This window comes from Streptomyces sp. NPDC050528 (assembly GCF_044457795.1).
GTDB lineage: Bacteria > Actinomycetota > Actinomycetes > Streptomycetales > Streptomycetaceae > Streptomyces.
Genome location: NZ_JBITHH010000017.1, coordinates 1 through 112,792, shown reverse-complemented (window position 1 = coordinate 112,792; position 112,792 = coordinate 1). Strand labels below are relative to the sequence as shown.

The window sequence follows — 112,792 nt, the reverse complement described above, 5'->3', positions numbered from 1 at the left end:
GGCGGCCTCGATCAGCTCGTCCTTGGTCTTGAAGTAGTAGTAGACGTTGCCCGTCGGGACGTCGGCGGCGCGGGCGATGTCGGCGATGGTCGTGCGCTCCACGCCCTGCTCGTGCAGGACCCGGGCGGTGGCGGTGGTCAGACGCTCCCGCTTGCCCCGTGGGGCGGGCCGGGAATCTTTTGAGTCAGTCACCTGACTAACTATAGACAAACGACGGGTCGGTCGTGCTAGCGTCGTTCTCATCGGAGTTAGTCAGCCAACTAACTCATCGCTGACGGGCTAGGGGGAGACCGGCATGATCGTGGTGACGGGTGCGACCGGGAACGTGGGACGGACGCTGGTGCGGACGCTCGCCGAGGGGCGGGTGCCGGTGACGGCGGTGGCGCGGCACATCGACGACGACCAAGTGCCGCCAGGAGTGCGGGCGTTGGCGGGTGATCTGGCCGAACCGGACGGCCTGCGGGCCGCGTTCGAGGGAGCGGAGGCCCTGTTCCTGCTGGTCGCGGGCGAGCGGCCGTACGACATCCTGGACGCGGCCAAGTCCGCGGGCGTCCGCAAGGTGGTGCTGCTGTCCTCGCAAGGGGCGGCGACCCGCCCTCAGGCGTACAGCCACCCACGTCAATTCGAGGCGGCCGTAAGGGAGTCGGGGCTCGACTGGACGATCCTGCGGTCGGGCGGTCTGGACAGCAACGCGTTCGCCTGGGCCGAGTCGATCCGCGCGCGGCGCACGGCGGCGGCACCCTTCGGTGATGTGGGCCTGCCCTTCGTGGACCCGGACGACGTGGCCGCGGTGGCCGCCGCCGTCCTGCTCGACGACACGCACACGAGCGCGACCTACACCCTCACCGGCCCCGCACCGACGACACCCCGCGCGCGGGCGGCGGCGATAGCGACCGCGCTCGGCGAACCGGTGAGCTTTACGGAACAGACGCGGGCGGAGGCCCACGAGGCGATGGCACGCTTCATGCCGCTGCCGGTGGTCGAGGGCACGCTGGCACTGCTCGGCGACCCGACCGAGGAGGAGCGGCGCGTGAGTCCGGACGTGGAGCGGGTGTTGGGGCGGGCGCCGGGTGCGTTCGCGGAATGGGCCGCGCGGAACGTGGTGGCGTTCCGGTGACCGCCGCCGAGCACTCCACCCGTGTCCTCGACTCGACCATGACCCACCGGGAGTCGGGCACCGGAGCCCCGATCGTGTTCCTGCACGGCAACCCGACCTCGTCGTACCTGTGGCGGAACGTCCTGCCGGGCATCACATCCGGACGACTCCTGGCACCCGACCTCATCGGCATGGGCGAGTCGGGGAAACCGGACATCGCCTACGACTTCGCCGACCACGCCCGGTACTTGGACGCCTGGTTCGACGCGCTCGGGCTGCGGGACGTGGTGCTGGTGGGCCACGACTGGGGCGGTGCCCTGGCCTTCGACCGGGCCGCGCGTCATCCGGACCGGGTGCGGGGCATCGCGTTCACGGAGACCATCGTCAAGCCGATGACCTGGGAGGAGTTCCCGGAGGGAGGCCGGGAACTGTTCCGGGCGATCAAGACGGCCGACGTCGGCGAGGCCATGATCCTCGACGAGAACGCCTTCATCGAACAGGCCCTGCCCGCCGCCTCCGCCACCCCCCTCACCCCGGCCGACCTCGCCGTCTACCGCAAGCCGTACCCGACCCGCGAGAGCCGACGCCCTCTCCTGCGCTGGGCGCGCTCGATGCCGTTGGGCGGCGAACCCGCCGACGTCGTGACCAGGATCGAGGCGTACGACCACTGGCTGAAGTCCAGCCCGGACGTCCCCAAGCTGCTGCTCACGTTCACACCCGGGGCGGGGACGATGATGCACGAGGAGGCCATCGCCTGGTGCGCGGCGAACATCGCCGGCCTGGAGATCGAGCACTCCGACGCCGTGGCGGGCCACCACACACCGGAGGACCAGCCGGAGTTGATCGCGGGCGCGATATCGGGGTGGGTGCGGCGACTGGGCCTCCCCATCTGATCCCCCGCTGATCCGATTCTGATCCGCCTCTGATCCACCCTCGATCCACGGACCGTGAACCCGCCTACCGCACGATCCGTACCTCCCGCGACACACTCACCTGATCCACGTCCGACGTCCTGACCGTCACCTTCATCGTCCAGGTCCCGGCGATCGGCAGGTTGAGGGTGTTGGTGCCCCAATAGCCGCCCTCGTCCTTGACGTTGGCGTCGAGGGGGCCGATCTTCTGGGTCGGGAGGGTGAAGGAGAGACGGAGTTCGGGGACCGTGGCGAAGCCGCCGTCGGGGCCGTAGACGACTGCCTCGACGGAGTTCTCGCCGACGCGTCCGGGGTCGAGGGTGATCTGTACCTTGCCGCCGGCGTTGCCGACACGGAAGGGGACGGTGGTGACGGAGGCCGCCGGGATGCCGGCCGAGGTCGCGGTCTGCTGCGCGTCGGCTGCCGCGCGGCCGGGGAGCGTGTTGGTGAGGAGCGTGGTGATCACCAACACGACGACACCGACGGCGACTTCGAACAGCACGGAGCGGCGCAGACCGCGGCGGTACCCGTCCTGGCGGTCCTGGGAGCCGTCACCCCGGTCCTGCGACCCGTCGCCCCCGCCCTTGGAATCGTCACCGGAGGTGGGGGCACCCTCGCCCCCGGCCGAAGACGCGGATGCCGAGCCCGTAGCCGACACTCCGTCCGCCCCCGCACCCGCACCCGCCCGCACCAACTCCGGTACCCGGAGCCGTACTTCCGCCCCCACCATCCGCCCCGTCCACCGCCGAGACCACCCCGCCACCGCGAGCAGCAGCACCACCGCGCCGAGTTTCACGAGGAGGATGCGGCCGTACGACGTGCCGGTCAGGGCGTTCCAGGAGCCGAGGCCGCGCCAGGACTGGTAGATGCCGGTGACCACCAGGACGGTGACCGAGGCGAAGGCGAGGCGGGAGAAGCGGGCCACCGGGGCGGCGTCGAGGGTGGGTGAGCGGTAGAGGACGGTGAGGAGGGCCGTCAGGCCGCCCAGCCACACCGACATCGCGAGGAGATGCAACACCGCCGAGGTCATCGCCACCGGCACCTGGATCCCGGCGGACGCGTGCTCCGCCGACGCCCAGGTCAGCGCCAGCCCGACCGCGAGGACGGCACCCGTCCCGAGGGCCGCGCGGCCGAACCGGTCCCGCCCCCGAAGTCGTAGGAGATAGGCGGCTGTTGCGGCGAGCAGCAGGAGCCGGGCCGCGAGTGCCAAGCCTGGGCGGCTGGTCAGGGTCTTGGGGATCGCGGAGGGTTCGAAGGCCGTGGCCAGGCCGGTGCCCGCCTCATAGGGGGCCCGGAGCAGGAGCAAGGCCAGCGTGGTCGCCAGCAGAGTCCACCAGCCCGTCCGGATCGGCTTGTTGAGGACCGTCGGGTTCGGGGGGCGGCAGAGGACGAGGAAGGTCGCCGTGCCGATGAGGAGGGCCGCGGCTATGTAGGCGAAGTAGCGGGCTATGTCGTACAGGCTGCCCGTCAGCGGGTCCTCGGTCGGGGCCGTGCTGACCGGGGTGGTCGTGGCGGAGGGCTTGCCGATGGAGAAGGTGAAGGCGCCCGAGACCGGGTGGCTGTCGGCCGAGACCACGCGCCAGGCGACCGTGAAGGTGCCGGTGCCGAGCTTGGCCGGGAGAGTCACGCTCGCCGTGTCGCCGGCGTCCTTCGCATGGTGCGCGGAACTCGTCTTCACCCGCCGGTTGTCGGGGTCGTAGACGCGGAAGGAGTCGTCAAGGAGGGCGACGGACTCGGAGAAGGTGAGGGTGACGGTGCGGGGGGCGGACTTGAGGACGCTGCCGTCGGCGGGGTCGGTGGATTCGAGGGCGGCGTGCGCGGACGCGGTGCCCGCGGTGCCGAGGAGGAGCAGGACCAGCAGGGAGCCCAGCAGCACCAGCCCTTGAACTCCTCGCCGGCCGAGGCCTCCGTTGCCCCTGCCGACTCCGGTAACTCCGATGCGCCGTCCCTCGCCGTATCCAACGCGCTGTCCCTCATTCCGTCGTCGGCTCACGTCACTTCTCCGTCTTCGGAACTTCTCCGCTTCCGGAACTTCTCCGTCTTCGGACTTGCAGGCCTCCGGTTATGTACGGAGGAACCACATCGCGCGCTCACCACGTCGGCCGCGCCGTCACTCCGCCGTCCACGACCAGGTCGTGCCCGGTGACCCAGGAGGCGAGGCGCGAGGCCAGGAACACACACGCGTCCCCGACGTCCTCCGGCCGCCCCAGCCTCCCGGCCGGCGCCGCCTCCCGCCACCGCCGCACCCCGTCCGGCCACGCCTCCGCCAGCCCCTCCCGGTCGATCAGACCGGGCGAGACCGTGTTGACGCGGATGCCGTACGGGCCGTACTCCAGGGCGGCCGACCGCGCGTGCATGACGACGGCGGCCTTGGACGCGGAGTAGTGCGCGTGGAGCGCGGCGGGGGCACTCGCCTCGATGGAGGCGATGTGCGTCACCGTGCCACCCCCGCCGTGTTCTCTCATCACCTCGGCCGCCGCCTGCGTGCACGCGAAGACGCTGGTCAGGTTGGTGTCGACGACGGTCCGCCAGTCCGTCGCCGTCATGCCGGGCAGGGGTTGCGTGGGTTGTACGGCCGCGTTGTTGACCAGCGCCGTGAGCCGTCCGCCGGCCCACTCCGCCGCCTCGCGGACCAGTCCGCGGCAGGCGTCCTCGTCGGTCAGATCGGCTTGCAGTACGACGGCCCGGGCGCCCAACTCCCGTACCCGGTCCGCCACTTCACCGGCCGCCTCCACCGCCGTACGGCAGTGGACCACGACCCCCGCCGCGCCCTCCTCCGCGAACCGCAGCGCGATCCCCCGGCCGATGTCACCGCTCGCACCCGTGACCAGGGCGAACTGGCCTTCCAGCAGGCCGCTCACGGGCGGCACAGCCCGGTGATACGGGCGGCCTCGGACGGGGTGCGGGCGTAGCGGGCGGTCAACTCGCCCGCGTCGCCGTGCTCGTAGCCGTCGTAGGTGAAACCGGGGGCCATCGTGCAGCCGAAGAACGTCCACGCGCCGCCCGCCATCACCCGCGCCCCCATCCACGTGGAGCCGGGCACGGTGAACTGGAGGTGTTGGCCGTGGAGCGGGTCCGGCCCGAGGACCGCCGTGCTCGACGTGCCGTCCGGGGCGAGGAGCAGGAGTTCGAGCGGGTCGCCGAGGTAGAAGTGCCAGACCTCGTCGCCGGGGAGGCGGTGGAGCGCGGAGAAGTCGTCCGCCGTGAGCAGGGCGACGATCGCGGTGCCCGCCGGGCGGCCGTCGGGCCGTTCCGGGCCCGCCCAGGTCTGGCGGAACAGGCCGCCCTCGCGGGGGATCGGCTCCAGGTCGTAGTGGGCGACGAGGTCTTCGGGGGTCACTCCGGTCATTTCGGCAGGCTACGGGAAGGCCACCTCGCGGGGGAGAAACGCCAGTTGAGCGCGCTTTTCGGGGAGGAAGACGTCCGGGATGTCCACCTCCGGGAGGACGACCCTCGGCCCCGCCACGAACCCCTGCCGCAGGAAGCGCGCGATCGCCTTCTCGTTCCGTACGTCCGGGTCGACCACGACCCGCTGCCGGTCCAGACCGAGCAGGACGTAGGAGGAGAGGACGCCCATCACCGCCGCCGACCAGCCGGGCCGTTCGCCGTCCGGTCCGGCGGGGGCGAGGAGGAGGTGGATGCCGATGTCTCCGGGTTCTACGGCGTAACAGTCGCCGACGCGGTCGGCGGCGGGGTCATAGGTCTGGAGGAGTGCGACGGGTTCGTCGTCCATCGTGACCAGGTGGGCGTGGTGGGTGTCGAGAGTCTCCATGTGGGCGTAGATCTCGGTGACTTGGGACTGGGTGAGGCCGTTCATGCCCCAGAACTCGGCGCGTCGCTCGCTGACCCAGCGGTGGATCGTCGGGGCGTCGGCGACGGGGTCCAGGGGGAGGATGTGGACGGTGCCGAAGCCGTCGACGTGTTGAGAGTGGACGGGTTCGCGGGTGGGGGCGGTCTCTTGGTGAGGTTCCAGGCGGGTGAAGTCGGTGATCACCGGGACCAGATCTCCCTTGAGCCACAAGGGCAGTTGATCGCGCCGGTGCGGTGAACCGGTCACCCCCGACGCCCCCAACGGCACCACCCACAGGCTGTCCTCCCGCCGGGCCAGGTCCCACACGAAACGGGCCGCGGGGCCGCGGGCGCTGAGGTCGGTGAGCCCGGGTACGGCGGAGGTGCAGAGCACGCAGTCGTGGTCACCGGCCAGGCGCAGACCGGGAGTTGGGGCGGTCTCGGCCAACGCCCGCCAGGGGGCGAGGCGATGGCTGTCACCCCACGCGCCGACCGGCTTCGCGGCGGCCTCCTCGACCGCCGCCCGTACGGTCTCCGGCCGGTCGATCCCGTACAACTCCCGTGCGCTCAGCAGGTGTTCGAGCGCGAAGGCGACGCGCGGGAGCAACGCGAGCCAGGGCAGGAACACCTCCGGGTACGCGGGCGGTTCGGCCAGCGCGGCGAACGCCGGGTGCGCCGACAGGCGTCGTACGACCGCGCCGCGCACGGCCGCGTAGGCGGCGGCGTCGGTGCTGTCGGCGTCCATGCGGCGGTTCCAGGCGAGCAGCCGGGCGCGGAGTGCGGAGGCCTCGGGGGTGAGGTCGGTGAGGGCGGCCAGGTGGCCCAACAGGGGTGCGGCGGAACCGAGATGGGTGTCCATGTGGATCGCGGGCATGTCGGCGGCGGACCACTTCTCGCGCTCACCGAGCAACTCGGTGATGCGGTCGGCGCGGTGGCTCGGGGCGAACTCGACTCCGAGCGGGGTGGCGGGACCGCGTTGGTTGGCCATGACGGCGATGCCGTCCTCGGTGAGGCGGCCGCGGGGAGGTTCGTGCCAGCCGTTCCACTCGTGGCCGGGTTCCCAGGCGGGGACGAGCCGGGTGCGGTTGGCCTCGGCGCGCGACGGGACCTTGCCGGCGACCCGGTGCAGCAGTCCGCCCTCGGTGTCGGCGGCCTGGACGACGTGGACGGGTTCGGCCCAGTCGTCGAACGCCCGCTCCACGTCGGCGACTTGGCGGGCGCGGAGGAGGGGGAGGAGGGCGGTGAAGCCGAGGTCGTGGGTGACGCGGGGCGGGTAGCGGAGGCTGACGGCGAGGGGCGGGGTGTCGGGTGGGGTGTTAGGCGGGGCGCCGATGCCTCCGTCGAGCCCTTCCGGTTCGTCGATGATGCCTCCGTCGAGCCCCTCCGAGCCGCCGGCGATGCCTCCGTGAGGCCCCGGCCCGCCGATGATGCCTCCGTAAAGCCCTTCCGGTTCGCCGACGATGCCTCCGTCGAGTCCCTCCGGCCCGCCGATGACGACGGGCCCGCGTTCGGTCTCGATGATCTCGACCTCGACGGGTTCCTCACCGGCCACCTCGACGATCTCCGTGTGCCGGGCGGCGCGCCGCCAACTCCCGTCCGGGCCAAGGGCTTCGACGCCCGCGCCGGTGCGGCGCAACCGTTCCCGGTACAAGTCCTGGTAGTCGGCCATGGCGTTGGTGATGGCCCACGCGACCGTGCCGGTGTGCCCGAAGTGGGCGATGCCGGGGACACCGGGCACGGTGAGCCCGACGACGTCGAACTCCCGGCAGGAGAGGTGGACTTGCTGGTAGACGCCGGGGTCCTCGATGAAGCGGTGCGGATCGCCGGCGAGCAGGGCTTGCCCGGTGGTGGTCCGTTCCCCGCCGACGAGCCAGCCGTTGCTGCCGGAGGTACCGGGCCCGTCGGTGGCGAACAGCCCTACGGCGTCCGGCCCGAGGTGCCGTATCGCCTCCTCGCGCCAGAGCTTGGCGGGGAAACCGGCGAAGAGGATGTGGGTGGCGAGCCAGATGCCGAGGGGGGTCCAGGGTTCCCAACGGCCGGGCGCCAGGCCCGACTCGGCGAACTCGGGGCCCGAAGTACCCGCCCCCAGCCCCTCGTTGACCCCGTCGACGTACGCCCGCACCCAGCGCGCGGTCTCCGGGTCCCGTCGTTCCAAGGCCTCGAAACAACGTCTCGCCGTGTCGTCGAGCCGGACGCGTCGGGCGAAGAGGTCCCAGGGCAGGGCGCGGACGCCGAGGAAAGAGGCCGATGTGCCCTGCGCCCGATGCCGTTCGACCTCGATCTGCCAGGCGCGGTCGAGGGCGGTGACGCGGCCCTGGGTGCGGGCGAGTTCGTCGGTGCTGTCGGCGCGCAGGTGGGGGATCCCCCAGGTGTCGCGGTAGATCTGGGTCGTCACCCGGTGACCCCTCTGTTTCGAGGCTGCTTTTTAGGTTAGCCTTGCCTAAGTTACTGGTGGGGAAAGCGTACGCGAAGGGTGAAGAGACCATGGCGCAGGGGCGCGGTTGGGAGGGCGCGGTTCTCAAGTTGCTGCGCGCGAAGGACTTCGAGTTCACGGTGACCCGGGCCGAGGACGTCACCCCGCACTACCGCCGCCTCCGCCTCACCGACGGCGGCATGCTCGCGGCGACCGGCGTCCACCCGACGATGTGGGTCCGCCTCTGGTTCGACAACGCCGGCAGGCCGCACCAGCGGGCGTACACCCTGGTCGACCCCGACCCGGCGGCCGGCACGTTCGGCCTCGAATTCGCCCTGCACGAGGGGTGCGCGAGCGACTGGGCACGGGCGGCGAAGCCCGGCGACACCATCGAGGCGACGGTCCAGGGCACGGGCTTCGAGACCCCCGCCCCGGCCCCCTCCCACCTCTTCGCGATCGGCGACCCGGCGTCGCTGCCCGCGATCAACTCCCTTATGAACACGGTCGGTTCGACGACCCCGGCGACGATCTGGTTCGAGGGCGAGTCCGACAGCCTCCCCTTCCGCACCGACCCGGCACTGCACGAGGTCCGCCACCTCTCCCGGGGCCAACTCGCCGACCGGGTACGGGCGGAACTCCCCGACCTGCTGAAGGGCAGCGCCGACCCGTATGTCTGGATCACCTGCGACACGGCCACGACGCGGGGGCTGTCGTCGTACGTGCGCAAGGAGCTGGGGGTGCGGCGGGAACGGGTGCACGCGCTGGGGTACTGGCGGGCGTCCTGAGCCCGACCGCGTACGGGGAGGCAGTTCGCCCCCGCACGCGCCATCATCGACCCATGGACGCAACCCTTCACCTCGCCCAGGACCCCGCCGCCGACGAACTCCTCGGCCGTTCCCCGCTCGCCGCGCTGGTGGGGATGCTGCTCGATCAGCAGGTACCGATGGAGTGGGCGTTCAAGGGGCCGCGGACGATCGCCGACCGGCTCGGGGCCACCGATCTGGACGCCCAGGAGATCGCCGCCCAGGACCCCGAGGCCTTCGCCGCGCTGCTCTCCGAGAAGCCGGCCGTGCACCGCTACCCGGGGTCGATGGCCAAGCGGATCCAGCAACTCTGCCAGTACCTCGTCGAGCACTACGACGGGGACGCGAGCGGCGTCTGGAAGGGCGTCGGCACGGGAGCCGACCTCCTCAAGCGCCTTGAGGAACTGCCCGGGTTCGGAAAGCAGAAGGCCCAGATCTTCCTCGCCCTCCTCGGCAAGCAGCTCGGCGTCACACCGAAGGGCTGGCGCGAGGCCGCAGGCGCCTACGGCGAAGCCAAGTCGTTCCGCTCCGTCGCCGACATCACCGGCCCCGAGTCCCTGGCCAAGGTCCGCGCCCACAAGCAGGAGATGAAGGCCGCGGCCAAGGCGGCGAAGGCCACGGGCGGCAAGTAGCTCTGACCTCCAGACCCCGGCCCCACCCCAACCCCCTAGGGGCGCGGGGAACTGCGCGCCCAGCCCCCACCCACCCGCACTCCGCACACAAAGCCCCCGACATTCCCGTCAGCCAGGTGGCCCGCCCCGGTGGCGGGCCGGTCGCGCCCGGTCAAAACATGGACCATGACCGAGGCACCGAGCGGCCCCTGGGGCCCGGAGTACGACGACCGCAGCGCCCACGCACCGCGCCCGCCGCGACCCCCGCAGGACGAGCCGGAATTCGAAGGGCCCCTCTTCGCCCTCTCCCAAGCCGCCTGGCAGGTCGTCCTGCTCACCGGCGTCGCTTCTCTCATCCTCGGCGTGCTGGTCCTCGTATGGCCCGGCGCGTCCCTCTTCGCGGCCGGGATCCTGTTCGGCATCTACCTGCTGATCAGCGGCATCTTCCAACTGGTCTCCGCCTTCGGCACCCACCGGGCGACCTCGCTGCGCGTCCTCGCGTTCATCAGCGGCGCGCTGTCGATCGTGCTGGGCCTGTTCTGTTTCCGCGGGCCGATGCAGTCGATCCTGCTGCTCGCCCTGTGGATCGGCATCGGCTGGCTGATCCGGGGCATCACCCAGACCCTGGCCGCCATCCACGACCAGACCATGCCCGCCCGCGGCTGGCAGATCTTCCTCGGCATCGTCACCTTCATCGCCGGCATCGTGCTGATCGACTCCCCCTTCCGCTCGGTCGCCGTCCTCACCCTCGTCTGCGGCATCTGGCTGATCGCGGTCGGCGTCGTGGAGATCGTCACGGCCGTCCGGATGAGGGGCCTCGCCAAGAAGGTGCCCCAGCCCCTGTGAGCCTCGTTGGTAGGCCGTGCGGGCGGTTTCCGCGCCCGCCGCGATGAACGCCGTACGGCCGCTGGGAGATGACCTTCCATGAGCACGAGGGTGAGCCCCACGCGAAACCTCCCCCGCAGCCACACCTGGCTGCGGGGCCTCGTGCTGCTGCTCGCCCTGCTGGTGCCCGGCACGCACGCCGAGATGCACGCGATGCCGGTCGCGGTGGCGTCCGTAGAGACGACCGTCGAGTACGACGTCCTCGACACGGCCGCTGCCCTACGGCCGACTTCTCCTCTCGTCCACCGGCCCACCGCACCCCTCCGGCCCGCACCCGTACCGGCGGCCCGCGCACCCCGGGTGCGTTCCTTTCCCTCGCCGCCCTCCCCGCCGTACACCCTCCGCGCCCTGCGCACAGTGGTCCTGCGCTGCTGACGGACCGGCCGTTCCCCAGGTCAACCGTCACCACGACGCTAGGAACACAGCCATGCCCATCGACCCGTACGCGGTCCTGCGCGCCCTGTTGCGCGCGGAGGCCGTCCGCAACGCGCCCAAGCCGGAGATCCGCCGACCCGAGCCGCAGCGGCCCCCGGAGGAACAGGGGCGCTGAGCCCGTACGGCCCGGTGGTGGCTAGCGCTTCCGCCGGGCCGTGCCGAACAGGGAGCGGGTGATCTCGCGGCCGATCTGGGTGCCGACGGAACGTGCCAGGGACTTGAACATCCCGCTGCCTACGACCTGTTGGACCATCGACTCGTCCTCCTTGGCCGACTTGGGAGCCGGCTTCGGGGCTGCCTTCGCAGCTTCCTGGGGCTTCGGCGCCTCCGTCGTGAGCTTCTCGTACGCCGACTCCCTGTCCACAGCCTGTGCGTAACGTCCGTACAGGGATGAGGACTTGACCGCCGCGTCGAGGGTGGCCGCGTCGATCGGGCCCATCAGGGACTCGGGGGCGCGGAGGCGGGTGACGGCGACGGGCGTCGGGGCGCCGTTCTCGCTCAGGACCGTCACCACCGCCTCGCCCGTGCCCAGGCCCGTCAGGATTTCCTCCAGGTCGTAGGAGGAGTTCGGGAAGGTCTTCACCGTTGCCTTCAACGCCTTCTGGTCGTCCGGGGTGAAGGCGCGGAGGGCGTGTTGGACGCGGTTGCCGAGCTGGGCCAGGACGTCGCCGGGTACGTCCTTCGGGGTCTGCGTGACGAAGAAGACGCCGACCCCTTTCGAGCGAATGAGGCGGACGGTCTGCGTGATGGAGTCCAGGAACGCCTTCGAGGCGTCGTTGAAGAGCAGGTGCGCCTCGTCGAAGAAGAAGACGAGCTTCGGTTTGTCGGCGTCTCCGACCTCCGGGAGGTCGTGGAAGAGGTCTGCCAGCATCCACATCAGGAAGGTCGAGAACAGCTGCGGTTTGTCCTGGACTGCGGGGAGTTCGAGGACGGACACCATGCCCCGGCCGTCCTGCGCCGTGCGCAGCAGCTCGCTCGTGTCGAAGTCGGGCTCACCGAAGAAGTCGGCCATGCCCTGTGCCTCGAAGGCGGTGAGGGAGCGCAGGATCACGCCGGCCGTGGCGGTGGAGAGGCCGCCGATGTTCTTCAGTTCCGGCTTGCCCTCGTCGGAGGTGAGGAAGGTGACGACCGCCCGCAGGTCCTTGAGGTCGATCAGCTCCAGGCCCTTGGTGTCGGCGTAGTGGAAGATCAGGCCGAGGGACTGCTCCTGGGTCTGGTTGAGCTGGAGGACCTTGGAGAGCAGGACCGGGCCGAAGCCGGTGATCGTGGCCCGCACCGGGATGCCGTGGCCGATGCCACCGAGGGCGTAGAACTCCGCCGGGAAGCCGGTCGCCGTCCACTGTTGCTTCACCTCGGACGCCCTGCCCGCGACCTTGTCGTTCGTGACGCCTGGCGCCGAGATGCCCGACACATCGCCCTTCACATCCGCGAGGAACACCGGCACGCCCTGCGCCGACAGCTGCTCCGCGATCAGCTGGAGGGTCTTGGTCTTGCCGGTGCCGGTGGCGCCGGCGACGAGGCCGTGGCGGTTGAGCATCGGGAGGGGGATGCGGATCTGCGCGTCGGGCAGACAGGCGCCGTCCCACAGCAGGGCCCCCAAGTCGAGTGCAGGTCCTGTGAAGGCGTACCCGGCGGCGATCGTCTCGCTGTCACTCATATCAGGCCTCTGTTCCCGTTTTGCCCGGCTTTACGGCATCTTTTCCAGCGTCGCACTCCGTCTCCATGGCTGCGCCCGGAACGTCATGACCGGTAGGCTTTCCGTGTGATCTTCAAGCGCATCGGAAACGGCCGGCCGTACCCCGACCACGGCCGGGAAAGCACCCGGCAGTGGGCGGATGTCGCGCCGCGCCCGGTCCGCCTCGATCAGCTCGTGACGACCAAGGGCCAGCTCGACCTGGAAACCCTCCTCGCCGAGGACTCGACGTTCTACGGCGACCTCTTCGCGCACGTCGTGAAGTGGCAGGGCGACCTGTACCTGGAGGACGGGCTCCACCGGGCGGTCCGCGCCGCGCTGCAACAGCGCCAGGTGCTTCACGCGCGTGTTCTAGAGCTGGACTGAGCCGCACCTTTCATCAAGGCAAGCCTCCTGACGGCCGACCACCACACGGCCCCGGACGGCTGCCTTCCGGCAACCCGTTCGTCCTTTCGGGTTGGTCTCGGCGCTGTCGAATGATCATCTAGTAGGCATCGTCGCCCAGGCGCACTACGCTGCGCTCATGAGCATGCTGACTCCCCCAGGCATGGGCGGCCAGTACCGGATCACGGGGGACAAATACCCGCGTATGCGCCGTCCGCGGCGTCGCGGGAGGCTCGTCCTCATGGTGGTCGCGTCCGTCGCCGTACTGGGTGTGGGCGGGTGGGGCACGTTGCAGCTCATCGACGTCTTCACCGGTGGCGGCAAGCAGGCCGCGGCGGCCGGTCCCAAGGCCGCCTGCGCGACCAAGGCCAGCCCCTCCGCGAGCACGGGCGCGACCACGGACTCCGCCGTACCGAAGCCCGCCCAGATCACCGTGAACGTCTACAACGCCACGCCCCGCAGCGGCCTCGCCAAGACGACCGCCGACGAGCTCAAGAAGCGCGGCTTCAAGATCGGCGACGTGGGCAACGCGTCCGCGCAGTGGGACAAGAAGGTCAAGGGCACCGGCGTCCTGCTCGGTCCCGCCGCCGCCCTCGACACCTCGCTGCCCGTCCTCGCCACCCAGCTCACCGGCGCCGAGCGCCGCACCGAGGCCACCCGCAAGGGCTCCACCGTCGACCTGATCATCGGCACCGCGTTCAAGGACCTCACGGCGAAGGCGGCCGCCGACAAGGCCCTGGCCGCGCTCGCCGGACCCGAGCCGACGGCCAGCGCTTCACCGAAGAGCTGCTCGTAGGCGTAGGGGAACGGCCGTAAGGAACACCCCTAGAGGAACGGCCGTAGGAAAGGCGTACGAAAATCCCGTACGGCGGGTAAGAGCCGTACGGGAATTGGGTGTTGACCGGGTCTCGCGTGCTACTCCGCCGCGCCGTAGAGGCGGTCGCCCGCGTCGCCCAGGCCCGGGACGATGTAGCCGTGCTCGTTCAGGCGCTCGTCGACCGAGGCGGTCACGACGGTCACCGGGGTGCCCGCGAGTTCGCGTTCCATGACCTCGACGCCCTCGGGGGCGGCGAGCAGGACCACGGCCGTCACGTCGTCGGCGCCGCGCTTGATCAGCTCGCGGATCGCGGCGACCAGGGTGCCGCCGGTGGCCAGCATCGGGTCCAGGACGTACACCTGGCGGCCCGAGAGGTCCTCCGGCATGCGCGTGGCGTACGTGGAGGCCTGGAGGGTCTCCTCGTTGCGCACCATGCCCATGAAGCCCACCTCGGCGGAGGGCAGCAGGCGGACCATGCCGTCCAGCATGCCGAGGCCGGCCCGCAGGATCGGCACGACCAGCGGGCGCGGGTAGGACAGCTTGACGCCGGTGGTCGGGGAGACCGGCGTGACGATGTCGACCTGCTCGGTGCGCACGTCGCGCGTGGCCTCGTAGGCGAGCAGGGTGACCAGCTCGTCGGCGAGACGGCGGAAGGTCGCGGAGTCGGTGCGCTGGTCGCGCAGCGTGGTGAGCTTGTGGGCGACCAGGGGGTGGTCGACGACGTGGAGACGCATGTCCACAACAGTAGCCGCCGCCGCGTACCTGCTCGCGCTGGCATCAAACCGCCCGTCCGGGGGAAAGTGGGAGGGACGGAACGGGGTGGTGAACCGATGCCTGACCGTGAATCCCACGAGGAACCGTCACAGCGGAACAGCAGGGAGACCGACGCCGAGCGCAGGCGGCGCCGGGCCCAGTTCCTGCGTGAGCTGACCGAGGCGCGCGAGCTGCGCGACCGGGTCCAGCCGCGGCGCGCCAAGGTCGCGCGGCTGCGCCACGCCATGCGTATGCGCACGTTCCGCTGGTAGTTGAGGCCTGTCTCACAGCACTTTGTAAGGCCAACCGGGTGCGTGTGCACGGCGATCGCCGCGTACGATCCCGCTGGTGGTCGATCAAAACGGGCGGACACAGGGAGCCGAAGACGTCCCCTGATCGCCTTGTTTCTGCCACGATTCCGAGTGGGTGGGGCTCGGAGCACGAGCTCTCCCCGCCCGCAACCTCCGCCGGGGGGACCCCCAACCGGCACACCTATGACCAGTGGGAGAGTCACGGTGTACTTCGCCGCACTGCTCGCGCGCACCGAAGACGGGTGGGAAGCGAGCGACACAGAGCTCGACGATGTCGAGAGCCTGTCGGATCTGGCCGAACTGGCCCGTGAAGCCTCGCCCGAGGACGACACGGTGCTGGTGCTCATCGAGCAGGAGGACGCCTGGTTCGGCGTCGTCCGCATCGACGGCGAGGACGACCCTCGGATCTACGTCTCGGACGCAGCTGCCGCCGCACGCAGCTCGTACGGCGAGATCCTGCTCACCGACGAGCTGCTCGGACGGGACCCGGACGCCGACGACGTCGTCGACCTGGACTCGCTCGACCTCGACGGCACCGAGGACGGTGACACCGAGGAGGACGACGACGAGGACGGCACCTCCTCGGCCGAGGCCGTTCCGCACAGCCCCGTCGGTGACAGCCAGATCCTGGACGACCTGGGCGTCGGCGAGAAGGAGCTGCGGCTCCTCGACGCGGACGACGCGCTGAGTTCCATCGCCGAGGCCCTGGGGGCCTCGGAGGTCCTGGAGACCGTCCGCTGACCACAGCACGCACAGAAGGGCCTTGGGACCCAGTACGCGACCGCTGGCGGGCCGCGATGCGGCTCGCCCTGGACGAGGCCGGCGCGGCCGCCCGGGGCGGCGACGTCCCGGTCGGCGCGGTCGTGCTGTCCCCGGACGGTACGACCGTGCTCGCCACCGGGCGCAACGAACGCGAGGCCATCGGCGATCCGACGGCGCACGCCGAGGTCCTCGCGCTCCGACGGGCCGCCGCTCACCTGGGTGAGTGGCGGCTGTCCGGCTGCACCCTCGTCGTGACCCTCGAACCCTGCACGATGTGCGCGGGCGCGCTGGTGCAGTCCCGGGTGGACCGGGTCGTCTACGGCGCCCGCGACGAGAAGGCGGGCGCGGCCGGCTCGCTCTTCGACGTGGTCCGCGACCGGCGGCTCAACCACCGCCCCGAGGTGATCGAGGGCGTCCTCGCGGACGAGTGCGCGCACCTGCTCACGGAGTTCTTCCGGGACCGGTAGCGAGACCGGTGGCGAGACCGGTAGCCGGATCAATCCCGGGGCTCGATTACCGATTTCAAACCACGCCCCACCTTGTTGTAAGGTCTCTCTCGGTAGCGTGTCCGAGCGGCCGAAGGAGCTCGCCTCGAAAGCGAGTGTGGCGCAAGTCACCGAGGGTTCAAATCCCTCCGCTACCGCTTCTGAAGGGCCCCGTCGAAAGACGGGGCCCTTCGTGCGTTGATCCATTCGGGGGCCGTGAAGGTTACACTCACCGCCGGCAACAGGGGGCCCACGGGCACAGAGTCACAGGGGAGGCCGCGATGGCGGTGAACGCCAAGAAGATCGCCGTCTATTTGCTCGTGGTCTTCGCGCTGTACGTGATCATCACGGACCCGTCCAAGGCGGCCGACTACGTCCAGATAGGCTTCGAGGGCATATCGGACGCCGCGAAGGCCATCGGCGACTTCATGACCTGGCTGGCCGACGGGGCGAAGTAGCCAACTACCCTCCAGGAGCGCGCAGATGATCCGCCACCTCGTCCTCTTCAAGCTCAACGAGGGCGTCGGGCGCGACGACCCGCGCGTCGTGGCCGGCGTCGAGGCCTTCCGCCCGCTCGGCGACCTGGTCGACGAACTGCGCTTCTGGGAGCTGGGCTGGAACATCAGCGACCGCCCCATCGCCCACGACTTCGCGATCAACTCGGCGGTCGACGACGCCGACGCGCTGAAGCGGTACATCGAGCACCCGGCGCATCAGGCCGGCGTCGCGCTGTGGCGCGAGTTCGCGACGTGGATCGTCGCCGACTACGAGTTCTGAGCGCGCCCCCGAACCGCCTTCCGCAGAGCCCCTTGCCGTCACAGCAAGGGGCTTTTGTTGCTCAACACGGCATAACACGGTATTAGGCGGTGCTTGCACACAGTGCACATGTCTTGTGATGCTATGACCGCTTTTGACGGATGAGTTGACCTATTGAAGAGGTGTGGCGTTGACCGTGTCGGCCAGTACTGCGCCGCCCCAGGAAGTCACGGAAGTCAGGGAAGTCAGGGAAGTCACGGGAGCCACAGGAGTCACGGAAGCCCCGCCGGCCGCGCCCCGCAGCCGCGGCGCCGACACCCGGGCCCTCACCCAGGTGCTCTTCGGCCAGCTCAAGGGGCTCCAGCCGGGCACGCCGGAGCACAACCGCGTGCGCGGGGCGCTCATCGAGGCGAACCTCCCGCTCGTGCGCTACGCCGCCGCCCGCTTCCGCTCCCGCAACGAGCCGATGGAGGACGTCGTCCAGGTCGGCACCATCGGTCTGATCAACGCCATCGACCGCTTCGACCCGGACCGGGGTGTGCAGTTCCCGACGTTCGCGATGCCGACCGTCATCGGCGAGATCAAGCGGTACTTCCGCGACAACGTCCGTACGGTCCATGTCCCGCGCCGGCTCCACGAGTTGTGGGTGCAGGTCAACGCGGCGACCGAGGATCTGACGACCGCCTTCGGGCGCACCCCGACCACCGGTGAGATCGCCGAGCGGCTGCGCATCGGCGAGGACGAGGTGCTGTCCTGCATCGAAGCCGGACGGTCGTACCACGCGACCTCCCTGGAGGCCGCCCAGGAGGGCGACGGGCTGCCGGGTCTCCTGGACCGGCTCGGCTACGAGGACCCGGCGCTGGACGGCGTGGAACACCGCGACCTCGTCCGCCACCTCCTCGTCCAACTCCCCGAGCGGGAACAGCGGATCCTGCTGCTGCGCTACTACAGCAACCTCACCCAGTCACAGATCAGCGCGGAGCTCGGCGTCTCCCAGATGCACGTCTCCCGGCTCCTCGCGCGCAGCTTCCAGCGACTGCGCTCCGCGAACCGCATCGAGGCATAGCGGCCGCACAGAAACGCACACCGGGGACCGCTCGAAAGCCCGAGCGATCTGTCACCGGTACGAACGAATCGCCCACAAGGCCCTTTCCCGACAGTTCTGGGCTGAAAAACCGTCAGACCCCCCTTTTCCAGGGCTGATTCGTGACAGACATGTCGACATGTCACTACAGCGTGTTGCCGACATGTGACATTCTGCGGGAAGCGCGTTTGCCGTGGCTCCGGCTCCGGTATTCAGGTGAAGGCACCGCTCCCCAGACGGGGGCGATCGCCGCGACCGTCCCGCGACCCAAAGGGGGTGGCATGTCCGCAGACCAGGGCAGCTCGAAGGTGCTCACGCTCACCAAGAGCGAGGCTGAGCCCGCACTCGACGCCGTTACGGTCCTTGAGGCCGTACCCGCCGTACCGGCCCCGGCCCTCCCGACCACGGGAGCCATCGACACCCGCACCCTGTCCCGCTCCCTCTTCCTGCGGCTCGCCGCACTCGACGAGAACAGCCCCGAGCGTGGTTACGTCAGGGACACCCTCATCGAGCTCAATCTCCCGCTGGTGCGTTACGCCGCCGCGCGTTTCCGCTCCCGCAACGAGCCGATGGAGGACATCGTCCAGGTCGGCACGATCGGCCTGATCAAGGCGATCGACCGGTTCGACTGCGAACGCGGGGTGGAGTTCCCGACGTTCGCGATGCCGACCGTCGTGGGCGAGATCAAGCGCTTCTTCCGCGACACGTCGTGGTCGGTGCGGGTCCCGCGTCGCCTCCAGGAACTCCGGCTGGCCCTCACGAAGGCCAGCGACGAGCTCTCCCAGAAGCTGGACCGGTCGCCGACGGTCCCCGAACTCGCCGCGGTGCTGGGCGTGTCCGAGGAGGACGTCGTCGACGGCCTCGCGGTCGGCAACGCGTACACGGCCTCCTCGCTCGACTCCCCGGCCCCCGAGGACGACGGCGGCGAGGGCTCGCTGGCGGACCGTCTCGGCTACGAGGACACGGCCCTGGAGGGCGTGGAGTACCGCGAGTCCCTCAAGCCCCTCCTGGCCAAACTCCCGCCCCGCGAACGCCGGATCATCATGCTGCGCTTCTTCGCCAACATGACCCAGTCGCAGATCGGCGAGGAGGTCGGCATCTCCCAGATGCACGTCTCCCGCCTGCTGACCCGCACCCTCTCCACGCTCCGCGAGGGCCTGATCTCCGACTGACCCGGACTGACCCCAACAGGGTCCCGAGGGTTCCTATTTGACGGAGTGTCAGCCACCATGGCGCGATGCTTCGTTCGACACGGACAGCCGGCCGCCGAGGCGCCTTGTGGGGCGCATCGGCGGCCGCCGCCTGCGCAACACTGACGGCATGCGGCACCGGCCCCGACGGCTACGTGGCAATCGGCCCACCCCACCCACCATCCGCTACGGCGGCACGCCCGACGGGGAGCGTCACGCTGGTGCCGCTGGACACCCCGACACCGCCCGAAGCCAGCAAGTCACCGCCCGACGGGGCGACTTCAGCACCTGCCCCGGCTCCCTCTTCACCCACGGGTGCCAAGTCCGGCCGTAGCAGCGCGCCTTCGCCGTCCTCTACCCCAACTGCCGTTCCTACGACGGCTCCCGCCACCCCCGCCGCCCTCACTTGGGGCGACCCCGCGCGCAAAGCCACCGACCACCGCTGGTGCGAGGACGTCACCCTGAGCTTCCGCAACTCCGGGGGCACGGCGGTGGTTTCGGGCAAGGTGACGTTCGGGACCCACATCATCGGGGCCCTGGGCATCGACTGGGCGACGATCGAGTCGACGGAGCAACTCCCCGTACCGATCACCGCGAACGGCCGCAAGAACAAGACCTGGACGGTCTGCGTCGACGCGTGGCGCGTGCCGTTGGGGATGCACATCGAGACGCGGGATGTGTCGGTCGAGTGGAAGTAGAGCCGGTCGATAGGCTCCGTGGCATGGACGTTCAGGTGGAGATCGCGCGTGAGGCGACCGGCGAACTCGTGGACGCGTTCGGGCGGTTGCTGCCGCAGTTGTCGTCGACGGCCGAGCAGTTGGACCGGGCGGCGGTCGAGCGACTGGTCTCGTGCGCGACGAACACCGTGTTGATAGCGCGAGTTGAGGGCGCGATCGTCGGCACCCTGACGTTGGTGATGTCTCCCGTGCCGTCGGGGCTACGGGGGCGGGTCGAGGACGTCGTCGTCGACAGCGCGGCCCGCGGGCGGGGCATCGCCGCGCTGCTCATCGAGCAGGCGCTGCAGATCGCCCGCGAGGCCGGGGCCCGGACCGTCGATCTCACCTCGCGGCCCGACCGCAGCACAGCGAACCGACTCTACGAGCGACTCGGCTTCCGGGTCCGGGAGTCGACGGTCTACCGCTTCCCCTTCGAGCCGGAGCAGTAGACCACCGCGCCGAACCCCCGGAGGGCGGTGCATCGCCGCGCTACCGATCGACGCGGCACTACAGATCGCCCGAGACGCCAGGGCCGTAGACCTCGCCTCGCGGCCCAACCGCGCCGCGGCGAACCGACCCTACGAGTGGTCTACCGGTTCCCCTCGGAGCCGGCCCGGTAGACCCCCGCCGTCAGCAGCAACGCCGTCGGCGTTACATGAAGGCCAAGTAAGCCACCGCCGCCACGACCACCACGGCGACGACGACGCCGATGATCAGGCCGATGCGGGGGCCGGCCGAGGCCGTGGGGGCCGCCTGGGGGCCGGTGCCCTGTGGGGTCTCGTCGACGAAGGCACGGAACATCTGGGTGCTGCCGGCGGGGTCGTAGTTGCCCTCGGGGCCCTGGGTGTTTGCCATGGGCCGAGACACTAGCGAATCCCCGGGTGACACCCAAGTGCGGGGCCTCGGACGTCCATTCCCACCTGCGGGTTTACGTACCGCAATGCTTGCCTTTGCCAACTTTTTATGCCATGCCCGCCCGTTTTATTTGCCTGTAGCAACCAACCTCTCTTACGCTCTTATGGTTGCCCTAAGCAACCGAACATGGGAGGTGTGATGGCCGAGCGGACGCAGTACGAGGAGCTGATGCGTCAGTTCAGTGCCTTCGGCGCCGTACGCAGGGAGTTGGGGCGGATCATGCCGTCCGACTGCCCCGGCGGCTCCGCGGCCGTGCTGACCCTGCTCGACCGGTACGGCGACATGCGCATGAGCAAGCTCGCGGAGCTGCTCTCCGTCGACATGTCCGTGACCAGCCGCCATGTCGCGCACGTCGTCGACCGGGGCTGGATCGAACGGTCCCCCGACCCCGCCGACAAACGCTCCCGCATCCTGCGCCTCACCCCCGGCGGCCGGGTCCAGGTGGACGAACTGTCCCGGCGGACCGCCCAGTTGCTCGCCGACCGGCTGAGCGACTGGAGCGACGAGGAGGTCGGGCAGCTGATCCGGCTGATGACCCGGCTCCGGGCCGACTTCGGCGACTGCCGTACCGGGCCGCCGTCCCGCCTCACCACCCCCCACGCCGAAACCCCCCACTCCCCCCACCGCGAACTCGAACACACCACCCGTACACCCGCATAAGCACGGAAGAAAAGGAAGCCCATGGCAACGACCACACCAGCCGGTGTGCGGGCTCACGCCAAGCACGGAGGGGGATCCCCCGCGGCCCCCGACGGCGCTCCGATGACGCACCGGCAGATCATGGAGGCGCTCTCCGGGCTGCTGCTCGGCCTGTTCGCCGCGATCATCTCGTCGACGATCGTCACCAACGCCCTGCCGACCATCATCGGCAGCCTGGGCGGCGGCCAGGAGGCCTACACCTGGGTCGTCACCGCGGCCCTGCTCTCCATGACGGCCTCGGTGCCGCTGTGGGGCAAGATGGCCGACCTGGTCAGCAAGAAGGCCCTGGTCCAGATATCCCTGGTCATCTACATCATCGGCTCGGTCGTCGCCGGCCTCGCGCAGAACCCGGCGATGCTGATCGGCGCCCGTGTCATCCAGGGCCTCGGCGCCGGCGGTCTCTCCGCCCTCGTCCAGGTCGTGATGGCCGCGATGATCGCCCCGCGCGAGCGCGGCCGGTACTCCGGCTACACCGGCGCCACCTTCGCCGTAGCCACCGTGGGCGGTCCGCTGCTCGGCGGCGTGATCACCGACACCTCGTGGCTCGGCTGGCGGTACTGCCTCTTCGTCGGTATCCCGTTCGCGCTGATCGCGCTGATCGTGCTCCAGAAGACGCTGAACCTCCCGGTCGCCAAGCGGAAGGTCAAGGTCGACTGGACCGGCGCCTTCTTCATCACCGCCGCCGCCTCGCTGCTGCTGGTCTGGGTGACCTTCGCCGACGACAAGTACGACTGGCTGTCGTGGCAGACGTACACGATGGTGGGCGGCACGTTCGTGCTGGCGCTGCTGTTCGTGTTCACCGAGACGCGGGCGAGCGAGCCGATCATCCCGCTGCGTCTGTTCCGCAACCGCACGGTCTCGCTGGCCTCCCTGGCCTCGCTGTTCGTCGGCGTGGGCATGTACTCGGGCACGGTCTTCTTCTCGCAGTACTTCCAGCTGGCCCGCGACAAGTCGCCGACGATGTCCGGGGTCATGACGATCCCGATGATCGGCGGTCTGTTCGTCGCGTCGATGGTCTCCGGCCGTTTCATCACCAAGACCGGCCGCTGGAAGGGCTGGCTGGTCGCCGGCGGTCTCTTCCTCACCGCGGGCCTCGGCCTGCTCGGCCTGATGCGCTACGACACCCCGTACTGGGAACTGTCCATCTACATGGCCATGTTGGGCATCGGCGTCGGCACGATGATGCAGAACCTGGTCCTCTCCACGCAGAACCAGGTCACCCCGAAGGACCTCGGCGCCGCCTCCTCCACGGTGAGCTTCTTCCGGTCCCTCGGCGGCGCGGTCGGCGTCGGCGTGCTCGGCTCGGTCATGTCCGGCCGGATCACGCACTACGCCAAGGACACCGTCACTTCCCTCGACCCGCAGTCGCAGGCCGCCGCCGCCAAGGCCGTCGGCAGCAGCGCGCTCCCCGACATGGACGCCCTGCCCAGCACGGTCCGCACCTGGCTGGAGAGCGCCTACGGCCACGGAATCGCCGATGTCTTCCTGTACGCGGCTCCCTTCGCGCTGATCGCCTTCATCGTCGTGATGTTCATCAAGGAGGTCCCGCTGCGGACCTCCGGCGGGCTGGCGCAGGCCGCCGAGGAGGCCGTGGGCGTGCTGGACGCGGCGGAGTTCCCCGCGCCGGTCGAGCAGAAGACGCCGAGTTGGGCCAGTGAAGGAACCGAGCAACTCGCCGCCGTGGCAACGGTGGTGGGGGAGGAGACCGCACCCGTGACCGCATCCGACCCCATGTCAGATCCCGTGTCCGGTGGGATTCCGGTCCGCGGCTTCGTCCGGGGCGCCGAGAGCGCGCCCGTCCCGCAGTCCGCCGTCACCCTGATCTCCCTCGCGGGACGCCAGTTGGGCCGCTCGGTCACGCAGGCGGACGGCTCCTACGCGCTGGCCGCGCCCAGCGTCGGCTCGTACGTCCTGATCGCCTCCGCCGACGGCTTCCAGCCGCAGGCGTCCACGGTCGTCGTCAACGGCCACGAACCGGTCTCCTACGACGTGCTGTTGAGCGGTACGAGCGGTCTGAACGGGCTCGTGCGGGCGGCCGAGACGGGGCTGCCCGTCAAGGACGCGATGGTCATCGTGACGGACGTGCGCGGCGACCTTCTCTCCACCGGAGTCACCGGTGAGCAGGGCGAGTTCGCGTTCGCCGAGCTGGTGCCGGGTGCCGTGACCGTCGCGGTGAACGCCGCCGGGTACCGGCCGCGCGCACTGCCCGTCGAGGTCGGCGGCACGGGTGTCACCCGGGTCGAGATCGACCTCGACTCCGGCGCCCAGGTCCAGGGCGTCGTCCGCGCCCCGCACGGCCCGTTGGCCGACGCCCGCGTGACCCTCGTGGACGCGGCGGGCAACGTGGTCGGCACCGCCACGACCGGTTCGGACGGGGCGTACGCCTTCACCGACCTGAGCGGCGGCGAGTACACGGTGATCGCGACGGGCTACCCGCCGGTCGCGACCGCCCTCACGGTGAACGGCCGCGGAGCCGACGGCCACGACATCGAACTCGCCCACCCCGGCGAGTAGTTCACCCACCTACCCCGGCCCGTGGAGTGTGTCCCGAGCGGAGGCACACCCCACGGGCCGGACCCGTTCGCACCGCTTCACAGCAACAAGGCTTTACGGCAAGGGAGTTCAGAGAGACATGGGACTGACCGCGAAGATCCGTACCCGCGACGGATGGGCCGTGTCGCACGCGGTCGTCACGGTGACCGACATGACCGGGGCGCAGGTGCTGCGGGCCGAGGCGGACGCGGAGGGGGTCGTACGGGATCCGGATCCGATGGCGCCGGGGCCGTACACCGTGATCGTGACCGCCGTCGGGTACGCGCCCGCCGCCGCCACCGCGATCGTCACCGCGAGCGGGCGGGCGGAGGTCGGCACGGTGACGCTGGCGCGGCAGGGCGGTACGGAGCTGCCGCCGCCCGGGCCGTGGACCGTCGACCCGGCCCACTCCACGGTCGGGGCGGTCGCGCAGCACCTGGGCATCTCCAGCGTGCGGGGCCGTTTCACCGACTTCGCCGCTACGGTCGAGATCGCGCCGGACGACATCGCCAAGTCCCGGGTGGAGGCGGTCATCCGGGCCGAGTCCATCGACACGGGCAACGGCATGCGCGACGAGCACCTGCGCTCGGCCGACTTCCTGGACGTGGCCCGCTTCCCGGAGATCACCTACCGGTCCACGGGCCTCACCCCGGCGGGCTCCGACCGCTGGACGGTCTCCGGTGACCTGACCCTCCACGGTGTCGTACGACCGGTCGACCTCGACCTCGCCTACCTCGGCACCGGGGCGGACCCCTGGGGCGGGACGCGGGCGGCGTTCCGGGCGACCGCGGAACTCCACCGCGAGGACTTCGCGATGAACTACAACCAGGTCGTCCAGGCGGGGATCGCGGCGATCGGTACGACGCTCAGGGTGGAGCTGGACGTGCAGGCGGTGCAGGGGGAGTCGTTGCCGCAGGCGTGAGCGGGCAGGGCGGGGTGGGCTGCGCCTAGGCTGGCCGTATGGCTTCGAACATCGCGAGCAACACCTCTGTGTCCCTGGACGAGCTGCTGGACTTCGTACGGCCCCGGCACCGGGCGATCCTGCTGACCCGGCGGGCGGACGGGAGCCCGCAGGGGTCCCCGCTGACCTGCGGGGTCGACGACTCGGGGCGGATCGTCGTCTCGACCTACCCCGAGCGGGCCAAGACCCGTAACGCCAAGCGTGATCCGCGGGTCAGCCTGATCATCCTGAGCGACGAGTGGAACGGGCCGTGGGTCCAGATCGACGGCACGGCGGAAGTCATCGACTCCCCCGACTCCGTGGAACCCCTCGTCGAGTACTTCCGGAACATCTCGGGGGAGCATCCGGACTGGGACGAGTATCGCGCGGCGATGGTGAAGCAGGGGAAGTCGATTGTGCGGGTTACGCCGGAGCGGTGGGGTCCGGTTGCCACCGGGGGCTTCCCGGCGCGGCTCGCCGAGAGCTGAGGGTGCGGGTCGCAGGGGGCTGAGGTGGTGCTGGGGGCTCCGCCCCCAGACCCCCATCGGCCCTGAAGGGGCCTCGTCCTCAAACGCCGGACGGGCTATTTTTCCCGCTCGACCATCGCCTCGATGCCCGCTACCAGCAGGTCAAGGGCGAAGGTGAAGTCCCGGTTCATCATGTCCGCGACCGTGTCGCCGCCCCTCGCCGCCATGAGTTGCTTGGACTCCTCCACGACCTCGGCGGTCGTCGGGGCTCCGTCGAACGTCGACATGGCGTGGCGGAAGTAGTCGTCGGGGGTCATGCCGGTGTCGGCGACGCGGGCGAAGAAGTGGCCCTCGATCGTGCCGTAGCCGTACACGAACTGGAAGACGGCCGAGATCGCCCCGGTCAGGCCGTGGTCCGGCAGGCCGGTGCGGCGGATCACGCGCTGTACGACACGGGAGAACGCGAGCGAGTTCGGGCCGATGTTGAGGAAGGTGCCGGCGAGCGGCGACAGCCAGGGGTGCCGGACCAGGAGCGCCCTGTACTCCGTTGCCAGGGCGCGGAGTTGGTCCCGCCAGTCCTCGTCCTCCGCCGCCGGGTCGGGCAACCGCAACTCCCCGAAGACTGCGTCCAGGGCGAGTTCGAGGAGGTCGTCCTTGGTGTCGACGTACCAGTAGACGGACATCGCCGTCACATTCAGCTCGGCGGCGAGCCTCCGCATCGAGAACTTGGCCAGGCCTTCCGCGTCCAGCAGCCGTACGGTCGCGTCGGTGATGCGGGTGCGGTCGAGGCCCGGTTGTCCTCCCCCACCGCGTCCGCTCCGGCGCGTCTTCGTCTCCAGCCAGACACTGGTGCGCGCAGAACGCCCCGACGACGGCGATGCCTTGGCCATGACGCACCTTCCTCAACTTCCAAATCCCGGCCCAGGTTATTTAAGGGGCGCGAGGAACTGCGCGACCAGCCACAACGCACCCGCAGCCGCCCACGCACCCCACCACCCGAGCTCCTAGGCGACCACCATCTCCGAGTCTGCCCGCTCCGCCCGCCACAACAACGCCGCCGCAAGCAACCCCCCGGCCAAAACAGCAACCGCCCCCACCAACTGACTGACCTCCAGACCGGCGGAGAAGGAATCGGTCACCCTCCTCCTCTCCTCGGCGGAAGAAGCCTCCGCCAAGCCGACCGGCAGGGACACCGCCGCGAACCGAGAACTCAACACCGCCCCCAACACCGCGACCCCCAGCCCGTTCCCGAACTCCCCCAACGTTCCATTGACGCCCGCACCGACCCCCGCCTTCTCCGGAGGAATCGCACTCATGATCGCGTGAGCCATCGCCGGGTTGGCGATCGCCGCCCCCGCCCCGATCAGCAGCAACCCCACCAACGTCCCCGCATACCCACCGGACGCGAGCGACGCGATCGACACCAACCCCGCCGACATCAACACCATCCCCAGCCCGATGGAAACCGGCATCCCCAGCCGCTTCGTCCACTTCGCCGCCAACCCCGAGAAGTTGAGCGCGACGATCGCCAGAGCGAGCGGCGCCGTACGCACACCCGCCTCCAACGGGCCGTAGCCGAGGACGAATTGGAGGTGTTGGGTGAGGAGGAAGAGCGAGCCGGCCATGCCGAAGGTGATCAGGACCACGCCCGTCACCGCGCCCGTGAAACGGCGGTCGCGGAAGAAGTCCAGGTCGAGCATCGGGTATGGGACGCGGTTCTCCCAGTACGCGAAGGCCCCCAACACCGTGATCGCCACCGCCGCCGTCAGCAGCACCCGGCCCGACGTCCAGCCGTGTGCCGGCCCGGAGATGATCGCGTAGACCAGCGCCGCCATGCCGATCGTGGAGAGCAGGGCGCCGAGGAGGTCGGGGCGGTCGCCTCGGGGGTTCTTCGATTCGGGGACCAGTGCCACCGCCGCTACCAACGCCAGCGCCGCGACAGGGATGTTGATCAGGAAGATCGCGCCCCACCAGAAGTGGTTCAGCATGAAGCCGCCGAGGAGCGGGCCCGTCGCGAAGCCGAGTGCGTTGACCGCCGCCCAGATGCCGATCGCCCGTGGCTGTTCGTCGACCGTGAAGATCTGCATCACCACGGCGAGGGTGGTCGTGATGAGCAGTGCGCCGCCCACGCCCATTCCGGCCCTCGCGACGATCAACTGCCCTGTGGACTGGGCGAGTCCGGCCACCAGCGAGCCCACGCCGAACAGCACCAACCCCGCGATCAGCATCTTCTTGCGGCCGTAGCGGTCGGCCGCGCTGCCCGCCGTCAGGAGCAACCCCGACTGCACCAGCGAGTACGCGTTGATCATCCACTGGATGTCCGCGGTGCTCGCGTCGAGTTCGCGGGTGAGCGAGGGGATCGCGACGTTCAGCACGGTGTTGTCGAGCAGCACGGTGAGCTGCGCGAGGCAGATGACTCCGAGGACGATCCAGCGCTTGGGGTGGCCCTGGAGGGGGTGGGGGCCTGGGGAATTCGGCATGTTGTACACCGTAGAACAGTTCCTGTACGGCGTACAACGGAGATACGAAGAGAGGCGGTGACCCTGTTGCGGGCCACCGCCTCTGTTCAACCGCTGCTCAGCAGGGAACCGTCAGCTGCTCGTCTTCTGCGTCAGGTCGTAGAAGGTGGCCGAACCGACCGTCACCTTCTTGTAGTTCTTCTCGACCCACGAGGAGATCTGCGAGGAGCTGCCCGTGCTGCTGCCGCCCATGCCCGTGCCGCCCGAGATGAAGTAGTGGATCTTGCCGTCCGCCACATACTTCTTGAACTGGGCCAGCGTCGGCGACGGGTCGGTGCCGTTGAAGCCGCCGATCGCCATCACCGGGTCGCCGGTGGCGAGTTGGTAGCTCGCGGCGTTCTGGGAGCCGATGGACGCGGCGACCCAGGTGTACTTGCTGGCGTCCGTCTGGAGGAGCTTCTTGGCCGCCGAGGTGACCGTCGCGCCGTTGAGCAGGCCGCCGACGCCACCGCCGCCGCCCATGCCGCCGTCGCCGCCCATCTGGCCGCCGAAGCCGCCGCCCTGGTTCTGCGTGCCGCCACCGGGGGTGGTGCCGGTGCCGCCGCCGGGCGCCGTACCCGTGCCGCCGCCGGGCATCGTGCCCGTGCCGCCGCCGGGGAAGCCGCCGCCCTGGTTCTGGGTGGTGCCACCGCCGCCCTGCTGGCCGGGCATGGTGCCCGTGCCGCCGGTGCGGTTGCCGCCGCCGAAGCCGCCTCGGCCACCGCCGCCGCCCGGACCGCCGCCCATCATGCTCGCGCCGGCCGGACCGGCCGTCGGGATGGAGCCGGTGTGGGCCGAGTTGACCGTGGAGAGCGTGTACGCCGTGGGGCCCGCCATGCCCGCCACGATGCTCAAGCCGACTGCCGCGAGGGCGAGTTGGCGGCCGATCTTCGCCACGAAGATCAGGCCGAGCGCGCCCGCGAGGGAGCCGATGAGGACCAGCCACTTCAGCCAGGGCAGGTAGTCGGGGGTGCGGTTGAGGAGGACGTAGCCCCATACGCCGGCCGCAACTACCGCTGCCGCGAGGGTGATTGACGCCCAGATCTCGCCGCGCTTCTCCCAGAGGGAGCCCGCGCCGATGCCGATCACGGCCGCGATGTAGGGGGCCAGCGCGATCGTGTAGTACTGGTGGAAGATGCCCGCCATGTAGCTGAAGACGAGCAGTGTCGTCACCAGCGAGCCGCCCCACACGAGCATCGAACTGCGCCTGACCGACGTGCGGCCCAGCTTGCGCGTGGCCACCAGGGCCGCGACGAGGAGGATCAGCGCGGCGGGCAGCAGCCAAGAGATCTGGCTGCCGATCTCGTCGTTGAACATGCGGTTCCAGCCGGTGGCACCCCACATGCCCGTGCCGGTGCCGCCGCCTCCGCCGCCCACGCTGCCGGTCTCGTCGCCGCTGAGGCGGCCGAAGCCGTTGTAGCCGAAGGTCAGTCCGAGGAAGCTGTTGTCCTGCGAACCGCCGATGTACGGGCGGGAGGACGCCGGCCACAGTTCGACGATCGCGACCCACCAGCCGGCCGCGACGACCAACGCGCCGGTGGCCAGGCCCAGTTGGGCGAACCTCTTCTTCACGCTCACCGGTGCGCAGACCGCGTAGACGATCGCGAGCGGCGGCAGGATCAGGAAGGCCTGCAGGGTCTTCGCGAGGAACGCGAAGCCGATCGCGACACCGGCCCACACCAGCCACTTCGTACGGCCGTCCTCCAGGGCCCGGACGACGAGGTAGCACGCCACCGACATCAGCAACGCCAGTGCGGCGTCAGGGTTGTTGAAGCGGAACATCAGCGCGGCGACCGGGGTGAGCGCCAGCACGGCGCCCGCGATCAGACCGGCCTCGGGGCTGTGCCGACGCCGTACGGCCGCGTAGACGACCGCGACCGTGCCGACGCCCATGAGGACCTCGGGGACCAGGATCGCCCAGGAGTTGAGGCCGAAGATGCGGACCGAGATCTCCATCGGCCACATGAAGGCCGAGGGCTTGTCCACGGTGATCGCGTTGCCAGCGTCGAGCGAGCCGAACAGGAACGCCTTCCAGCTCTTGCTGCCGGCCTGAACCGCCGCCGAGTAGAAGGAGTTGGAGTAGCCGGACGCGCTCAGGTTGTAGAGGTAGAGCAGGCCCGTCGCCAGCAGCATGCCCCAGAACGCGGGGCGCACCCAGCGCGGGTCCTCGGGCCGGCCGCGCCACAGGCGGCGCCCGAGCGGCTGCTTGGGCTCACCCGCCCCGGGGGCGGGCGTGTGCGCGCCCGCCCCCGGCTCCGCCACGGCCGTGTCTCTGCCGGTGTCGCTCTCACCGGTAGTCGGCCCCCAGGACGAGGGGCTGCCTCCTCCCGGATAGGTCGTCTGATCGGTGTCGGTGGTCATCGGGAGTTCCTCGGATCGGTGTCGTGGGGACGCACCGGCTGCAACTGCATCGTCGCGTCCCTCCAGGTGCCGTCCGCGGCTTCACCGGCGCGGAACTGGGTGGTGGTGCTGTGCGGGGTGGTGTCGTACGCGTCCTGCTGCGGCTGACGCTGGGGCAGCGGGGCGGCGTAGGAACCGGGGTACTGCGGGTTCTGCGGGTGCTGCGTCGCCGTCGAATAAGTGGGCGACGAAGGGGAGTTGATGGCTGCGAGCGTCGAGTCCTCGGTGCTGTCGCCGCGGTCCGGGAAGACCCAGGCGCGGAAGAGGAGGAAGCGCAGGACGGTCGCCGCGAGGTTGGCGGCCACCAGGACCGCGAGTTCGGTGGAGTGCGCCGGGTTGCTGCTGGCCGCGTTGAGGGCGGCGAGCGAACCACTGGTCAGCGCGAGGCCGATGGCGAAGACCACGAGGCCCTGCGCCTGGTGGCGGACGGCGCCGCCCCGGCCGCGGACCCCGAAGGTCAGTCTGCGGTTGGCGGCGGTGTTGGCGACCGCCGAGACCAGCAGCGCCAGCGCGTTGGCGACCTGGGAGCCGCCGAACTGCCGGAAGAGGCTGTAGAGGACCAGGTAGAAGAGGGTGGAGAGACCGCCGACCACGCAGAACCCGACGAGCTGGCGGGCCAGCCCCTTGGGCACGTCCTGGATGTCGCGGTCGCGCGGGTCGTCGCCGAAGGGCCGCGTGACGCGGTCGAGCGGCAGCGAACCGGAGGCCAGGGCCTTGCCCACGCGCCACACTCCCTTCAGGTCCTCGGTCGCCGTCTTGACGATGTGGACGGTCGAGTTCGGGTCGTCGACCCAGTCGACCGGCACCTCGTGGATACGGAGTCCGGCCCGCTCGGCCAGCACCAGCATCTCGGTGTCGAAGAACCAGCCGGTGTCCTCGACGAGCGGCAGCAGCGCCTGGGCCACATCACGCCGGATCGCCTTGAATCCGCACTGGGCGTCCGAGAAGCGGGCCTGGAGCGAGCCGCGCAGGATCAGGTTGTAGGTCCGGCTGATGAACTCGCGCTTGGCGCCACGCACGACACGCGACGAGCGGGCCAGCCGGGATCCGATCGCCAGGTCGGAGTGACCCGAGATCAGCGGCGCCACCAGGGGGAGCAGCGCGTTGAGGTCGGTGGAGAGGTCGACGTCCATGTAGGCGAGGATCGGGGCGTCCGAGGCGGACCAGACGGTGCGCAGTGCTCGACCGCGCCCCTTCTGCTCCAGCCGGAAGGATTTGACCTCCGGGATCTCCGACTCCAGCCGCGCTGCCACCTGGGGGGTGGTGTCGATCGACGCGTTGTCCGCGATGGTGATGCGGAACGCGTACGGGAACGTGCGCTTGAGGTGCTCGTGCAGTCTGAGCACACATGGCTGGAGGTCCTTCTCCTCGTTGTAGACGGGGATCACTACGTCCAGGACAGGCGTACCGGCGTCTCCGGCCGGGAGGTGCTCCCGCGCCGGCAGGGTGCCGGGAGAAGTGTCGGTTCGCATGGAACCGACTCTCCTCAAGCGCCCTGTTGCACCCATGTGGTGGCACTGTGCTGTGCCTGTGAGTGCGATTGCCAATTCGTTTCGGGGGCGGGCGTGGGCACAGCCGGTGCGAGCGCGGGCAGATGCACGGTGAACACCGTGCGTCCGGGAACGCTGTCCACGGTGACCGCGCCACCGTGTGCGGTCGCGACCGCCTGCACGATGGCGAGACCCAGTCCGGTCGATCCCGTGGAGCGGGAGCGCGCCGAGTCGCCGCGCGCGAACCGCTCGAAGACATGCGGCAGCAAATCGGGCGGGATGCCCTGGCCGTTGTCCTCGACGTCCACGCACATCCACGGCCCGCGCCGCTGTACGCGGGCGGTGATCGTCGTACCGGGCGGGGTGTGCTTGCGGGCGTTGCCCAGCAGGTTGATGAGCACCTGCTGGATACGGGCCGCGTCCGCCGACACGAGGGCCGGTTCGTCGGGCAGGTCGAGCCGCCAGTTGTGGTCCATGCCGGCCGCGCGCGAGTCGCTGATGGTGTCCACGACGAGCGGGATGAGGTCGGTCTGGTCGAACTGCAGCGGTCTGCCCGCGTCGAGCCGGGCGAGGAGCAGCAGATCCTCCACGAGGAGGGTCATACGGCCCGCTTCGGACTCGATGCGGCCGAGGGCGTGCTTGGTGTCGGGGCCGGTCTGTTCGCGCCCGCGGCGCGTCAGTTCGGCGTAACCGCGGATCGACGCGAGTGGCGTACGCAGCTCATGACTGGCGTCGGCCACGAACTGCCGTACCCGCATCTCGCTCTGCTGTCTGGCGTGCAGGGCGCCGTGGACGTGGTCGAGCATCCGGTTGAGCGCGGCGCCGACCTGGCCGACCTCGGTGTGCGGGTCGGTCTCGGACTCGGGGACGCGTTCGTTGAGGGTGACTTCGCCGGTGTGGAGCGGGAGTTCGGAGACGCGGGTGGCCGTGGCGGCGACGCGGCGGAGGGGGCGGGTGGCGACGCCGACGAGGACGTAGCCGGCGATGGCGGCGGCCACGAGGCCGGCGGCGGTGACGCTCACCTCGACGAGGATCAGCGTGTTGATGGTGCTCTCGGTGTCCGAGGTGGGGATGGCGACGTAGTAGCTGCCGTTGATACCGCTGACGTACTTGACGCGGTAGTCACCCAGCCCGGGGAGCTCCACGGTGTGCGCATGGGTGTCCTGCGTGACCTCGTTGAGCGCGCTCTTCTGCGCGCTGGTGAGCGCCACGGGGGTCATGTTGAAGACGCCGCTGCTGCTGTCCTTCTTCTTCTCGCCGACCTTGCCGTCGGTGATGGAACCGTTCGTGACGCTCGCGATGACGGTGCCTTCCGGCTGCGGCCCGCGGGCGACGAAGTCGGCGAGGACGACGGGCTTGCCCTTCTGCTGGGCCGCCTTGCTCTGCTGAGCCGTCTTGCTCTGCTGGTCGGGCGGGGCATCGTCCTTGCCCTCACCGGGCGGCCCGAAGCCACCCGAGGCACGGGCCGACACCTCGCCGAGCCGGTCGTCGAGCTGGTCGTACAGATGGGAGCGCAGCGCCAGTGTCGTCACGGTCCCGATCACCGCGCACACCACCGCGATCAGCGTCACGGACGCGACGACGAGCCGGGTCCGCAGGGTGCGCGGCTTACCCGCTCGTTTCTTCTGCGCACGCGGCCGTCGTCGCCCGCTCATGACGCCGCGGGCTTGATCAGGTAACCGGCCCCACGCCGGGTGTGGATCATCGGCTCACGACCGGCGTCGATCTTGCGCCGGAGGTACGAGATGTAGAGCTCGACCACATTGGCCTGCCCACCGAAGTCGTACGACCACACGCGGTCGAGGATCTGCGCCTTGCTGAGTACACGCCGGGGATTACGCATGAGGAAGCGCAGCAGTTCGAACTCGGTCGCGGTGAGGTGGATGCCCTCGCCGGCCCGCGACACCTCGTGGCTGTCCTCGTCGAGGGTGAGGTCACCGACGACGAGCACGGAGTCCGAACGGCGGTCGGCGGCACCGGAGCGGCGGATCAGTCCGCGCAGCCGGGCGACGACCTCTTCGAGGCTGAAGGGCTTGGTGACGTAGTCGTCGCCGCCGGCGGTGAGCCCGGCGATACGGTCCTCGACGGCGTCCTTCGCCGTCAGGAACAGCACCGGGACGTCCGGCAGCTCGCGGCGCATGCGTCCGAGAACGGTGAGGCCGTCCATGTCCGGCAGCATCATGTCGAGGACGACTGCGTCGGGCCGGAACTCGCGCGCGGTCTGGATCGCGCCGGTCCCGTCACCCGCGCTTCTGATCTGCCAGCCCTCGTATCGGAGGGCCATGGACAGCAGCTCGGTGATCGACAGCTCGTCGTCCACCACAAGCACTCGGACGGGGCTCCCGTCCGGCCTCAGCAGTTCGGTGCGCCCCTGGGGCGAGGTCGTGGTCATAGTGGACACCTTGTCGGGGTCCTCTAAGAGCACGCTTTCTAGAGTCTGTGATTTTCCTGAGAAACTCACAGGGACCACTCAGGGAACGCCTTGGAACCGCTTGCTCAACGCTCATCCAGCGGTCATGGAGCCGTGCATCCCTCGCATACCCGCCCCGGTCTCCCCGGTATCTGCACGTTCTCCTCGCATCACCCGTACCGGCCGGACTCTCAGCCTCCCCTCACGCTGCGAACAGCCGCGCCCCGTTGTCGTGGCAGACCGCCCGCAGCCAGTCGTCCCCGAGGTCCAGCCGCTCCAGGGCGTACAGCTGGTGAAGGTAGGGATACGGAATGTTCGGGAAGTCGCTGCCGAGCAGCACGCGGTCGCCGAGGGCGGCCAGCCGGGGGAGCGCACCGGGCGGGAAGGGCGCGAGGCGTTCGCTGAAGTCCGTGAACGACATCGTCGTGTCCAGCCGCACCTCGCCGTACCGCTCGGCCAGGTCCAGGAAGTCCTCGTACTCCGGCATCCCCATGTGCGCGATCACCAGCCGCAGCCGGGGGTGCCGGGCCAGCACCCGCCGGATCGGCTCGGGCCCGGTGTGCTTGCCGGGCGCGGGTCCCGATCCGCAGTGGATCACGACGGGCGTCCCGCTCTCGGCGAGCAACCCCCAAGCCGGGTCGAGCAGTTCGTCGGCCGGATCGTACGCCCCGACCTGCACATGCGCCTTGAACACCCGCGCCCCGGAGTCCAGCGCGGCCCGCACATACTCCCCGACTCCCGGCTCCGGAAAGAGAGTCGAGGTGTGCAGACAGTCGGGGGTGCGGGCGGCGAAGTCGACGGCCCAGCCATTCAGCCACTCGGCCATCCCGGGCTTGTGCGGATAGAGCATGGCGGTGAAAGCGCGTACTCCGAACTCCCTTATCAGCGCGACCCGTTCCGCCTCCTCCCGCCGGTAGGTGATCGGCCACTCCAGCTGTCCACCGGTCGCCGGCCCGAGCGCGTCGAAGTAGTCCCAGACCTTGCGCAGCACCCGCTCGGGCATGAAGTGCGTGTGCACGTCGACGAGCCCGGGGAGGCCCAATCGCCCCCAGAACGCCCGCACTTCGGCGGCTTCGGTCATACCTGTGCTCCTGTTTCCGCTACGGCTTCGACGCGGGCGCCGGTTATGGCCCCGGCCCGCGCGCTCGCTTCCGCTTCCGCGCCCCGCTCGAATCCCCGGCTGTACTCGACCCTGGCGATATGCAGCGAGTACCGCTCGTACCAGTGCTCCCGCCCATACTCCTTCGCCGCCCGATGCTCCGTGTGCGCCCGCCACGCCTCGATCCCGGCGAGGTCCCGGAAGTAGGCGACGGTGATCCCCAACCCACCCGGCACCCGGGCGGAGTCCTCCCCGAGGAACCCGGGAATCTCCTTCACCAACTCACCCATCCGGTCGGCCGTCGCTCCGTATCCGTTGTCGCCATCGGTGCGGAGGGAGGTGAAGACGACGGCGTAGTACGGGGGTTGGTGGGCGGGGACGGGGGTGGGGGCGGGGGCGGGTATGGGTGCCGGGACAGGTGCAATGCCGTGATCGCTCATGTCAGCCACGATCCGTCCCGACCCCGAGCGGAGTCCACCGGCTTACCGAAAGGGATCCGTGGGGGATCCAAGTCTTGACCCTTGTGGGGTGGGGTGGGGCGGGGCAGGTGTAGCGCGGCTCGGTTACAGCGCAGGGCGGGGCAGGTGCGGCGCGGACGAAGGGGTTGCTGGCGCAGGGCGGGGCGAGTGCAGCCCGGTGCGACGGCCACGCCGACTTCGGCGGCCCCCACCCCGCGCTCCGCCAGCAACCCCTTCGTCCACCCTCAACTCCCGCCCACAACCGCACTCCCTGTTCCGCCCCCGGCTCCCCGCTCCACCCGCACCACCGCGCCCCCACCCTCAGAACAACCCCTCCTGCACCCCCGGCGCCTCCCGCCTGAACTCCCGTACCGGCACGGTGAATCCACCCGTGTCACCCCCGGAGGAACCGGCCGGGATCAGCTCCCACCCCGTCATCAGCCGGGTGTCGAGCACGATCACGCCCCGCACGGTCGCGAGGTGGAGGTCCGGTCCCGCCGCCGCTACGACCTCCCCGCTCACCACCCCGCCCGCGACGAGCCCACTCACCTCACCCACAGCGGAAGGCAGTCCCGCGAGGCCGAACACCTCGACGTGGTCCACAGGGCAATACGGCTCGCGGTGGAGCGACTCCGGCCATTCGCGCAGCGCGACCGCGCGGGCGTGCAGGTCGGCGATCTCGGCCGCCCGCTCCGCCGCCGACCCCGGCAACACGGAACGGACGGCGCGCTTCTCGCCGTAGGGAATCCGGTCCGGCACCCGGAGGGCGGCCCGCAGCAACTCCTCCGAGCGCCGCGCCGCCATCAGCGGGCCGAGGCCCAGCCAGGTGAAGCAGACGGCGCCCTGTTCAAGGAGCCGGGCGGAGCCGCGTTCTTCGGCGGTGATGCCGACTTTGAGCAGGCCGGGGCCGAACCAGGCCAGATATACGTGGTACGGCCGCGGGTCGTCCGCGATCGTGTCGGCGGCCACCGAGTGCGCCCGGTCCAGCCGCGCGCACTCCTCGCACCGCGCTCCCGTGCTCCGCTCCGGCACGGCCGTCCGCACCGGGCAGGGATTCCCCCGCGCCCCCACACATGTCCGCCCGCCCCCTTCCGCGACCTCGAAGGCCACCCGCTTCCCCCGGGGCAACGGGCTCCCGCGCCCGCCGTCCCACTTCAGCTCGGGACCGTCCGCCGCCCACCGCAGCCCCGAGCACTTCCATGTCTGTGATGCCCGTGATGTCTGTGCCATCGCTCACGAGACTAGACGGCCCCACTGACAACGGCGTCAGCCTGCGGTTTCACCGGCCGGGGCGGACTCACGGGACACGACCGCACCCTCCTCGACCGCACGCTCCTCGACCGCACGCTCCTCGACGGCACATTCCTCCACCACCCGCCCCCGACCCCGCCCCGCCAGCCGGCACCCGACACACCCGGCATGCCCCGCCCGCGCCGACGGGTCCCGCACCCGCATCCCCCACTGCTCCCGGTCCCGGCGCCCGGGCGGCTTGCCCCAGCCGGTGAGATGGAGTGCCCAGGTGACCAGGACGCTCACCGCGACGATCCCCAGCCCGCCCCCGATCAGCAGGGCCGACACCGTGCACACCCCCACCCCCGCGACGGTCGACCCGACGGTCGCGATCCCGAATCCGGTCCAGCCCGCGACCGTATGCCCCTCGTCATACTGATGTGCGCTCATGTGCGGCCTCCCTCGAAGCCAGTTCGAAGCCCGGACGGACTCGAAGCCCAGATGGACTCGAAGCCCGGACGGACAGCAGGTCTCTCACTTCCTAAGAAGTTTAGGATAGAAACCTCTCACAAGCTAAGGCAATAACAATGCAAGCCAAGCCTCGCCCCACCGCCACCCCGGCCCAGGCGCTGGACGCGATGGACTCCCTCATCGCCAACGCCCAGCTCGGCCAGCACGAGATGGCCGAGCGGCTGGGTCTGAACGTCACCGATCTGCTCTGTTTCGGCTGTGTTCTCAAGGCCGGCGAGAACCTCCTCACCGCGGGCGACCTCGCCGAACACGCCCACGTCACGACGGGCGCGGTGACCGGCATCCTCAACCGTCTGGAGCGCGCCGGCTTCATCACCCGCGTCCCCGACCCGACCGACCGCCGCCGCGTCCGCGTGGCCTCGGTACCGGACGCGGTGACCCGGGTCGTCGCCCTGTACGGCCCGTACTACGACCGCCTCAACGCCCTCTACGCCGACTACTCCCCCGCCGAGGTCGCCGTACTGGCCGACTGGTTCACGCGTGCGTCGGCGCTGACGCAGGACTACATCGAGGAACTCCGGGCGCGGGACGGGCGGTAAAGCGGGACGGGGGTAAACCCGACCCCGTTGGTACAGCCCGCTACACCACCGGTTCGGGAGACCGCTTCATCGTGCCCGGAACCGTACGACGGCATCGTTGACCTCAGCCGGTCAAGAGGGTCGGCGCAGGCCCAACAGCCGCCGTACGGAAGGACATCCCATGAAGCCCGGCCCGTTCGCATCCTTCGTGAGGTTCGTGGCGTGCGGTGGCGGTATCGGGGTCCTGTCCAGCCTCGCGGTACCGCTGCTCGCCGCGCTGATGCCGTGGGCGGCGGCGAACGCGCTGATCACGGTCGCCTCGACCGTCCTCTGCACGGAGTTGCACGCCCTGTTCACCTTCGGCACCGGCCGCCGCCCCGGCTGGCGCGAGCACTGGCAGTCGGCGGGCTCGGCCACGGCGGCCTACGCGGCGACGTCCGCGGCGGTCCTGATCCTCCACACGGTCCAGCCCAGCCCGGGCATGCTCACCGAACAGCTCGTCTACCTCAGCGCCTCCGCCCTCGCCGGCATCGGCCGCTTCCTGGTCCTCCGCCTGTTCGTCTTCGCCGACCACGGCACCCGCACCACGGCCATCGCGATCCCGGCACTCCCGACGCCCGTCTCCCCGGCGTTCAGCGCGGCGGCGTAAGCGGCCCACGCCCCAACAGCCCGACGCACCAACGGAAATGCCCGTCCCCGCCGTCCGTCCCCGAGACGAACAGGTCGTAGGTCGCCAGCGCATACGCACGCTGATAGAGGACGAGCGTGTCGGGCGCGTACCGGAACTCCTCGGCGAACAACCGCGTCAGCGCGACGGTGTGCCGCTCCGCGTACGGCCCGTACATGTCCCATACGGCGGCTGCCACGGCCGCCTCGAAGGCCGGATCGCCGGCGGTGGTGAAGAACCCGAAGTCGAGTACGGCGGTGGGCACACCGGTCTCGTCGACATGAATGTTGGGCGGCACGAGGTCCCCGTGCACGACACTGACCGGCCCACCGTCCGGAAGCGCCCGCAGGGAGTCCACCGTCCGCCGCACGACACCCGCGAGGTCGGGCACCCGAGCGGCAAGCAGCCCACCCCGACGCCGAACGGCACGCAGCACGAGGTCGGCGAGCGCGTCGGGAAAACGGGCGTGCCCCTCCCACAGGGGCCGATCATCCCCCTGCACGGTGAGCCGCCGCATGGCCCCGGTACCGGGCACACCGGCCAACCCGCGCAACACCGTCACCAGGGCACCGGTCTCCCGCGCGCCCAACTCCGCCCCCGGCGCCACGACCGCCGAGTCGGCGCGCAGCGGAACACCGCCCAACTCCCGTTCATAGGTGACCAGTACGCCCTCGTACTCCTCCACCCCGAGAATCTCCGGCGTCGCGAACAGCAACGACTCCGCCTCCCGCGCGATGTCCTCGTACACCCGCCGCATATGCCCCACCCCACCCGGCCGCCGCCCACTCCACACCTTCCCGACGATCCCGTCACCGAGCCGGTAGACGGCACCTTCGACCCCCGCGGCTAGGGGCCGGACGTCCTGGTGACCCCGGTCGGCGAAGTAACGGATCCAGTGGGCGGTGTGGTCTTGGCGGTGGGTGACCATGACTGGACGGGACCCCCTGGAGGTGTCAATGGGCGTGCGGATTGAGGTCGTTGGCACCGCCCGACTCCCGCTGCCGCCAACTACCCGGTGGCAGGCCGTGGTTGCGGGTGAAGGCCGCCGCGAAGGCGTACGGCGACGTGTAGCCGACCGCGCGGGAGATCGCTGTGAGGGTGAGGTCGCCGGTGCGGAGGTGGTCGCGGGCGAGGGCCATGCGCCAGTCGGTCAGGTATTGGATCGGGGTCTGGCCGAGGGCTTCGCGGAAGGTGCGGGCGAAGGCCGCCCTCGACAGGCCGCTGATCGCGGCGAGTTCGGGGACCGTCCAGGGGTGGGCGGCGTTTTCGTGGATGGCCTGGAGGGCCGCGTTCAGGCGAGGGTCCGCACAAGCCCGGTACCAGCGGGGCGCGTTGGGGTTGCATCGGAAGTCGGTGCGCAGGGCGAGGACCAGGAGGATGTCGAGGAGCCGGTCCAGCACGGTGGGGCCGCCCGGTTCGCCCGGTGCCGGTGTCGCCAACTCGTGGGACAGCAGCCCGATCACGTCCCGCAACGGATCCCCCACCGCCGCCGACAACGTCAGCACCTGCGGCAGCGCCTCCAGCAGCCCGGCCCCGATGTCACCCGAGAAGCGATAGGCCCCGCAGAGGAACACCGTCGCCCGCGGGTCCTCCGAACTCCCGTCCCGCGCATACCGGTTGCGGAACTCCTCCGGCTCCAGACACTCCGCGCCCGGCTCGTGCCCGATGTGGTGATCGGGGCCACCGCGCACGAGCGTCACCTCACCGGGTACGAGTTCCACAGCGTCGCCGGAGTCGTCCAGCCACAGCCAGCCCCGCCCCCGTACGACCGTGTGCACGGCCAGTTGGATCGACCCGGCCAGCCGCAGTCCCCACGGCGGCTCGGCCACCGTCCGCGCGAAAACGGCACCGGAGGCGCGGGCCCGCGCGAGGCGATCGTGCAGTATGTCCACCCGATCAGTATCCGTCGGACGGCCCGGTCGAGAGCACCTTCGAGCGTCTGACGCAATGAATCGAGCCCATCACGCATTGATCCGCTCACGCCCCGCTCCCACGATGGAGCCATGACTGGATCACCGCAGACCGCTCTCGTCCTCGGCGGCACCGGCCGCACCGGCTCACTCGTCGCGCGGCGGCTCGCCGAACGGGGCCTGCCCGCCCGCACCGCCGCCCGCCACGGCGCCGACGTCCCCTTCGACTGGGACGACCCGACCACCCACCCGGCCGCCCTCGCCGGCGCCGACCGCCTCTACCTCGTCACCCCCGTCCTGCGGATCTCCTACGCCGACCAGGTCGCCGCCTTCCTCGACCTCGCCGTGGCCTCGGGGGTACGTCACGTCACCTACCTGAGCGCCTACGGGGCCCAACTGGCGCCCCCGGACGTCGACATCAGCGCCGTAGAGAACGAACTGACCGCCCGGAAGACCCTCACGCACGCGATCCTGCGCCCCGCGTGGGTGATGCAGAACTTCGCCGACGCGCACCTGCCGGTCGTCGACGGAGTGATCACGGTGCCGACCGGCGGCCGTACGGAGGCCTTCGTCGACGCGGGGGACATCGCCGCCGTCGCGGTGGAGACACTGCTCGACCCCGAGGGCCATGACGGGGCGCGGTACGAGCCGACCGGGCCGCAGGCTCTCACGGTCGCCGAGGTCGCGGACACCATCACCGCGGTGACCGGCCGACCGGTCCGGCATCAGGACATCGATCCCGAGGTGTGGATCGGGGGTGCGCTCGCGGCCGGGGTCGTGCCCGCCGACTACGCGGTGATGCTGGGCTGGCTGACCGGAGCGATCATCTCCGGGAACGGTTCCACGCCCAACGACGACATCGAGAAGGTCACCGGCCGGGCGCCGACCGCCTTCGCCGACTTCGCCCGGCGCAACGCGGGCGCCTGGGCGTCCCCGGTGGAGGTGAAGTGACCGAGAACAGAGGTGAAGTGACCGAGAATATGGGCGAGTTTGCCGCGCTCGACCCTTTCTTCCGGATCGTCCAGGAAGGGCTCGCGGGGCTCGTCGACGGCGATGATTTCTTCGATCTTCTGGCCGAGGACGTGGTCGTCGAGTACGTCGTCTCCGTGCCCGGCTACCCGCGCCGGGTCGAGGGACGCGGGGCGGTGGCGGACCTGTATCGCGGCTACGGCGACGTCATGCTGCTGCACAGCGCGGACCGACTGGCCGTCCACCGGGACCCCGAGACGTCCGTGGTCGTCCTTGAGTACGCGGTGCACGGACGGGCCGTCCGCACCGGGCGGGCCTACGACAACCACTTCGTCTCCGTGCTCACCCTCAAGGACCGGAAGGTGACGCACTGGCGTGACTATCTGGACCCCGTCGCCGTGTTCCGCGCCACGGGGTGGCCGGCGGAGGGTCGCTGAGGACCAACGGGGCTTCGCCGGACCCGGGCGTCGAAAATCGGCCCGCCGCGACCTGGGAACCCGGCCCACGAAGACCGTGGAGCCGGACCCGCGATGACCATGGAAACCCGGCCCGCCGTGGCCGTGGAAGCCCGGCCCGCCTTGACTAGCCCGCCCTGCGGAAAACCTCGTCCATGTCCGAGAAGGGTGCCTGCCCGTCGTCGTACGGCAGCGTCTCGTCCTCCCCGAAGTCCGGGGCCTGGAAGGGGTTCGTCGCCGGAGGGGGCGATCCCGCACTGGACTGGCGGGACGCCCCGTCCGGGGCGGAGAACAGCGAGGTCAGGTCGATGAGAGGTCTCCCGTTCGTTACAGGCCACTAGGACCTGGTGTGCCATGAACCGGGCACAGCGGTCCTACAGCTTGCTCATCTTGGAGTACGGACTCAGGATGCGCTCCTGAACCGACCCGAAGTCGACGAGCACCGCGATTCCGTCCTCGATGCCGATGACCCGGCCGAGGCCGTACATGTCGTGTGTGACCTGGTCGCCCACGGCGAACTGCTTGGGTGCCGCCGCGGCCGGGGCCTTGAAGGGACTGGTGGGCAAATAGCGCTTCGGTGCAGCTGGCTTTGTCATTGACTCCAGTATGGGCCTAGACACGCCACTCGCTGAGGCCGTCCACATCGCTTGTTCATCACAGATCGGGCACTCGGGAACCACTTCGAGGCCCCGAACGTACCCCTCACGCCCCTGACCTGGCCCTTCCCGGAACCACCCCGGAACCACCAGAATCCGCCACCGGACTTCGAAACAACGGACGCCGGGGCATCCGCGCCAGGGACACACGAGGGACACACGCGAGAGGCCCCGGATCGCTCCGGGGCCTCTCGTCAGATGTGCACTCGGCAGGATTCGAACCTGCAACCTTCTGATCCGTAGTCAGATGCTCTATCCGTTAAGCTACGAGTGCTTGTTTTTTCTTGTTTTCCTTCGTCGTTCCCGGCCCTTCCGGGCCGCTCGCGGCGACAGGAAGAACATTACATGACTGCCGCCGCCATGTGAAATCCGTTAGCCATACCGCTTGTGAGCTGCGGAAACGGCCTCAGAACGGCCTTGCGGACGACCCCGTCGACGACCGAAGCCCCGGTCGCGTGGACCGGGGCTTCGGGTGAGGTGCGGAGGCGGAGGGATTTGAACCCTCGATGGGATTTGCGTCCCAAACCGCATTAGCAGTGCGGCGCCATAGACCGGACTAGGCGACGCCTCCAGCACAACCCCCCGCGCGAGCGCGGAAGGTGCGTGCAGATGATGACACAGACGAGCGCGGTGTCACCAATCGCCTCCCACGGTACTAGGCGGGCGGGCCGCAGAGCAAAGCCGTTGATGCCGGCCGCCGTGTCCGCAACGTCCGGGGGCGGCGGGCGTTAGTCAGGTCATGTTGCAGGTCAACCGTTTCCTCGTGATCGTCGCCGCGTCCGTCGCCACCGTCGGCTCGCTGGCCGCCGCGCCCGCCACCGCGTCCCCCGGAACTCTCCGCCCCCTCGCGCCACCACCCGTACGTGACGAGGACCGGTCCGGCGGCGACCACCTCACCGTCACCGTCCGGCACGCGGGCGGCGCGGCCGACGGGACGCACGAGCTGTACTGCCACCCCGGCGGCGGCACCCACCCGGACGTGACCGGCGCCTGCGCGGCCGTCGGCCGCAACACCCAGTGGGGAAAGGACCCCTTCGCCCCGGTCCCCCCGGACAGCATGTGCACGATGGTCTACGGCGGCCCCGCCACCGCCCATGTCACCGGCACCTGGGCCGGCCGCCCGGTCGACGCGACGTACGACCGCGGCAACGGCTGCGAGATCTCCCGCTGGAACGCGATGGTCCCGCTGCTGCCCGACCTCGGCGGCGGTCACCAGGAACACCGGGGAACGGTGGCCGGTTAGCGCTCGGTCACACGTTCTACGTCACTTCACCGTGCGACCTCCCTCTCATCTCACTCCGCGAGCACAAGGACTGCCCTTAGACTCCCTCGCGTGACACGTCGCGGGCAGGTTGGCAAGATGGCCTCCGCGGTCGGCAAGGTGCGGTAACAGGGAGGAAGCGTCTCGTGAGCAGCAGGCCATCCCGAGGCGCTGCTCGCCTCGCAGCCATACTCGACGCGCTCCCGGATGCGTTGGTGCTGGTCAACGCCAACGGGACCGTCGTCAACGCGAACACCATCGCGCTGGAGGCCTTCGAGGCGCCGGGCACCGCGCTCGTCGGGCGCGGACTGCTGGACCTGCTGCCGGAGTTCGACTCCCGGCTCATCCCCGGGTCCATGCGGCGCCCCGACTCGATGGACCCGCGCGGCCGGACCAAGCCGACCCGCATGATCGCCCGCCGCACCGACGGCTCCGAGTTCCCCGTCGAGGTCACCAGCGCCAACCTCGAAGACGGCCAGCAGGCCTACGACGGTTACGGCTACACCTCCGACGAGCTCCTGATGCTCGTCGTGCGCGACCTCTCCGGGACCGTGGACACCGAGGCCGAGCTGGCCCGTTCGCAGCGGCAGACCGAGATGATCCTGCGCGCGGCCGCCGAGGGCGTCGTAGGAACGGACACGGACGGGCGGGTCGTGCTCGTCAATCCGGCCGCCGCGCAGATCCTCGGGTACCGGGCCAGCGATCTCGGCGGCAAGGAACTGCACACGCTCGTGCTGCACTCGCGGGCGGACGGGTCGCCGTTCCCGTACGCGGAGTCGCCGCTCGCCGACACCCTGCGGTCCGGGCGCAAGCACCGGGTGCGCGGGCAGGTGCTGTTCGCCAAGAACGGGGACCGGGTCTCCGTCGACCTCACCACCGCGCCCGTGCGCGACGGCGACCAACTCGTCGGCGCCGTGATGACGTTCACCGACCGGCGGCCCTACGACTCGCTCGCCGAGGAGAAGGAGGCCGCCGACAAGCTGCACCGGGACGAGCTGGAGCGCATCGACGAGGAGCACGCCTCCGAGCTGACCTCGCTGCGCCAGAAGCACATCACCGAGCTGGAGGAGCTCCAGGAGCGGCACGAGGAGGAGCTCGCGGCGAACGAGGAGCGGTACGCGGCCCTCGGCGAGCGCGAGAAGGACCGGTTCGAGGAACTGGCCGGCCGGCACGAGCAACTCCTCACGCTGCTCGGGCGGTCGTTGCGCGGCCCCCTCGACGAACTGCGCCGGGAACTGGCCGCGTTGGCCGCCGATGACGCGGGGCAGCTGTGGCCCGAGGCCAATCAGGTTCTCCATCATCTGTCGGCGGGTTACTCGCGTATCACGCAGCTCATCGACAACGTGCTGGGTTACCAGCGGCTGGAGACCGGCGACGGGGAACTCGCCCGTACGAAAGTGATGTTGGACGCGGTGGTCGCGGCCGGTGTCGACGGGGCCGTGGAGCTGATCGGGCCCGGGCGGGTGCAGTTCGCCGTGCACGCCCCGCCCATCGAGGCCGAGGTCGACCCGGTGCTCCTCGCGACCGCGCTCGCGCATCTCGTCGCGGATGTCGCGGGGGTCGACGCGACCGGCAACTCGCCTGTTTCCGCAGGCGGTTACATGGACAACACGGTCGTCGTGGCGGCGGCGCAGCGCGGTGAGGTCGTACGGATCGAGGTGCGCGGGCCGTATGCCGGGGGAGACCCGGTGCACGAGCCGATCGTGCGCGGGATCGTGCGGGCGCACGGCGGTGTGCTGCAGACGCACGACGTGCCCGGGATGAGCGGCAGCGCGTATGTGCTGGAGGTGCCCATCGGGGGCGGGGCGGGGGCCGTCGCGGCTCCGGCCGCGACCGGTGGCGGCGCCGAACTCGCCCTGCCCGAGCAGGCGTCCGGCACCAGCGGGCGGCGGCGGGCGCGGCGGTCCTCCGTGGACGCGTTCCTGGAGAGCGAGGTGCCGGGGGCCGATGACACGGGTGGCTCCGGCGGCTCCGGTGGTGAGGCCGCGGTGCCCACCGGGCGGCGCAGGAGGCGTGCGGGCGACGAGTCGGCCGCTGCGGAAGCGGGCGGCGACGGTGCGTCCAGCGGTACCGGGCGGCGGCGCGGGCGCGCGGCCGACGGTGACTCCGAGGGTGTGGCCGGGGGTGTCTCCGAGGGCGCTGTGATGACGGCGGCGGAGCATGCCGCCGGGACCGCGGCTTCGGGTACGGGGCTGGGTGGCACGGTGTCGCCTCGCGGTGTGCCTGTGGGTGGTGAGCGGCAGGCGTTGCCGGCCGCCGCGTTGCCCGCGGGCGGCTCCGCCGACGACTCCGGTGGTGCTGACGACTCCGGTGGCGAGGACGGGCAGCCGACCGGGCGTCGGCGGCGGGCCCTGGCGGCCGCGGCCGAGCGGGCCGCCGCGCAGGAGGCGGGGGCGCGGACCGTGTTCGCGTTGCCGCCGGCCGAGGCCGATCGGACGCCGGACGTCGCTGCGGCAACGGCCGCGCAGGCGCCGGGAGTTGCGCAGGCTCCGGGAGTTCCGGTGGTGCCCGGGCAGGTTCCCGGAGGTGTTCCTGGTGGGCATCCCGGTGACGACGGGCGGCACGATGCCGTTCCGGTCGATCAGAGTGACGATCACACTCCGCCTCAGCCTCATCCCGCGAGCGCGCCAACCGGGCGGCGGCGTCGGGCTGTTGCCCAGCCGCAGCCTCAACAGCAGGCGCAGGGTGGGGAGTCGGTGCCCGTGCAGGCCGGGGCCCCGGTTCAGGCCGGTGTCGAGGTGCAGGGGCAGGGGCAACCCGGTGCGGTGGTTTCGGCGCAGGGGACGGCCGGGCAGGGGCAGCAGGGGCAGCAGGGGGTTCCGGCGCGGGTCGGTGGCGGGCAGCAACAGGGCGTTGCGCAGGCGGGAGTTGGGCAGCCCGGTGCCGCTGTGCAGCTTGCTCCCGCGCAGGGGCTTCCCGGCCCGGGGCAGGCTCCGGCGGGGCAGCCGTTGCCTGCCGAGGCGGTTCCCGGGCAGGGGATTCCGGCTCAGGGGAACCCCGGGCAGCCGGTCGCGCCGCAGGGGATTCAGGGGCAGGGACATCCCGGCCAGCCTGTCTCGCCTCAGGGGATCCCGGGGCAAGCCGCCCCCGGTGTTCCCGGTCAGCCGATTCCGCCGCAGGGGATTCCCGGTCAGGCCGTGCCCGCGCAAGGGCTGCCGGCTCAGGGGACGCAGGGGCAGCCCGTCTCCCCGCACGGCATTCCCGGTCAAGTCGCCCCCGTTCAGGGGCAGTCCGGTGAGCCGGTGCCGCCGCAGGCCCTGCCCGCCGCGCAGCCGACGCCGGCCGCGGCTCCGGCACCCGTCGCGGCGAACGGCGCCGAGACCGCCGTAGCGCCGAACGCGGTCCCGAATCCGCAGCCGAACCCGAACACGCCCGCGCCCGGGACTCCCGTGCCCGCGCAGGCGCGTGCCGCTCAGCCGCTTCCCGCTGAGGCCGCCGCGCCCATTGATCCCAACTCCACTCAGGGGCGGGCGATCAGTGTGCGGACGTTGGGGCAGGGGGTGCCGTTCACGCGGCAGGCCGCTCAGGTGCAGGTGCCCACCGCCACGCCCACGCCTCCGCCGCATCAATCGGGCGGCCGGCGACGGAAGTTGGGGACGCGGCCCGAGGCCGCCGGTGGGGTGCCGGAGCCGAGTGAGCGGGCTCAGCAGCCGTCCATGGCCGGGCAGTCGCGGCTCGCGCAGATGACCGAGGGGGCCGGGCGGTCGTACGCCATAGGAGCACCGGACGAGAACGCGGCCGAGGGGCCGGAGCCGTTGGACGGGCCGGGCGGGGCCGTTGAGATCGCGGATACGCCCAGGCCGCAGCCGCTCGACGACGAGTTGCCGCCCGAGCCGCTGGACAATCCGCGGCGGCTGCTCGTGTGGCCCGCGCCGGACGTGACGACCACGCAGGCGCTGAGCGACCGCGGTTACCGGCCGGTCATCGTGCACTCGCGCGAGGAGGTCGATGCGCAGATCGCCGCGTTCCCGGCGGCGCTGTTCGTGGACCCGTTGACCGGGCCGATCACGCGGACGGCGTTGCAGTCGTTGCGGCAGGCGGCCGTCGCGGCCGAGGTGCCGGTGCTCGTGACCGCCGGGCTGGGGCAGGCCACGCGTGAGGCGGCCTACGGTGCCGATCCCGCCGTTCTGCTGAAGGCGCTGGCGCCTCGGGACAGTGAGCAGCATCCGCCGCGGGTGCTGTTGATCGAGGAGCACGCGGAGATCGCGCTGGCGCTGACGGCGACGTTGGAGCGGCGCGGGATGCAGGTGGCCCGGGCCGCGAGTGATGCCGATGCGGTGACTCTGGCGGGGCAACTGCGGCCCAATCTTGTGGTCATGGACCTGTTGCAGGTGCACAAGCGGCGGGCCGGGATCGTCGACTGGCTGCGGGCCAACGGGCAGCTCAACCGCACGCCGCTCGTTGTGTACACGGCTGCGGTGGACCAGGCCGATCTGCCTCGGCTGGCGTCGGGTGAGACGGTGCTCTTCCTTGCCGAGCGGTCTACGAGTACCGAGGTTCAGTCGCGGATCGTGGACCTGCTCGCCCGGATCGGTACCAACTAACCCCAACTATCGGTCGGGGGCTGCTAGTTGGCCAACTACCGTTCGGGGGCGGCTACTTGGCGACCAGTCGCCGCGCCGCCTCCTTGATGGACTCGCGGAGCCGGTCCCGGTCCGTGTCGTCCGCGCCCACCAGGACGCGGCGCATCTGCGGTACCACGACACCCCAGTTGGCCATCGCGACCAGCAGGAAGAGGAGGTCGCGGGCCGGGATCGCGTCGCTCACGACACCCCGGTCCTGGCCGTCCTGGAGCGCGGCGACCTTGAACGCGTAGTGCTGCTGGCGCTCGGCCTCGTCGGGCAGTTCGGCGGTGCCGTACTCCAGGCCCTCCCAGAAGAGGAGGCGGAGGACTTCGGGGTGGGCCGCGTGGTAGTCCATGAGCCGGTCGATCCAGCCCTCGATGTCGTCGGGGTCGACGGGGAGTTGGACGGCCAGGTCGAGCATGGACCTGCCGAGGACCTGCGTGAACAGCTCCGCCTTGTTGCCGAAGTAGGCGTAGATCAGCTGCTTGTTGGCCTTGGCCTCGGTGGCGATGCGGTCGATGCGGGCGCCCGCGATGCCGTGCCGCGCGAACTCGGCGACCGCCGCCTCGAAGATCCGGGCCTTGGTGGCCTCGGGGTCTCTGACTCCCATGCGGCCAGGGTACTCGGGAGGCGGCGGTAACCAACTATTTGGTTGACAGGGAATTCCGGGGCGCCGCATGCTGTTCCAGCTGCCAACCAACCAGTTAGTTGCTAGAGCCGACCGGGAGCTTTCGTGGACGTGCCCGGAGTCTTCGTGGGCGGCTCGCGAGTCCCGCAGGTCTGAAGGAGTGCCACCGCTCATGTCCTCGGCAACCATCGCGCAGACGTCGGTCGAGAGGCCGGTCCCCACGGCCGCCGACCGCCTCTTCCTCGTGCTCATCGCCGTCTGTACCGCCGTGACGGCCGCGAACATCTATCTCGCGGGCCCGCTGCTCCCCCTCATCGCGCACGACTTCGGCTCGACCCCGTCCGCCGTGGCGTGGATCGCGTCGGTCGCGCAGTTCGGCTACGCCACCGGTCTCCTCTTCTTCGCCCCGCTCGGCGACCGCGTGAACCGGCGCCCGCTGGTCGCCGCGCTCTCCGTCGCCACCACGGCGGCCCTGCTCGTCGGCGCGGCGGCCCCCGGCACCGCCGCCCTCGCGGTCGCCGTCTTCGTCGCGGCCGCCGCGACCGTCGTACCGCAACTCCTCGTCCCGCTCGTCGCCGAACGCGCCCCCGCCCACCACCGCGCCCGTCATGTCGCGGCGGTCATAGCGGGCCTGTTCACGGGGATCGTGGCCGCGCGGGTCGTCGGCAGCCTGGTCGGCCAGGCCTACGGCTGGCGGGTCGTGTTCATCGGCTCGGCCGCCCTCACCCTCGTCCTCGGCCTCGCCACCGCGTACGTCCTCCCGTCCGAGAAGCGCCGCGGCTCCGGCCCGCTCTTCGCCGGCCTCGCGGCCCTGCCGGGCCTGGTCCGCACCTCCCCCGACCTGTGGCGCGCGTGCCTGCGCCAGGCGGGGATGTTCGGCGCGTGGAGCGCCCTGTGGACGACCCTTGCCCTGCTGCTCACGAGTACGACCGGCGGTTCCTACGGCTTCTCGACCGCGACCGCCGGCCTGTTCGGGCTCTTCGGGCTGGCGGCCAGCGCGGTGGCTCCGCTCGCGGGCGGGTTCGTCGACCGGTTCGGCGCGGGGAAGGTCGTACGGTCCGCGTTTGTGCTCGCGGCGGTGTCCGTGCCGCTGTTCTGGCTGGGCGGACATGTGCTCTGGGCCCTGTTCGTCGCCGCGATCGCGATCCACGCGGCCCTGGTCGCCTCCCACGTCGCCAACCAGACCCTCGCCCTCACGACCACCTCCACCCCGGCGACCGCCAATACCGCGTACGTCGTCGCCGGGTTCACCGGGGGCGCGCTCGCCTCGTCGCTCGCGGGGCCGGCGTTCAGTCACTGGGGCTGGGGTGGGGTTTGTGTGGTGGCGGGGGTGTGGTTGGTGATCGGGTGGGTGTCGACGGCTGCGGGGGCGCGGCGACGGTGACGCCCTGCGCGTCGTCAGGGGTGTGTGCTGTCGGGGCGTGCGTTGTCGGGGCGTGCGTTGTCGGGGTGCGCGTCATCGTCGTACGACTGCTTCGAGGCCGTACGACGATGACGGGACCGTACGCGGTCAGAGCTCGGTGACGTCCAGGTCACCGTCGGCGTACCGCCTGCGCAGGACCTTCTTGTCGAACTTGCCGACGCTCGTCTTCGGGACCGCCTCGATGATCGTCCAGCGTTCCGGGAGCTGCCACTTGGCGATCTTGCCCTCGGCGGCGAGGAAGGCTCGCAGAGACGTGAAGTCCGCGGTGGAACCCTCCCGCAGGACCACGGTCGCCAGCGGGCGCTCGCCCCACTTCTCGTCGGGGACGGCGACCACGGCGGCCTCGGTGACGTCCGGGTGGGACATCAGGGCGTTCTCCAGGTCGACGGAGGAGATCCACTCGCCGCCGGACTTGATGACGTCCTTGGCGCGGTCGGTGAGGGTGAGGAAACCGTCGGGGGAAATGGTGCCGACGTCACCCGTCTTGAGCCAGCCGTCCTCGCTGAACTTGTCGGCGGGGCGCAGGGGTTCGGCGTCGGGGCCGTTGTAGTAGGCGCCGGCGATCCATGGGCCGCGTACCTCCAACTCGCCCGCGGACTCGCCGTCCCAGGGGAGGCGTTCGCCGCCGGGGCCGGAGAGGCGGGCCTCGACGCTCGCCGGGAAACGGCCCTGCGTCAGCCGGTACTCGAACTCCCGGTCCGTGCCGACCGCTTCGGCCGGCGGGCGCGAGACCGTGCCCAGCGGGGAGGTCTCCGTCATGCCCCAGGCGTGGCAGACCCGCATGCCGAGCTTGTCGAAGGCCGCCATGAGGGCGGGCGGGCAGGCCGAACCGCCGATGGTGACCTGGGTGAGCGACGAGACATCGCGGGGCTTCGCAGTGAGTTCGGCGAGCAGGCCCTGCCAGATGGTGGGGACGGCCGCCGCGTGCGTGGGGCGCTGGCTCTCGATCATCTCGGCGAGCGGTGCGGGTTGGAGGAAGCGATCCGGCATCAGCATGTTCACGCCGGTCATGAAGGTGGCGTGGGGCAAACCCCAAGCATTTACGTGGAATTGGGGCACGACCACAAGTGATGTGTCCTGGTCCGTGAGACCCATCGACTGGGTCATGTTGACCTGCATGGAGTGCAGGTAGATCGAACGGTGGCTGAAGATGACGCCCTTGGGGTCGCCCGTGGTGCCGGAGGTGTAACACATCGCGGCGGCCTGGCGTTCGTCCAGCTCGGGCCAGTCGTAGGTGGTCGGCTTGCCGGCGATGAGGTCCTCGTACTCGTGCACGCGCGCGTGGGCGCCGTCGAGGGGGGTGCGGTCGCCGGGGCCGGAGACGACGATGTGCTCGACCGTCGGCAGCTTGGGCAGCAGCGGGGCGAGCAGCGGGACCAGGGAACCGTTGACGATCACGACCCGGTCCGACGCGTGGTTGACGATCCACGCCAACTGGTCCGCCGGGAGGCGGAGGTTGAGGGTGTGCAGCACCGCACCCATGGCGGGGATCGCGAAGTATGCCTCGACGTGTTCGGCGTTGTTCCACATCAGCGTGGCCGTACGCTCGCCGTCCGCCACGCCCAGGTCCTCGCGCAGGGCGTGCGCCAGTTGGGCCGAGCGGGCACCGACCTCCGCGAAGGAACGGCGCTGCGGCTCTCCCTCACCGGTCCAGCTGATCACCTGCGATGTTCCATGGACCGTGGACCCGTGGGTCAGGATCCTGGAGATCAGCAGCGGTACGTCCTGCATGGTGCTCAGCACGGCGTCCTCCCGGGGCGACATTGCCTACGCGGTAGTAAGGGATGCGCTGATTCTGCTCACATACCGCACGGTATGTCACTAGGGATGGGTGATCGATCACTTCACGTCGCCTTGGGCTGCCGCCTTGGGCTGCCGCCGTGGGCTGCTGCCGTGGGCTGCTGCCTTGGGGTGGCGCCATGCGCTGCCGCCATGGGGTGTCGCCATGCGCTGCCGCCATACGCTGTCGCCTTGGGCTAGCGGACCAGGACCAGCTCCGGGTCCTCGCGCAGCTTGCCGAGCGCCCGCGACACCGCCGACTTCACCGTACCCACGGACACCCCGAGCACCTCGGCCGTCTGCACCTCGCTGAGGTCCTCGTAGTACCTGAGGACGACCATCGCCCGCTGCCGCTCGGGCAGCTTCGCGATCGCCCGCCACATCGCGTCGTGCAACGCCTGCTGCTCGGCCGGGTCCTCCGCGCCGCCTGCCGTCTCCGGCTCGGGCAGCTCGTCGCACGCGAACTCGTCCACCTTGCGCTTGCGCCACTGCGAGGTCCGCGTGTTCAGCAGCGCGCGGCGGACATAACCGTCCAGCGCGCGGTGGTCCTCGATCCGCTCCCAGGCGACATACGTCTTGGTCAGCGCCGTCTGCAACAGGTCCTCCGCGTCACACGCATTCGCGGTCAGCGACCGCGCGGTACGCAGCAGCACGGGCTGCCTGGCCCTCATGTACGACGCGAACGACGGGTACGTGAGCATCTGCGGCCGAGCCTGGGCCTGGGCCGAGGCCGAGGCCTGCGTACCGGTCGCGGCCTGGCTCGGGGCTTGGGTTGCGGTCTGGGGTTGGGTTCCGGCCTGGGGTTGGGTCTGCGTGGGCCGTGCGGCGGGCCGGGTGGCGCTCCGCGTGACAGGCCGTACGGCCGGCCTGGGGGCGGGCCGGGTGGTGGCTCCTACGGCGGCCCGTGCGGCGGCGTTCGACACGCTGGTGCAGACGGCTGTGGTCATGGCTCCACGCTATGAGTGACCCCCACTCCTGCGGATCGGCCGCAGGTCCCGAAGCCGACTCCGCCTCAGGTTGTAGGGGTGGGGCTGGCTACACCTCCTGAAGGTGGACGAGCGGCTCACCGGTACTGCGGGTTTACCCCTGGGGGCTTGCCTGTCCGTGGGAAGGGGGGGCGGGGGGGCAGTCACGGGGTTGGGGCGACGGGGCCGGTACGGGTGGTGAGGGCGACGGGCCCGGTGGGGTTTGGTGAGGGCAACGGGCCCGGTGGGGGTGGTGAGGGGGACGAGCCCGGTATGGGGGTGAGGGCGACGGGCCCCGGTACGGGCGGTGAAGGCGAGGGGCGCGCTGGGGTTCTTGACGGCGGTAGAAGCGTGGGGGATGTCGAGGCGCCGAGGGCCGTGAGGGCGGCCGGCGTCGTAGGGCGGTTGTGGCGGTCGCCGGAGGCGTGCGGGGTGCCGCGGTCGCCGGAGGCGTGAGGGCTGCGGCAGCCGCCGGAGCCGCAGGGTTGGTCGAGGTCGGCGACGCGGTGAGGTGGATGGAGGGCACCGAGGCGGTGAGGTGGATGGAGGGCACCAGGGCGGTGAGGATGGTGGAGGGCACCGCAGCCGCGAGAGCGGCAGAGGCTGTTGCGAAGTCGGCGGGGGTCGTCCGCGCGGCAAGGGCGGCAAGGGCGGCGGGAGTTGCTGCCAAGGCCGACTGGGTCACGGGCCCGCAAGACCCGTGAGCACCAACCCCGACGTCGGTACCCCGGTACCCGCCGTCACCAGAACCCGCCCGGCCCCCGGTATCTGGTTCACGGCAGTGCCCCGCACCTGTCTGACGCCCTCCGCGATCCCGTTCATCCCGTGCAGATACGCCTCCCCGAGCTGTCCACCGTGCGTGTTGATCGGCAGGCCCTCCTCGGCCACGAAGTCCGCCGCCTCCCCCTTCCCGCAGAACCCGAACTCCTCCAGCTGCATCAGCACGAACGGCGTGAAGTGGTCGTACAGGATCGCCACGTCCAGGTCCTCGGGACCCAGCCCCGCCGTCCGCCACAGCTGCCGCGCGACCACGCCCATCTCCGGCAGGCCGGTCAGATCGTCGCGGTAGAAACTGGTCATCTGCTCCTGCGCCCGCCCGGCACCCTGCGCCGCCGCCGCGATGACAGCGGGCGGTCGCCGCAGGTCACGGGCCCGCTCCACCGACGTGACGACGATCGCCTGGGCGCCGTCGGTCTCCTGGCAGCAGTCCAACAGCCTGAGCGGCTCCACGATCCACCGCGACGCCGCGTGCTCGGCGAGCGTGATCGGTCTGCCGTGGAAGTACGCCGCCGGGTTCGTCGCCGCGTACGTGCGGTCCACCACCGCCACCTGCCCGAACACTTCCGGGGTGAGGCCGTACGTGTGCAGATACCGCTGCGCCGCCATCGCCACCCACGACGCCGGCGTGAGCAGCCCGAACGGCAGCGCCCAGCCGAGCGCGGCACCCTCCGCCGACGGCTCCCGGTGCGTCACCCCCGAGCCGAATCTGCGCCCCGACCGCTCGTTGAAGGCGCGGTAACAAACCACCACCTCCGCGATCCCCGACGCCACCGCCAGCGCCGCCTGCTGCACGGTCGCGCAGGCCGCGCCACCCCCGTAGTGGACCCGGGAGAAGAACGACAGCTCACCGATCCCGCAGGCCTGGGCGACGGTGATCTCCGGGTTGGTGTCCATCGTGAACGTGACCATCCCGTCCACGTCCGCCGGCGTCAGCCCCGCGTCGTCCAACGCGGCCCCCACCGCCTCCACGGCCAGCCGCAGCTCACTGCGCCCCGAGTCCTTGGAGAACTCCGTCGCCCCGATCCCGACGATCGCGGCGCGTCCGCCCAGAGTGTCGCGGGTACGGGTGCTCATGTCCCGGCCTCCCTCGATACGGCCGGTACCGCCGGTACGGTCACCGTCACGGTGCCTGTCACGTGCCTGCCGATGCCGTTCGCCCCGAGCACCCGCACGGTCGCGGTGTCGCCGTCCGTCTCCTCGACCCTGCCGGTCAACACCATCGTGTCGCCGGGGTAGTTGGGCGCACCGAGCCGTATGGCCACCTTGCGGAGGATCGCTCCCGGGCCGAAGTGGTCCGTGATGTAACGGCCGACCAGGCCGTTCGTCGTCAGGATGTTCATGAAGATGTCGGGGGAGCCCTTCTGCCGGGCCGCCTCCGCGTCGTGGTGCACGTCCTGGTAGTCCCGGGAGGCGATGGCTCCGGCGACGATCAGGGTGCGGGTGATCTCGATTTCCAGCGGGGGCAGCTCGTCCCCCGGCTTCACCGGCTTCCCTTCCACTGTCATCCCTGGCCCACCTCCTTCTCCTCCTCGTTCACGATCAACTCCCCCAGTTCTTGCAGTACTTCGCCCCCGCCACCCAGATACGCGTCCAGCTGCCGGCCCCAGAGAAAGTGCCGGTGCACCGGATGGTCCAGGTCGGCTCCCGCCCCGCCATGCAGATGCTGACCCGTGTGGACGACACGCTGGCCCGCCTCGGACGCCCACCAGGCGGCGGTGAGCGCGTGGGTGGCGTACGGCAACCCCGCGTCCCGCCGCCAGGCCGCCTCGTACGCCGTCACGCGTATCGCCTCGATGTCCATGTGCGCGTCCGCCGCCCGGAGTTGAACCGCCTGCCGCGTCGCCAACAGCCGCCCGAACTGCTCCCGGGCATTCACATGCGCCACAGCCCGAGCGAGCGAACCGGCACACACCCCGGCCTGGAGCCCCGCGAAGGCGGTACGGGCCGTGGCCAGAACGTCGGTATAGGGGGCGGGAGTTGGGGGGTTGGAATGAGGCTGGGGCAGGGGGTGAGGGTGGGCGGGAGGCTGCTGGAGCTCGGCACCGAGGCGCACGTCCGCCGCACCGAGCCGTTCCGCCGGTGTCCTGTCCAGCGTCAGTCGCCCCGCCGACCAGGGTGCCGTCAGCTCCACCGCCTCGACGCGCGCGGCCTCCGCGACCGGGGTCAGCCACAACTCGCGCCGATCGTCGGCGACCAGGACATGCGTGGCATCCCGCAGCCACGGGACGACAGGAACCGTGCCGGTCAACTCACCCCGCGCAGAAGCCTGTTCACCACCCCTCGCCCGCACACCCCCCTGCCCCGGAAACGCCCCGCACACCACCACCGACCCGTCCCCGATCCCCGGCAACAACCGCTCCCGCTGCTCGGGAGAGCCGTGCGCCGTCACCGCCAGCAACCCGTACACACAGGTCGACGCGAAGGGCACCTGGGCCGTCGTCCGCCCCTGTTCCTCCAGGAGGAGTACCAGCCCGAGCAGGCCCAACTCCTCGACGGCGCCTACCAGTCCGGCCGCGCACAGGGCCTTCCACAGCTCGGGGTCGCTGTCCGTCCCGGCCGCCGTGAGCCGCTCGGGTGTCGCGAGGTCGCCGAAGATCCGGGCGGCCAGATCACGGGCCGCCGCCTGCTCCTCCGTGGGCGTGAAGTCCATGTCAGCCCACCTCGCCCTCTCGGCCTTCCTGGACCCGGAAGACGGGGAGCACCAGCGGGCCGTCCTGGTCGCCGGACCCCTGAGGTTCGTCGTACCGCCGGAATTCGAGCCGCACCGGCAGCCCGATGCGGACCTTGTCGAACGGCACCCCCACCACGTTGCTCACGATGCGCACGCCCTCGGCCAGTTCGATCAGCCCGACCGCGTAGGGAGGTTCGAAGGCAGGGAAGGGCGGGTGGTGCATCACCACGTACGAATAGACCGTCCCCTCGCCGCTCGCCTCGACCGTGTCCCAGTCCAGGCCCCCGCAGGCGTTGCAGCCCGGCAGCCACGGGTGGCGGAGTGTCCCGCAGTCCGTACAGCGCTGGATGAGGAGTTGATGCCGCTCCACGCCCTCCCAGAACCCGGCGTTGTCCCGGTTGACGACGGGCCGGGGCCGCCGCGCACGAGCCCCCTTCCCCTCCCGTTTCCCCTCCTCCTTCCGGCGGGCGGGGGCGTACTTGAGGATGCGGAAGCGATGGGTGCCGACGAGGTCCGGGCCCACCCGGACGTCCATGCGCGTCGTGACGAAGTACCCCGTGCCCAGCTTCGTCGTCTTGCGGTCCGACACCGACTCGATCACCGCGTCGAACGTGACCTCGTCGCCCGGCCGCAGGGGCCGTAGGTACTCCTGCTCGCAGTCCGTGGCGACCACCGAGGTGCAGCCCGCCGCGTCGAGGAGGTCGAACAGCTCGTCGTAGGCCCCTGTGCGTCCCGTGTGGCCGGAGAGGCCGCCCATGGTCCAGGCCTGGAGCATCGTGGGCGGGGCGACGGCGTCCGGGCCCGTGTACGCGGGATCGGTGTCGCCCATCGCCTCGCACCAGTGCCTGATCATCGGCTCGTTGACGGGGTCCCTGCCCCTGCCCGCGACGGCGGCCGGGCGCCCCTCGTACGTCTTGAGCCGCGCACCCAACTCGTCTACCACCACTGTGCTCACCTCCGCCCCCTCGTCATCCCGAGCCGCATCGTCGCGACGATCTCCCGCTGCACCTCGCTCACCCCGCCCCCGAACGTGTTGATCTGTGCCGCCCTGTTCAACCGCTCCAGCTCGCCGTCCCCGAACGCGCCCGGCGAGCCCGAACGCACCAGTCCTGCCAGTCCCATCGGTCCGTCCGTCCCGGCGATGTGCTGACATATTCGGTACACCGCCACCGTCGATTCGGTTCCCACGACTTTCACGCCGCTCGCGTCGCCGGGCGCCAGTCGGCCCGCCCCGACATCACCCACCAAACGCCAGTTGAGCAGGCGCGTTGCAGCCAGCCGGGCATGCGCCTCGGCCAGCTGGGACCGCACCCACGGCTCGTCAACCCGGCGCCGCCCCGTCACCGGATCGGGCGTGCGGGCGGCGGTGAGCACGGCGGCGTAGAACTCCTCGGCCTGCATTCCGGTCGCGGCGAGGGCGACCCGCTCGTGGTTGAGCTGGTTGGTGATGAGGGACCAGCCCTCGTTCTCCGCGCCGACGAGGTTGCCGGCCGGGACGCGGACCCCGTCGTAATACGTGGCCGTCGTGCGCTGTCCGCCGACCGTCTCGATCGGGGTCCACGAGAAGCCGGGGGCGTCGGTCGGGACGAGGACGATCGAGATGCCGCGGTGCTTGGGGGCCTCGGGGTCGGTGCGGCAGGCGAGCCAGATCCAGTCGGCGTTGTGGGCGTTGGAGGTGAAGATCTTCTGCCCGTCGATCAGCCAGCCCCGCTCGTCACGTACCGCGCGCGTGCGCAGGGACGCGAGATCCGTGCCGGCCGAGGGCTCGCTGTAGCCGATGGCGAAGACGAGTTCGCCGCGCAGGATGCCCGGCAGGAGGGCGGCCTTCTGTTCCTCGCTGCCGTACTTCATGAGGGTCGGTCCGACGGTGTTCAGGGTGACCATCGACACGGGCGCGCCCGCGCGGTAGGCCTCGTCGAAGAACACGAACTGCTCGTCCGCGCCCCGCCCTTGACCGCCGTACTCGGCCGGCCAGCCGAGCCCGAGCCAACCGTCGCCCCCGATGCGGCGCAGCAGGGCGCGCTGCCCCTGGGGGTCGTCCGCGCGGGGTGGCCCGTCCGGCATCAACGCGGCGAAGTACGTGCGGAGTTCGGCGCGCAACCGCCGCTGGCGTTCGGTGGGGGCGAGGTGCACGACGGCGGACCTCCGGGGCGTCGTAGTCGTCGTAGCCGACTTAGTCGTACGGACGAGGGTTTCTGACTGTCCGTCAGATGCCGTGCACTGTCAAGGTCGTTCCCTACGGGCACCTCACTACAGGTGCCCCACCGACGGGCACGCGCGCGTGGAGCACGAAAAACGCCTGCGCGGCGGTGCCGAAGCACCACCGCGCAGACGCGTTACGACCCCAGAGAGCACACCTCACACACCCCCGCGCATCCCCGCGCGGAAGTGGGGCGCGGCTACCAGAAGTTGGCGAAGTTGACGGCGACGTTCGAGTTTCCCTGGTTGATGGCGGTGAACGCGGAACCGTTGACCTGGGCGGTGTTGCTCTGGTTCGAGGCCCCCGAGCCGACCGCCTGCTGCTGTGTGGTGGACGAGTTGCCCTTGTTGTCGTGCCCGACCCCGCTGCCGCTGACGGTCGCCACACCCGCGTTCGATCCGTTGCCCGCGATGGCGCCGTTGTCCGCCGCCGCGACGCCGGTGAAGAGGGCGGCTGCCAGCGGGAGGGCGGAGACGGCGGCGATGACGCGGGCGGTACGGATGCTTGCCATGTTGTTCCTCCAGAACGGGTTGCGCACCGGCTTCGTAGCCGAACGCACATGAACTACGGCTTCAAGTACTGCTTCTACCAAGGCAGTTGGCCGACCGCCTCGGTGTTGTGCACGACGTCGCGGAACCAGAGTTGCCCACCGAATCCCCGGCGAACCAGAGCGGAAGGGGTTATTCCCCCTGAAGCGTGATGACAAGTCGATAAACCCCTTTGACCGCCCTGAAGTCGCACTTCAGGGCAGTACGGACACCCTCGCCCCAGGCGCCCCAAGGGGCGAAGCGTTCCGCCAGATTTCCGACCAATCCGCCCGCCCCGGCGAGTCGCGGGCACCTCCTCTTCCCTTTTTCGAACACTCGTACGAACATGGATGCATGGCCACCACCGACCGGCAGGCCACGACGCTGGCCCTCGCGCACGCCCTGTCAGCCGCCGAACGCGGACTGGCCGTGATCCCCCTGTCCCGCACCAAACTTCCGGCCCTGCGCTCCCCCCACCGCGACGACCCGCTGCCCCCGGCGGGCGAAGCGGGGACGTCGGGCCCCGTGAGCCCGCGCTGCCACGGCGAGTGCGGCCGCCTCGGCCACGGGGTGTACGACGCCTCGACCGACCCGGCGCGCATCCGCGAACTGTTCGCCGCCGCGCCCTGGGCCACCGGCTACGGCATCGCGTGCGGACTGCCGCCGCACCACCTGATCGGCATCGACCTCGACACCAAGTCCGGTACGGACTCCTCGTCCGCCCTGCGCGAACTCGCCCTCCGCCACCTGTTCACGATCCCCGAGACCGTCGTCGTCCTGACCCCCAGCGGCGGCCGCCACCTCTGGCTCACCGGCCCGCCCGACGTGGTCGTCCCCAACTCCGCGGGCCGGCTCGCCCCCGGCATCGACATCCGAGGCGCCGGCGGCTACCTGGTGGGCCCCGGCTCCCGCACGGACCACGGCCTCTACGGCGCCGCCCCCGCCACCGCCCACCTGGCCCCGGCCCCCTGCCCACCGTCACTCCTACGCCTGCTCCTCCCCCCACCCCGCACGAACCACCCCACCCCCACCTCGACCGGCCAACACGGCCAGGGCCTGGTCCAGTTCGTCCTCGCCGCCCACGAGGGCCAACGCAACACCCGCCTCTTCTGGGCGGCCTGCCGCGCCTACGAGAACGACATCGGCCCCGCGCTGGTCGACCCGCTGGTCGAGGCGGCCCTGGGCACGGGGCTGTCGGAGAGGGAGGCACGGGCGACGATCGCGTCGGCGGCCCGGATGACGGGGCATCGGCCGTAGTTCCGGTCCCGAGCACGCGCGCGTGCAGACACGCGTAAGGGGTGTCCTCCATGGAGGACACCCCTTACCAACACCGCGGTGGGTGTGGGATTTGAACCCACGGTGACATCGCTGCCACGACGGTTTTCAAGACCGTTCCCTTAGGCCGCTCGGGCAACCCACCTGCGCACACGCCCACCAGGGACGGAGCGGGTACAGCGTACCGGCACCGGGCGGTTCGCGGAGTGCGTGGTCCGGGTTCGCCGGGCGGGCGGGGCTACTCCGGCGCCGCGTCCGAGAAGTCGTAGACAGCCCAGTCGGTGATCAGGACGTACCCGAGCCGTTGGTAGAGGGCGTTGCCGGTGGGGTTGCCCGGGTCTGTGAAGAGGACGATCTCCTTCGCGCCCGTGGCCAGCGCGGCTCTGGTCACCTCGGTCGTCACGGCGGCGGCGTAGCCCCGGCCGCGGAGGTGGGGTGGGGTGTAGACGGGGTCCACGCGGATCATGTCGCCGATCTTCGCGGTCGAGCCGGCGATGGAGACCGGCGTGCCGTCCGGGGTCTCCCAGAACGTGAAGCGCTTGTCGGCGAAGCGGGTTTCGGTCCAGGAAGCGGGGAGGACCTCGTCCACCGCGGCGGCGAACTCGTGGCACCAGTGGACGACTTGGGCATGGTCCTCCTCGCCCGCGACCCTGCCCCGGCCCTCCGGGAGCGGTTGCGGTGGGGTGAGGGTGCCGAGTCGGTACAGGTGGAGGCGTACGCGGAGTGTCGGCTTCGCGCCTGTGTGCCGTTGCCATGCCTCGGCGAACGCGGTGGCGGTGTCCTCGTCCGCGGTGACGTAGGGAAGCGCGTGCCCCCGGTCCGCCAGGCGGGTCGCGAGGGTGTCGGCCTGCTCGGGGGTGAGGGAGGTGGGGGCCAGGCCGCGGGACGGCGAGATTTGGTGGAAGGTCGCCTCGATCCTTCCGGCTCGTTCCAGTCGGCCGAACAGGGGTGCGCCGTCGCCGTGTTCGGCCGGACCGCGCGTCCGTAGTCTCTCCATCGTCGTCAACCGCGTTGTGTGCAGCGCTGGTTGCGAGCGCAGGAAGTCCCAGCCTCCGGCGAGGAAGTCGTCCAGGTCTTCGGTGAGGTGCCAGTCGTCCGGTCGCATGGTTCATGATTTCTCGTGGCGTAGGCGACCGTCCGTGGTTCCTCCGTACCGAACTCCCGGCGCGGGACGCGGAACAGGGGTGCCGCCCCGCAGGCGACACCCCTCGGCACGTCCCTACGGCCGCTGCATCACCCGGTCCACCACGGCGCTCGCGGCGATGTACGTCCACTGCTCGTACGTCGTCCCGCCCGCCGTGCGCCGATCGTGCATACCGAGGTACCGGTACGTCTTCGGGTCGAAGACCAGGACCGGGCCGCCCTTCGCCCAGGGGGTTCCGGAGCGTCCCACGTACTGGATGCCGACGCCCGCGCGGCCGTCCGCGTCCTTCTGGTGGGGCAGGACCTTGATGCCGGGGACGGCGGCGAGCGCCTCGTAGGCCGCGGAGCGCAGCCCCTTCGGCAGGACGGGGGCGCGGAGCAGGCCGGAGACGAAGACCTGGGTCATCGGCCAGTCGGCGGCCTTCATCGGCTTGCTGTAGTCCGGCTTTCCGCCCATGTCCCGCAAGGTGATCACCAACTTGCGCGGATCGGTGGGCAGTTGCTCGAGCTCGGTCCACTTGGTCGGCGGCCAGGTGCCCTGGCCCGGAGCGAACACCGGGACCCACTGCTTGCGGCCCAGCTCGCTGACGTAGGACTTCTTGGAGCCGTCGACCGAGTTCCAGCTCTCGTCGACGTACGTCCGGGTCCGGCCGCCCTTGGTCGGGGTCTCCTTGATGATCTCCTTGGTGTAGATGAACTGGTCGTCGCGCGGAGCGATCGGCTTCTCCAGTCGGCGTTCCTCGGTCGCCGCGCCGTGCAGCACGGTGGTCGCGCTCACCGGCTGGGTGCGGGGCGAGGAGTCGTCGTTCGCGGCGATCACCACGCTCGTCGCCACCGCCGCGGCCGCGACGCCCGCCACCGCCATCCGCAGCACCGGACGGCGTCGTACGGCCGCGGAAGCGGGGGCGAGGGTGTTGGGCGTGAGCATCGCCTGGTGGAGGCGGAAACGGGCACGCGCGCGTGCGGCGTCCGTGAGCGGGGGCGTGTCCGCGTCCCACTCCCTCAGGAGCTGGAGTTCGGTGCTCGGTTCACTCATCGTCGGATTCCTCTCGGAAGGCTGTCGGATCGGATCCGCCCAATGCGTCGCGAAGTTTTCTGCGAGCCCTGTGCAGCCGTGACCGGACCGTCCCCACCGGTACCTCCAGGGCGCGGGCGACCTCCTCGTAGCCGAGGTCGGCCCACGCGACCAGCAGCAGCACGTCCCGGTGCCGGGCGGGCAACCGGGCCATCGCCAGGGCCAGTTCACCCCGTACGGCCTGTGCGCTGACCCGCGCGGCCACGCGATCGGCGACCGGGTCCTCGGAACCGTCGGCGCGGGCGGCCGACGGCAGCCGGCCGATCGCCTTCAGCCGGCGGGCCTCGGCGCGCCGGTGCCGGCCTATGAGGTTGGTCGCGATGCCGAACAACCACGGGCGGGCGTCGGCCAGTTCCGTGTTGTACCGGAAGCGCTGCTGGAACGCGGTGGTGAACGTCTCCGCCATCAGGTCCTCGGCGACCTCCGTACCGAGCCGGCGCGCCGCGTAACGGTGCACCGAGTCGGCGTGGCGGTCGAAGAGCACGGCGAATGCCTCGGGCTTCTCCCAGGACCGTTCGATCACCGAGGCGTCACTCGTCGAGGCGTCACTGTCCTGCCCCACACCGACACCTGGTTCGACGGTCATCGGGGCTCCTCTCGTCCATGCGAACACGCTGATGAAGATTGGGCTTTCACCCGTACTTCGCCGCAGGGAGGAATCCGGTTCCCCGAGTTGGGTTCAGTCACGTCCGCACGCACGCGTGGAGGGCGAAAAACGACCGGGCCGGGCAAGGAATCCCTTGCCCGGCCCGCCGGTTGAGCGTCTTCGTCTGGCGCTGCGTCAGCTGTCGCCGACCCTCGACCCCAGGGTCAGTTCGGTCGTGTGCTCCGAGCCGCCGCGCTTGTAGGTGATCGTCACCTTGTCGCCCGGCTTGTGGGTCCAGATCTCGCCGATGAGGGTCGGGCCGCTGTCGATCACCGAGTCGTCGAGCTTGGTGATGACGTCGCCGGCCTTGAGGCCCGCCTTGGCCGCGGGGCCGCCCGCCTCGACCGAGGAGGCGCCGCTGACGCCCTCGGCGGTGATCGTCGCGCCGGCCGTGCTGTCCTCCAGGGAGACGGAGGCGCCGATCTTGGCGTACACCGGCTTGCCGGTCTTGATCAGCTGCTGGGCGACGTACTTCGCCTGGTTGATCGGGATGGCGAAGCCCAGGCCGATCGAACCGGACTGGCTGGTAGAGCCGAGGCCGCCGCTGCTGGTGGACTGGATCGCGGAGTTGATGCCGATGACCGAGCCCTGCGCGTCGAGCAGCGGGCCGCCCGAGTTGCCGGGGTTGATCGAGGCGTCGGTCTGCAGGGCGCTCATGTAGGACGCCTTGCTGGTGGAGCTGCCGTCGCTGGAGGCCACCGGGCGGTTCTTGGCGCTGATGATGCCCGTGGTCACCGTGTTGGACAGGCCGAAGGGGGCGCCGATCGCGATCGTCTCGTCGCCGACGGCCACCTTGTCCGAGTCGCCGAGGGCGAGCGGCTTGAGGTCGCTGGGGGCGTTCTTCAGCTTGATGACCGCGACGTCGTAGCCCTGCGCGTGGCCGACGATCTCGGCGTCGTACTTCTTGCCGTTCGGGAAGGTCGCCGTGAGCTTGCCGCCGTCGACCGCGTCGGCGACGACGTGGTTGTTGGTGACGATGTGGCCCTGGGTGTCGAACACGAAGCCCGTGCCCGTGCCGCCCTCGCCACTGGTGCTCTCGGCCTCGATGGTGACCGTGCTGGGCAGGGACTTGGCGGCCACGCCCGCGATGGTGCCGGCGGCGCGCTTCACGGAGGAGCTGCCGGTGTCGGCGGAGACGGTGGTGGAGTTGGTGTTGTTGTCGTTGTCCTTGGCCAGGGTGTAGCCGATGCCACCGCCCAGGCCGCCGGCGACCAGTGCGGCGATCAGCACCGCGGCGATCAGGCCGCCGCGTCCGCCGCCGGGCTTCTTGGGCGCGGGCTGCTGGTAGGGGGTGCCCCAGCCGTCGCCGCCGTATCCGCCGACGCCCTCACCGCCGTACGCGCCCGTGCCCGTGCCGCTGTCGGCGTACGACGGGGTGGCGGGCGGCGGGGGCGGCCAGGCGGCGTCGGGGGCGGATCCCGTGCCCTGCGGGGGCGTGGTGGCGTACGCCGGCGCGGGGCCGGCGTGCAGCGTGTCCTGCGGGGCGCTCGGAGGCACCGGCGGGAGCTGCGTCGTGGGCGCGCCCCCTTCGGGCGCCGCCGCCTGCGGGGAAGCTGCGGGAGATTCCACCGGCACAGGAGGTGCAGACGGGGCCGGGGGTACCTCAGTGCCCTCGTTCTCGGTGCTCACAGCTCTTCTCCTCGGTCCACGGCTGTTGTTCTCGGAAGCATGCGGTCACACTCGTTCACGCTTGTCGATCGGTACGGCGCGAAACAGCTGTGCGGGTGCTTTTGTATGCCGTCAGCTTTTCCCACCGGCCGTCAGAGCACCATAAGCGGTGCCTGTGGGTTCATGGCGAACCTTTATAAGGGACCTGTCGGACTAAAACGACATACTCTCTACGACCCGTTCGCAACCCCTCCGACGACCCTCCCCGCAGCCCCTCCGAGCGCCTCTCCCACGACCCTTCGGTTCCACGCCTTCCCCGTCGCGGTGGCACCATGACGCGGTGACCCTCGCACGGCAGCACCGGATCCAAGTCGTCGCCCACCGCGGAGCCTCCGAAGAGGCCCCCGAGCACACCCTGGCCGCCTACAAGAAGGCGATCGAGGACGGTGCGGACGCCCTCGAATGCGATGTACGGCTGACCGCCGACGGCCATCTCGTCTGCGTCCACGACCGCCGGGTCAACCGGACGTCGAACGGGCGCGGTGCGGTCTCGGCGCTGGAGCTCGCCGATCTGGCCGCGCTCGACTTCGGGTCCTGGAAGGCCCGCGACAGCCGCGACTCCTGGAAGACCCGGGACGAGGAGCCCGATTGGGAGCACCTCCCGGAGGACCGCGAGGACACCTCGGTGCTCACCCTGGAGCGGCTGCTCGAACTCGTCGCGGACGCGGGCCGGCGCGTGGAGCTGGCCATCGAGACGAAGCATCCGACGCGCTGGGCGGGCCAGGTCGAGGAACGGCTGCTGGTGCTCCTGAAGCGCTTCGGCCTGGACGCCCCGGCCTCCGCCGCCGACTCCCCGGTACGGGTCATGAGTTTCTCGGCGCGCTCGCTGCACCGGGTGCGGGCGGCCTCCCCGACGCTGCCGACGGTCTACCTGCTGCAGTTCCTCTCGCCCCGCCTCAGGGACGGTCGACTTCCGGCCGGTGTCCGGATCGCAGGCCCCTCGATCCGGATCGTGCGTAATCACCCTGCGTACATCGAGCGGCTGAAAAGCGCCGGTCACCAGGTGCACGTATGGACCGTCAACGAGCCCGAGGACGTCGATCTCTGCGTTGACCTGGGCATTGACGCCATCATCACCAACCGGCCGGGGGCCGTTCTGAGCCAGCTCGGCCGGGGACGTTAAAGAACCTCATAAAGACCGCCAAACACCCCTTGACCCAGCCACCTCACCTGCACCATCCTCCGAACCCGGCCATACCGTCGAAAACAAGCCACCCGATTACAGGGAGTGCACCGGCGCGTTCGGTCCGTGTTCGATCGTTGCGAATGCGTCACTGAACGTGGATTGGCCGGTTTCCGGTACAGGCCAAGGGGGCATCCACACCGTGGCGTGGGGCGAAGGAGGTCTCGGGGGTGGCGTTGGTGGTGGCACAGGAGGTGCCCACGTCGTCGAGCATGGCCGTATCCCATGGCCCTGCGGGCGTGGGAGAAGCAAGACATCGCATGCGCGACCAGTTGCGCACCGGCGGTGTGTCGGAAGCGGTCATCGACGATGCCGTACTGATCCTTTCCGAACTTCTGAGCAATGCGTGCAAGCACGGCAGGCCCCTGGGCGACGCCCTGGCCGGTGACGGTGACGTCCGGTGCGCCTGGCGCGTGGACACGGGCGGACGGCTCACGGTCGAGGTGACGGACGGCGGTGGTCCGACGCGCCCGGCTCCGGCCACCCCGTCGGTGACGGCGCACGGCGGACGCGGACTGAACATCATCACCGCGCTGGCCGACGACTGGGGTGTCCGGGACGACACCCGGGGCGAGGTCACGGTGTGGGTCGTCGTGCAGGACGACGTCCAAGATCCGGATGCCGGGCACCGGCGCGACGATTTCGCTACGCGCGTCACCTCGCCCACGGTCTCCGCGATCCCCCGGCTGGAGTTCGCGGACGCGTTCGACGACCTGGACTGAGCCGGACCCGAACCTGGACCGAGCGGGCCTGGACCGACCCGGACCTGGACTGACCCGAACCGGAACCCGGACCGATCCGCAGGCCCGCGGGCCCGCACTCATCGGCACCGGACCGCACAAGTCCGCACCGGCCCGCACCCGTCGGCCCGCACCTGTACGCGTCTGTACACGTCGTCCACAGGCCCCCGTCCACACCGCCCGGGTTGTCCACAGGCTCCCGTCGGTCATGGCGTGAACGGCTAGGCTCCCGCCCGTACGAGACGAGCCGTAACCGGGAGACACCCACGATGGCCAAGAAGCGCCCCCAGACCACGGCCAAGCGGCCGCAGCTCAGCGACGGAGAGGTCCCGGTCGTCGGTGCCCGCGAGCCCTGCCCCTGCGGCAGCGGCCGCCGTTACAAGGCCTGCCACGGCAGGGCCGCCGCGCACGCGGTGACCGAGCTGGTGCAGCGCCCCTTCGAGGGGCTGCCCGGCGAGGGCGACTGGGTGGCGCTGCGCGAGCTGGTGCCCGCGGCCACGGTCGCGCTGCCCCTCAAGGGCGGCCTCCCCGAAGGGGTTCCGTCGGTCACGCTCGCCACGGTGCTGCCGATGGCCTGGCCGGCCCTGCGCCGGGACGACGGCTCGGTACTGCTCGGCCTGCAGAACGACACGGCGTCCGGCGACATCAGCCGCGACCTCGCCGACACCCTCCAGCGCGCGCTGGTCGCCGAGCCGGGCACCCCGGTGCAGGCCCGCCGCGCCCCGGCCGAGGGTCCGCGACTGCAGGATCTGCTCGACCCGGAAGGCACGTTCGAGCCAGTTGTGCACCCGGGCTTCGAATTCTGGGTCCCGGAGGCGGAGAACGCGTCGCCGGAGGTGACCGCCTCCCTGGAGCGCGCCAACGCCGCCGCCATCCCGACGGTGAAGCTCCAGGGCGTGGACGCCGCGTACTGGTGCGAGACGCCGGACAAGAACCATCTGCGCTGGGTCATGCCGTACCCGGAGGAGCAGCTTCTGGACGGTCTCGCGCGGCTGCACGCGGCGGGCCGTTCCGGACTCGGCGAGGGCACCCGTCTCGTGGGGTCCTTCCGTGCTCACGGGCTGACCGTGCCCGTCTGGGACCTGCCGAGCGGACTCGGCGCGGACGACATCGAGAAGCCGGCCGCGGAGTTCGCCGAGCGCCTCACCGCCGCTCTGGCCACGGACGCCCCGCTCACCCCGGACGAGCGCCGCGCGCGGGGCGGCCTGACCAACCGCCAGGTCACGCTGAGCTGACACCCGGAAGGGAGCAGGGGTTCGACTGAACGGCCGTTCAGTCGCAACAGGCCTGTTCACTCCGGTGACTCCTGTCACAACTCCCCGTTGTGAAAGGGAAGTCGGTGTCCGAATAGCCGAGATCGAATTTGCGAACCGCCGATCTCTTGTTACCGTTCGAGTAGCCCGGTTGCTGGTGCATCCCCCGTCGCCAGCAACCGGGTCTTTTCATGCCCGGCCCGCGTGTACGGAACGATGCCGTCCGTCAACTCGCCGTAGGCGCCGAGGAGTTGCTCCCCGAGCGCAGCAACAGCGGCCCGCTCCCGCCCCGCCCCGCGAACTCCGCCACGGCCGTGTAGGCCGCCGGTTCGCCCCGGGTCCGCTCCCGGGGTGTCTCGCACAGCGCGGGCTCGTCCTCGGCCGCCACGGCGCAGTGCATCTGCACGGTGCGGTCCGCCGGCTCCATGAGGCTCAGCACGGCGTCCAGGTCGTCTCCGGTCGCGTTCCGGTAGTACGTGCGCGCCCAGGTGTCCTCACCCTGCGTCATGACACAGGTCTGCGCCTCGATGCCGTCGGGGGAGGAGACTTCGGGTCCGCAGCGCGCCGCCGTCGCCAGTCCCAGGCCGAGCGTCAGCGGGGAGCGGACGGGAGAGGGCGCGACGGACGGCGCCTTGGCGTCGTTGCCGGAGGCGCCGGAGGAGTCGTCGGAGGAACCGAGGGAGAGGGACCGTACGACCGCGTGACCCTCGTCGCGTACGGGTCCCGCGGACGCCACGGCCAGCGGCAGCGCGACCGCGCACACCGCGACGCCCGCGAGGGCGAGCAGACGAACCATTCGGGGGTCTGGGGGTCGTCCCCCGGAATGACGCAGCATGCTTCGGAAGATAACGACCAACTACGGGCGCCGGGTTCCGCGCACGCCCGACACCCCTACAACTCGGGCGCGCTCACACCCGTACGAGTGAGGGCCTCGACCACGGCGTCCACCACGGCCTCGACGTCGGGCACCCAGGGCGAGGACGAGCCGGGCAGTGGTGCGCGCTCCCAGCGGATCTGGCCCTGGCCGGTCTCGGAGGGGGGCAGGGCGAGGTAGCCGCCCTCGCCGTGGAAGCGGAGCGAGCCGGGGACGTGGTCCTTGGCGTAGAGCAGCTCGCCCAGCTGCTCCAGGGAGTACGGCTTGACGAGCAGCGACCAGCGGGTCGGCGCGGCGACGACCGGGCCCAGGCGCATGCCCTGGCGGTCGAGCGCGGCGAGGGCCCGGGCGGCCGCGGGTGCGGGCAGGCTGACCGCGCAGGGAGCCTTGTCGCCGGTGGCGAGGACGATCGGGGCCGCGGGCCGGTTGCCCCACCACCAGCGCACCATGCGGGCGTCGGTGGTGGCCGCGAGGAGGCCGGGGTCGAAGGGGTGTGCGCCGGGCACCGTGCACTCCGGGTCCGGGCAGCCGCAGCGGGCCTTGCCCTGCGGATCCGGTGCCACGCCCGGGAGTACGGGCCATTGCCATTCTGTCGCGAAGGTCAGGGCCGCGCTGAGCATCTCAGACCTCCTGTTGTCTCGCCTGGACAGGAGCCTGCGTCGCTTTCCGAGGATCTCGCGCATGAGCGCTCGTTCCTTTCCGTTGCACCGCTGGCAACACCGAGGACCACATCACACCATGTGTCGATCACTTCACTGTGCGTACCTGTTGGCGCATCACACCCCTGCCTTCGGCAAGGGGAGCCCGTGCGTGCTGGAAAAGCGTGGGCGTGGCGAATGGGGGTGGCGAAGTCTGGCGTTTTGCCGTCCCGCGTAGTTCTCTCCGCCTCCGCCACGGGAGGATGGGGCACGATCGTCGGTGGTTAAGACGCCCGGGTCCCTCACCAGGTTCCGGGTGGCCCCCGCCACCCCTGGTCTTCTCCGAGTACGTACCCATCACGACCGCTGTGACGCTCCGTCGAGCAAGCCCAGTCGACCGCAATGGACCGTCCCCTGATGCAGTTTTAAGCCAACTTTGCCAATCCGCAAGGGGAGAACGAAATACCCCCGGTAAACCCATGGACACCAGGAATCCCAGCAGGACAATGCTGGACATCCCCTCACGAGTGCGTGTACATGTGGAGACACTGCCAGCGGCGCAGAATGACATGGGGGTTTGCGATGCTTTTGAGCAATACGCACCGGTCGGAAAGCCGGACGCCATGAACGCCCCGCACCCTTCGAAAGTGGCCGGAATCGATTCAACGGTTCCCTCGCCCGCACACACTGTCGCGCCCGCGCCTGCCGCAACCGGTACCCCTCCAACCCCCTCCTCGAACACCCAGAACACGTCAGAAACCGCACCGAACGCGCCAGGCGCCCTGCTCCAGGACCGGCTCGCGGGCTGGGTGTCCGATCTCACGACCCTCCATGAACTCACGGAGCGACTGGCACGCACGGACGCACTCGACGAAGCGCTCCAGGAGCTGCTGCGCGCCGGAGCCGCCCTGGTGGGCGCCCGCCGCGGCCTCGTCGTCCTGGAACCCGGCGACGGCCTGGGCCCCGTGACCACCATCGGCCTGGGCCTCGCCCGCTCCGACCTCGGCCACATCGAGACCGTCCCGCGCGGGGAGATGTCCTACGGCCAGATCCTCGACGGCCCGGCCGGCGCTCCCGGCGGCGAGGGCGGCGAGATCGTCCACCCCGACCTGTTCGCCGAGGACGCCCTCGACCCGCGCCACCGCGAGGTCGCCGTACGCCTGGGCTACGCGGCCAGTTACGCGCTGCCCCTGGCGACCGACGCGGCCGGACGCCTGGGCGCCGCCGTGTGGCTGTACGACGAGCCCGCCGAGCCGGTCGAGCGGCAGCGCCATCTCGTCGGCCTGTACGCCCGGTACGCCACCGAGCACCTCGCCCGGGTCCTCGAAGTCGAGCGCACGCGCGCGTGCATGACGACCATCGCCGAGGAGCTGCTGCCGTCCCGGCTCCCCCGCGTGGCCGGTGTGCAGCTCGCCGCGCTGCACCGCACGGGTCCGCGCGGCGGCGGCGACTGGTACGACGCGCTGCCGCTGCCCGATGCGGCGCTCGGCCTCGCCGTCGGCTCGGTGACCGGCTCCGGGCCGAGCGCGATCGCCGCGATGGGCCGGCTCCGGGCGTCCCTGCGGGCGTACGCGGTGATGGAGGGCGAGGACCCGGTCGCGGTCCTGTCCGACCTCGAACTGCTCCTGAGACTCACCGAACCCGCCCGCTCGGCCACCGCCCTGTTCGCCTACTGCGAGCCCGCGCTGCGCAAGATCACCCTGGCCGGCGCAGGCCACAGCCCGCCCCTCCTGGTCGGCGAGCGGCGCACGGAGTTCGTCGAGACCTCCGTGTCCGCACCCCTGGGCATGCTGGCCTGCTGGGAGGCGCCGAGCGTGGAGCTGGAGGCGGAGCCCGGCGAGACGGTGCTGCTCTACACGGACGGGCTGCTGCACCGCACCGGCGACCCCATGGACCGCGCCTTCGCCCGGCTGCACGCGGCGGCCGCGAGCGTCCCCAAGGCGCTGCGCGAGGACCCGGCCGCGATCGCCGACCACGTCCTGCGGACGGTCCTGCCGGACGGCCTCGACACGGCCGACAGCGACGAGGACGTCGTCCTCCTGGCGGCTCGCTTCGAGTAGTCGCGGGACAGCCATGTGTAACAGGCCATACGGCCCTGGGCCCCCTTCCGTACGACCGTACGATGGAGGGGGTCCAGTGCCGTATCTAGGAGGATGACCGTGGCCGACGAGCTCACCCCGGAGACCCCGGAAGATGAGTCTGCGGAGCCTGAAGAGCCCATCAAGAAGCGGAAGAACGGCCTGTACCCGGGCGTGTCCGACGAACTCGCAGACAGCATGAAGTCCGGCTGGGCCGACACCGAGCTGCACGACCTGCGGCCGATCGAGCACGCCGGGCACACCGCCCGCCGCCGCGCCGCGCTCTCCGCGCGCTTCCCGGGCGAGCGCCTGGTGATCCCCGCGGGCAACCTGAAGACCCGCTCGAACGACACCGAGTACCCCTTCCGGGCGTCGGTCGAGTACGCGTACCTGACGGGCAACCTCACCGAGGACGGCGTCCTCGTCCTGGAGCCCACCACTGAGGGCCACAAGGCGACGATCTACCTCCTGCCGCGCTCCGACCGCGAGAACGGCGAGTTCTGGCTCTCCGGCCAGGGCGAGCTGTGGGTCGGCCGCCGCCACTCCCTCACCGAGGCCGAGCAGCTCTACGGCATCCCCGCCTCCGACGTCCGCGAACTGCCCGCCGCCCTGCGCGAGACCACCGGCCCGGTGCGCGTCGTGCGCGGCTACGACGCCGGCATCGAGGCCGCGCTGACCGACAAGGTCACCGCCGAGCGCGACGAGGAACTGCGGGTCTTCCTCTCCGAAGCACGCCTGGTCAAGGACGAGTTCGAGGTCGGCGAGCTGCAGAAGGCCGTCGACTCCACGGCCCGCGGCTTCGAGGACGTGGTCAAGGTCCTCGACAAGGCCGAGGCCACCAGCGAGCGCTACATCGAGGGCACGTTCTTCCTCCGCGCGCGCGTCGAGGGCAACGACATCGGCTACGGCTCGATCTGCGCCGCCGGCCCGCACGCCACCACCCTGCACTGGGTGCGCAACGACGGCCCGGTCCGCTCCGGCGACCTGCTCCTCCTGGACGCCGGCGTCGAGACGCACACCCTGTACACCGCCGACATCACGCGCACGCTGCCGATCAACGGCCGCTTCAGCGAGATCCAGAAGCAGGTCTACGACGCCGTGTACGAGGCCCAGGAGGCCGGTATCGCGGCGGTGCAGCCGGGCGGCAAGTACCGCGACTTCCACGACGCGGCGCAGCGCGTGCTGGCCGAGAAGATCGTCGAGTGGGGCCTTGTCGAGGGTCCCGTGGAGCGCGTCCTGGAGCTGGGCCTCCAGCGCCGGTGGACGCTGCACGGCACGGGTCACATGCTCGGCATGGACGTCCACGACTGCGCCGCCGCGCGGACCGAGACCTACGTAGAGGGCACGTTGGAGCCCGGCATGGTCCTCACGGTGGAGCCCGGCCTGTACTTCCAGGCCGACGACCTCACCGTCCCCGAGGAGTACCGCGGCATCGGCGTCCGCATCGAGGACGACATCCTGGTGACCGAGGACGGCAACCGGAACCTCTCGGCCGGCCTGCCCCGCACCTCGGCCGACGTCGAGAGCTGGATGGCGTCCCTCAAGGGCTGACAGTTGACGGCTGCCGCCTGATGGCTGCCATCCGATGGGCGCCACCTGATACAAGACTGATGGCCGGGCACACCTGCGGTGCCCGGCCATTCGTGTGCCGATCGTGTGCCCAGGGGAGGGCATTTTTCATGAACGCGCCTAGGGGGAGGGCTTTTTCGTGAACGACTTCTGGTCCGGCGTCGGGGTCGACCTGCATCTGGAACCCGACCCGGAGGGCGGCCGCAGGGCCGGTCTCGAACGCGCGCTCCGGGACGCCGTACGAGACGGCCGCCTGGCCCCCGGGACCCGCCTCCCGGCGACCCGACGCCTCGCGACCGAACTCGGCGTCTCCAGGGGCACCGCGAAGGCCGCCTACGACCAGCTCGTCGCCGAGGGCTACCTCACCGCGCGCCAGGGCTCGGGTACCGAGGTCGCGCGACTGCCCTCCGTCGACGCGGAGGCACCGGGCGCGGCGGCACGCGCGCGTGTACCCCGTTTCGACCTGCGGCCCGGGAGCCCCGACGTCGGCGCGTTCCCGGCGGCGGCCTGGCTGCGCTCGCTGCGCCGCGCGATCGCGACGGCACCCTCCTTGGCGTACGACTACGGGGATCCGCGCGGCCGTATCGAACTGCGGACCGCGCTCTCGGGGTACCTGGGGCGGGCGCGCGGGGTGATCGCGCCCCCGGAGCGGATCGTGATCACGTCCGGGTACGTGCAGGGACTCGCGCTCCTCACGCGCGTGCTCGACGGTTCCAGGGTGGCCATGGAGGACCCGGGACTGCCGTTCCACCGGGAGGTGGTCCGGCACAACGGCGGGCATGTGGTGCCCGTGCGGGTCGACGAACGGGGCGCCCGCGCCGAGGACTTGGGGAACGCGGCGGCCGTGGTGGTGACCCCGGCCCACCAGTACCCGACCGGCGTGACCCTGCACCCGGAGCGCAGACGGGCGCTCACCGACTGGGCACGCGCGCGTGGGGGCCTCATCGTCGAGGACGACTACGACGGGGAGTTCCGCTACGACCGGCAGCCCGTAGGAGCCCTCCAAGGAATGGCACCGGGGCAGGTCGTGTACCTGGGGACGGCCTCCAAGACCCTCGGACCCGCGCTGCGGCTCGGCTGGATGGTGCTGCCGCCGCACCTGGTCGACGCGGTCGCCGACGCCAAGCTGCACAGCGACCACCACACCGAGACCATCGGCCAGTTGGCACTCGCCGAACTGATCGACAGCCACGCCTACGACCGGCACGTGCGCGCGTGCCGGCTGCGGTACCGGCGCCGCCGCGACCAGCTCCTTGGCCGGCTGGGGACGCACGCAAACGTTTACGGCATCGCGGCCGGGCTGCACGCGCTGGTGGAGGTCACGGACGAGGAGGCGGTGCTCGCGCGGGCCGAGAAGGAGGGGCTCGCGGTCGGACGGCTCGGGGACCACTGGCAGGCGTCGGACGGGGACGAGGGGCGGCCTCAGGGGCTTGTGGTGGGGTACGGGACGCCGAGGGAGCGGGTCTATCCGGAGGCACTGGAAGCGTTGGGGCGGGTGCTGGAGGGGGCTTGAGGGGAGCGGACGGGGTTGGCTAATTGGGCCAATCACAGGGGAACCGATTGGGCCTTCTGACAGGTCCAACCGGGCTCTACCGTCGTAGGCATGACGAACTCACTCGTCCCGCCCGCGGGCCCGCAACGCACCCTCGCACTCGCCCAGTTGACCAACTCGGTCGGCGACGGCGCCTACTACGTGACCTCGGCGCTGTACTTCACCCACGTCGTCGGGCTCGCCCCCGCGCACGTGGGCCTCGGGCTCACCCTCGCGTGGGCGGTCGGTTCGCTGGTCGGGGTGCCGCTGGGACGGCTGGCGGACCGGCGCGGGCCGCGCGGTACGGCGGTGCTGCTGGCGCTGGCGACGGGGCTCGCGGTGGCGTCCTTCCTCGTCGTCCGGGGGTTCGTGCCGTTCGTGATCGCCGCGTGTGCCTACGCCTCGGCGCAGTCGGGGCTCGCGGCGGCCCGGCAGGCGCTGCTGGCGGGGCTGGTGTCCGCCGGGGAGCGGACCGGGCTGCTGGCGCATCTCCAGTCGACGCTGAACGCCGGTCTCGCGGTGGGCGCGGGCCTGGGCGGGCTCGCGCTGCGGGCGGGGACGCGGTCGGCGTACCTCGGGGTGTTCGCGCTGGACGCGGTGAGCTTCCTGGTGTGCGCGGGGCTGCTGCTGCGGCTGCCGTCGGTGCGGGGCGTACAGGTGCGGAAGACAGGCGGTCTCGGGGTCCTACGGGATCGCCCCTACGTGGTGGTCACGCTCCTCAACACCGTGCTGCTGCTCCGGATGCCGTTGCTCAGCCTCGGGCTGCCGCTCTGGATCGCCGAGCGCACGGACGCGCCGACCTGGCTGGTGTCCGCGCTGTTCGTGCTCAACACCGGGGCGGTGATGGCCTTCCAGGTACGCATGGCCCGCGGGATCACGGGGCTCGCGTCGGCCACGCGCGCGGTGCGGCGGTCGGGCTGGATCATGCTGGCGGCCTGCGCGGTGTTCGCCCTCTCGGCGGGCGCGTCGCCGTGGGTGGCCGTAGGGACGCTGATTCTCGGAGCCGTACTCCAAGTAGCCGCCGAAATGGGGCAGTCGGCGGGTTCCTGGCAACTCTCCTTCGACCTGGCCCCGGCCGACCGGGTCGGCGAGTACCAGGGCTTCTTCGGCACCGGCGTCACCATCGCCAGGACGATGGGCCCCCTGGTGCTGACGTCCCTCCTCCTGGAGTGGGGGACGCCCGGCTGGCTGCTGCTGGGCGGGGCGACGGTCGTGGCGTCGTATGCGATGGGGCCGGCGGTGCGCAGGGCGGCGGGTGCCGGGCGTGAGGCGGGCGCGGTGAACAGGCAGCCCGCACTGGTGAGTTGACCGGCACCGGTCCGATCAGGCGGCCAGTGCTGATGAGTTGACCGGTAAGGAGTCCAGGAACAGCGCGCCCGCCAGGAGCCCCGCACTTCCGCGAGGGCTCCACGCGCGCGCGTGGAGGTCGTTGTCGAAGGCGGTCAGGGCTTCCGCGCCGGCCTCTGTCGCCGTACCGCCCGCTTCCAGGACACCGCGTGCCCCCGCCTGGACGTGCCGCAGGCCGAACGGGCCCACGGCGTGCAGGAGTTCGGTGTCCTGGAGGGTGGACATCACCGTGAGCAGGGCGTCGAGGCGGGCCTGCGTCTCCGTCGCCCCGGCCGCGCGGACCGTCGCGAGGGTGTCCAACGCGCGCCGTACGTGCGGGAATCCGGCCTTGGCCTCGCCCCGGGCGCCGGCCGCGCCGTACTTCGCCGAGATCGACGAACCGCGCGAGGGGCGGCGCGGGGCGCGTCGGTCGGGGTGGGCGGCGATGCGTTTCGCGGTCGCGGCGACGTCCTCCGCCCCGGCACGGGGGTCCAGGGCGGCCGCCGCGACCAGGAGGCCCAGCGCCCACAGGGCACCCCGGTGGCCGCCGCCCGCGAGCGCCACGGAGTGTTCCGTGCAGCGGCCTATCGCGCCGAGTTCCGCGCGGAGAACGGGAGTTGGCTCGCCCGTGCGGCGGGCGGCCGCCGCCATCGCCGTGAGGCCGGGTGTCAGCGCCTTGGCGGACCAGCGCAGGGCGCAGTGGTCGACGCGGGTCGTGCGGGCGGCCAGGTCGCGCGGGTCGGGCAGGCCCGGCTTGGGAGCCAGCGCCAGTTGCCCGGTGAGCGCGTCCACCGCGGCCCGTGCCAGTGCCTCGTCCTCGCGGCTCTGCATCGTCGTACCTTACGAGGAGGCGGAGGCCGAAGGGGAGGGCCCGGCGGCGGGCGGTGCGGGCGTCGGGTCGTCGTCGTGCAGGATCCGCTGGAACAGACGGTGGTCGCGCCACTCCCCGTCGATGTGCAGATAGCGCGGGGCCATGCCGATCGGCTCGAACCCGGCCTTTTCCAGGACGCGTTGGGAGGCCAGGTTGTCGAGCAGGGTGCTCGCCTCCAGCCGGTGCAGCCCGACCGTCTCGCGTGCGATCCGGCACACCCGCTCGACGGCGGCGGTGGCCAGGCCGCGTCCCTGCCGGTCGGCGGCGATCCAGTAACCGAGCGAGGCGCTGAGAAAGGGGCCGCGCACGACTCCGGACAGGGTGAAGACCCTGGCGACCCGCCCGCCGGACACGAGCAGCCAGGGCACGAGCCGGCCCTCCGCGTACTCCCGCCGCTGCGCCTCCAGGCGCTCCCGCTGCCCCTCGGCGGTGTAGAAGGATTCCGGGCGGTACGGCTCCCAGGGCCGCAGCCGCTCCCGGTTCTCGACGTGGACGGCGGCCAGGGCCGGGGCATCGGCGGGGTCGACGAGCCGTAGCGTCACGTCGTCGGTCAGTTGTTCGGGGCGGATGTCCATCCGCAGATTCTGTCGCCGCGTCGTCGTGCGAAAACGCGCCCCCTGGGGACTCATCCCTCATGGCGCCGCTCATGGCACCTCTCGTGACGCCCCTTGTGGCGCGCCCTCACACCGCCATCAGCGGCGCGTCCTTCCGCCACTTCAGGATCTTGTCGAAGCTCACCACCGCGCCGCCCACCCCCGGCTTGTTGCCGATGTGGACGTGGTCGGCGAGTTCCTGGATCAGACACAGGCCCCGGCCGTTCTCGGCCTCGCTCGGGGCCGGGCGGACGGACTGGGTGCGGGCGAAACCGGGGCCCGAGTCGGCCACCTCGATACGGCATTTCTCGCCGTCGAGGTACGCGGTGACCCGGTACGCCTCCGAGGACGTGCCGTGCGCGGTGTCGCCGCCGTGCTCGACGGCGTTGGCGCACGCCTCGCTCAGGGCGACGGAGAGGTCGTAGGAGATGTCGGGGTCGACGCCCGCGGTCTCCATCGTGCCGAGAAACAGTCGCCGGGCGAGTGGCACGCTCGCGGCCTCGCGCCTCAGATGGAGTGACCACCAGATGCTCATGCTCCAGCCTCCCGGCCGCGGCTCGACATAGTGATACCTATTGCCGCCAGTGCCCCTGTGTAAGCACGGAGTTGACGTGATGCCGCCCATATGGGCGATGCGTCCCAAACGTAATTGGTGTATCCGGAGGTAGCTCACGCCGGAGAGTGATCTTTGTGACCTACGACACACTATGGCCCCGATGTTGCGGACCTGCCGTATGGCGTCGATAAGCCCGGTGCGATGATGAGCCCGCCATGACTGCCCCCCACCCACGTACGGCGCGCTCCGGAGGTGAACTCCGGGTCCTGCGGGCCGCGGTGTTCGCCGCGGTCTGTGTCGTGCTGGCCGCGGCCGGTCACGCGATCGCCTCCTGCGCGACCGTTCCGCTGTGGACCCTGGGCGCGGGCTTCCTCGCCACCTTCCTCGTCGTGGCGCCGCTCGCCGGGCGTGAGCGTTCGCTGCCGGGGATCGCGGCGCTGCTCGCGGTCGGACAGACCGTGCTGCACACGCTGTTCGGGCTCGGGCAGAACGCGAGTACGTCGGGCAGCTCCCTCTCGGCCTCCGACGCCACGCTCGTCGCGCGCGCCGCGCATCTGCTGTGCGGGACCACCGCGGCGGCCATCAGCCCGGCGCAGGCCCATCAGATCCTCACCAACGCGCGGCTCCTGCCGACTTCGGGCTCGGGCTCGATGAGTTCGATGAGCGGCATGGGGTCGATGCACCACCCGGCGGACACCATGTCCGCCTCCGCCGGCTCCTCGATGTCGCTGTTCCCGTCCCTGTCGATGCTCCTCGGTCACGTCCTCGCGGCACTCGCCGCGGGCTGGCTGCTGCGGCGCGGGGACCTGGCGCTGCTGCGCCTGATGGAACTGTCGGCGCACGGAGTCGCGGAAGGGGCGCTCGTACGGTCCCTGCGCGGGGCCCTCGCCCTGGTGCGCGCCCTGCGGGCCGGGCTGCCGGGGGCGCCCGAGGCGGGCCCGCGTCCGCGTCGTAGCGCCCTGTTCGCGCCGCCCGCGCCGCACACCACCGCGCTCCAGCACTCGGTGATCCGCCGCGGCCCGCCGGCCGCCGCACACGCCCTCGCCGCCTGACGCGACGCGACCACCGAACCGCACTCCTTCTGTGCGTGAAGAGGCCGCCGTCGCGCGGCACACGCGCGTGCCCGTGTTCCGCAGCCGGGAAACCCTGGTGCACCTGGGACACCACGCGCCCCTCTTCACCACCGGAACTCACTCGAACTCGAAGTGGAGTGCTCCATTCCATGAAGGCTTCTCGTATTGCCGCCGCCGCTGCCGTCGCCGGCTCGGCCGTCCTCGTGCTGTCCTCCCCCGCCTTCGCGCACGTCTCCGTGCAGCCGGAGGGCGCGGCCGTCAAGGGCGGCTACGCGGTCGTCGACTTCAAGGTCCCGAACGAGCGTGACGACGCCTCGACCACCAAGCTGGAAGTGAACTTCCCGACCGACCACCCGCTGGCCTCCGTGATGCCGGAGCCGATCAGCGGCTGGACCGTGAAGGTCACCAAGTCGAAGCTCGCCAAGCCGGCCGAGATGCACGGCGAGACGATCACCGAGGCCGTCACCAAGGTCACCTGGACCGCGACCGGCAAGGGCGTCGAGCCCGGCTACTTCCAGAAGTTCCCGGTCTCCGTCGGCATGCTGCCCACGGACGCCGACCAGCTCGTCTTCAAGGCGCTCCAGACGTACTCCGACAAGCAGGTCGTGCGCTGGATCGAGGTGCAGAAGGACGGCGAGGAGGAGCCCGAGAACCCGGCGCCGACGCTCGCCCTGACCTCCGCCGCGGCCTCCGGCGCGACCGCCGAGGACGCCTCCGAGAAGACCGAGACCACCGCCGCCGACTCCACCTCGTCGTCCGCCGACTCCTCCGACACCACCGCCCGCGTCCTCGGCGTGGTCGGCATCGCCGTCGGCGCCGCGGGCGTGGCGTACGGCGTTCTCGCCGGCCGACGGCGTACGACCGTCTGAGGCCCGTTCACTCATGGCGCGCACAGGGGTCCGTGCGACTCTTGCGTACGGCCCCGGTGCGCGCCGGAGCTCTCACAACTGGGACATTTCTCTATGCGCAAGAAGACGTTCGCGGCGGCCGTTCTGCTCGCCGCCGCCACCCTGACGCTCTCCGCCTGCGGCAGCGGCGACGACGGCAAGAGCCCCGTCTCCGTGGTCTCCGAGGACACCGCGACCCAGGCCGCCACCGTGCTCGACACCCCGTTCGAGAAGCCGGACCTGGTCCTCACGGACACCCACGGCAAGAAGTACGACTTCCGGGCGGAGTCCAAGGGCCGGCCGACGCTCATCTACTTCGGCTACACCCACTGCCCCGACATCTGCCCGCTGACGATGAACAACATCGCCGTCGCCAAGAAGGCGCTGCCCAAGGCCGAGCAGGACAAGCTGCTGGTCGTGTTCGTGACGACCGACCCGGCCCGGGACACCCCCTCCGAGCTCGGCAAGTGGCTCAAGGGCATCGACACCCAGTTCGTCGGCCTGACCGGCGACTTCGCCACCATCCAGGCCGGCGCCCGCTCGATCGGCATCTCCATCGAGCCGACCTCGAAGGACAAGAACGGCAAGCTGGTCTCCGTCCACGGCACCCAGGTCGTCGCGTTCTCCCCGAAGACCAACGGCGGCTATCTGCTCTACGGCCAGGACACCACCGTCGACGACTACACCAAGGACCTCCCCAAGATCATCAAGGGGGAGAATCCGTGAGGCGGTTCGCGGTGCCCGTCGCGGTGCTGACCGGCGCGCTGGTACTCACCGGCTGCGGCGGTTCGGACGACGCCAAGGCCCAGCTGTCCGTCAGCTCCGCCTACATGCCCCAGCCGGTCTCGGACATGGCGGCCGGCTTCCTGGACATCGCCAACAAGGGCGGCGCGAAGGACGAGTTGACCTCCGTCACCAGCGACCTCGGCCCGGTCTCCGTGCACGAGACCGTCGGCCAGGCGATGGAGGAGGTGAAGTCCCTCGATGTGCCCGCACACGGTCAACTCGTGTTCAAGAGCGGGGGCAACCACCTGATGTTCGACAAGCTGAAGCACACGCTGAAGCAGGGCGACAGCGTGACCGTGAAGCTGCACTTTGCCAAGTCCGGCCCCCTCACGGTTGAGATGCCCGTGAAGTCGGCGACGTACAACCCCACGACCGGGCACTGAGGGAGGGACCCCACCTTGAAGACGACCATCACCCCCCGCGTCCGCAATCTGGTGCTGCTGCTCCTGGCTGTCACCGGCATGCTCTTCGCCGGGGCGGGTACCGCCTCCGCGCACGCCGCGCTGACCGGCAGCGACCCCAGTTCGGGGGTGGTGGTCGACAAGGCTCCGACGCAGATCTCGCTCACCTTCTCCGAGAAGGTATCGACGAACGACGACTCGCTGCGCGTCCTCAACCCGAAGGGCAAACGCGTCGACGTCGGCAAACCGTCCAACATCAGCGGTACGACGTACGCCATCCAGGTCCGCAGCGGCCTGCCCGACGGCACCTACACGGTGGCCTGGCAGGTCGTGTCGGCCGACAGCCACCCCGTCGCCGGCGCCTTCACGTTCTCCGTCGGCGCCCCCTCCAAGACCACCGTCTCGGTCTCCGACCAGGACGTCGGCGGCGGACTCGTCGGCGGGCTGTACGGCTTCGGGCGCTACATGTCGTACGCCGGCTTCATCGTCATGGTCGGCGGGGCCGCGTTCATCCTGGCGTGCTGGCAGCGGGGCGCCGGAGTGCGCGCGCTGCAGCGGCTGGTGGTCTCCGGCTGGGTCTCGCTGACCGCGGCCACGCTCTGGCTGCTGCTCCTGCGCGGCTCGTACTCGACGACCGGCAAGGTCGGCGACATCTTCGACCTGAACCTTCTCGGCCAGGTCCTCCAGACCAAGACCGGCGCGGCCCTCGTCTCCCGGCTGCTGCTGCTCGCCGCCGCCGCGCTGTTCATCGCCGTGCTCTTCGGTGCGTACGACAAGCGCGAGGACGAGGAGAAGCGGGACCTCACCTTCGGTCTCGCGATCGGCGGCGGTGTGGTGGCCGCCGGGCTCGCGGCGAGCTGGGCGCTGGCCGAGCACGCCTCGACCGGGCTGCAGCCCGGCATCGCGATGCCCGTCGACGTCGTCCACCTGCTGGCCGTGGCGATCTGGCTCGGCGGCCTCTCCGCCCTCCTCGTCGCGCTCTACCGGGCGCCCGCCGACAACCTGGTCGGGCGCACGGCCGTACAGAACTTCTCGCGCATCGCCTTCGGCAGCGTCCTCGCGCTCGTCGCGACCGGCATCTACCAGTCCTGGCGCCAGCTCGGCTCCTGGTCGGCGTTCACCGACACCGGCTACGGCCAGCTGCTGCTCGTGAAGATCGGCCTCGTGGCGCTGCTCATCGGCATCGCGTCGATCTCCCGGCGCTGGACGGCACGGCTGGCGGAGACCACCGCGACGGCCGCGACCGTCGTCGAGGAACGTGCGCCGGAGAAGGAGAAGGCGCACGCCAGCGCGTCCACGAAGACCGCCGACTCCAGCGCCACGGCATCCGCCGAGGCCAGTGCTTCCAGCGCTACGACGTCCACCAAGGCCGGCGTCTCCAGCGCCACGACCTCGGCCAAGGCCGGTGTCTCCACCAGCACCGCGTCCGCCGACGCCGACTCGGGCGGGACCGCGTCCGACAAGGGCGCCGATTCGGATGCGGGCGACTCCAAGCGCGCCGCTCAACTCGCCCGGCAGCAGGCCGCCGTGGACTCCACCCGGCAGAAGCGGCTGCGGGACGCCGACCCGGTCCGCTTCGGACTGCGCCGGTCGGTGCTCGCCGAGGCCGCCGTCGCCGTCGTCGTCCTCGCCGTCACCACGGCCCTGACGACCACCGAACCGGGCCGCACGGAGGAGGACGCCAAAGCGGCCAAGTCCTCGTCCTCGTCGTCCTCTTCTTCGTCCGCCGGTGCCCTGACCCTGGACATGTCGTTCGACACCGGGGGCACGGACGGCAAGGGCGTCATACGGCTCGACCTCGACCCCGCGCGGGTGGGCGGCAACGAGATGCACGTCTATGTGCAGCGCCCCAACGGCCGGGCCTTCGACGTCCCCGAGGTGAAGGTCGCCTTCACCCTCGCCGCGAAGAAGATCGGCCCGCTGCCCGTGACGCCCGACCGCATCACCACCGGGCACTGGGCCGCGAACGGAATCCAGATCCCCATGGCGGGCGACTGGAAGATCTCGGTGACCGTGCGGACCTCCGACATCGACCAGACCACCGTCGACAAGAACGCGCAGATCGGCTGAACCACGCCATGCCTGACCAGTCCATTCCCGAGGCCGGGACCGTAGAGGCACCTCCTGGGGAGGCCGTTTCCGAAAACGCCGCCCCCAGGGAGGGCATTTCCCGCCGACGGCTCCTCGGTACGGCCGGTGCCACCGGGCTCGTGCTCGGTGCGGCGGGCGGGGCCGTGGGGTACGCGTCCGCGCCCGCCGGGGCCACACCGCTGACCTCGCTGGGCGAGGACATGGCAATGTTTCACGGGAAACATCAACCCGGCATCACCGAGGGCCTCCAGGCGCGCGGCCACCTCGTCGCCTTCGACCTGGCGGCGGGCGCGAGCCGCAAGGAGGCGGCGGCCCTGCTGCGCCGCTGGTCGACGACCGCCCAGCGGCTGATGGCGGGCGAGGCGGCGGCGCGGGACGACACGGAGGTCGCCCGGGACGCGGGGCCCTCGTCGCTGACGATCACCTTCGGCTTCGGCAACTCCTTCTTCTCCCGTACGGGACTGGAGAAGCAGCGCCCGGCCTCCCTCGATCCGCTCCCCGACTTCTCCTCCGACCACCTCGACAAGGCGCGCAGCAACGGCGACCTGTGGGTGCAGATCGGCGCCAATGACGCGCTGGTCGCCTTCCACGCGCTGCGCACGATCCAGAAGGACGCGGGCAGCGCGGCCAAGGTCCGCTGGCAGATGAACGGCTTCAACCGGACGCCGGGCGCGACGGCCCACAAGATGACGGCCCGCAATCTGATGGGCCAGCTCGACGGCACCCGCAACCCCAAACCGACGGAGTCCGACTTCGACAAGCGGATCTTCGTGCCGGCGTCGGGTTCGACCGACCCGGCGTGGATGGCGAACGGCTCCTACGCCGTCGTACGCCGGATCCGGATGCTCCTCGACGACTGGGAGAAGCTCTCGACCGGCGCCCAGGAGAACGTGATCGGGCGCCGCAAGTCGAACGGGGCCGCGCTGTCCGGGGGCGGCGAGACGACCGCGATGGACTTGGAGAAGACCGACGCGAAGGGCGCCTTGGTCGTCCCCATCAACGCGCACGCCCGGATCGCCCGGCCCGACCAGAACGGAGGCGCGGCAATGCTGCGGCGCCCCTTCTCGTACCACGACGGCATCGCCGCCGACGGCACCCCGGACGCCGGGCTCCTCTTCGTGTGCTGGCAGGCGGACCCGCTGCGCGGCTTCGTCACCGTGCAGCGGAAACTCGACCGCGGGGACGCCCTGTCGACGTACATCCGGCACGAGGCGAGCGGCCTGTTCGCGGTGCCGGGCGGGGCGGCGGAGGGCGAGTACGTGGGGCAGCGGCTGCTGGAGGGGTGAGGCCGTCGCCTTATGGAGTGGTGGGCCAGGAAGCGTGCCCCGGGTTTCGCAAGGCCCATTAGGGTGAGGTCATGCCAGCCAGCTACGCGTATCTCGGCCCTGAGGGCACCTTCACCGAAGTCGCCCTGCGGACGCTTCCCGAGGCGGCCACCCGGGAGCTGATCCCCTACGTGTCGGTGCAGTCCGCGCTGGACGCGGTGCGCACCGGCGAGGCCGAGGCCGCGTTCGTGCCGATCGAGAACTCCGTCGAGGGCGGTATCACCACCACCCTGGACGAGCTGGTCGCGGGCGCGCCGCTGATGATCTACCGCGAGGTGCTGCTGTCGATCACCTTCGCGCTGCTGGTCAGGCCGGGCACGAAGCTCTCCGACGTCAAGACGGTCTCCGCGCACCCCGCCGCCCAGCCGCAGGTACGCAACTGGATGAAGGCGAACCTCCCGGACGCCCTGTGGGAGTCGGCGGCCTCGAACGCGGACGCCGCCCGGCTGGTCCAGGAGGGGCGCTACGACGCCGCGTTCGCCGGTGAGTTCGCGGCCGCCCGGTACGGTCTCGAAGCGCTGGAGACCGAGATCCACGACGCGGAGAACGCGCAGACCCGGTTCGTGCTGGTGGGCAGGCCCGCCCGCCCGGCGGCACCGACCGGCGCGGACAAGACGTCGGTCGTGATCTGGCAGCGGGACGACCACCCCGGCGGTCTGCGCGACCTGCTGGGCGAGTTCGCCACCCGGGGCATCAACCTCATGCTGCTGCAGTCCCGCCCGACCGGCGCCGGCATCGGCAACTACTGCTTCTGCATCGACGCCGAGGGCCACATCTCCGACCGCCGGGTCGCCGAGGCGCTGGCCGGGCTCAAGCGGATCTGTCTCCAGGTGCGCTTCCTCGGGTCGTACCCGCGCGCGGACGTCGGCGTGGACGGGGTGCGGCCGCTCTTCCCGGCCACCTCGGACGAGGATTTCCTGGCTGCGGCGGACTGGGTCGCGCACTGTCAGGACGGCCGTTTCTGACCGCTGGGACCTGTGCAGCGTCCCGGTACTACCTGCGTATCTTCGTTATCCACAGAAGTTATCCACAGGTCCGCTTCTCGACCTGGGGACAAGTCGACAACGAAGTGCGATCCAGTCGACAAATCTCCCTACAGGCCGTCGACGCGTCCACCGGCGCGTAGGTCACTCTTCGTCCACCTGTTTCCTTCGAGCAATCCTATGGAGCGACGCATTTCCACCCGAAAGTGGGTGGGAGTCGCGTTTGGGACAGGAATTACCCGTCTCGCGAAACCTCCCGGAAATGATCACTTCCGATGTCCACAGATCTTTCGCACACCCTGTGGATAACTCTTCCGGGATGTGGATTCCTGTGGACAACCGCGACCTCAAGTCCCGTTTCCCACAAGGGATTCGAGTCAACAGGCCGCCGCACGCCTGCCCCGTTCCAGGGAGCGGGACGCCTTTTCATTGACACGCGCCGACCCATAAGAACACTCTGCGCAAATGCCTCATAACTATATGTAAGCCGCAGTTCGGAATACCGAGTCGTGAGCCGGAACTCCGCACCGGTAGCCTGGTCCGCGTGATTGACCTTCGCCTGCTCCGTGAGGACCCCGACCGTGTGCGCGCGTCCCAGCGCGCCCGTGGAGAGGACGTCGCGCTCGTCGACGCCCTCCTCTCTGCCGACGAGCGGCGCAGGTCGTCCGGCGTCCGCTTCGACGAGCTGCGCTCCGAGCAGAAGGCGCTCGGCAAGCTCATCCCCAAGGCCTCCGGCGACGAGAAGGCCGAGCTGCTCAAGAAGACGGGCCAGCTCGCCGCCGACGTCAAGGCGGCCGACGCCGAGCAGCACGAGGCGGACGAGGAGACCAAGCGCCTCGCGCTCCAGCTCGGCAACCTCGTGCACCCCGACGTGCCCGTCGGCGGCGAGGAGGACTTCGTCGTCCTGGAGACGCACGGCACGATCCGCGACTTCGCCGCCGAGGGCTTCGAGCCCAAGGACCACCTGGAGCTCGGCGAGGCGCTCGGCGCCATCGACGTCGAGCGCGGCGCCAAGGTGTCCGGCTCGCGCTTCTACTACCTCACCGGCGTCGGCGCCCTCCTGGAGCTGGCGCTCGTCAACGCGGCGATCGCGCAGGCCACGGAGGCCGGCTTCGTCCCGATGCTGACCCCGGCGCTGGTCCGCCCGCGCGCCATGGAGGGCACCGGCTTCCTCGGCCAGGCCGCGGAGAACGTGTACCACCTGGAGAAGGACGACTACTACCTGGTCGGCACCTCCGAGGTCCCCCTCGCCGCGTACCACATGGACGAGATCCTCGACGCCGACAAGCTCCCGCTGCGCTACGCGGGCTTCTCCCCGTGCTTCCGCCGCGAGGCCGGCACCTACGGCAAGGACACGCGGGGCATCTTCCGCGTGCACCAGTTCGACAAGGTCGAGATGTTCTCGTACGTCCTCCCCGAGGACGCGGAGAACGAGCACCAGCGGCTCCTGGACTGGGAGAAGCAGTGGCTGTCCGCCCTCGAACTGCCCTTCCAGGTCATCGACGTGGCCTCGGGCGACCTGGGCTCGTCGGCGTCCCGCAAGTTCGACTGCGAGGCGTGGATCCCGACCCAGGGCAAGTACCGCGAGCTGACCTCGGCCTCCAACTGCGACAGCTTCCAGGCCCGCCGGCTCTCCGTCCGCCTGCGCGACGGCAAGAAGGTCCAGCCGCTGGCCACGCTCAACGGCACGCTGTGCGCCGTACCGCGCACGATCGTGGCGATCCTGGAGAACCACCAGCTGCCGGACGGTTCCGTGCGCGTGCCCGAGGTGCTGCGTCCGTACCTGGGCGGCCGGGAGCTGCTGGAGCCGGTCGCCAAGTGAGCACCGGCTTCCCGTACAAGCTGATCGCGACCGACCTCGACGGAACGCTTCTGCGCTCCGACGAGTCGATCTCGCCGCGCACCCGTGCCGCCCTCGCGGCGGCCACGGAGGCCGGCGCCGCGCACATCGTGGTGACCGGCCGCGCGGCCCCCTGGACCCGGCACATCCTCGACGACCTCGGCTACGAGGGCCTCGCGGTCTGCGCCCAGGGCGCCCAGGTCTACGACGCCGGGGAGCACCGCCTGCTGACCTCGGTCACCCTGGACCGTCAGATCGCCGGGCTGGCACTCGCCAAGATCGAGGCTGAGGTCGGCCCGCTGTACCTGGCGGCGAGCCGGGACGGCCTGGACGGCGCCGTGCTGGTCGGCCCCGGGTACACGGTCACGGGAAAGCTTCCCGCGACCCCGTTCACGGACGCGTCCGATCTGTGGAGCGCACCCCTGAACAAGATCTACATCCAGCACCCGACCCTCACGGACGACGAACTCGCCGAGGCGGCCCGCGAGGCCGCGGGCGGCTTCGTCGGGGTCGCGATGGCGGGCGCGGGCATCGTCGAGCTGCTCCCGCTCGGCCTCTCCAAGGCCACGGGCCTGTCCCTCGCGGCCCGCCGCCTGGGCCTGAAGGCCGCCGACACGATCGCCTTCGGCGACATGCCCAACGACATCGCGATGTTCGCGTGGGCGTCCCACAGCGTGGCGATGGCCAACGCGCACGACGAGCTCAAGGCTGTGGCGGACGAGGTGACGGCGTCCAACGAGGACGACGGCATCGCCGTGGTGCTGGAGCGGTTGCTCGCGTAGGTGTGGGCAACCGCCCCAGCGCAGAATGCCCCCGGCAGCGGGGGCGAAAGGGAAGGCGGCCCACGCGATAATGAGTCGCGTGCTCGAAGCGGCCGCCCCGGGCAGCTCCCCGTGGTGGGCGACTCGACGGAGGGTAACTACTCCGGAGACCGCCGCGGGCTGCCCTGAAGGGAGTTGGACGTCCTGTCGTGCATCGACATCGTCCAGCTCCTCTCCCAGTCAGTGGCGCCGGCTGATCCGACGTCGACACAACAACTGTGCCTGTACGCCGAGTTGGACGCCACCGAATTAACCCGCGGCCGAACTGCCGCTACCGCCGCCGCCACTTACGCCGCCGTGCCTTACTGAAGAACCACCCAGCAGGCGGCTCGTCGGAACGCCAAGGCTGCGGCTCAGGAGACTCCGCGCGCCAGCGCGCCGCGAGCATCCGCGCCCGGGCCGACGGCTCGGCCGTCTCGGCGGACCGTATGAACTCGTCGTCCAGGACGAGCTTGTCCCAGCCGTCCCCGGACTCCGCCTGTCCGCCGCCGTACGTCGCCTCTCCGGCCATCCCCGTCCTCCTAGCCATGCGTCCCGTTTGCCCAGTGTGCCCGGACAGAGATGAAGCCCCCGTCAAGATCAGGACCTGTCATTCCTCGCCGGCCAGCTTCAGCGAGCGCAGCTTCTGTCCCGCGTACCAGGTGGCCGCCACGGTGACCACGACGAGGAACACCGTGGCCGTGGTCAGTCCGACGTCCGAGGTGACCAGGTCACCGCCGGCCACCTTGTGGGCGACGGCCAGGGACCACTGCTGGACGCTCAGCGTGCGGGCGCCGGCGACCAGGGAGCCGAACAGGGCTTCCCAGACGAGGGCGTAGACGAGTCCGAAGACCACCGCGTGCCGGGAGACCGTGCCAAGCAGCAGGAAGAGTGCCGCGTAGGCGATGGAGGCGACCAGGGCGGCCACCGTGTAGGCGACGGCGATCTGCTGGCCGTTGCCGTTCAGGATGAGCCCGGAGATCAGCATGGGCACGGCCGAGAACACCATGGTGACGCCGACCGCCACGATCAGCTTGGTGAAGATGATCGTGGGCCGCTTCAGCGGCTTGGACAGCAGGTACACCACGGAGCCGTCGTCGATCTCCGGTCCGATCGCGCCGGTGCCGGCGATGACCCCGATGATCGGCACCATCGTGGCGAGCCCGAGCCCGCCCAGGACGTCGACCGCGGTCTGGTCGTCGGCGCCGGTGAGGGAGCGCACCACTACGGAGATCAGGATCAGCAGCATGGGCAGGGCGCCCAGGATGAGGGCCCGGCGCCGGCCGAGCAGGGCCCGGTAGGTGAGTCGGGCGACTGTGGGGTCGTACATCTCTTGGCCTCCTACGCCGCGACGAGATACGAGAAGACGGACTCGAGGGACTCGTCGGACGGCGAGACCGTGAGCAGCCGGATGCCGTGGTCCTTGGCCACCCGGGGCAGCAGGACCGTGAACCGGCCGAAGTCGACGGCCTGGATGCGCAGCGCGCCCTCGGCCAGGTCGACCTCGATGCCGGACGTCGACGGGTCGGCGATCAGCGCGGCCGCGAGGGCGCGGTCGTCGCTGGAGCGGACCAGATAGCGGTGCGGGCGGTCGGTCATCAGGCGGCGGATCTTGCGGAAGTCACCGCTGGCCGCGTGCCGTCCGGCCACCACCACCTCGATGTGCCAGGCGAGTTGCTCGACCTCTTCGAGGATGTGGGACGAGAACAGCACCGTGCGGCCCTCGTCGCCCATCCGCCGCAGCAGGTCCATGAGCTGCATGCGCTGGCGCGGGTCCATGCCGTTGAACGGCTCGTCGAGGAGCAGCAGCGAGGGATCGTGGACCAGGGCGGACGCCATCTTCACGCGCTGGCGCATGCCCTTGGAGTACGTGGAGATCTTGCGGTCCTGCGCGTACTCCATCTCGACCGTGGCGAGCGCCTTCTGGGCCGCCTTGGCGCCGAGACCGTGCAACTCGGCGTTGGCCACGACGAATTCGCGTCCCGTGAGGAAGTCGTACATCGCCTCACGCTCGGGGACGATGCCGATGTGCTTGTAGATCTGTTCGTTGCGCCAGACCTGCTGGCCGTCGAGGGTGACGGTGCCGGTGGAGGGGGCGAGGAAGCCGCCCATCATGTTGATGAGGGTGGACTTGCCGGCGCCGTTGGGGCCGAGGAGTCCGGTGACTCCGGGGCCGACGTTCATGGTGATGTCGTTGACGGCGACCACGTTGCCGAACCAGCGGGAGACGTGGTCGATGGAGAGCGTGGTCACAGGCCCACCTTCCGGTAGCGGCGGATCAGGAGGCCGTAGGTCGCGGCGATGAGGCCCAGGACGGCGAGGACGTAGACGACGCCTTGCGCGTGGCTGGGGCCGACGCCTCCGGGGAAGGCCGAACTCGCGCCCAGGAAGGCCGACTGCAGGCCGCCGATGAGCGTGACGGGCGAGAAGAGGCCGATCCAGGGGATGGCGCTCGTGGAGTTCTGCGCGTCGGCGATCGCCTGAAGGGTGGAGACGGCGCCGGAGGAGATGGTCAGGACGGCGATGATGGCCGCGATGCCGAAGCCCCGGCGCGGGGTGATCGCGGCGATGACCAGGCCGATGCCGGAGAAGAGCAGCGAGAGGAGGGTCACGGAGACGAGTCCCTGGGCGAAGCCCTTGGTCTGGTCGGCAAAGTCCAGCTTGGCGAGCAGGGCGCCTACGTAGAGCACGATCAGCGGGGCCCCGGTGAGGATGAGCATGGCCGAGGCCAGGGCCGCGAACTTGGCCCTTACGTAGTCGGCGGTCTCGATCGGCCGTGAGAAGTACAGCGGCACGGTCTTGAAGCGCAGGTCGCGCGAGACCGACTGGGGTGCCTGCGAGGCTACGTAGAGGCCGATGACGGCCTGCATGATGATCGCGTAGCGGGTGTAGGAGACCGGCAGGTCGTGGGCCTTCGTGGCGACCGCGACGGCCACCATGATGGCCGCGGGCAGGCACATGACCACGAACAACAGCATCGGCAGGACCTTGGACTTCACCGAGCGGCCGAGGCCGTAGGAGCCGCGCAGGGACTGCGAGTAGAGCGAGCGGCGGGCGTAGGCGCGGCCCAGGCGGGGGCCGTCGTAGTGGCGGTAGCCGATGTTGTGGATGCGGGTCTGGTCGCCCGGCTGGGGGACCAGGGGCTGGTCAATTGCCATGGCCTACGGCCTCCTTCCGCTCTGCGTCGTGGTCGGTGCCCGTGTCGGCGTCGGTGAAGACCTCGGCGATGTGGTGCCTGCGCTGTTCCATGCGCACCAGGCCGAGGCCGAGGTCCGCGATCGCGTCCCGGACCACGTCGTACGTCTCCTCGCCCGTGGCGGTCAGGAGGAGGACGTGGCCCGCGCCCGGCAGGCCGCTGCCGTCGTGGGTGTCCACCCCGCGCGCGTGGAGCGCTTCGCGTACCGCGCGGGTGCCGTCCGGGTGCTCGTCGGTGTCGGTGACCTCGATCGCCAGGGTCGTCGTGGTCTGGGTGAAGTCCGTGGTGGAGCTGGAGCGCAGGAGCTTGCCGCCGTCGACCACGATCACGTGGTCGCAGGTGCGCTCCAGCTCGCCCAGCAGGTGCGAGGTCACCAGCACCGAGATGCCGAAGTCCGTGTGGATACGGCGGATGAGGCCGAGCATCTCGTCGCGGCCGACCGGGTCGAGGCCGTTGGTCGGCTCGTCCAGGAAGACCAGCTGCGGGTCGTGGACGAGGGCCTGCGCGAGCTTGACACGCTGCTTCATGCCCGTCGAGTAGCCGCCGATGGGGCGGTAGCGCTCCTCGTACAGCCCGACATGGCGCAGGGTGTCCGCGGTGCGCTCGCGCGCCGCGGTGGGCGGAAGTCCGGACATGCGCGCCATGTGGACGACGAACTCGGTGGCCGAGACGTCGGGCGGCAGACAGTCGTGCTCCGGCATGTACCCGACGCGCTCACGGATGTCGGCACCCTTGGTGGCGACATCGAGGCCGAGCACTTCGGCTCGGCCCTCGGAAGCGGGGGACAGACCCAGCAGGATCTTGATCAAGGTGGACTTGCCGGCTCCGTTGGCACCGACGAGCCCCGTCACACCGGGTCCGACGTCCACGGAGAGCCGGTCAAGCGCGGTCACCCGTGGGAACCGCTTGCTCAGGCTTTCGGTCGCGATCACAGTCACGTCTACGAAGGTAGTGACGCGGGCCACCCCGGTCGTCACCCCGCAGAGCTGTCCTCACGTCAGACTCCAGACGTACGGGTCCGTAGGGGATCCCCTGCTTGAGAGCTACCCAGCGTCACCCTCGCAGTTATCCACAGGTAGAGATCACCCCTATTGACGGAGCCTCTAACAACTGTCACATTCACGAGTGTCAAGTTACGAGCACGTACCGCAGTCGGTGTGGACAGGTGGGGCGGTGGCATGACTACGGCGGTGACACGCGAACTCTCCCAGGAATTGCGGGGGTTCAGAGAGGTCCAGCGGCTGGCGTACGAGTGCGCCGAGGCCGTCGCGGCCCGGCTGGAGCCCGGGGTGAGCGAGCGCGACGCGGCGCGGATGCAGCGGTCGTGGCTGCGCGCGCGGGGCGTGAGCGACTGGTTCCATCTGCCCTTCGCCTGGTTCGGCGACCGCACGGCGTTCACCAACTTCCGGGTGCCGCTGCAGTTCTTCCCCACGGGCCGCCGGCTGGAGCCCGGGATGCCGTTCATCCTGGACATGGCCCCCGTGTACAAGGGCTTCACGGCCGACATCGGCTACTCGGGCTCCCTGGGCGCCAACCCGGTGCAGGCCAGGCTGATGGCCGACCTGGAGGCACACCGCGCGCTGCTCCTGCGCGAGGTGCGCGAGCGGCGCCCGCTGCGCGAGATCTACGAGGACGTGGACCGCCTCATGGTCCGCCAGGGATACGCCAACCGGCACCGCGCCTACCCCTTCGGCGTGATCGCCCACAAGGTCGACCGGGTCGCCGAACGCCCTTGGTCCCCCCGGCTGTTCGGGTTCGGCACGCAGTCCCTGAAGGGCCTGGCGAGCGACGCGCTGCACGGCCACCGCGACGGCTGGTCACCGCTCTGGTCGCCGTACCGCTTCTCCGACCATCCCCCGCACCCGGGCCTGTGGGCGGTCGAACCGCACCTCGGATTCCGGGGCACGGGCGCCAAGTTCGAGGAGATCCTGGTCGTCACCGACTCCAGGGACCCCGAACAGAGCGCCTTCTGGCTCGACGACGATCTGCCGCACGTGCGGCGCTGGGCGGAGGACAAGTGACGCTTGAGGGTGCGCGCGAGCGCTGGGTGCGGACCGGCGGAGTCGAGCTGTGCGTGGCCGAGTTGGGGGACCCCTCGCGCCCCACGGTCGTCCTGGTGCACGGCTACCCCGACAGCAAGGAGGTGTGGTCCGAGGTCGCGTCCCGCCTCGCGGACCGCTTCCACGTCGTCCTCTACGACGTCCGGGGCCACGGCCGCTCGACGGCCCCGCAGCCGCTGCGGGGCGGGTTCACCCTGGAGAAGCTCACGGACGACTTCCTGGCGGTCGCGGACGCGGTCAGCCCGGACCGGCCCGTGCACCTCGTGGGGCACGACTGGGGCTCGGTGCAGTCCTGGGAGTTCGTCACCGTCGAGCGCACGGTGGGCCGGATCGCCTCCTTCACCTCGATGTCCGGGCCGTCCCTCGACCACTTCGGGCACTGGATCAACAAACGCCTGACCCGGCCCACCCCGCGCCGCGTCGGCCAACTCCTCGGCCAGGGCGCCAAGTCCTGGTACGTGTACCTGCTGCACACGCCCGTGCTGCCCGAACTCGCCTGGCGCGGCCCCCTGGGCAAACGCTGGCCGAGGATCCTGGAACGCGTCGAGAAGATCCCCCGCGGGGACTACCCGACGTCGTCCCTTCCCCTGGACGCGGCCCACGGCGCCTGGCTGTACCGCGACAACGTCCGGGCCAGGCTGCGCAGGCCACGCCCCGACGCGTACGCGCACGCGCCCGTGCAGCTCGTCACACCCCTGGGGGACGCGTTCCTCTCCGAGAAGCTCTACGACGAACTGGAGCTGTGGGCACCGGGGGCGGTACGCCACACGCTCCCGGCCAAGCACTGGATCCCGCGCACCCGCCCCGACCAACTGGCGTCCTGGATCACGGAGTTCATCACCACCCATGAGGGCGAGCGCCCCAGGTCGACGCCGGCGACCGGCAAGTACGTCGAGCGGTTCGGCGGACAGCTCGTGCTGGTCACGGGCGCGGGCAGCGGCATCGGGCGGGCCACGGTGTTCGCCTTCGCCGAGTCCGGCGCGCGCGTGGTGGCCGTCGACCGGGACACGGAAAGTGCCGCCCGCACCGCCGAGCTGGCCCGGCTGATCGGCGCCCCCGAGGCCTGGGCGGAGACGGTCGACGTCTCCGACGAGCAGGCCATGGAGAAGCTCGCCGCGAAGGTCGCCGCCGAGTACGGCGTGGTCGATGTCCTGGTGAACAACGCCGGAATCGGACTCTCCGGTTCCTTCTTCGACACCACCCCGGAGGACTGGAAGAAGGTCCTGGACGTCAACCTGTGGGGCGTGATCCACGGCTGCCGCCTCTTCGGGAAACAGATGGCCGAGCGCGGCCAGGGCGGCCACATCGTCAACACGGCGTCGGCGGCGGCCTTCCAGCCCTCCAAGGCACTCCCCGCCTACAGCACCTCCAAGGCGGCCGTGCTGATGCTCAGCGAGTGCCTGCGCGCGGAACTCTCCGGGCAGGGGATCGGCGTCTCGGCGATATGCCCCGGCCTCGTCAACACCAACATCACCGCGACCGCACACTTCGCCGGGGTCGACGCCGCCGAGGAGAAACGACGCCAGAAGAAGTCGACGCGCCTCTACGGGCTGCGCAACTACCCGCCGGAGAAGGTCGCCGACGCGATCCTGCGGGCCGTCGTCCGCAACGAGGCCGTCGTGCCCGTCACCCCGGAGGCGCACGGCGCCCATCTCATGTCCCGGTTCGCCCCGCGCGCGTTGCGCGCGATGGCCCGCCTGGAGCCGCCGCTGTGACCTCCGAGAGCGAGCGGCACGCGATCGCCCCGCGCCGGGTCTCCTTCGACTGGTCGCGCACGCCCCTGCACTGGATACCGGACGAGCCGACCGCCACCCACGTCGTCAACGTGCTGCATCTGCTGCTGCCGGCGGGGGAGCGGTGGTTCGTGAAGGTCTTCAAGGAGGGCCTGCCACTGGTCAGGGACCCCCAACTCCTCGCGGACGTCAAGGGGTTCATGGGCCAGGAGGCCACCCACAGCGTCCAGCACGCGCACGTGCTGGACCATCTCGCGGCCCAGCGGCTCGACACCGCCGCCTTCACCCGGCACGTCGACTTCCTCTTCGAACGGCTCCTCGGCGAACGCCCGCCGCTCGGCGCGCCGTTGCCGGAACGGGAGTGGCTGCGCTTCCGGCTGGCGGTCGTCGCGGCGATCGAACAGTTCACGGCGGTCCTCGGCGACTGGATCCTGGCCGCCGACGCCCTCGACCGGTCCGGCGCCGACGCGATCATGCTCGACCTGCTGCGCTGGCACGGCGCCGAGGAGGTCGAACACCGCGCGGTGGCCTACGACATGTTCCAGCACTGCGGCGGCCACGGCCTCCCCCGCTACGCCCGCCGCGTCGCCGGCATGGCGGTCACGGCGCCCGTGATGCTCTCCCTGTGGGCCTGGGGCACGGCCTACCTGATCCGCCACGACCCCCAACTCGCGGGCCGCATCCGCTACTCGCTCGCCGAACACAACAAGGCCGTACGCAAAGGCCTGTTGCCCACCTGGCGTTCCCTCGGTGCGGCCGTCCCGCGTTATCTGCGGCGCTCCTACCATCCGTCGCGGGAGGGGTCGTTGAGCCGGGCGGTGGAGTACCTGAAGCGCTCACCGGCGGCACGGGCGGGGGCTGCGTGAACTCCGGGTCGGGGTCGGGCCCCCACGAGGTCGCCTACCGCATCGAGGACCTCGCGCAGCTCAGCGGTGCCACCGTCCGGACGATCCGTGCCTACCAGGACCGCGGTCTGCTCCCCCGCCCCGAGCGGCGCGGCCGGGCCAATGTGTACGCCGACGTCCATCTCGCCCGGCTCCGGCAGATCGCGGACCTGCTCGACCGCGGCTACGGTCTGGCCTCCATCAAGGAGTTGCTGGACGCCTGGGACGCGGGCCGGGGGCTGGGCGGGGTGCTCGGGCTGGCCGCCGAGGTCGACGGGCCGTGGACCGACGAGCAGGCGGTCCGGATCTCGCGCGCCGAGCTGGAGCAGCGCTTCGGCGGCAGCCCGGACGACGCGGCCGTCGCCGAGGCCGTCGAACTCGGCGTCCTGGAGCCGGTCCCCGGAGACCCCGACTCCTTCCTCGTCCCGAGCCCCCAAGAGCTGGCGGTGGCCGTCGAGTTGTACGCCTCCGGGGTCCCGCTGCCCGCGATCTCGTCCCACCTAAGGGAGTTGAGGGTGCAGGTCGAGCACATCGCCGCCCGTTTCCTGGAGTTCACCACCGAGCACGTCTTCGCCCGCTACCTCGACGGTTCGCACCCTCCGACGGACGCGGACGCCACCGAGGCGGCCTCTCTCGTACGACGGCTGCGGCCCCTCGCGCAGCAGACGGTGGACGCCGAACTCGCCCGCGCGATGCGCCTGTTCGCCAACCGGTCGCTGCGCCGGCACCTCGGTACGGCGGAGCCTTCGCGATCCGGGTCCTCGTCACGTTCCGTGGCTGTGCCCGAGACGACAATGCGGGCCGTGGAGGGGTTGGTTGGTCCGGCGAGGGCGGCCAAGTTCATCGCGTTGGCGGCTGAACGGGAGCTGCGGGCAAGGGCGTTGGATGCGCTCATGCCAAGGGGTGGGCCCCCAGCTGATCTTGACGAACAGGGCTGACATGACAGGGAGTTATCCACAGAAACGCCAATTCCCCTGTGGATAACTACAGTTGGTTGTGGATCAAACATCGGCCGCAAAATAAAATGCGTGATCCACGTCTCTCCCGTCATGCTGACCGGATGGATGAAAGACGCACCGTGAAGGTGTCGAAGTACCTCTCCAAGCATCTGCGTCACCAGCCCGAGCGGATCGGGCTCACGCTCGACGAGGCCGGCTGGGTCGAGATCGACACGCTGATCGCCGCCTGTGCCGCGAACGGGTTCCGGTTCACCCGCGAGGAACTCGACCATGTGGTGGCCACGAACGACAAGCGCCGCTTCGCGGTCGAGGGCACCCGGATCCGCGCCAGCCAGGGCCACAGCATCGAGGTCGACCTGGGACTGCCCCCGGCCACCCCGCCGCCGTACCTCTTCCACGGCACGGTCGCCCGCAACCTGGACGCGATCCGGGCCGAAGGGCTCCGGCCCATGAACCGGCACGCCGTCCACCTCTCCGCCGACCGGGAGACGGCGACCCGTGTCGGCGCCCGCCGCGGCCGGCCCGTCGTGCTCTCCGTGGACGCGGGGGCCATGCACAAGGACGGTCACGTCTTCCGGGTCAGCGAGAACGGGGTGTGGCTCACGGAGGCCGTACCCGTGCGGTACCTGCGGTTTCCCGAGGCGCACTGACCCTGCACCGCCCGAGCGGTCGAGAAGTGCCGCCTCGGTATGGCCCCGGCCGCACCACCCCGGGCATGATCAGTGGTATGGACCACTTCCACAGCACCGAGGCCGCTGTCACCGCCCTCCGCGCCATCGCGGCGGAGTACGCGCGGGAGATCGAGGTCACCCATGACATCGGCGCCGACCAGACCTCGCGCCGCACCTCCGCGGGTTTCGGCGTCACCACCGACCCGGACGGTTCGCTCCCGCACGAGGCCTTCGTCGAGTTCGGCGGACTGCCGCAGGTGAGCGTGCGGCTCTACCCGGAGGACGACGCCCTGATCACGGTCGACAGCATCGACTGCCCGGACGTCGACCGCGACGACGTCGCCGCCTTCGTCCGCTCGGTCTTCGACGGCCTCGCCTACGTCAAGACCCGGACTTTTCCGCCCAGTTGCCGCCTGGTCGTCCCGCTGCCCGGCGACCGGACGCACCAGGAGTGGATCTCGATGATCACCCTCACCCCGTGGCTCAACAGCCGCATACGGTGACGGTTTCACGTGAAACACGGACAGCCGCCTAGCCTGGAAACCATGAACCTGCGTCTGAGCACCGTGATCCTCCCGTACCTCCGCTGGAACGAGGGGAGCCGCAAGTCCTGGCAGCGCGCGGAGCAACTCGGCTTCCACACCGCTTACACCTACGATCACCTGTCCTGGCGCACCTTCCGGGACGGCCCGTGGTTCGGTGCCGTACCGACGCTGACCGCCGCTGCGGCCGTCACCGAGCGGATGCGGCTGGGCACCCTCGTGACCTCGCCGAATTTCCGGCACCCGGTGACCCTCGCCAAGGACCTCATCACCCTCGACGACGTCTCGGACGGCCGGGTGACGCTGGGCATCGGCGCGGGTGGTACCGGGTTCGACGCCACCGCACTCGGGCAGGAGCCGTGGACCCCGCGTGAGCGTGCCGACCGGCTCGGGGAGTTCGTCCCGCTGCTGGACCGGCTGCTCACCGAGGACTCGGTGTCGTACGTGGGGGACTTCTACTCGGCGCACGAGGCACGCAACATCCCGGGCTGTGTGCAGCGACCCCGGCTGCCCTTCGCGGTGGCGGCCACCGGGCCCCGTGGGCTGAAGCTCGCCGCTCAGTACGGGCAGGCGTGGGTGACCACCGGCGACCCCAAGCTGTTCGACAACGGAACCTCCGAGCAGTCGGTTCACGCCATCCGCGGGCAGGCCGAGAAGCTGGCCGACGCCTGCGCGGCGATCGGCCGGGACGTGGCCGGGATCGACAAGATCCTGCTCACCGGTTTCACCCCGGACCGCGGCCGTCCGCTGGAGTCCCTCGACGCCTTCGTCGACTTCGCGGGCCGGCACCAGGAACTGGGCTTCACCGACATCGTGATCCACTGGCCGATCCCGGACTCCGACTTCGCCGCCGACGAGAAGGTCTTCGAGCAGATCGCCATGGAGGCGCCGAGCCAGCTCCGCTGAGCCGGTACCCGGGCCCGTGCCAGGACCGTGGAGCACAACGGCCCTGGTAGGGGCGGTATCCACTCACCTGTGCACACACCCGCACAGCCGTGCGGGCATATGCGGGAGAATGGCCCGGTGACCTCAGCTACTCGACAGCCCGAGACCCCGGCTTCCGCCGTCCCGCCACGGCTGATCGCCACCGACCTGGACGGCACTCTGCTGCGCGACGACAAGTCGGTGTCCCCCCGCACGGTGTCCGCCCTGGCGGCGGCCGAGGAGGCGGGTATCGAGGTCTTCTTCGTCACCGGCCGCCCGGCCCGCTGGATGGACGTCGTCAGCGACCACGTCCACGGCCACGGCCTGGCGATCTGCGGCAACGGCGCCGCCGTGGTCGACCTGCACGGCGGCCCCGGCGCCCACCGCTTCGTGAAGGTCCGCGAACTGGCCCGGGAGAACGCCCTCGACGCCGTCCGCCTGGTCCGCGAGGCCGCGCCCGGCACCGTGTACGCGATCGAGCAGACCTACGGCTTCTACCAGGAGCCGGCGTATCCGAAGCTGCACATGGAGATCCCGGACAACCTCGCCACCGCCGAGAAACTCCTCGCGCCGGACGCCCCGGGCGCCGACGAGCCGGTACTGAAGATCCTCGCGTTCCACCCCGAGCTGGACCCTGACGTCTTCCTGAACGTCGCCCGCCTCGCCCTCGGCGACCGCGCGAACGTCACCCGCTCCAGCCCCAGCGCCCTGCTGGAGATCAGCGGGCCCGGCGTCTCCAAGGCCAGCACCCTCGCCCTGTGCTGTGCGGAGCGCGGTATCGCGCCCGAGGAGGTCGTCGCCTTCGGGGACATGCCGAACGACGTCGAGATGCTCACCTGGGCCGGGCAGTCGTACGCCATGGGCAACGCGCACCCCGCCGTACTCGCCGCGGCCTCCGGACGGACCGTCGACAACAACGAGGACGGTGTCGCGGTCGTCATCGAGCGGATGCTGACAGAGCGGCCGTAACGAGCACTGTCCTGGAGCGCGGTCCTTACCCGTCGGAGGCTCAGCCGATCTGTACGCCCCGCTGGGCCAGCCAGGGCAGGGGATCGATCGCCGATCCCATGTCCGGGGTGACCCGTACCTCGAAGTGCAGATGCGGGCCGGTGGAGTTGCCGGTCGTGCCGGACTGGGCGATCCACTGGCCGGTGGTGACCCGGTCGCCCTGGTCGACGGTGACGGCGGCGAGGTGGGCGTACTGCGTGTAGTAGCCGCCCGGGTGCTCGATGACGATCGCGATGCCGAAGGCCCCTCCGCAGGACACCCGCACCACCCGGCCCGCGCCGGCCGCGCGCACCGGCGTGCCGATGGGCACTGCGAAGTCCTGGCCGGTGTGGCGGTTCGCCCAGCGGGAACCGCCGCTGCCGAAGCCCGCGGACAGTTCGACCGTCTCCACCGGCGCGACCCACGAGTCGGTGACGTGGGTCGGCGGCTGGTCGAGACGGACGGCGCCCCGGCAACTGCCCGCCGCGACCGAGGCGTCCGCCTGGCCCTGCAACTGGCCGCGTGCCTCGTCGAGTTTCCGCTGGATGCCCTGCTTGAGGTCGGCGAGTTCGGCGTTCCGCTTCTCCAGGGTCCGCCAGGCCGACGCGGCCTTCGCCTCGTCGGCGGCGAGCCGTACCTCGGCCCGGTGGCTTCTGCCGAGCGCGTTGCCGACGGCGAGATCCGCCTGGGAGAAGACGTGCTGATCGCGCATCAGATCCTCGGGGCTGTCCGCGAGGATGATCCGGGCCGCCATCGGGACACCGCCGCCACTGCGGTACTGGGCGCGGGCGATCCGGCCCAGGTCCTCGTGCAGCCGCGCGATCTCCCGCCGTTCGCCGTCCAGTTGAGCCTCAACGCGCTGGGCCCGATCACGTTGCGCGTCGGCCTCCTGCCGCCCCGCCTCGTACCGCTGGGCCGCGACGGCCGCGTCCTGGTACAGCCGCGCCACCTCGGCACTGGCACCGGAGGCCGAGTGGGTGTCGTCGTCGCCGGGGCGGGCCGCCAGCACGGCGAGCGCGCACAGCAGCACCGGAACGAGCAGCGGGTGACGGCGAGATGAGCGCATGTCAGCGATCGTGACCCGGGCGGGGGACGAGGGCCCTGTTCAAGTCGTACGCATGGGGGACGCGTTGCTGCGAACGGCTGAGCGGGAGCTGGTGATGACGGGGCCGCCTGTGCTCAGTGCGGTGCCTGCCACACCACCGTCGTGCCGCCGCCGTCCTCGCCGATGCCCGGCCCGTACCAGCTGTCGCCGCCCAGGGATTCGGCCCGGCGTTTGAGGTTCTTCAGGCCGCTGCGCCGGCCGCCCGCCGGGATGCCGACGCCGTCGTCCGCGACGGTGAGCCGTACGCCGGGGCGGCCGTCCGGCAGGGTCGCGGTCGCGTCGACGACGACCTCGATCCGGGTCGCCGCCGCATGCCGGAACGCGTTGGAGAGCGCCTCGCGCAGGGCCGCGATGAGGTTCTTGCCGGTGAGATCGCCGACCGTCGTGTCGACCGCGCCGACGAAACGGTGCGCGGGTTTGAAGCCGAGCGGCACGGCCGCCATGTTGATCTCCCGCAGCACGCGTGTGCGCAGCCCGGAGGGCGCCTCGGCGGGGCCCTGCTGGAGCGCGAAGATCGCGGTGCGGATCTCCTGGATGGTGACGTCGAGTTCGTCGACGGCGTTGCCCACACCGTGCCGCACCTCGGGGACGGGCGACCCGCGCTGGGCGCTCTCCAGCATCATCCCGGTCGCGAACAGCCGTTGGATGACGAGGTCGTGCAGGTCACGGGCGATCCGGTCGCGGTCCTCGTACACCGCGAGCCGCTCCCGGTCGCGCTGTGCCTCGGCCATCATCAGCGCGAGCGCGGCCTGCGAGGCGAACTGGATCGCGAGGGTGCGTTCCGCCTCCGTGAACGGCCGCTCGCCCCGCGCGCGAGGCGTGACGAGGGCCCCCAGGACCCGCCCGCCGCTCTGCAGCGGCAGCAGCATGATCGGCCCGTACGCGCGCGCGAGGGCGCTGATCATGCGCGGATCGGTGGCCGCGTCCGCCACGAACACCGGCTGTCCGGCGAGGAGTTGGGCGATGATCTCGCTGTCCGGCGGGACGACCCTGCCGAGTTGGTCCGACGGCTGTTCCGAGGCCACGGCGACGATCTCCATGCCGCCCTCGGCGGCGGGCAGCAGCACGATCCCGGCCGCCGAACCGGAGAGCCGGCGGGCCCGTTCCGCGACGACCTGCAGCGCCTCCTCGGCGTCCCCGCCGGACAGCAGGGCGGTCGTGACGGCCACCGACCCGTCGATCCACCGCTCGCGCTGCTTGGCTGCCTCGTACAACCGGGCGTTGCCGATGGCGATGCCCGCCTCGGTCGCCAGCACCCGGACCATGCTGACGTCGTAGTCGTTGAAGGGCTCCCCGCCGCGTTTCTCGCCCAGATAGAGGTTCCCGAAGACCTCCCCCGAGACGCGGATGGGAACGCCGAGGAAGGCGCGCATCCTCGGATGGTGCTCGGGGAAACCCCAGGACCGCGGATCCTCGGTCACATCCGTCAGCCGTACCGGATCGGGCTCCCGGATGAGCGCGCCGAGCAGGCCTGTGTGCCCGTCGGGCAACCGTCCGATGCGCCGCGCGGTCTCCGCGCCGACACCGTGGAAGACGAAGTCGGCGAGCGCCTCGCCGTCCTCGTCGATGACCCCGATCCCCGCGTACCGCGCGTCCGTCAGCGCGGCGGCGGCCTCGCAGATGCGCTCCAGCGTGGAGTGCAGTTCGAGCCCGCTCCCCACGGACCGCATGGCCTCCAGCAACTGCGGGACGCGGACGGCCAGTTCGGCCGACATTCCCGGGGCGGACGACGGGGGACCGGGGCGCGCGGCGGCTGACATACCCCGAGCCTAATTAGTCCCCTTTGTCACGGAAAGTCGAGCGGACCGGCCACCGGACCTCTAACCGGCCGACACCAACAGCTCCGACTCCGCCTCCCGCTCCGCCATCTCCCGCAACGGCCCCTCCACCGACGCCAGTCCGGCGAACGGCCCCCGCTGCACCACCCGCCCCTCGTCCAGCACGATCACCTCGTCCACGTCCTCCAGACCCGCGAGCCGGTGCGTGATGAGCAGGGTCGTACGGCCCTCCGTGGCGGCCAGCAGATCGGCGGTGAGCGCGTCGGCGGTGGCCAGGTCCAGGTGCTCGGCGGGCTCGTCGAGCACGAGGACGGGGAAGTCGGCGAGCAGCGCACGAGCGAGCGCCAGCCGCTGCCGCTGTCCACCGGACAGCCGCGCCCCGTGCTCACCGACCAACGTGTCCAGCCCCTCGGGCAGCCCGTCGGCCCAGTCGAGCAGCCGGGCCCGCTCCAGAGCGGCCCGCAGTTCGTCCTCGGTCGCGTCCTTCTTCGCGAGCAGCAGGTTCTCGCGCACCGAACTGTCGAAGAGGTGCGCGTCCTGCGCACACAGCCCGACCAGCCGTCGTACGTCGTCGCCGGCCAGGGCGTACGCGTCCACCCCGGCCAGCGTGTACGTGCCGGCGTCCGCGTCGAGGAACCGCAGCAAGACCTGCGCGAGGGTCGTCTTGCCGGACCCGGAGGACCCGACCACGGCGACCCGGCGACCCTTCTCCAAGGTCAGGTCGAGCCCGGCGAGGGCGTCCCGGTCCTGTCCGGTGTGCCGCGCGGCCAGTCCCTGTACGACGAGTGGGAACGGTGTCGCCGGCGCCTGGCGGGGCCGCTCCGGTTCGCGTACGGGCTCGGGGGCGTCCAGTACCTCGTACACGCGCTCGGCGCTCTTGCGGACCCGCTGCCGGTACTGCACGGCGAGGGGCAGTCCGAGGACGGCCTCGAAGGCGGCGAGCGGGGTGAGGACGACGACTGCCGTCAACACGCCGCTGAGCCGTCCCGCGGCGACGGCCTGGGCGGCCACGAGCGCGGTGGCGGCGACCGTCAGGCCTGAGATCAGCGCGGTGAGGCCGTCACCGAGGGCGGTGGCGGTGGCTGCGCGAGAGGCGATCCGGGTGAGTGTGGTGTCGGCCCGCTTGGCCTCGGCGGTACGGGCGGGCAGGGCACCGGCGACCGTCAACTCGGCGGTTCCGGTGAGCAGTTCGGTCACGCGGGTGGCCAGTGCTCCACGGGCGGGGGCCAGCCTGCGTTCGGCACGGCGGGCCACGGCGCCGGTCACGAGGGGGACGCCGGCACCGGCCGCGAGGAGGCCGACCGCGAGAACGGCACCGGCCTCGGGCAGCAGCCAGGCCGTGAAACCGACGGTCACGGCGGAGACGGTGACCGCGACTCCGGCGGGGAGCAGCCAGCGCAGCCAGTAGTCCTGGAGTGCGTCCACGTCGGCGACGAGCCGGGACAGCAGATCACCCCGGCGCGTGTCGCGAAGCCCGGCGGGCGCGAGTCGCTCAAGTCGCCGGTAGACGGCGACCCGGGTGTCGGCCAGCATCCGCAGCACCGCGTCGTGCGACACGAGCCGCTCCGCGTACCGGAACACGGCCCGCCCGATCCCGAAGGTCCGGGTCGCCGTCACGGCCACCATCAGGTACAGCACGGGCGGCTGCTGCGAGGCCCGCGAGATCAGCCACCCGGACGTGGCCATGAGCCCAACTGCGCTGCCGAGCGCGAGACTTCCGAGCAGCAACGCCAGGGCGAGACGTCCACGCCGGGCGCCGGACATGGCACGGACGCGGGCCAACACGCCTCCTGCGTGCGCCGCGAGCTGGGTCTCGGGCTCGTCGAGGGCTACAGAGCTGACCGGTTCCTCCGGCGAGACTCGGTCCCTATCGGCGAGCGTCGACCCGGTCTCCGCGTGCACCGCAGCCACGCCCTCCGTAACCCGCACCACCCGGTCCGCCACCGCCAGCAGCGCCGGCCGGTGCACCACGAGCAGGACCGTCCGTCCGATCGCCAACCGCCGTACCGCTTCCACCACTTCGGCCTCGGTCGCTCCGTCCAGCGCGGCCGTCGGTTCGTCGAGGAGCAGCACGGGCCGGTCGGCGAGGAAGGCCCGGGCGAGAGCGAGCCGTTGCCGCTGCCCGGCGGACAGTCCGGCCCCGTCCTCGCCGAGCACGCTCTCGATGCCCTCGGGCAACGCGTCCACGAAGTCCAGGGCACCCGCGTCGGCCAACGCCCGCCGTACGGCGGTGTCGTCGGCGTCGGGACGGGCGAGCCGGACGTTCTCGGCGATCGTCCCGGCGTACAGCTGCGGGCGTTGCGGCACCCAGGCGATCCGCGACCGCCACTGCTCCAGGTCCACGTCGGTGAGATCGACTCCCCCGACCAGTACCCGGCCTTCGGCGGGCCGGACGAACCCCAACAGGGCGTTCAGCAAAGTGGACTTGCCCGAGCCGCTCGGACCGACGAGGGCGACCGTCTCTCCAGGTTCCACAGTGAAGGACACGTCCGACACGGCGTCCACGGAGCGTCCGGGATAGCGGACCGTCACGCCTTCGAAAGCCAGGGCGTCTGAGGGGACTTCGGTGGTGCCGGAGGACGGTACCGGTGTCTCCAGTACCGAGAAGATCTCCTCGGCGGCCGCGAGGCCCTCCGCCGCCGCGTGGTACTGGGCGCCCACCTGGCGCAGCGGCAGATACGCCTCGGGGGCCAGGACGAGGACGACGAGACCGACGTAGAGGTCCATGTCGCCGTGGACGAGGCGCATGCCGATCGTGACGGCGACCAGGGCCACGGAGAGGGTGGCGAGGAGTTCCAGGGCGAAGGAGGAGACGAAGGCGATCCGCAGGGTCCGCATGGTCGCCTGGCGGTACTCGCCGGTGATGCGGCGGATCGAGTCGGCCTGCGCCTTGGCTCGGCCGAACACCTTCAGGGTCGGCAGTCCGGCGACCACGTCCAGGAAGTGCCCGGAGAGTCGGGACAGCAACTGCCATTGGCGGTCCATCCGGGACTGCGTGGCCCAGCCGATCATCACCATGAAGAGCGGGATGAGCGGCAGCGTGCCGACGATGATCGCCGCCGAGACCCAGTCCTCGGTAACGATCCGCGCCAGCACCGCCACCGGGACGACGATCGCGAGGCCCAACTGCGGGAGGTAGCGCGAGAAGTAGTCGTCGAGGGCGTCGACACCCCGGGTGGCGAGGGCGACCAGCGAACCGGTCCGCTGCCCGCTCAGCCAGCCGGGGCCCAGCTCCACGGAACGCTCCAGCAGCCGTCGCCGTAGCTCCGACTTCACGGCGGCGCTGGCGCGGTGGGCGGCGAGTTCGGTGAGCCAGGAGACCAGGGCGCGACCGACGGCTACCGTCGCCAACAGCAGCAGGGGAGTGCCGAGTTCACCGACGGACATCCGGTGCTGGAAGGCACCGACCACGACCTCGGCGATGAGCATCGCCTGGGCGATGACCAGCAACGCACCGACAGCACCCAGGCCGACGACCGCCATCAGGAAGAGGCGGGTGGCGCGAGCGTAGCGGAGCAGACGTGGGTCGATCGGTTTCACGTGAAACACACCCTTTTCTCAAGGGGTCCCAACAGGGCATGTTTCACGTGAAACATGCCCTGCGCTGGACTCAACGCTTGGACTCAGTGCGCGGCTTCGGCGATGTGCTGCGTGCCGATCCGCTTGCGGAACACCCAGTACGTCCAGCCCTGGTAGAGCAGCACAATCGGCGTGGCGATCCCCGCACACCAGGTCATGATCTTCAGGGTGTACGGGCTCGACGAGGCGTTGGTGACCGTGAGGCTCCAGTCCGGGTTGAGCGAGGACGGCATGACGTTCGGGAAGAGCGACAGGAAGAGCATCGCCACGGCCGCCACGATGGTGACCCCGGAGAACGCGAACGACCAGCCCTCACGGCCGAGTTGGATCGCCACCAACGCCGCGACGAGAGCGACGACGGCCACGATCAGCGCGACCAGACTCCTGCCGTCACCACTGTCGACCTGGGTCCAGATCAGGAAGGCCAGCGCCAACAGGGCGGTGACGAGACCGACTTGAAGGGCCAGCTTCCGCGCCCGGGTCCGGATGTCCCCGACCGTCTTGAGGGCCGTGAACACCGCACCGTGGAAGGTGAAGAGCGTGAGGGTGACCAGGCCGCCGAGGATCGAATACGGGTTGAGCAAGTCCCAGAAGTTGCCCGCGTACTCGAAGTTCTTGTCGATCTTCACGCCCCGGACGATGTTGCCGAAGGCCACGCCCCACAGGAACGCGGGGAGCAGCGAGGTCCAGAAGATCGCGGTCTCCCAGTTGCGCTGCCAGTTCTCCTCGGGCCGCTTCGCCCGGTACTCGAAGGCGACGCCCCGGACGATCAGGCAGACCAGGATGATCAGCAGGGCGAGGTAGAAGCCGGAGAAGAGGGTGGCGTACCACTCGGGGAAGGCGGCGAAGGTCGCGCCGCCGGCCGAGAGGAGCCAGACCTCGTTGCCGTCCCAGACCGGGCCGATCGTGTTGATCAGCACCCGCTTCTCGGTGCGGTCGCGGGCGAGCAGCTTGGTGAGGATGCCGACCCCGAAGTCGAAGCCCTCCAGGAAGAAGTAGCCGGTCCACAGGACGGCGATGAGGACGAACCAGACGTCGTGCAGTTCCATGACTGTGCAGCTCCCTCGGCCTAGTAGGAGAAGGCCATCGGCTTGTCGGCGTCCTGGGAGTCGCCGCCGATCTTCGTGGGCGGGTTGAGGTCGGCCTCGGTGAGTTCGGGCGGGCCGGCCTTGACGTACTTCGCGAGCAGCTTGACCTCGATGACGGCGAGGATCGCGTAGAGCGAGGTGAAGACGATCATCGAGGTGAGGACCTCGCCCTGGGAGACGCTGGGGGAGACGGCGTCACGGGTCTGGAAGAGGCCGTAGACGACCCAGGGCTGGCGGCCCATCTCGGTGAAGATCCAGCCCCAGGAGTTGGCGATCAGGGGGAAGCCGAGGGTCCAGATCGACACCAGCCAGTAGAGCTTGGTGAGTTTCGGGCCGAGGGCCTTGTTCTTGAAGAGGACCACGTTCGGTACTTCGTCCTCGCCGACCCTCAGGTGCTGGGGCAGCATGAACTTCTTGCGGGTCAGCCAGAGTCCGGCCAGGCCGATGGCGAAGGACGCCATCCCGAAGCCGATCATCCAGCGGAACGCCCAGAAGGTGACCGGGATGATGGGCCGGTAGTCGCCGGGACCGTACTTGGCCTGCTCGGCCTTGTTGGTGTCGTTGATGCCGGGGACGTACGAGCTGAAGTCGTCGTCGGCGAGGAAGGACAGTATCCCGGGGATCGACAGCTCGACGGAGTTGTGACCCTTGCTGACGTCTCCGTAGGCGAAGATCGAGAACGGCGCGGAGTTCTGGCCGTCCCACAGGGCCTCGGCGGCGGCCATCTTCATGGGCTGCTGCTTGAACATGACCTTGCCGAGGGTGTCACCGCTGACGGCGGTGAGCAGGCCCGCGATGGCGACGGTGATCAGGCCCAGCCGCAGCGAGCTCTTCATCACCGCGATGTGCTTCTTGCGGAACAGGTGGAAGGCCGCGATGCCGACCATGAACGCGCCGCCGGTCAGGAAGGACGCGGAGAGCGTGTGGAAGGCCTGCGCGAGCGCGGTGTTCTGGGTCAGCACGTGCCAGAAGTCGGTGAGTTCGGCACGGCCCTTCGCCTTGTTGATCTTGTAGCCGACGGGATGCTGCATCCACGAGTTGGCCGCGAGGATGAAGTACGCCGACAGGATCGTGCCGATCGAGACCATCCAGATGCAGGCCAGGTGGATCCGTTTGGGCAGCTTGTCCCAGCCGAAGATCCACAGCCCGATGAAGGTGGACTCGAAGAAGAACGCGATCAGCGCCTCGAAGGCGAGCGGGGCACCGAAGATGTCACCCACGAACCGCGAGTAGGCGGACCAGTTCATGCCGAACTGGAACTCCTGCACGATGCCCGTGACGACGCCCATGGCGATGTTGATCAGGAAGAGCTTGCCCCAGAACTTGGTGGCCCTGAGGTACTTCTCCTTCTCCGTGCGCACCCATGCGGTCTGCAGCCCGGCCGTGAGAGCGGCGAGCGAGATCGTCAGGGGGACGAACAGGAAGTGGTAGACGGTGGTGATGCCGAACTGCCATCGCGCCAGTGTCTCCGGCGCCAGAGCCAATTCCACGTCGTCAGTCTCCTTACGTCGCCGTGGTACAGCGGCAGTTTGCCCCTTTTGTCACACACATCATTGGAGCAACCGGGACACGCTTGTGAACGCGTTCACATTCACAAGGAATTATGACGCATAGCCGTTCGATGCGTGATGGGCGGGGGGTCCCTAAGAGGGTCCCGTACGTCACACCAGCCGAGGCCGGTCGGCCCATAGCGCGGGGCGTCTTGGTTTCACGTGGAACCAAGACGCCCCGCAAGCTCACGTACCGGCTGTTCACAGCTCCTTGCGGAACCCCTCCGTCACCTTCAGGAAGATGTCGTTCCCCTCGGTCTCACCGATCGTGATCCGCACGCCCTCGCCCGCGAACGGCCGCACCACCACGCCCGCCTGGTCGCAGGCCGCCGCGAAGTCCAGCGTGCGCTCCCCCAGTCGTAGCCACACGAAGTTGGCCTGGGTCTCCGGGACCGTCCAGCCCTGGGCGCGCAGGGTGTCGACCACACGGGTGCGCTCGCCGACCAACGAGCCGACGCGGCCGAGCAGTTCGTCCTCGGCGCGCAGCGAGGCGATCGCCGCGTCCTGCGCGAGCTGGCTCACGCCGAAGGGCACGGCCGTCTTGCGCAGCGCCGCCGCCACCGGCTCGTGGGCGATCGCGAAACCGACCCGCAGGCCGGCGAGGCCGTACGCCTTGGAGAAGGTGCGCAGGACGCAGACGTTCGGGCGGTCGCGGTAGAGCTGGACGCCGTCCGGCACCTCCATGTCGCGGATGAACTCGCGGTAGGCCTCGTCCAGTACGACGAGCACATCGCCGGGCACCCGGTCGAGGAAGCGCTCCAGTTCGGCCCGGCGGACGACCGTGCCCGTCGGGTTGTTGGGGTTGCAGACGAAGATCAGCCGGGTGCGGCCGGTGATGGCGTCGGCCATCGCGTCCAGGTCGTGCACGTCGCCCGGGGTCAGCGGGACCTGCACGGCCGTGGCGCCGCTGATCCGCGTGATGATCGGGTACGCCTCGAAGGAACGCCAGGCGTACATGACCTCGTCGCCGGGGCCCGCGGTCGCCTGGATCAGCTGCTGGGCGACGCCGACCGAGCCGGTGCCGGTGGCCAGGTGGGAGACGGGGACGCCGAACCGTTCCGCCAGCTCGTTCATCAGGCCGGTGCACGCCATGTCGGGGTACCGGTTGAAGTTCTGGGCCGCCGCGGTGACGCTCTCCATCACGCCGGGCAGCGGGGGGTACGGGTTCTCGTTGGAGGACAGCTTGTAGGCCACCGGACCGTCCGCCGAGGCAGGCTTGCCCGGCTTGTAGGTGGGGATACCCTCCAGCTCGGCGCGCAGCTTCGGGCTCGTCTCGCTCACCGCAGTCCTCCTTGTGACCACCACCGGCACCACCGGCTATCAATACTGCTCACCTTATGAGGATTCGACGCCGGGGCGTACAGGTCCGGTGCGGGTGAGCGACCTCGGGTGTCCGCGCGAGCAGTCGCCGGGTCGCTGCCGAATCGATGCCGGATCCCTGCCAGGTCACCCGTCGGCATCGCCCCACGTGTCACACCCGCATCAGGGGCAACAGGATACGAAGGCGTACGAACCGGGGGCGCACTGTACATATATCTATGCGCCGGTAGCTCGCGCCGTGGCGCGCATCCCTCGTGCAGGTGAGTTGAGACCTCTTCGAAACATGGGGGGGTTGGCAGGCCCATGCGCGCCGACAAGTCACGTAATGCCATTGCATCGTTTAACTGACTTTGTTTCTATGGTAGTTGACCCTTTCTGACCTTGCAGAAACGTGCCTGTCAACGCGTGCATATGCGTCCGCACTACCCCACCGCATGAGCCCTACTATCGGCTCGCCATGACAGCAGCAGGGAAGCACCAGGTGAGCCGCGCGGAAACCTCTCGTCGAGGAAGCCGGCCGGGCCGGGCGGGAATCAGAGACGTGGCCGCCGCGGCCGGAGTCTCCATCACGACCGTCTCCGACGCCCTCAACGGCAAGGGCCGGCTCCCGGACGCCACCCGACGCCATGTCCGAGAAGTCGCCGACCGGCTGGGCTATCGGCCCTCCGCGGCGGCTCGCACACTCCGTACCGGCAAGTCGGGCCTCATCGGCCTGACCGTGACGACGTACGGGGATGAACCTTTCACCTTCACCGAGTTCGCGTACTTCGCCGAGATGGCGCGGGCGGCCACGTCGGCCGCGCTCGCCCGCGGCTACGCCCTCGTGATCCTCCCCGCGACCTCGCGCCACGACGTGTGGTCGAACGTCGCCCTGGACGGCACGGTCGTCATCGACCCGTCCGACCAGGACCCGGTGGTCAGCGAGCTGGTCCGGCAGGGTTTACCGGTCGTCTCCGACGGCCGCCCGGCCGGTTCGCTCCCGGTGACCGCGTGGGTGGACAACGATCACGAGGCCGCGGTCCTGGGCATCCTGGACCACCTGGCCGACGCCGGCGCCCGCCGGATCGGCCTGCTCACGGGCACGAGCACGGACACGTACACGCACCTCTCGACCACGGCGTACCTCCGGTGGTGCGAGCGGGTGGGCCAGGATCCGGTGTACGAGTCGTATCCGGCGCACGATCCGTGCGCGGGGGCCGTCGCCGCCGACCGATTGCTCGCCCGTCCCGACCGGCCCGACGCGGTCTACGGCCTGTTCGACCCCAACGGCACGGATCTGCTGGCGGCGGCGCGGCGGTACGGGATGCGGGTGCCGGAGGATCTGCTGCTCGTGTGCTGCAGCGAGTCCACGGTGTACGCGAACACCGAGCCGCCGATCACGACGCTGTCGCTGAAGCCGCGGCGGATCGGTACGGCGGTGGTGCAGCTCCTCATCGACGCGATCGAGGGGGTTGAGTCCGACCTGCCGATCGAGCAGGTGATACCGACGGAACTGATCGTGCGGACGTCGTCGCAACGGCGTCCGCCGAGGACGACGGTCAGTCCGCCTCGGTCGCCTGAGGGGAAGTAGGGGGCCGGGGGGGGGTGCCTCTATGTCTTTCGTCAAGCGAGGCGTGGGGTTCTGGGTTCGTAGAAGGTGCCGTCGCGGAGCATCGCGAACAGGACGTTGATGCG

The 112,792-nt window shown here is 70.6% G+C and carries 105 protein-coding genes and 4 tRNA genes (1 of these 109 cut by a window edge); 56 read left to right on the top strand and 53 right to left on the bottom strand.

From position 1 onward, the window contains the following. Nucleotides 1-192 carry the 5' portion of a TetR/AcrR family transcriptional regulator gene (locus tag ACIBK4_RS43365; RefSeq protein ID WP_399004437.1) on the bottom strand. It extends 399 nt beyond the left edge of the window, so 192 of the gene's 591 nt are visible here — the first part of the coding sequence; it begins with the start codon at nt 190-192; its stop codon lies beyond the left edge, outside the window. A 103-nt stretch (nt 193-295) separates the two neighbouring features. On the opposite strand from ACIBK4_RS43365, the gene ACIBK4_RS43360 reads away from it, so the two are divergent. Together ACIBK4_RS43360 and ACIBK4_RS43355 are read left to right on the top strand one after the other, a co-directional pair. Continuing rightward, a complete protein-coding gene (locus tag ACIBK4_RS43360; RefSeq protein ID WP_399004435.1) occupies nt 296-1,117 on the top strand; it encodes an SDR family oxidoreductase in 822 nt (273 codons plus the stop codon). Further along, on the top strand, nt 1,114-1,989 hold the full coding sequence (locus ACIBK4_RS43355; protein WP_399004433.1) for a haloalkane dehalogenase: 876 nt from the start codon (nt 1,114-1,116) through the stop codon (nt 1,987-1,989). Before ACIBK4_RS43360 ends, ACIBK4_RS43355 begins: the two co-directional genes overlap by 4 nt. A gap of 64 nt (nt 1,990-2,053) precedes the next feature. Here the strand turns inward: ACIBK4_RS43355 and ACIBK4_RS43350 are convergent, their stop codons facing one another. From ACIBK4_RS43350 to ACIBK4_RS43335, 4 genes are all read right to left on the bottom strand, one after another. Continuing rightward, the gene (locus tag ACIBK4_RS43350) at nt 2,054-3,883 is read right to left on the bottom strand and encodes a copper resistance CopC/CopD family protein (RefSeq protein ID WP_399004431.1); all 1,830 of its coding nucleotides are present in this window, start codon (nt 3,881-3,883) and stop codon (nt 2,054-2,056) included. A gap of 214 nt (nt 3,884-4,097) precedes the next feature. Continuing rightward, on the bottom strand, nt 4,098-4,877 hold the full coding sequence (locus tag ACIBK4_RS43345; protein WP_399004429.1) for an SDR family NAD(P)-dependent oxidoreductase: 780 nt from the start codon (nt 4,875-4,877) through the stop codon (nt 4,098-4,100). Then, nucleotides 4,865-5,356 (bottom strand): cupin domain-containing protein, encoded by a 492-nt coding sequence (locus ACIBK4_RS43340; RefSeq protein ID WP_399004427.1) that lies wholly within the window; start codon nt 5,354-5,356, stop codon nt 4,865-4,867. The genes ACIBK4_RS43345 and ACIBK4_RS43340 overlap by 13 nt, the downstream gene beginning before the upstream one ends. A gap of 9 nt (nt 5,357-5,365) precedes the next feature. Continuing rightward, nucleotides 5,366-8,191 carry a GNAT family N-acetyltransferase gene (locus tag ACIBK4_RS43335; protein WP_399004425.1) on the bottom strand — a complete coding sequence of 942 codons (2,826 nt, stop codon included), beginning with the start codon at nt 8,189-8,191 and terminating at the stop codon, nt 5,366-5,368. Between the two features lie 89 nt (nt 8,192-8,280). On the opposite strand from ACIBK4_RS43335, the gene ACIBK4_RS43330 reads away from it, so the two are divergent. The 5 genes from ACIBK4_RS43330 to ACIBK4_RS43310 all read left to right on the top strand — a co-directional run bounded on the left by ACIBK4_RS43330 (nt 8,281) and on the right by ACIBK4_RS43310 (nt 11,058). Further along, complete coding sequence (locus tag ACIBK4_RS43330) at nt 8,281-8,994, top strand: siderophore-interacting protein (protein ID WP_399004423.1); 714 nt, start codon at nt 8,281-8,283, stop codon at nt 8,992-8,994. Nucleotides 8,995-9,047: 53 nt separating this feature from the next. Beyond that, a complete protein-coding gene (locus ACIBK4_RS43325; RefSeq protein WP_399004421.1) occupies nt 9,048-9,644 on the top strand; it encodes an HhH-GPD-type base excision DNA repair protein in 597 nt (198 codons plus the stop codon). 165 nt (nt 9,645-9,809) lie between these two features. Further along, on the top strand, nt 9,810-10,469 hold the full coding sequence (locus ACIBK4_RS43320) for an HdeD family acid-resistance protein (RefSeq protein WP_399004419.1): 660 nt from the start codon (nt 9,810-9,812) through the stop codon (nt 10,467-10,469). Nucleotides 10,470-10,547: 78 nt separating this feature from the next. Next, nucleotides 10,548-10,883, top strand: coding sequence for a hypothetical protein (locus ACIBK4_RS43315; RefSeq protein ID WP_399004417.1), 336 nt, complete (start codon nt 10,548-10,550; stop codon nt 10,881-10,883). A gap of 52 nt (nt 10,884-10,935) precedes the next feature. After that, on the top strand, nt 10,936-11,058 hold the full coding sequence (locus tag ACIBK4_RS43310; RefSeq protein ID WP_366435144.1) for a hypothetical protein: 123 nt from the start codon (nt 10,936-10,938) through the stop codon (nt 11,056-11,058). Nucleotides 11,059-11,079: 21 nt separating this feature from the next. Here ACIBK4_RS43310 and ACIBK4_RS43305 read toward each other — a convergent pair whose 3' ends face one another. Then, a complete protein-coding gene (locus tag ACIBK4_RS43305; RefSeq protein WP_399004415.1) occupies nt 11,080-12,600 on the bottom strand; it encodes a helicase HerA-like domain-containing protein in 1,521 nt (506 codons plus the stop codon). A 105-nt stretch (nt 12,601-12,705) separates the two neighbouring features. Here ACIBK4_RS43305 and ACIBK4_RS43300 point away from each other — a divergent pair, with 105 nt between their 5' ends. Together ACIBK4_RS43300 and ACIBK4_RS43295 are read left to right on the top strand one after the other, a co-directional pair. Beyond that, the gene (locus tag ACIBK4_RS43300; RefSeq protein ID WP_003999914.1) at nt 12,706-13,002 is read left to right on the top strand and encodes a type II toxin-antitoxin system VapB family antitoxin; all 297 of its coding nucleotides are present in this window, start codon (nt 12,706-12,708) and stop codon (nt 13,000-13,002) included. A 181-nt stretch (nt 13,003-13,183) separates the two neighbouring features. After that, the gene (locus tag ACIBK4_RS43295) at nt 13,184-13,816 is read left to right on the top strand and encodes a LytR C-terminal domain-containing protein (RefSeq protein WP_399004657.1); all 633 of its coding nucleotides are present in this window, start codon (nt 13,184-13,186) and stop codon (nt 13,814-13,816) included. 119 nt (nt 13,817-13,935) lie between these two features. On the opposite strand, the gene upp is transcribed toward ACIBK4_RS43295, so the two are convergent. Further along, nucleotides 13,936-14,571, bottom strand: coding sequence for a uracil phosphoribosyltransferase (upp, locus tag ACIBK4_RS43290; RefSeq protein WP_399004413.1), 636 nt, complete (start codon nt 14,569-14,571; stop codon nt 13,936-13,938). Between the two features lie 96 nt (nt 14,572-14,667). Here upp and ACIBK4_RS43285 point away from each other — a divergent pair, with 96 nt between their 5' ends. From ACIBK4_RS43285 to ACIBK4_RS43240, 10 genes are all read left to right on the top strand, one after another. Continuing rightward, entirely contained in the window at nt 14,668-14,862 is a 195-nt protein-coding gene (locus tag ACIBK4_RS43285) for a hypothetical protein (protein WP_366435142.1), read from the top strand. 243 nt (nt 14,863-15,105) lie between these two features. Further along, entirely contained in the window at nt 15,106-15,642 is a 537-nt protein-coding gene (locus tag ACIBK4_RS43280; RefSeq protein WP_399004655.1) for a hypothetical protein, read from the top strand. A 56-nt stretch (nt 15,643-15,698) separates the two neighbouring features. Continuing rightward, on the top strand, nt 15,699-16,130 hold the full coding sequence (gene tadA, locus ACIBK4_RS43275) for a tRNA adenosine(34) deaminase TadA (RefSeq protein ID WP_399004411.1): 432 nt from the start codon (nt 15,699-15,701) through the stop codon (nt 16,128-16,130). A gap of 91 nt (nt 16,131-16,221) precedes the next feature. Further along, nucleotides 16,222-16,306 (top strand) — tRNA-Ser (locus tag ACIBK4_RS43270). A 123-nt stretch (nt 16,307-16,429) separates the two neighbouring features. Beyond that, nucleotides 16,430-16,606, top strand: a complete 177-nt coding sequence (locus tag ACIBK4_RS43265; RefSeq protein WP_043685720.1) for a hypothetical protein — start codon at nt 16,430-16,432, stop codon at nt 16,604-16,606. Nucleotides 16,607-16,631: 25 nt separating this feature from the next. Further along, complete coding sequence (locus ACIBK4_RS43260; protein ID WP_399004408.1) at nt 16,632-16,925, top strand: Dabb family protein; 294 nt, start codon at nt 16,632-16,634, stop codon at nt 16,923-16,925. A 163-nt stretch (nt 16,926-17,088) separates the two neighbouring features. Next, nucleotides 17,089-17,970: an RNA polymerase sigma factor SigF gene (locus tag ACIBK4_RS43255; protein WP_399004406.1), complete on the top strand. Its 882-nt coding sequence runs from the start codon at nt 17,089-17,091 to the stop codon at nt 17,968-17,970. 299 nt (nt 17,971-18,269) lie between these two features. Next, on the top strand, nt 18,270-19,160 hold the full coding sequence (locus tag ACIBK4_RS43250) for an RNA polymerase sigma factor SigF (protein WP_019073292.1): 891 nt from the start codon (nt 18,270-18,272) through the stop codon (nt 19,158-19,160). Between the two features lie 239 nt (nt 19,161-19,399). Beyond that, on the top strand, nt 19,400-19,876 hold the full coding sequence (locus ACIBK4_RS43245; protein ID WP_399004404.1) for a hypothetical protein: 477 nt from the start codon (nt 19,400-19,402) through the stop codon (nt 19,874-19,876). A gap of 23 nt (nt 19,877-19,899) precedes the next feature. Continuing rightward, the gene (locus tag ACIBK4_RS43240) at nt 19,900-20,343 is read left to right on the top strand and encodes a GNAT family N-acetyltransferase (protein ID WP_399004402.1); all 444 of its coding nucleotides are present in this window, start codon (nt 19,900-19,902) and stop codon (nt 20,341-20,343) included. A gap of 202 nt (nt 20,344-20,545) precedes the next feature. Here the strand turns inward: ACIBK4_RS43240 and ACIBK4_RS43235 are convergent, their stop codons facing one another. After that, nucleotides 20,546-20,749, bottom strand: a complete 204-nt coding sequence (locus ACIBK4_RS43235) for a hypothetical protein (protein ID WP_399004400.1) — start codon at nt 20,747-20,749, stop codon at nt 20,546-20,548. A 198-nt stretch (nt 20,750-20,947) separates the two neighbouring features. Here ACIBK4_RS43235 and ACIBK4_RS43230 point away from each other — a divergent pair, with 198 nt between their 5' ends. The 4 genes from ACIBK4_RS43230 (at nt 20,948) to ACIBK4_RS43215 (ending at nt 25,468) form a co-directional block, all read left to right on the top strand. Next, the gene (locus tag ACIBK4_RS43230; protein ID WP_399004398.1) at nt 20,948-21,469 is read left to right on the top strand and encodes a MarR family winged helix-turn-helix transcriptional regulator; all 522 of its coding nucleotides are present in this window, start codon (nt 20,948-20,950) and stop codon (nt 21,467-21,469) included. A 21-nt stretch (nt 21,470-21,490) separates the two neighbouring features. Further along, nucleotides 21,491-24,022 carry an MFS transporter gene (locus ACIBK4_RS43225; protein WP_399004396.1) on the top strand — a complete coding sequence of 844 codons (2,532 nt, stop codon included), beginning with the start codon at nt 21,491-21,493 and terminating at the stop codon, nt 24,020-24,022. A 118-nt stretch (nt 24,023-24,140) separates the two neighbouring features. After that, nucleotides 24,141-24,962, top strand: coding sequence for a YceI family protein (locus ACIBK4_RS43220; RefSeq protein ID WP_399004394.1), 822 nt, complete (start codon nt 24,141-24,143; stop codon nt 24,960-24,962). A gap of 38 nt (nt 24,963-25,000) precedes the next feature. Beyond that, complete coding sequence (locus tag ACIBK4_RS43215) at nt 25,001-25,468, top strand: PPOX class F420-dependent oxidoreductase (RefSeq protein ID WP_390169131.1); 468 nt, start codon at nt 25,001-25,003, stop codon at nt 25,466-25,468. Nucleotides 25,469-25,563: 95 nt separating this feature from the next. Here ACIBK4_RS43215 and ACIBK4_RS43210 read toward each other — a convergent pair whose 3' ends face one another. From ACIBK4_RS43210 to ACIBK4_RS43165, 10 genes are all read right to left on the bottom strand, one after another. Then, nucleotides 25,564-26,337: a TetR/AcrR family transcriptional regulator gene (locus tag ACIBK4_RS43210; protein ID WP_399004391.1), complete on the bottom strand. Its 774-nt coding sequence runs from the start codon at nt 26,335-26,337 to the stop codon at nt 25,564-25,566. Nucleotides 26,338-26,451: 114 nt separating this feature from the next. Beyond that, entirely contained in the window at nt 26,452-27,927 is a 1,476-nt protein-coding gene (locus ACIBK4_RS43205; RefSeq protein WP_399004389.1) for an MFS transporter, read from the bottom strand. A gap of 111 nt (nt 27,928-28,038) precedes the next feature. Continuing rightward, nucleotides 28,039-30,306, bottom strand: coding sequence for an ArnT family glycosyltransferase (locus ACIBK4_RS43200; RefSeq protein ID WP_399004387.1), 2,268 nt, complete (start codon nt 30,304-30,306; stop codon nt 28,039-28,041). Then, nucleotides 30,303-31,817 (bottom strand): glycosyltransferase, encoded by a 1,515-nt coding sequence (locus ACIBK4_RS43195; RefSeq protein WP_399004385.1) that lies wholly within the window; start codon nt 31,815-31,817, stop codon nt 30,303-30,305. Before ACIBK4_RS43195 ends, ACIBK4_RS43200 begins: the two co-directional genes overlap by 4 nt. Nucleotides 31,818-31,831: 14 nt before the next feature. Next, nucleotides 31,832-33,490 (bottom strand): ATP-binding protein, encoded by a 1,659-nt coding sequence (locus tag ACIBK4_RS43190; protein WP_399004383.1) that lies wholly within the window; start codon nt 33,488-33,490, stop codon nt 31,832-31,834. Then, entirely contained in the window at nt 33,487-34,227 is a 741-nt protein-coding gene (locus ACIBK4_RS43185) for a response regulator transcription factor (protein ID WP_019054929.1), read from the bottom strand. Before ACIBK4_RS43185 ends, ACIBK4_RS43190 begins: the two co-directional genes overlap by 4 nt. A 220-nt stretch (nt 34,228-34,447) precedes the next feature. Beyond that, nucleotides 34,448-35,326 (bottom strand): amidohydrolase family protein, encoded by an 879-nt coding sequence (locus ACIBK4_RS43180; RefSeq protein ID WP_399004380.1) that lies wholly within the window; start codon nt 35,324-35,326, stop codon nt 34,448-34,450. After that, nucleotides 35,323-35,784 (bottom strand): antibiotic biosynthesis monooxygenase family protein, encoded by a 462-nt coding sequence (locus ACIBK4_RS43175; protein WP_399004378.1) that lies wholly within the window; start codon nt 35,782-35,784, stop codon nt 35,323-35,325. The genes ACIBK4_RS43180 and ACIBK4_RS43175 overlap by 4 nt, the downstream gene beginning before the upstream one ends. A gap of 339 nt (nt 35,785-36,123) precedes the next feature. After that, nucleotides 36,124-37,032 (bottom strand): DUF2797 domain-containing protein, encoded by a 909-nt coding sequence (locus tag ACIBK4_RS43170; RefSeq protein ID WP_399004376.1) that lies wholly within the window; start codon nt 37,030-37,032, stop codon nt 36,124-36,126. A gap of 36 nt (nt 37,033-37,068) precedes the next feature. Next, the gene (locus ACIBK4_RS43165) at nt 37,069-37,482 is read right to left on the bottom strand and encodes an HGxxPAAW family protein (protein ID WP_399004375.1); all 414 of its coding nucleotides are present in this window, start codon (nt 37,480-37,482) and stop codon (nt 37,069-37,071) included. Nucleotides 37,483-37,619: 137 nt separating this feature from the next. Here ACIBK4_RS43165 and ACIBK4_RS43160 point away from each other — a divergent pair, with 137 nt between their 5' ends. Next, nucleotides 37,620-38,102 carry a MarR family transcriptional regulator gene (locus tag ACIBK4_RS43160; protein ID WP_366435125.1) on the top strand — a complete coding sequence of 161 codons (483 nt, stop codon included), beginning with the start codon at nt 37,620-37,622 and terminating at the stop codon, nt 38,100-38,102. A 160-nt stretch (nt 38,103-38,262) separates the two neighbouring features. Next, nucleotides 38,263-38,730 (top strand): GtrA family protein, encoded by a 468-nt coding sequence (locus tag ACIBK4_RS43155; RefSeq protein WP_399004372.1) that lies wholly within the window; start codon nt 38,263-38,265, stop codon nt 38,728-38,730. Here the strand turns inward: ACIBK4_RS43155 and ACIBK4_RS43150 are convergent. Both ACIBK4_RS43150 and ACIBK4_RS43145 read right to left on the bottom strand, forming a co-directional pair. Next, nucleotides 38,714-39,676, bottom strand: coding sequence for a phosphotransferase family protein (locus tag ACIBK4_RS43150; protein WP_399004370.1), 963 nt, complete (start codon nt 39,674-39,676; stop codon nt 38,714-38,716). The two genes, ACIBK4_RS43155 and ACIBK4_RS43150, sit on opposite strands and share 17 nt — an antisense overlap. Before the next feature lie 25 nt (nt 39,677-39,701). Beyond that, nucleotides 39,702-40,640, bottom strand: coding sequence for a cupin domain-containing protein (locus ACIBK4_RS43145; RefSeq protein ID WP_399004368.1), 939 nt, complete (start codon nt 40,638-40,640; stop codon nt 39,702-39,704). A 111-nt stretch (nt 40,641-40,751) separates the two neighbouring features. Between ACIBK4_RS43145 and ACIBK4_RS43140 the strand changes: the two genes are divergently transcribed. Continuing rightward, on the top strand, nt 40,752-41,609 hold the full coding sequence (locus ACIBK4_RS43140) for an NmrA family NAD(P)-binding protein (protein WP_399004366.1): 858 nt from the start codon (nt 40,752-40,754) through the stop codon (nt 41,607-41,609). After that, complete coding sequence (locus ACIBK4_RS43135) at nt 41,606-42,064, top strand: nuclear transport factor 2 family protein (RefSeq protein ID WP_399004364.1); 459 nt, start codon at nt 41,606-41,608, stop codon at nt 42,062-42,064. The genes ACIBK4_RS43140 and ACIBK4_RS43135 overlap by 4 nt, the downstream gene beginning before the upstream one ends. A 392-nt stretch (nt 42,065-42,456) precedes the next feature. Here ACIBK4_RS43135 and ACIBK4_RS43130 read toward each other — a convergent pair whose 3' ends face one another. From ACIBK4_RS43130 to ACIBK4_RS43120, 3 genes are all read right to left on the bottom strand, one after another. Continuing rightward, nucleotides 42,457-42,678, bottom strand: coding sequence for a hypothetical protein (locus ACIBK4_RS43130; protein WP_033285538.1), 222 nt, complete (start codon nt 42,676-42,678; stop codon nt 42,457-42,459). 261 nt (nt 42,679-42,939) lie between these two features. Further along, nucleotides 42,940-43,012: transfer RNA gene (locus ACIBK4_RS43125), tRNA-Arg, on the bottom strand. Between the two features lie 206 nt (nt 43,013-43,218). Further along, nucleotides 43,219-43,309 (bottom strand) — tRNA-Ser (locus ACIBK4_RS43120). A 168-nt stretch (nt 43,310-43,477) separates the two neighbouring features. On the opposite strand from ACIBK4_RS43120, the gene ACIBK4_RS43115 reads away from it, so the two are divergent. Both ACIBK4_RS43115 and ACIBK4_RS43110 read left to right on the top strand, forming a co-directional pair. Beyond that, nucleotides 43,478-43,981 (top strand): SSI family serine proteinase inhibitor, encoded by a 504-nt coding sequence (locus ACIBK4_RS43115; protein ID WP_399004362.1) that lies wholly within the window; start codon nt 43,478-43,480, stop codon nt 43,979-43,981. Nucleotides 43,982-44,145: 164 nt separating this feature from the next. After that, nucleotides 44,146-48,543, top strand: coding sequence for a PAS domain-containing protein (locus ACIBK4_RS43110; protein ID WP_399004360.1), 4,398 nt, complete (start codon nt 44,146-44,148; stop codon nt 48,541-48,543). Between the two features lie 52 nt (nt 48,544-48,595). Here the strand turns inward: ACIBK4_RS43110 and ACIBK4_RS43105 are convergent, their stop codons facing one another. Continuing rightward, nucleotides 48,596-49,174 carry a TetR family transcriptional regulator gene (locus ACIBK4_RS43105; protein ID WP_399004358.1) on the bottom strand — a complete coding sequence of 193 codons (579 nt, stop codon included), beginning with the start codon at nt 49,172-49,174 and terminating at the stop codon, nt 48,596-48,598. Between the two features lie 190 nt (nt 49,175-49,364). Here ACIBK4_RS43105 and ACIBK4_RS43100 point away from each other — a divergent pair, with 190 nt between their 5' ends. Beyond that, on the top strand, nt 49,365-50,576 hold the full coding sequence (locus tag ACIBK4_RS43100) for an MFS transporter (protein ID WP_399004356.1): 1,212 nt from the start codon (nt 49,365-49,367) through the stop codon (nt 50,574-50,576). Between the two features lie 126 nt (nt 50,577-50,702). On the opposite strand, the gene ACIBK4_RS43095 is transcribed toward ACIBK4_RS43100, so the two are convergent. From ACIBK4_RS43095 to ACIBK4_RS43060, 8 genes are all read right to left on the bottom strand, one after another. Beyond that, nucleotides 50,703-52,379: a long-chain fatty acid--CoA ligase gene (locus ACIBK4_RS43095; RefSeq protein WP_399004354.1), complete on the bottom strand. Its 1,677-nt coding sequence runs from the start codon at nt 52,377-52,379 to the stop codon at nt 50,703-50,705. Between the two features lie 212 nt (nt 52,380-52,591). Further along, nucleotides 52,592-53,095 carry a SigE family RNA polymerase sigma factor gene (locus ACIBK4_RS43090; RefSeq protein WP_399004653.1) on the bottom strand — a complete coding sequence of 168 codons (504 nt, stop codon included), beginning with the start codon at nt 53,093-53,095 and terminating at the stop codon, nt 52,592-52,594. 945 nt (nt 53,096-54,040) lie between these two features. Next, the gene (locus ACIBK4_RS43085) at nt 54,041-55,213 is read right to left on the bottom strand and encodes a lipid-transfer protein (protein ID WP_399004352.1); all 1,173 of its coding nucleotides are present in this window, start codon (nt 55,211-55,213) and stop codon (nt 54,041-54,043) included. Further along, on the bottom strand, nt 55,210-55,623 hold the full coding sequence (locus ACIBK4_RS43080; protein WP_399004651.1) for a MaoC family dehydratase: 414 nt from the start codon (nt 55,621-55,623) through the stop codon (nt 55,210-55,212). The genes ACIBK4_RS43085 and ACIBK4_RS43080 overlap by 4 nt, the downstream gene beginning before the upstream one ends. 17 nt (nt 55,624-55,640) lie before the next feature. Beyond that, complete coding sequence (locus ACIBK4_RS43075) at nt 55,641-56,789, bottom strand: acyl-CoA dehydrogenase family protein (protein ID WP_399004350.1); 1,149 nt, start codon at nt 56,787-56,789, stop codon at nt 55,641-55,643. Nucleotide 56,790: 1 nt separating this feature from the next. Beyond that, nucleotides 56,791-57,765, bottom strand: coding sequence for a bifunctional MaoC family dehydratase N-terminal/OB-fold nucleic acid binding domain-containing protein (locus tag ACIBK4_RS43070; RefSeq protein ID WP_399004348.1), 975 nt, complete (start codon nt 57,763-57,765; stop codon nt 56,791-56,793). After that, nucleotides 57,762-58,943, bottom strand: a complete 1,182-nt coding sequence (locus ACIBK4_RS43065; RefSeq protein WP_399004346.1) for an acyl-CoA dehydrogenase family protein — start codon at nt 58,941-58,943, stop codon at nt 57,762-57,764. The genes ACIBK4_RS43070 and ACIBK4_RS43065 overlap by 4 nt, the downstream gene beginning before the upstream one ends. A gap of 266 nt (nt 58,944-59,209) precedes the next feature. Then, a complete protein-coding gene (locus tag ACIBK4_RS43060) occupies nt 59,210-59,521 on the bottom strand; it encodes a hypothetical protein (RefSeq protein WP_033285529.1) in 312 nt (103 codons plus the stop codon). Between the two features lie 370 nt (nt 59,522-59,891). Here ACIBK4_RS43060 and ACIBK4_RS43055 point away from each other — a divergent pair, with 370 nt between their 5' ends. Continuing rightward, nucleotides 59,892-60,794 (top strand): bifunctional DNA primase/polymerase, encoded by a 903-nt coding sequence (locus ACIBK4_RS43055; RefSeq protein WP_399004344.1) that lies wholly within the window; start codon nt 59,892-59,894, stop codon nt 60,792-60,794. A 76-nt stretch (nt 60,795-60,870) separates the two neighbouring features. On the opposite strand, the gene ACIBK4_RS43050 is transcribed toward ACIBK4_RS43055, so the two are convergent. The 5 genes from ACIBK4_RS43050 to ACIBK4_RS43030 all read right to left on the bottom strand — a co-directional run bounded on the left by ACIBK4_RS43050 (nt 60,871) and on the right by ACIBK4_RS43030 (nt 65,305). Continuing rightward, nucleotides 60,871-60,957 (bottom strand) — tRNA-Ser (locus tag ACIBK4_RS43050). Between the two features lie 93 nt (nt 60,958-61,050). Further along, nucleotides 61,051-61,917 (bottom strand): GNAT family N-acetyltransferase, encoded by an 867-nt coding sequence (locus ACIBK4_RS43045; protein ID WP_399004342.1) that lies wholly within the window; start codon nt 61,915-61,917, stop codon nt 61,051-61,053. Between the two features lie 114 nt (nt 61,918-62,031). Continuing rightward, nucleotides 62,032-62,991, bottom strand: coding sequence for a CU044_5270 family protein (locus ACIBK4_RS43040; RefSeq protein ID WP_399004340.1), 960 nt, complete (start codon nt 62,989-62,991; stop codon nt 62,032-62,034). Further along, nucleotides 62,984-63,616, bottom strand: a complete 633-nt coding sequence (locus tag ACIBK4_RS43035) for an RNA polymerase sigma factor (protein WP_399004338.1) — start codon at nt 63,614-63,616, stop codon at nt 62,984-62,986. Before ACIBK4_RS43035 ends, ACIBK4_RS43040 begins: the two co-directional genes overlap by 8 nt. Before the next feature lie 195 nt (nt 63,617-63,811). After that, complete coding sequence (locus ACIBK4_RS43030) at nt 63,812-65,305, bottom strand: S1C family serine protease (protein WP_399004336.1); 1,494 nt, start codon at nt 65,303-65,305, stop codon at nt 63,812-63,814. A 319-nt stretch (nt 65,306-65,624) separates the two neighbouring features. Between ACIBK4_RS43030 and ACIBK4_RS43025 the strand changes: the two genes are divergently transcribed. From ACIBK4_RS43025 to ACIBK4_RS43015, 3 genes are all read left to right on the top strand, one after another. Continuing rightward, nucleotides 65,625-66,467 carry a glycerophosphodiester phosphodiesterase gene (locus tag ACIBK4_RS43025; protein WP_399004334.1) on the top strand — a complete coding sequence of 281 codons (843 nt, stop codon included), beginning with the start codon at nt 65,625-65,627 and terminating at the stop codon, nt 66,465-66,467. A 230-nt stretch (nt 66,468-66,697) separates the two neighbouring features. Beyond that, on the top strand, nt 66,698-67,249 hold the full coding sequence (locus ACIBK4_RS43020; protein WP_399004332.1) for an ATP-binding protein: 552 nt from the start codon (nt 66,698-66,700) through the stop codon (nt 67,247-67,249). 287 nt (nt 67,250-67,536) lie between these two features. Beyond that, entirely contained in the window at nt 67,537-68,502 is a 966-nt protein-coding gene (locus ACIBK4_RS43015; protein WP_399004330.1) for a DUF5926 family protein, read from the top strand. Between the two features lie 244 nt (nt 68,503-68,746). Here the strand turns inward: ACIBK4_RS43015 and ACIBK4_RS43010 are convergent, their stop codons facing one another. After that, entirely contained in the window at nt 68,747-69,316 is a 570-nt protein-coding gene (locus ACIBK4_RS43010; RefSeq protein WP_399004328.1) for a hypothetical protein, read from the bottom strand. A 95-nt stretch (nt 69,317-69,411) separates the two neighbouring features. After that, on the bottom strand, nt 69,412-70,077 hold the full coding sequence (locus ACIBK4_RS43005; RefSeq protein ID WP_366435089.1) for a bifunctional DNA primase/polymerase: 666 nt from the start codon (nt 70,075-70,077) through the stop codon (nt 69,412-69,414). 461 nt (nt 70,078-70,538) lie between these two features. Between ACIBK4_RS43005 and ACIBK4_RS43000 the strand changes: the two genes are divergently transcribed. From ACIBK4_RS43000 to ACIBK4_RS42985, 4 genes are all read left to right on the top strand, one after another. Then, complete coding sequence (locus ACIBK4_RS43000; RefSeq protein WP_399004650.1) at nt 70,539-72,092, top strand: PP2C family protein-serine/threonine phosphatase; 1,554 nt, start codon at nt 70,539-70,541, stop codon at nt 72,090-72,092. A gap of 93 nt (nt 72,093-72,185) precedes the next feature. After that, the gene (locus ACIBK4_RS42995; protein WP_399004325.1) at nt 72,186-73,661 is read left to right on the top strand and encodes an aminopeptidase P family protein; all 1,476 of its coding nucleotides are present in this window, start codon (nt 72,186-72,188) and stop codon (nt 73,659-73,661) included. Nucleotides 73,662-73,818: 157 nt separating this feature from the next. Next, complete coding sequence (locus ACIBK4_RS42990; RefSeq protein ID WP_399004323.1) at nt 73,819-75,192, top strand: PLP-dependent aminotransferase family protein; 1,374 nt, start codon at nt 73,819-73,821, stop codon at nt 75,190-75,192. Between the two features lie 90 nt (nt 75,193-75,282). After that, a complete protein-coding gene (locus tag ACIBK4_RS42985) occupies nt 75,283-76,518 on the top strand; it encodes an MFS transporter (RefSeq protein WP_399004321.1) in 1,236 nt (411 codons plus the stop codon). Nucleotides 76,519-76,533: 15 nt separating this feature from the next. Here ACIBK4_RS42985 and ACIBK4_RS42980 read toward each other — a convergent pair whose 3' ends face one another. From ACIBK4_RS42980 to ACIBK4_RS42970, 3 genes are all read right to left on the bottom strand, one after another. Further along, a complete protein-coding gene (locus ACIBK4_RS42980; RefSeq protein WP_399004319.1) occupies nt 76,534-77,367 on the bottom strand; it encodes a triphosphoribosyl-dephospho-CoA synthase in 834 nt (277 codons plus the stop codon). A gap of 9 nt (nt 77,368-77,376) precedes the next feature. After that, the gene (locus ACIBK4_RS42975; RefSeq protein ID WP_399004317.1) at nt 77,377-77,982 is read right to left on the bottom strand and encodes a GNAT family N-acetyltransferase; all 606 of its coding nucleotides are present in this window, start codon (nt 77,980-77,982) and stop codon (nt 77,377-77,379) included. Nucleotides 77,983-78,088: 106 nt separating this feature from the next. After that, nucleotides 78,089-78,535, bottom strand: coding sequence for an ATP-binding protein (locus ACIBK4_RS42970; RefSeq protein ID WP_399004315.1), 447 nt, complete (start codon nt 78,533-78,535; stop codon nt 78,089-78,091). Between the two features lie 236 nt (nt 78,536-78,771). Between ACIBK4_RS42970 and ACIBK4_RS42965 the strand changes: the two genes are divergently transcribed. From ACIBK4_RS42965 to ACIBK4_RS42925, 9 genes are all read left to right on the top strand, one after another. Continuing rightward, complete coding sequence (locus ACIBK4_RS42965) at nt 78,772-79,608, top strand: hypothetical protein (protein ID WP_399004313.1); 837 nt, start codon at nt 78,772-78,774, stop codon at nt 79,606-79,608. A gap of 170 nt (nt 79,609-79,778) precedes the next feature. Beyond that, nucleotides 79,779-80,498 carry a YcnI family protein gene (locus tag ACIBK4_RS42960; RefSeq protein WP_366435082.1) on the top strand — a complete coding sequence of 240 codons (720 nt, stop codon included), beginning with the start codon at nt 79,779-79,781 and terminating at the stop codon, nt 80,496-80,498. Between the two features lie 93 nt (nt 80,499-80,591). Beyond that, on the top strand, nt 80,592-81,242 hold the full coding sequence (locus tag ACIBK4_RS42955; RefSeq protein ID WP_399004310.1) for an SCO family protein: 651 nt from the start codon (nt 80,592-80,594) through the stop codon (nt 81,240-81,242). Continuing rightward, complete coding sequence (locus ACIBK4_RS42950; RefSeq protein WP_399004308.1) at nt 81,239-81,685, top strand: copper chaperone PCu(A)C; 447 nt, start codon at nt 81,239-81,241, stop codon at nt 81,683-81,685. The genes ACIBK4_RS42955 and ACIBK4_RS42950 overlap by 4 nt, the downstream gene beginning before the upstream one ends. Before the next feature lie 15 nt (nt 81,686-81,700). Next, complete coding sequence (locus ACIBK4_RS42945; protein WP_399004306.1) at nt 81,701-83,773, top strand: copper resistance CopC/CopD family protein; 2,073 nt, start codon at nt 81,701-81,703, stop codon at nt 83,771-83,773. 8 nt (nt 83,774-83,781) lie between these two features. Beyond that, nucleotides 83,782-85,080, top strand: coding sequence for an iron uptake transporter deferrochelatase/peroxidase subunit (efeB, locus tag ACIBK4_RS42940; RefSeq protein ID WP_399004304.1), 1,299 nt, complete (start codon nt 83,782-83,784; stop codon nt 85,078-85,080). A gap of 71 nt (nt 85,081-85,151) precedes the next feature. Next, nucleotides 85,152-86,084: a prephenate dehydratase gene (pheA, locus tag ACIBK4_RS42935; RefSeq protein ID WP_366435078.1), complete on the top strand. Its 933-nt coding sequence runs from the start codon at nt 85,152-85,154 to the stop codon at nt 86,082-86,084. 562 nt (nt 86,085-86,646) lie between these two features. Further along, nucleotides 86,647-87,924, top strand: coding sequence for a serine--tRNA ligase (gene serS / locus ACIBK4_RS42930; protein WP_399004302.1), 1,278 nt, complete (start codon nt 86,647-86,649; stop codon nt 87,922-87,924). Further along, nucleotides 87,921-88,724, top strand: a complete 804-nt coding sequence (locus tag ACIBK4_RS42925) for an HAD family hydrolase (RefSeq protein WP_399004300.1) — start codon at nt 87,921-87,923, stop codon at nt 88,722-88,724. Before serS ends, ACIBK4_RS42925 begins: the two co-directional genes overlap by 4 nt. Nucleotides 88,725-89,034: 310 nt before the next feature. Here ACIBK4_RS42925 and ACIBK4_RS42920 read toward each other — a convergent pair whose 3' ends face one another. The 5 genes from ACIBK4_RS42920 to ACIBK4_RS42900 form a co-directional block, all read right to left on the bottom strand. Next, complete coding sequence (locus ACIBK4_RS42920; protein WP_366435075.1) at nt 89,035-89,274, bottom strand: hypothetical protein; 240 nt, start codon at nt 89,272-89,274, stop codon at nt 89,035-89,037. A 78-nt stretch (nt 89,275-89,352) separates the two neighbouring features. Continuing rightward, complete coding sequence (locus tag ACIBK4_RS42915; RefSeq protein WP_399004297.1) at nt 89,353-90,072, bottom strand: ABC transporter permease; 720 nt, start codon at nt 90,070-90,072, stop codon at nt 89,353-89,355. 11 nt (nt 90,073-90,083) lie between these two features. Continuing rightward, nucleotides 90,084-90,995: an ABC transporter ATP-binding protein gene (locus tag ACIBK4_RS42910; protein WP_033285489.1), complete on the bottom strand. Its 912-nt coding sequence runs from the start codon at nt 90,993-90,995 to the stop codon at nt 90,084-90,086. Then, on the bottom strand, nt 90,992-91,900 hold the full coding sequence (locus tag ACIBK4_RS42905; RefSeq protein ID WP_399004295.1) for an ABC transporter permease: 909 nt from the start codon (nt 91,898-91,900) through the stop codon (nt 90,992-90,994). Before ACIBK4_RS42905 ends, ACIBK4_RS42910 begins: the two co-directional genes overlap by 4 nt. Continuing rightward, complete coding sequence (locus tag ACIBK4_RS42900) at nt 91,890-92,870, bottom strand: ABC transporter ATP-binding protein (RefSeq protein WP_399004648.1); 981 nt, start codon at nt 92,868-92,870, stop codon at nt 91,890-91,892. Before ACIBK4_RS42900 ends, ACIBK4_RS42905 begins: the two co-directional genes overlap by 11 nt. Before the next feature lie 246 nt (nt 92,871-93,116). Between ACIBK4_RS42900 and ACIBK4_RS42895 the strand changes: the two genes are divergently transcribed. The 8 genes from ACIBK4_RS42895 to ACIBK4_RS42860 all read left to right on the top strand — a co-directional run bounded on the left by ACIBK4_RS42895 (nt 93,117) and on the right by ACIBK4_RS42860 (nt 100,680). After that, nucleotides 93,117-93,959, top strand: a complete 843-nt coding sequence (locus ACIBK4_RS42895) for a M24 family metallopeptidase (RefSeq protein ID WP_399004293.1) — start codon at nt 93,117-93,119, stop codon at nt 93,957-93,959. Then, nucleotides 93,956-95,713 carry an SDR family oxidoreductase gene (locus ACIBK4_RS42890; RefSeq protein WP_399004291.1) on the top strand — a complete coding sequence of 586 codons (1,758 nt, stop codon included), beginning with the start codon at nt 93,956-93,958 and terminating at the stop codon, nt 95,711-95,713. Before ACIBK4_RS42895 ends, ACIBK4_RS42890 begins: the two co-directional genes overlap by 4 nt. After that, entirely contained in the window at nt 95,710-96,597 is an 888-nt protein-coding gene (locus tag ACIBK4_RS42885; RefSeq protein ID WP_399004289.1) for a metal-dependent hydrolase, read from the top strand. The genes ACIBK4_RS42890 and ACIBK4_RS42885 overlap by 4 nt, the downstream gene beginning before the upstream one ends. Next, a complete protein-coding gene (locus ACIBK4_RS42880; protein WP_399004287.1) occupies nt 96,594-97,553 on the top strand; it encodes a MerR family transcriptional regulator in 960 nt (319 codons plus the stop codon). Before ACIBK4_RS42885 ends, ACIBK4_RS42880 begins: the two co-directional genes overlap by 4 nt. A 122-nt stretch (nt 97,554-97,675) precedes the next feature. Then, a complete protein-coding gene (locus ACIBK4_RS42875; RefSeq protein WP_399004285.1) occupies nt 97,676-98,224 on the top strand; it encodes an RNA 2'-phosphotransferase in 549 nt (182 codons plus the stop codon). Nucleotides 98,225-98,289: 65 nt separating this feature from the next. Further along, nucleotides 98,290-98,748 (top strand): hypothetical protein, encoded by a 459-nt coding sequence (locus ACIBK4_RS42870; protein ID WP_399004283.1) that lies wholly within the window; start codon nt 98,290-98,292, stop codon nt 98,746-98,748. A 42-nt stretch (nt 98,749-98,790) separates the two neighbouring features. Then, nucleotides 98,791-99,693: an LLM class flavin-dependent oxidoreductase gene (locus tag ACIBK4_RS42865; protein WP_399004281.1), complete on the top strand. Its 903-nt coding sequence runs from the start codon at nt 98,791-98,793 to the stop codon at nt 99,691-99,693. Nucleotides 99,694-99,792: 99 nt separating this feature from the next. Continuing rightward, a complete protein-coding gene (locus ACIBK4_RS42860; RefSeq protein WP_399004646.1) occupies nt 99,793-100,680 on the top strand; it encodes a Cof-type HAD-IIB family hydrolase in 888 nt (295 codons plus the stop codon). Between the two features lie 40 nt (nt 100,681-100,720). Here the strand turns inward: ACIBK4_RS42860 and ACIBK4_RS42855 are convergent, their stop codons facing one another. The 6 genes from ACIBK4_RS42855 to hisC form a co-directional block, all read right to left on the bottom strand. Next, a complete protein-coding gene (locus ACIBK4_RS42855; protein WP_399004279.1) occupies nt 100,721-101,764 on the bottom strand; it encodes a peptidoglycan DD-metalloendopeptidase family protein in 1,044 nt (347 codons plus the stop codon). Between the two features lie 113 nt (nt 101,765-101,877). Further along, nucleotides 101,878-103,563 carry a GAF domain-containing protein gene (locus tag ACIBK4_RS42850; RefSeq protein ID WP_399004277.1) on the bottom strand — a complete coding sequence of 562 codons (1,686 nt, stop codon included), beginning with the start codon at nt 103,561-103,563 and terminating at the stop codon, nt 101,878-101,880. Nucleotides 103,564-103,623: 60 nt separating this feature from the next. Then, entirely contained in the window at nt 103,624-107,121 is a 3,498-nt protein-coding gene (gene cydD / locus ACIBK4_RS42845) for a thiol reductant ABC exporter subunit CydD (RefSeq protein WP_399004275.1), read from the bottom strand. An 83-nt stretch (nt 107,122-107,204) separates the two neighbouring features. Further along, a complete protein-coding gene (gene cydB, locus ACIBK4_RS42840; RefSeq protein ID WP_399004273.1) occupies nt 107,205-108,209 on the bottom strand; it encodes a cytochrome d ubiquinol oxidase subunit II in 1,005 nt (334 codons plus the stop codon). A gap of 20 nt (nt 108,210-108,229) precedes the next feature. Beyond that, entirely contained in the window at nt 108,230-109,738 is a 1,509-nt protein-coding gene (locus ACIBK4_RS42835) for a cytochrome ubiquinol oxidase subunit I (protein ID WP_399004271.1), read from the bottom strand. A gap of 261 nt (nt 109,739-109,999) precedes the next feature. Beyond that, nucleotides 110,000-111,079, bottom strand: a complete 1,080-nt coding sequence (gene hisC / locus ACIBK4_RS42830) for a histidinol-phosphate transaminase (RefSeq protein WP_399004269.1) — start codon at nt 111,077-111,079, stop codon at nt 110,000-110,002. A 496-nt stretch (nt 111,080-111,575) separates the two neighbouring features. Here hisC and ACIBK4_RS42825 point away from each other — a divergent pair, with 496 nt between their 5' ends. After that, nucleotides 111,576-112,688 carry a LacI family DNA-binding transcriptional regulator gene (locus ACIBK4_RS42825; RefSeq protein WP_328830358.1) on the top strand — a complete coding sequence of 371 codons (1,113 nt, stop codon included), beginning with the start codon at nt 111,576-111,578 and terminating at the stop codon, nt 112,686-112,688. Nucleotides 112,689-112,792 lie beyond the last annotated feature (104 nt).

What these genes read in the sequence shown, in the direction of transcription:
- ACIBK4_RS43320 (WP_399004419.1), top strand. Translation starts at nt 9,810, where the DNA reads ATGACCGAGGCACCGAGCGGCCCCTGGGGCCCGGAGTACGACGACCGC.
- ACIBK4_RS43115 (WP_399004362.1), top strand. Translation starts at nt 43,478, where the DNA reads ATGTTGCAGGTCAACCGTTTCCTCGTGATCGTCGCCGCGTCCGTCGCC.
- ACIBK4_RS43055 (WP_399004344.1), top strand. Translation starts at nt 59,892, where the DNA reads ATGGCCACCACCGACCGGCAGGCCACGACGCTGGCCCTCGCGCACGCC.
- efeB (WP_399004304.1), top strand. Translation starts at nt 83,782, where the DNA reads ATGCCTGACCAGTCCATTCCCGAGGCCGGGACCGTAGAGGCACCTCCT.
- ACIBK4_RS43325 (WP_399004421.1), top strand. Translation starts at nt 9,048, where the DNA reads ATGGACGCAACCCTTCACCTCGCCCAGGACCCCGCCGCCGACGAACTC.
- ACIBK4_RS43085 (WP_399004352.1), bottom strand. Translation starts at nt 55,213, where the DNA reads ATGAGCACCCGTACCCGCGACACTCTGGGCGGACGCGCCGCGATCGTC.
- ACIBK4_RS43045 (WP_399004342.1), bottom strand. Translation starts at nt 61,917, where the DNA reads ATGCGACCGGACGACTGGCACCTCACCGAAGACCTGGACGACTTCCTC.
- ACIBK4_RS43265 (WP_043685720.1), top strand. Translation starts at nt 16,430, where the DNA reads ATGGCGGTGAACGCCAAGAAGATCGCCGTCTATTTGCTCGTGGTCTTC.
- cydB (WP_399004273.1), bottom strand. Translation starts at nt 108,209, where the DNA reads ATGGAACTGCACGACGTCTGGTTCGTCCTCATCGCCGTCCTGTGGACC.
- ACIBK4_RS43185 (WP_019054929.1), bottom strand. Translation starts at nt 34,227, where the DNA reads ATGACCACGACCTCGCCCCAGGGGCGCACCGAACTGCTGAGGCCGGAC.
- ACIBK4_RS43295 (WP_399004657.1), top strand. Translation starts at nt 13,184, where the DNA reads ATGGGCGGCCAGTACCGGATCACGGGGGACAAATACCCGCGTATGCGC.
- ACIBK4_RS43130 (WP_033285538.1), bottom strand. Translation starts at nt 42,678, where the DNA reads ATGACAAAGCCAGCTGCACCGAAGCGCTATTTGCCCACCAGTCCCTTC.
- ACIBK4_RS43155 (WP_399004372.1), top strand. Translation starts at nt 38,263, where the DNA reads ATGAAGCCCGGCCCGTTCGCATCCTTCGTGAGGTTCGTGGCGTGCGGT.
- ACIBK4_RS43200 (WP_399004387.1), bottom strand. Translation starts at nt 30,306, where the DNA reads ATGACCACCGACACCGATCAGACGACCTATCCGGGAGGAGGCAGCCCC.
- ACIBK4_RS43315 (WP_399004417.1), top strand. Translation starts at nt 10,548, where the DNA reads ATGAGCACGAGGGTGAGCCCCACGCGAAACCTCCCCCGCAGCCACACC.
- ACIBK4_RS42985 (WP_399004321.1), top strand. Translation starts at nt 75,283, where the DNA reads ATGACGAACTCACTCGTCCCGCCCGCGGGCCCGCAACGCACCCTCGCA.
- ACIBK4_RS43175 (WP_399004378.1), bottom strand. Translation starts at nt 35,784, where the DNA reads ATGAGCGATCACGGCATTGCACCTGTCCCGGCACCCATACCCGCCCCC.
- ACIBK4_RS43285 (WP_366435142.1), top strand. Translation starts at nt 14,668, where the DNA reads ATGCCTGACCGTGAATCCCACGAGGAACCGTCACAGCGGAACAGCAGG.
- ACIBK4_RS43105 (WP_399004358.1), bottom strand. Translation starts at nt 49,174, where the DNA reads ATGGGAGTCAGAGACCCCGAGGCCACCAAGGCCCGGATCTTCGAGGCG.
- ACIBK4_RS43250 (WP_019073292.1), top strand. Translation starts at nt 18,270, where the DNA reads ATGTCCGCAGACCAGGGCAGCTCGAAGGTGCTCACGCTCACCAAGAGC.
- ACIBK4_RS43180 (WP_399004380.1), bottom strand. Translation starts at nt 35,326, where the DNA reads ATGACCGAAGCCGCCGAAGTGCGGGCGTTCTGGGGGCGATTGGGCCTC.
- ACIBK4_RS43215 (WP_390169131.1), top strand. Translation starts at nt 25,001, where the DNA reads ATGGCTTCGAACATCGCGAGCAACACCTCTGTGTCCCTGGACGAGCTG.
- ACIBK4_RS43140 (WP_399004366.1), top strand. Translation starts at nt 40,752, where the DNA reads ATGACTGGATCACCGCAGACCGCTCTCGTCCTCGGCGGCACCGGCCGC.
- ACIBK4_RS42955 (WP_399004310.1), top strand. Translation starts at nt 80,592, where the DNA reads ATGCGCAAGAAGACGTTCGCGGCGGCCGTTCTGCTCGCCGCCGCCACC.
- ACIBK4_RS43210 (WP_399004391.1), bottom strand. Translation starts at nt 26,337, where the DNA reads ATGGCCAAGGCATCGCCGTCGTCGGGGCGTTCTGCGCGCACCAGTGTC.
- ACIBK4_RS43260 (WP_399004408.1), top strand. Translation starts at nt 16,632, where the DNA reads ATGATCCGCCACCTCGTCCTCTTCAAGCTCAACGAGGGCGTCGGGCGC.
- ACIBK4_RS42915 (WP_399004297.1), bottom strand. Translation starts at nt 90,072, where the DNA reads ATGTACGACCCCACAGTCGCCCGACTCACCTACCGGGCCCTGCTCGGC.
- ACIBK4_RS43100 (WP_399004356.1), top strand. Translation starts at nt 49,365, where the DNA reads ATGTCCTCGGCAACCATCGCGCAGACGTCGGTCGAGAGGCCGGTCCCC.
- ACIBK4_RS43160 (WP_366435125.1), top strand. Translation starts at nt 37,620, where the DNA reads ATGCAAGCCAAGCCTCGCCCCACCGCCACCCCGGCCCAGGCGCTGGAC.
- ACIBK4_RS42855 (WP_399004279.1), bottom strand. Translation starts at nt 101,764, where the DNA reads ATGCGCTCATCTCGCCGTCACCCGCTGCTCGTTCCGGTGCTGCTGTGC.
- ACIBK4_RS42865 (WP_399004281.1), top strand. Translation starts at nt 98,791, where the DNA reads ATGAACCTGCGTCTGAGCACCGTGATCCTCCCGTACCTCCGCTGGAAC.
- ACIBK4_RS43240 (WP_399004402.1), top strand. Translation starts at nt 19,900, where the DNA reads ATGGACGTTCAGGTGGAGATCGCGCGTGAGGCGACCGGCGAACTCGTG.
- ACIBK4_RS43095 (WP_399004354.1), bottom strand. Translation starts at nt 52,379, where the DNA reads ATGTCGCCCCGGGAGGACGCCGTGCTGAGCACCATGCAGGACGTACCG.
- ACIBK4_RS43015 (WP_399004330.1), top strand. Translation starts at nt 67,537, where the DNA reads ATGGCCAAGAAGCGCCCCCAGACCACGGCCAAGCGGCCGCAGCTCAGC.
- ACIBK4_RS42875 (WP_399004285.1), top strand. Translation starts at nt 97,676, where the DNA reads ATGGATGAAAGACGCACCGTGAAGGTGTCGAAGTACCTCTCCAAGCAT.
- ACIBK4_RS42980 (WP_399004319.1), bottom strand. Translation starts at nt 77,367, where the DNA reads ATGCAGAGCCGCGAGGACGAGGCACTGGCACGGGCCGCGGTGGACGCG.
- ACIBK4_RS43000 (WP_399004650.1), top strand. Translation starts at nt 70,539, where the DNA reads ATGCTGGACATCCCCTCACGAGTGCGTGTACATGTGGAGACACTGCCA.
- ACIBK4_RS43040 (WP_399004340.1), bottom strand. Translation starts at nt 62,991, where the DNA reads ATGAGTGAACCGAGCACCGAACTCCAGCTCCTGAGGGAGTGGGACGCG.
- ACIBK4_RS42870 (WP_399004283.1), top strand. Translation starts at nt 98,290, where the DNA reads ATGATCAGTGGTATGGACCACTTCCACAGCACCGAGGCCGCTGTCACC.
- ACIBK4_RS42965 (WP_399004313.1), top strand. Translation starts at nt 78,772, where the DNA reads ATGACTGCCCCCCACCCACGTACGGCGCGCTCCGGAGGTGAACTCCGG.
- ACIBK4_RS42850 (WP_399004277.1), bottom strand. Translation starts at nt 103,563, where the DNA reads ATGTCAGCCGCCGCGCGCCCCGGTCCCCCGTCGTCCGCCCCGGGAATG.
- upp (WP_399004413.1), bottom strand. Translation starts at nt 14,571, where the DNA reads ATGCGTCTCCACGTCGTCGACCACCCCCTGGTCGCCCACAAGCTCACC.
- pheA (WP_366435078.1), top strand. Translation starts at nt 85,152, where the DNA reads ATGCCAGCCAGCTACGCGTATCTCGGCCCTGAGGGCACCTTCACCGAA.
- ACIBK4_RS43305 (WP_399004415.1), bottom strand. Translation starts at nt 12,600, where the DNA reads ATGAGTGACAGCGAGACGATCGCCGCCGGGTACGCCTTCACAGGACCT.
- ACIBK4_RS43220 (WP_399004394.1), top strand. Translation starts at nt 24,141, where the DNA reads ATGGGACTGACCGCGAAGATCCGTACCCGCGACGGATGGGCCGTGTCG.
- ACIBK4_RS43170 (WP_399004376.1), bottom strand. Translation starts at nt 37,032, where the DNA reads ATGGCACAGACATCACGGGCATCACAGACATGGAAGTGCTCGGGGCTG.
- ACIBK4_RS42960 (WP_366435082.1), top strand. Translation starts at nt 79,779, where the DNA reads ATGAAGGCTTCTCGTATTGCCGCCGCCGCTGCCGTCGCCGGCTCGGCC.
- ACIBK4_RS42825 (WP_328830358.1), top strand. Translation starts at nt 111,576, where the DNA reads ATGACAGCAGCAGGGAAGCACCAGGTGAGCCGCGCGGAAACCTCTCGT.
- ACIBK4_RS43340 (WP_399004427.1), bottom strand. Translation starts at nt 5,356, where the DNA reads ATGACCGGAGTGACCCCCGAAGACCTCGTCGCCCACTACGACCTGGAG.
- ACIBK4_RS43235 (WP_399004400.1), bottom strand. Translation starts at nt 20,749, where the DNA reads ATGGCAAACACCCAGGGCCCCGAGGGCAACTACGACCCCGCCGGCAGC.
- ACIBK4_RS43165 (WP_399004375.1), bottom strand. Translation starts at nt 37,482, where the DNA reads ATGAGCGCACATCAGTATGACGAGGGGCATACGGTCGCGGGCTGGACC.
- ACIBK4_RS42995 (WP_399004325.1), top strand. Translation starts at nt 72,186, where the DNA reads ATGACCGTGGCCGACGAGCTCACCCCGGAGACCCCGGAAGATGAGTCT.
- ACIBK4_RS43360 (WP_399004435.1), top strand. Translation starts at nt 296, where the DNA reads ATGATCGTGGTGACGGGTGCGACCGGGAACGTGGGACGGACGCTGGTG.
- ACIBK4_RS42920 (WP_366435075.1), bottom strand. Translation starts at nt 89,274, where the DNA reads ATGGCCGGAGAGGCGACGTACGGCGGCGGACAGGCGGAGTCCGGGGAC.
- ACIBK4_RS42975 (WP_399004317.1), bottom strand. Translation starts at nt 77,982, where the DNA reads ATGGACATCCGCCCCGAACAACTGACCGACGACGTGACGCTACGGCTC.
- ACIBK4_RS43035 (WP_399004338.1), bottom strand. Translation starts at nt 63,616, where the DNA reads ATGACCGTCGAACCAGGTGTCGGTGTGGGGCAGGACAGTGACGCCTCG.
- ACIBK4_RS42895 (WP_399004293.1), top strand. Translation starts at nt 93,117, where the DNA reads ATGACTACGGCGGTGACACGCGAACTCTCCCAGGAATTGCGGGGGTTC.
- ACIBK4_RS43090 (WP_399004653.1), bottom strand. Translation starts at nt 53,095, where the DNA reads ATGCTCACGTACCCGTCGTTCGCGTCGTACATGAGGGCCAGGCAGCCC.
- ACIBK4_RS43060 (WP_033285529.1), bottom strand. Translation starts at nt 59,521, where the DNA reads ATGGCAAGCATCCGTACCGCCCGCGTCATCGCCGCCGTCTCCGCCCTC.
- ACIBK4_RS43190 (WP_399004383.1), bottom strand. Translation starts at nt 33,490, where the DNA reads ATGAGCGGGCGACGACGGCCGCGTGCGCAGAAGAAACGAGCGGGTAAG.
- ACIBK4_RS43010 (WP_399004328.1), bottom strand. Translation starts at nt 69,316, where the DNA reads ATGGTTCGTCTGCTCGCCCTCGCGGGCGTCGCGGTGTGCGCGGTCGCG.
- ACIBK4_RS43150 (WP_399004370.1), bottom strand. Translation starts at nt 39,676, where the DNA reads ATGGTCACCCACCGCCAAGACCACACCGCCCACTGGATCCGTTACTTC.
- ACIBK4_RS43230 (WP_399004398.1), top strand. Translation starts at nt 20,948, where the DNA reads ATGGCCGAGCGGACGCAGTACGAGGAGCTGATGCGTCAGTTCAGTGCC.
- ACIBK4_RS43205 (WP_399004389.1), bottom strand. Translation starts at nt 27,927, where the DNA reads ATGCCGAATTCCCCAGGCCCCCACCCCCTCCAGGGCCACCCCAAGCGC.
- ACIBK4_RS43310 (WP_366435144.1), top strand. Translation starts at nt 10,936, where the DNA reads ATGCCCATCGACCCGTACGCGGTCCTGCGCGCCCTGTTGCGCGCGGAG.
- ACIBK4_RS42860 (WP_399004646.1), top strand. Translation starts at nt 99,793, where the DNA reads ATGCGGGAGAATGGCCCGGTGACCTCAGCTACTCGACAGCCCGAGACC.
- ACIBK4_RS43005 (WP_366435089.1), bottom strand. Translation starts at nt 70,077, where the DNA reads ATGCGCGAGATCCTCGGAAAGCGACGCAGGCTCCTGTCCAGGCGAGAC.
- tadA (WP_399004411.1), top strand. Translation starts at nt 15,699, where the DNA reads ATGCGGCTCGCCCTGGACGAGGCCGGCGCGGCCGCCCGGGGCGGCGAC.
- ACIBK4_RS43330 (WP_399004423.1), top strand. Translation starts at nt 8,281, where the DNA reads ATGGCGCAGGGGCGCGGTTGGGAGGGCGCGGTTCTCAAGTTGCTGCGC.
- ACIBK4_RS42970 (WP_399004315.1), bottom strand. Translation starts at nt 78,535, where the DNA reads ATGAGCATCTGGTGGTCACTCCATCTGAGGCGCGAGGCCGCGAGCGTG.
- ACIBK4_RS42905 (WP_399004295.1), bottom strand. Translation starts at nt 91,900, where the DNA reads ATGGCAATTGACCAGCCCCTGGTCCCCCAGCCGGGCGACCAGACCCGC.
- ACIBK4_RS43075 (WP_399004350.1), bottom strand. Translation starts at nt 56,789, where the DNA reads ATGGACTTCACGCCCACGGAGGAGCAGGCGGCGGCCCGTGATCTGGCC.
- ACIBK4_RS43225 (WP_399004396.1), top strand. Translation starts at nt 21,491, where the DNA reads ATGGCAACGACCACACCAGCCGGTGTGCGGGCTCACGCCAAGCACGGA.
- ACIBK4_RS43195 (WP_399004385.1), bottom strand. Translation starts at nt 31,817, where the DNA reads ATGCGAACCGACACTTCTCCCGGCACCCTGCCGGCGCGGGAGCACCTC.